Below are 115,343 nucleotides of genomic sequence, written 5' to 3' on the forward strand. Positions count from 1 at the left end.
CAGTTCGCCAAGACGGAGGCCTTCCGGTTCGCTGGCGATGATGACCTCCAGGATCGCCATCACTCGGCTGACCGTTCTGTGTTCGGCCCCGCGGGCCGGAGTGCTGTCCGTGCTGGACATTGCCTCTTCCACCTCTTCGTCGGTTCGTCTGCACATCTTTGCAGGGTTTCGGCGGGCCAACGCACGACACTCACGCAAGGTCGGACCGTCCCGGCAGGGGTGAACCCCGCTCCCAGTGTACGGAATCTCGAATCAGCATACGTTGGTGTGAAGGTTTCGGATACGTCGACGCGGGGGGGAAGCCGGGTCGCACCTCGGCTCCGCCCCCGCCACGCGGCGACAGAATGGTTGCCGCCGTGTGAAACTGCTGGCTTCGTCGCCCCGGGCCGATTCGACCCGGGGCGCGGGACTACTTCACACGGTCTGTCGCGCCGGGGTTGACTCCGAATCGGATCCGTCGTCTCCGCGGTTCTTGATCTCGGTGTAGGCAGCAAGGTCGAGGTGGCGTCCGTCGCGGGTCCGTGTCACCGCGATCGTCGAGACCACCAGGATGGTCAGCGCGAATCCGGCGACGAGTCCGGTGCCACCGAGCGCTCCCAGCCCCGCGGCGACGAACGCCGAGGGCGAGGCGAAGATCAGGTTCGAGATGGAATGCGACAGAGCCGCACCCGAGAAACGCACCTCAGTGGGGAACTGTTCGGCAAACAGGGCCGGCTGTGTACCGGCCATAGCCTGGATGGATGTGAGCACCAACGCCATGCTGGCACCGGTAATGAAGATGTGCTCGGGCCCCGAGAACGGGAAGAACACCGCAATGCCCGTGATGCACCCGAGCATGCCGGCGACCATCACCGGCTTACGCCCGATTCGATCGGAAAGCAAGCCACCACTGAGGCAGCCCACGATCGACACCCCATTGGCGATCATCAGCAGCAGGAAGCCGCTGTCGCGGGACATGCCGGTGTTGTTCGTCAGATGACTGAGCCCGTAGACCGCGACGAGGTAGAAGGACAGTGCGGGACCGCCCCAGACCAGGATGAGCGTGGTGACGGTACGCGGATGCGACCACAGCACGGCCAGTCCCTTGCCGCCTGCGCTGGGCGCCGCAGCCCGGTTCTCCTCCTCGGCGACGAACGCCGGGGTTTCCTCGAGCTTGAGGCGGATGAAGATGGCGACGAACACCATCAGAATGCTCGACAGGAACGGAATCCGCCAACCCCACGACTCGAACTGTTGCGTGGTGAGCGAAGTGCTCAGTGCGGCGAGCGCCAGGTTGGCGAGCACCTGACTGAGGGGCGAGCCGACGGTAATCACCGATCCGAGGAGGCCACGTCGGCTCTGGTCACCATGTTCCATCGTCATCAACTGGTTGCCCACCAGCTCACCACCAAGGGAGACGCCTTGGATGAAGCGCAAGCCAACGAGAATCGCAGCCACACCGATGCCCTGCCCGGACGGCAGTAGTCCGATCGCCACGGACGCGAGTCCCATCATCACGAGCGTGGTCAGCAGCACCGGCTTTCGCCCGAAACGGTCTCCGAAATAGCCGAAGATCAGAGCGCCCAGTGGCCGGGCAGCGAAACCGACACCGAACGTCGCGAACGACGCGAGCACGCTTCCGGTCGGCCCCAGGTCGCTGAAGAAAAGCTGTGGGAAGAGCGTAGCGGAAAGTGCGCCATACAATGCGAAGTCGAAATACTCGAGGGCAGAACCCAGTGCGCCGCTCGTGACGGCGCGTATCTCCATTTTTTTCGAGTACGTACCCGAATTGGGAGGACCAGACGATTCGGAACCGACCGCGTCGTGGGACGTCATAAGAACACTCCATTCGATTTCTGTTGCATGTGATCCGGTTCTTTCACCCGCTGCCCGGTGACTGCGTCTCGTCCAACCGGAGCGTCAAAGCGCGGAACGCCCCCACGGAGTTCCTCTATGCCGAACCTCACACGGAAGACTGCGTGTGTTCGAGATCATGCATGTACATACAGTATTGCGAACGGCAGGAGGTGTCAACGTTCTTCCGAAACTTCCTAGGGGACGCCACAGGCGGTCATGAAAGGGCCCGGTAGTGGCCGTGAAGCTGACCGCTGAAGGATAGTTTCAGCCCACTGATGGACACGGACCTGCCCGCCCTGGCCGGGTCGCGGTCAGGTTCGGTATACCTCGGCCGGTGTCGGTCGTCCCTCGGATTCGACCAGGTGCGCGCCGCTGCGCCGGCGGGGCCGTCGGAGTGACACCCATCGCCGCTTGGATCCGGTTTGTATGGAATTAATCCGGTCGCCGATCCCGAGCGGTGGCTCAGGACCTGGCGTCGAGCTCAAGACTTCGGCGGGCGGTGGTCGCCGGGTCGTCGGATTAGCCGGACCAATCGGACCTTCCCGTTCAGTCATGTCGGTCGGCTTGTATCTCAGATTCATGGCACCCGTCAGCGATATCCTTGAGATCGGGCATCGAGAGTGGATGCAGGGTTGTTTGCGCTGGTCGTGCCGTTGGGTCCAGCACGCGAGACCATGAGCAGGCGGCAGTGAGTAGACCAACGTGATGGGTGAAGGTGATCCGCGCGACACGCAGCGGTATCCGCCCTCCTCGGCCGCGGAGCTGGCGGGCACCGGCTTCGACGCTGCCGAGGAGATCGGCCGCGGCGGTTACGGCGTGGTCTACCGGTGCACCCAGGCGGACCTGGATCGCACGGTGGCGGTGAAGGTCCTCACCGTCAATCTCGACGAGGAGAACCGGGCCCGGTTCTTCCGGGAGCAGCGGGCGATGGGCCGGCTGACCGGGCACCCGAACATCGTCAATATTCTGCAGGTCGGTGCCACCGACAGCGGCCGTCCGTTCATCGTGATGCCGTATCACCCGCAGGATTCCCTGGATGCCCGGATCCGCCGCGACGGTCCGTTGCCGTTGGATCAGGCACTACGGCTCGGGGTGAAGATGGCGGGTGCGGTGGAGTCGGCGCACCGGCTCGGGATCCTGCACCGGGACGTCAAACCGGCGAACATTCTGCTCACCGATTACGGCGAGCCGGAGTTGGCCGATTTCGGGATCGCGCACATCGCCGGCGGCTTCGAGACCGCCACCGGTGCCGTCACCGGGTCGCCGGCCTTCACGGCGCCGGAGGTGCTCGCGGGTGATTCACCGAGCCCGGCGGCCGATGTCTACGGGCTCGGCGCCACCCTGTTCAGTGCCCTCACCGGTCATGCCGCGTTCGAACGCCGCAGCGGTGAGCAGGTAGTCGCGCAGTTCCTGCGGATCACCACGCAACCGGTCCCCGACCTGACCGAGCAGGGGATCCCCGACGATGTGTCCGCGGTGATCGCACGGGCGATGTCCCGGACACCGGGTCAGCGCCCGGCCACCGCTGCCGACTTCGGAGACGAACTGCGCAGCCTGCAACGCCACCACGGCTTCCCGGTCGACGAGATGGCCCTGCGCGCCGAACCGGGTGCGCAGGGGAACGACGTTCCACCGACGTCGCACGGCGGACGACGGTCACCGGCGCCCTCGACGCTCGGCACGACGGGCAGTCTCCCTTTGGAGATGACCAGTTTCGTCGGCCGCCGGCACGAGCTCACGGAGGCGAAGAACCTGCTGACCGGCTCCCGGCTCGTGACATTGACGGGGATCGGGGGTGTCGGGAAGACCCGGCTGGCGATGCGGGTCGCGTCGGCTGTGCAGCGCGGGTACGACGACGGTGTGCGGCTCGTCGAGTTGGGTGAACTGCGCGGCGGGTCGTTGCTGGTCGATGCGGTGGCTGCTGCCGTGGGGTTGCGGGATCATTCGGCGAGGCCGCTGCGGGAGGTCCTGATCGAGTTCCTCGCACCGCGGGAACTACTTCTGGTCCTCGACAACTGCGAGCACGTGGTCGACGCGGTCGCCGAACTCGCCGGCCTCCTGCTGCGGGCGTGTCCGCGGGTGCGGATTCTGGCCACCAGCCGTGAACCCCTCGGTATCGGTGGGGAGGCGGTGCTGCGGGTTCCGCCGCTGGCTCTCCCCGATCCCGAGCGGAAGCCGTCGCTGCGAGGGTTGCCCAAATACGATGCGGTGTCGTTGTTCGCCGAACGCGGCGCCGCCGCCGTTCCCGGCTTCGTGCTCACCGAAACCAATGCGGGGACGGTGGCCGGGATCTGCCACCGGCTCGACGGGTTGCCGTTGCCGATCGAATTGGCGGCGGCCCGGTTGCGGGCGATGTCGCCCGAGCAGATCCTGGGGCGGCTGACCGACCGCTACTCCCTGCTGACCCGCGGCGACCGGGGCGCGCCGACGCGGCAACAGACGCTGCGGTTGAGTATCGACTGGAGCTTCGAGTTGTGCACCGCCCGTGAACAGCTGGTGTGGGGTCGGCTGGCGGTGTTCGCGGGGACCTTCGAACTCGATGCGGCGGAGCAGGTCTGCGGGGCCGACCTGGATCCGGACGAGCTGCTCGACACGGTGACATCCTTGGTGGAGAAGTCGATCCTGATCCGAGAGGAGCACGGGTCGGTGGTGCGGTTCCGGATGCTCGAGACCCTCCGCGAATACGGCTACGAGAAACTCGAGCAGACCGGTGAGGGCATCGCATTGCGCCGCCGGCACTTGGACTGGTGCGAAGCGTTGGCGCTGGCCGCGGACGCCGAGTGGATCAGTGCCCGCCAGCTCGACTGGATCGCCCGTCTGAAGCGGGAACAACCGAATCTGCGGGAAGCCCTCGAATTCAGCGTCGACGACGACCCCGCCGCAGGACTACGCACCGCGGCCACACTGTTCCTGTTCTGGGGCTCCCAGGGCCTCTACAACGAGGGGCGGCGTTGGCTCGACCAACTCCTCGCCCACCAGAGCGGCCCGCCCACCCTCGACTGGGTCAAGGCACTCCAACGCGCCGGCATGATGGCCAATGTGCAGGGTGACCGCCTGGCCGGAGCCGCACTCGTCGCGAAGGGGCATGAGCTCACCGCGCAGACCAGCGATCCCATGATCCGCGCCCTCGTCTCGTTTGCCGACGGCATGCTGGCCCTCTACAGCGGTGATCATAAGCACGCGTCCTCTCACCTCGAAACCGCCGTAGCCGAGTTCAGCACCCACGGTGACCGAACGCTCGAAGTGGCCGCCTTGTACCCGTTGGGGTTAGCGTATGGGCTGCGCGGCTCGACTGACCAGGCTGTCGAATGCCTCGAGCGTGTCCTCGCGATCACGAAAAAGTATGGCGAGAAGATGTACCAATCGCTCTCGCTGTGGGCGTTGGGCATTGCAGTGTGGCAGCAGGGTGATACAGATCGTTCGGTGCAATTTCTCGGACAATCACTGGAGCTGATCAGGAAAGTGCACAGCCCGCGCATCGCCACAGCCTGCATCGAGGCGCTGGCCTGGATCAGCTTCGAACAACACGACGCACTCCGGGCAGCAGTTCTGCTGGGGACCGCTGAAGGGCTGGCGCGGTCGGTGGGAAGCACCGTGGTTATCTATTCCGATCTGATTGTCTACCACCAGGAATGCGAAGAGAAGTCCCGGCAAAAACTCGGGGACAAAGCATTCGGAGTGGCCCACCGCAGGGGTGAACAGCTCGGTTTCGACGCGGCAATCGCCTACGCCCTCCACGAGGAACCGCCCAGCACCTCCACGCCCGACGTCGACGCGTCACCGCGACTGACGAAGAGGGAACGCCAAGTCGCCGACCTGATCGCTGAGGGCCTGACCAATCAGGCCATCGCGCAGCGCCTCGTGATCTCCCCACGGACAGCACAAGGGCACGTGGAGCACATCCTGGACAAACTGGGTTTCACCTCCCGGACGCAGGTCGCGGCCTGGGTCGTGGAGCGGACGGACGTTGAGGACGGACACACCCGCTCAAATTCAACGCAGTAGTCCGCAACGAGCGCGACCACCCGCCGATCCACCGGCACCCCAGATTCTCGGGGTCGGTGGATCGGCGTAGTCCTCGACGATCGAACTGGTATCCACCTCGGATTGTCCGCGGACCAGCACCCGGGGTGCGACGAACACGCGGAGGGTGCGGCGATCCTCGTCGCGAACCCGTTCCTTCCGCGGACGTAAGTGGTCCGGTCTCCTCCGTTCCGGAACATCCTTGGTATTTACGTTCCCCGTAGGCTCTGCGGCCACTGGGACAGTGGCGATCTCCAAGCGAGGGCAAGAGCAGCGCGCCGATAAACGACGAAGTGATCACACTCCTCACGACACTGACTCCGCAAAAGCGCGCGGCCGCGAGACTGGTCGCGGGGACCTCGGAAGAGACAATGAGTTCGCTGACGAATTGTTCGTGTCCGTGAAGATTGTGCAGTGCCATCTGACCGGCATTCGCTCGCGCAAACGAAGAAGCAGCGACCGGAATCACGTGCATGGCGTTGTAACGCTACAACGCCATGCGCCCGCACCCACTACCACGAACACATCACCGCGACCACCGACGCATCACCCGAGCGCTTGACACTCACGGCCCCTCATATGGTCTGAATGAACGGGCCATCAAAACGCTGACGGGGCTACGCGCCCTGGCCCGCCAGCCCTGCACTCAGGGGGAGAGCCGAACTCGAATGGCCCTCAAGGAGTTTGAGCGCCTTAAAAATCCGGTCATCCTGTCCGCGAGCACCCTGTGCGACGTGCCCTGGCGGGAGGGAAAGATTGTTAACCTCTGATCGGATCCAGTCGCGAATGGCCCAACGCTCCGAGATCGCCCACCGGCCGTCGCGCCGCTCCATGTAGTCGATGTAACGCACGCCAGAGGTGTAGTTGGCCTCATCTTGGGGAGAGTGGCCGACGTGGACGACCATGGCGTAGGTCTCCGAGACGGCACGGTCTCCATCGACCTTCGCAAGGTGGTTGCCGACGAAGTGCATTGTGCTGCGGTACTTGGCCAGCTCAGTCTCCACCCAGACAAGGAACTCGTTGATCTTGCCGGTAAAGGAACTGTGGTGATCGAGAGCATCCGGATGGTAGGCCGAGCGGACTAGGTCGAGGTCGAGGCGATCGACGCCGCGGCAGTACCCGAGAACTACCTCGTGGATGGCTTGCTTGTCATTGGTCACGATGCCTCCTGAGTTGTGGGACCAAGACGATCAGCGATCATCACCGCGCTGATCGTTTCGTAATACAGTATGGGAATTCAGTATGGCGAACAGCCGTTCTGGGTCGTCAAACCATTGAGCCGGCTTCCGGCCGAAACATGCAGAACCAGTGCGCGCTCTCGTTTGTCTTGTTTTCCCAAGCGTTGCGTTTGCTGAATGCACGCCCGCGTCCAATCGTCGAGTGGTCAGCGGTAGAGGTGGGCGTCGGTGGTTGTGTTCCGAACGGCGCCCAGAACGATTGCGATGCCGAGGATCCCACTTCCAGTGAGGATGTAGGCGGGCGCGAGGTTGTTTCCGGTGACGTCGATCAGCCAGGTGGCAACGAACGGACTTAGGCCACCCCCCAGCACCGCACCGACGCTGTGCCCAAAGGCGACACCGGTGTGGCGAACCTGCACCGGAAACATTTCTGGCAACATCGTTAGAGTTCCTGCTGAGCACAGTGCGTAGGGAACCATGCCGATTACGAGACCGATAACTGCGAGTGTCACTGAATGCTGCCCCATGAGCAGGAACGAGGGAATGGTGACGACCGCGTACACGATGTAGGAGATAGTCAGAAGTTTTTTCGCTCCGACGCGACATCCAAGCAGTCCGGCGGCTGGGATGAACATCGCCGCCGCCACGACGGCGAGCAGTACGATGGTCGCGGCCTGCCCTTTGGAGAATCCGAGGATATTGCTGAAATAGACCGCCACGAACACGGTACCGAGGTAGACGCCGGTGTTCTGAACGACGGCGATCACCACAACCTTGGCCAGCGGTGCCCGGTGGTGCGCCAGCAGCAATTTAAAGGGCCGTGTTGTGGTCGTGTTGTCAGCCTTCGATGCGGTGTACTCCGGGCTGTCCTCGATGGACAGCCGCATATATAGGCAGAGAATCCCGAGCGGAACTGCGAGCAGGAAAGGAATCCGCCATCCCCACGCCTCCATCGCCTCTGACGGGAGAAAAGAAGCTGACAACGCAGCTATCCCGGCCGCCGCACCCTTTCCAAGCACACCGAGGCTAGGGACCAACGAGATGTACAAGGGTCGCCGGTGCGGTTCCGCCCATTCGCGGATATAACTGACCGCCCCGCCGATTTCCCCCCCGGAGGAAAAGCCCTGCAGCATGCGGAACACCACGAGCAGGATGGGTGCCGCCACACCTATCTGCGCATACCCGGGAAGCATCCCGGTCAGGGCGGCGGCCACGCTCATCAGACCGATGCTCGCCATCAGGCTCGCGCGGCGACCCACACGATCACCTAACCACCCGAAGCAGAGTGCACCAAGTGGGCGAACAGCAAACGCGGAGCCGAACACCAGCAGTGTGTTCAGCAGTCCGATCATCGGGTCGTCACTGGGGAAGAAGACCACCGCCAGCGTGGCCGCCACGTAGCCGTACACACTGAAGTCGTAATATTCGATGAGCGTTCCGAAAGCCGCTACTGCGGTTGCTCTCTTCGCCTTTCGCTGCTGCTCGCTTGTAGACAACGGTGTGACCGAGTCGGTTGTCGTTGGGGTCACATCTGCTCCTATGTGGAAATCTGCTGTCGTTTGTCTCGGATCGAACTGGTTTCGCTAGGTTGCTGGTCATTACGAGTTCGCGACGAGTTGCCGACTGACGGCGATCGGTTCGTCCGACGAGCGATACACCGTGGGGGCGGGATACGTAAACATCGGTCAGTCTTCCTCCCGACTGGCCCGGCTACCCGGTAGCCCCGCGAGGCGTCCATATACCGTGCGCCGGTCGAGAAAAGTTCACCCAGAAATGCCATGAGGCATACTGCCCGACAATCCCCGCCGTCCCTTCGGATCTGGTCAAAGGATGCCCGCCGTCGCCCTGAACTGGGGAAGATGCAGCACGCTGACGGCTACGAGGCGTAGATAATAGATCGAAGTCGTGCCACTCTACCCGCGAGCCGACGAATGCCGAGATGAGCATGCGACACGCCGCACCTGGTCCCGCTATCACGTGGACCCTCTGGCCGTACACCAAGACTGTCGGGTGCAGTCATACCGACCCCGTTCTTATATTCGTTTGTGCATTCGACATTGCGTACCGTAGTGGTGTGACGGTCGGCACGTCAAGGTTTCGTTTGCGCCCAGGAGTTCGCCTTGTAGAGATGGGTCCATGGTGCGACAAGTGGCCGAGATCGAAGGGTTGAGCGAAAAATTACGGATCGACGCACAACGAGATTCTTTCGGGAGCCCCACCACAGGTGCCAGATTTCTCGTAACCCGCGAGCGCCGACCCCCCGTCGGCGAAACCGAAGAGCGCGTGTCCATTCCCGGAACTCACACAACCGGCGCAGGACCTGCCCAAACTCCTCTTGTTCGAGTATCGAGACTGGTATACGGTATTTCGAATTAGTGAAGTCTTCCTCGGGTCGCATTCAAGCCCAGGCTCTCGTTTTCGATCACTGACTTAAGGAGCATCATGTCCAGCAGCCCCTCACCCGACTTCTCCACTGGCACAGCCTTGGTCATTGGGGGTAGCGGGGGTATCGGCCGAGTGATCTGCCGGCGCCTGGCCGAGGCAGGCAGCGATGTCGTGCTGACCTATCGGCGCAATGAGGCGACGGCCGAAGAGGTCGCAGCGCAGATCCGTTCCCTGAAGCGCCGGACGGCAGTGGAGGCGTTGAACACCGAGGACGAGGCGGAGACGAAGAAGTGTGTAGATCAGGTCGCCAATGAGTTCGGTGGCCTGCACACACTCGTATATGCGTCGGGTCCAGACCTGCCGATGATGCACATCAGCCGGACTCCGCCGCAACAGTTCCGTGACTACCTGTTGCAGGATGCCGCGGGCTTCTTCAATCTAGTCCACGCGGCGATTCCGCATCTGCGTGCTTCGCAAGGTTCGATCGTCGCCCTGCATACGGCAGGGCTCCGGCGGTACCCGGCCAAGGACATCCTCTCGGTCGCGCCGAAGGCGGCCGTCGAGGCCATCATTCGTGGGGTCGCTCGCGAGGAAGGCCGATACGGCGTGCGCGCCAACGGAGTGGGCATCGGCGGCGTCGAGGCCGGGATGCATTGGCGGCTCAGGGAATCCGGACACTACAACGCGGCGGCGCTGGAGATCCTGCAACGCAATCGCGCCCTTCCGTACGCCGGTCGAGCCGAGGACGTCGCTGAGGCGGTCCTGTATCTAGCATCCAGCAGCGCCGCTCGCTACGTCACGGGACAGACGATCAACACCGACGGCGGCTACGCACTCTGATTCACGACCGCAGGTTGCGGGCCAGCCGAGCTCAATCTTGCTGCAACAGTTCGGTGCACTGATCGATCAAGTTCTACTCGAACATCCCTTTGTCGCATGCCGGGGTGATGACACCACCTCGTTCCCACCAGCGTGGGACCCTCGACGGTGTCATCAAGCGCATCGACCTCGCCTTCTGAGGCCTGGGAGGGTGGTTGCCGGCAGGACTGCGATCAGAGCGTCGGCGGTCATCGACAGCCACTAGGACAGTTCTCCGTTCGAGCTGGATCGTCGCATTACGGCGTCACCGACCGGAAGGCGGGCGCAGCAGGCCGCATCCTGGTGCGTGGTGATTCCGCCTACGGCACGCGTTGAACATCCCGCGCTACCTGCGATCGAAGGTCGACTTCGCGGCGGTGATGGCCAAGAACACCGCAGTCCAGCTGAATAACCCCCGACACCACAACATTCGAGGAACCATAGGTATGACTACTGCAGAGCTCACCGACCGCACAGGGGTACCAGCTGACTTCGTCACCGGTCTGGAAGGCGTGGTCGCGTTCACCAGCGACATCGCCGAACCCGACAAGGACGGCGGCGCCCTGCGCTACCGCGGCGTCGACATCGAGGAACTCGTCGAGGGGCACGTCACCTTCGGCAACGTGTGGGCCCTGCTCGTCGACGGCCGCTTCGGCCCCGGACTACCCCCGGCCGAACCGTTCCCCCTGCCCGTGCACACCGGCGACGTCCGCGTCGACGTCCAGGCCGGCCTCGCCATGCTCGCCCCCATCTGGGGATACCAACCCCTCCTCGACATCGACGACGACACCGCCCGCGAACAACTCGCCCGCGCCTCCGTCATGGCCCTGTCCTACGTCGCCCAGTCCGCCCGCGGCATCTACCATCCCGCCATCCCCCAGAAACGCATCGACGAAGCCACAACCGTCACCGAACGGTTCATGGTCCGCTGGAAAGGCGACCCCGACCCCGCCCACGTCGCCGCCATCGACGCCTACTGGGTCTCCGCCGCCGAACACGGCATGAACGCCTCCACCTTCACCGCCCGCGTCATCGCCTCCACCGGCGCCGACGTCGCCGCCTCCCTGTCCGGGGCGATCGGCGCGATGTCCGGCCCCCTGCACGGCGGCGCCCCCGCCCGCGTCCTGCCGATGATCGAGGACACCGAAAAGTCCGGCGACGCCCGCGCCCTGGTCAAGAGCATCCTCGACCGCAAGGAAAAGCTGATGGGCTTCGGGCACCGCGTCTACCGCGCCGAAGACCCCCGCGCCCGGGTGCTCCGCGCCACCGCGAAACGCCTGAACGCCCCCCGCTACGAGGCCGCCGCCGCACTCGAACAGGCCGCCCTCGCCGAACTGCGCGAACGCCGCCCCGACCGGGCCATCGAAACCAACGTCGAATTCTGGGCCGCGGTCATCCTCGACTTCGCCGAGGTCCCCGCGCACATGATGCCCGCGATGTTCACCTGCGGCCGCACCGCCGGCTGGTGCGCCCACATCCTCGAACAAAAACGCCTCGGCAAACTCGTCCGCCCCGCCGCCATCTACACCGGACCCGCACCCCGCACCCCCGAATCCGTCGAGGGCTGGGACCAGATCCCCCACACCAACTGACCATTCGACATCCTCGTCCGAGAATGCATGTGAAGACGTCCGCGATCCGGCCACCTGGACTCCGCGGGTGTCAGCGGCGCAGGCAAGCACGTCCGGCCCTGGCCGCGTACGTGTTGTGCTCATCGACGACGACGCAGGGATCCCACCGCTGACCGACTTCGAATCCTCGCGGGCGCCCGTAGCGGGCATGACCAGGTGAGAGCCATCGGCCCACAGCAGCTGGGTCTACCTGAACTATGACCAAACATGCTGTTGGCCAACCTTTCAAGGTCCACCGGAGATGCGGACCCATATTCCGCGTTCGGCATTCGGAATGCATGTACGTTAAAGTGAACACTTCATTGCGTCAACGGTTACATCGGCGGGTTGACCGTTGCCCCTCCCACTTGTAGGTTGTTCTAGATACCGTACGCATATTCGTAATATGGTACGTCCGTGATGGTGTATCAGCGGATTCGATTGGTGCGCATTCCGTGTCCCAAACGCTACGCCGAGTGCTCAACCACCGGTCGTCGGCTCCTGGTCACCGATCCGCAGAAGAGACGGAAGGGGATCAAATGGCCGACACGGCAGGGCTTATTCGGTTGGGATACATCGGCGGGGACGGCGTTGTCGTCCCCAGCTACGGTGAGTGGATCACCGTAGTGAACCCCGCGACCGGTGAGACCATCGCACAGGTGCACGAAATTTCGGCCCCCGACCTGGACACCGTGATCGAGCAGGCTCATGATGCATTCGTCTCGATCTGGCGCTCGACCTCACCCGACGAGCGGGGCAGGCTGATCGGCCGCTGGGCGGACCGCATCGAGACCCACCGCGACGAATTGGCCGATCTCGAGGTGGCTGATGTCGGACACCTGCGGAGCGAGGTGCTCGGTGACATCGACTCGTCCGTTCGCACGTTGCGTTACTTCGCCGGGATGGCTGACAAGATCGAAGGGACGACCTACGCGCAGGTGCCAGGCCGGCTCGCCTACGGTTTGGACGAACCGTTCGGCGTGGTCGCGGGCATCAGCCCCTACAACGGGAACGCGAACTTTGTCACGATGAAGTCTGCCCCGGCGCTGGTTGCCGGCAACTGTATCGTGCACAAGGCGCCGGAGATCACGCCCTTACTGCCCTACCGGATGGTCGAGTTGGCACTCGAGGCCGGAATCCCGCGGGGTGTCATCAGCATGGTCAGCGGTCGGGGCGCAGTAGTGGGCCCGATGCTCGGCGAGCACCCCGGGATCGGGATGATCGCCTTCACCGGCAGCCCCGGCGCGGGCCGGGCAGTCATCGGTGCCTCGGCCCGCAACATCGTCCCGGTCGTTCTGGAACTGGGCGGCAAGAGCCCGTCGATTCTTCTCCCGGACGCAAACCTCGAGGCGGCGATTCCGTCGGTCCTGCATTCGAACTTCGTCAAGAGTGGCCAGAGCTGTGTTGCAGGATCGCGAATTCTCGTGCACGAGAGCATGTACGATCAGGTCTGCGCCGAGCTCGCGAGCCGAGCGAAGGACATTCGCGTTGGGCTCCCGACGCTTCCGTCGTCCCAGATGGGCACGCTCATCAGCCGGGAACATCGTGCACGGGTCGACAAGCTGGTGCGTGAGGGGGTTGCAGCAGGCGCCACGTGCCTCGCGGGTGGCGCTCCTGCTGACGACGGGGACCTTGCCAGCGGGGCGTTTTATCAGCCGACGGTCCTGGCAGACGTTGCCGATGACAATCCGGTTGCGACGACCGAGGCGTTCGGTCCCGTCGCGAGTGTGCTGGCCTATCGAGATCTCGACGATGCACTTGCGCGGGCGAACAACACCGATTTTGGGCTCAGTGCGCAGATCTGGGGCAACGACGCGGCTGCGATCCAATACCTGGTCGGCAACCTCACTGCTGGGACTGTCTGGATCAACACCTACCGGGCCTTCCATCCGTCCGTGCCCTTCGGAGGAATGAAGCAGAGCGGCATTGGTCTCGAGAACGGGTTCGCCTCGGTCTCTATGTATACGCAACGCAAGTCTGTCGTCTGGAACCTGAGTACGGACCATACGACTCCCTACGACAACTGACTAAAGGAGATTTTCGATGATGAAGGTACAAGCGTCGGTGCTGCTCGAGCAGGAGCGGGATTGGGAGACCGTCACGCTCGAACTGCAACCTCCGCAAGAAATGGAGGTGCTGATCCGGGTCCAGTACGCGGGGTTGTGCCGGTCCGACGAGCATCGGCGCCACGGTGGCGCCGGAGGCGGGGGCGTCTACCCGCTGATCGGTGGCCACGAGGGCTCGGGTGTCGTCGAGGAGGTGGGACCTGGAGTGACCCGACTCAAGCCTGGAGACCAGGTCGTTCTGTCGCCGGTCCCGCAGTGCGGCCTCTGCAAGTACTGCTTGTCCGGCCGCTCGCGGATGTGCGAACTCCAGATGAATGTGGCGACCGGGATGCTGCCGGATGGAACCTACCGCAACTATCTCGACGGTCGTCCCGTCGGTGGCTTCTGCATCCTGGGTACTTTCGCCGACCACATCGTGGTACCCCAAAACTCGTGTATCAAGATCCCCGACTGGTTCCCGCTCCACGCCGCCGCCCTCCTGAGTTGCGGGGTGCCGACCGGGTGGGGTTCCGCCGAGTACGTGGGACAGATCAGCGGGGGTGACACCGTGATGGTGATCGGCGCTGGCGGGATCGGCATCAACGCCGTCCAAGCCGCGGCATTCCTCGGCGCGGGCCAGGTGATCGTGGTGGATCCGGTGCCGTTCAAGCGTGAGTTCTCCATGACAGTGGGAGCCACGCACACTGCGGCGACCATCGAAGAGGGCGCCCAACTGGCTCGAGACCTGTCCCATGGAACGGGCGCCGACGTCACCATTGTGACAGTCGGTGTGATGACGCCGGAGGTGTCGGCCGGTGCGCTCGAGGCAACCGGCAAGGGGGGGCGTCTGGTCCTGACCGCCACCGCAGACGTCGCGTACGACGTCAATGTACAGATCGCCGGCAACCGGCTCAGTCTCTACGACATCTCGCTACTGGGAAACCTGTACGGCAAGTGCCATCCTCATTACGACATCCCGCGCCTGGCACGGCTGTACGACCAAGGGCATCTCAAGCTCGACGAGCTGATCACGCAGCGTTACGGTGTCGATCAAGTGGCGCAGGGCTACGCAGATGTGCTTGACGGCAAGGTCGTTCGCGCAGTATTGGAGCACGCTCACTAGCTTCTTCGACTCGAGGCGACTCCGTGAACAGCTGTCGGCCACTTCGCGCCAGTGAGGACGGGTTGGGGCAGACTCCTCCCATAAGCGCATTCGCGCTGCACGGCGCTGATCTTGATCAGGTGAGCCAGAACCCCGTGGCCGACCCAGATCTTGGCGCCTTCAATGTGTCGATGTGGGTGCGGTCCCAGCCGTATCAGCGTTTGAGGGCGCTGATTCTGTCTTCGACTCCGCTGTGCCACTTAATTGTTCGCCGGAATGCTGGCCGGTGTTCCACGGCTCGCCGGCCAGCTGAGGGTTTGCCCTTGCGAGGGATCACCACGCCCTGCACGCCGGGGTCGCGGAGGGCGTCCTCAACAGCTTTCTCGTCGTACCGCGGTCGGCGGTGACCATGCGGGTGGGCGTCCGGCGCGTGTGCGGACCAGTTCCTCGGGCAGCTCGCCACGCCGATTCTTCTCGAACTGTGCGTCCTCTGCGGTGTCGACACGGTCGGCCTCGGCCAGCGGCGCCGAGACCTCGTCGGCGACAGCCTTCTCCTCCTCCGACATGCGCGCGTAGCCCATCGCCTTGCGTTTGGAGGCGTTCGCACGCACCTTCGTCCCGTCGACGCCACCCGACCCAGCCGGACCAAGCCCCTGACCAGCCCCACGGCCTGGGCGAACAGGTGACCGAGTGCGGACAGGTGCCGTTTGCGGAACGGGGCGATCGTCTGATAGCCGGGGGCCGCCCCCGCGGCGAGCCACCGGAAGGGCATTGACGAGACGGCGGTCTCCGTCAATGGCCCACTGTTACAATATCTTCCGCGCCCACGTGCGGAGGCACTTTGCCCGAACGCACGAGCAAGGCATGCACCCGACATCAGGTCAGATCACCCAATAGCCGCTTGCCGCTGCGAATCTGGTCGAAGCCGCGTTCTGCCCCCTCACGACACTGCGGTTCCGCGAGTCCGGGAAGGTGCGACCGACGATGCCCTGGCCAGATCAAGACGACAGCAACTTCCGGAGGAAGTTGCCTCGTACGTATGCGAGATGTCATTTCGGCGAAGTCCGGGCGGGCGATTTCCTCCGCATCGAGCGAATCGCCGAAGCCGTGGACGTCAGCACGACGCCCGTCCGAGAGGGACTCCTTGCACTCCGGAGCGAAGGCTTTGTGGAGACGGTTTCCCGACGCGGCTTCGTCGTGGCTCCATTCACGAAGCAAGACGTGCGCGACCTCTTCTGGGCTCAGCCGCAATTGGCCGCACGGGCCGCGAAGAACGTCACTCGCCAGCAGATCGTCGAACTCGAGGAAGTCCTTCAACAACACCAGGACACCATCGCTCAGGGCGACACAGAACGTATCGCCTCCCTCGGCCACGCGTTTCACCGCATGATTAACCTGACCGCGGACTCTCCGCGTCTCGCCCGCCTACTGGGCTCCGTCGTCACGACTTCCGAACCGCTTCTACCACCATCGAGGGCCATGTGTCCGCAACACAGGTGGATCATCCCCTCCCGCTCGAGGCTTTGCGCAAGCACGCAGGAAAGAAGGCCAAGAGCCTCATGGAAGCGGACATGATCACCTGATCGAAGAAGCGAGCAACGCGGGCTGTGAGATACCGAGGACGAGACGAACGTGAGCTGATACACGCAGCCGTGCCCGCCCCCAACCCCATGGACCTCTGCCCCATCCGGGCCGAGGTACTTTTTAGTTCGCTGCCCGTTACAACTCATAGCCCCGAGCAGAGCTCGTTGTCGCGAGCCCGGCTCTCGATTCTTTTAATGTGCAGTCGGCCGGGGCACGAGGACCACCCCGTCCTCGTCGCACACAACACGGGCACCCGGAATGAACACGGTGCCCCCGAAAGCGACTGGGACATCGAGCTGATTACCCTTGCCTTCCTTGCCGCTCTTGCGGGGGTTCGTCCCAAGCGCCTTCACTCCGATATTGATCACGGCCAACGCAGCCGCATCGCGGATGGCACCGTTGACGATGAAACCCTCCCAGCCGTTCCGTGCTGCCGTGGCTGCCGCCTTGTCCCCAAGCATGGCGCAGTGGAGCGAGCCGTCCCCATCAATCACGATCACCCGGCCGTGCCCAGGCTCGCTGACCAAAGTTTTCAGTAGCGCGTTGTCTTCGTGCCCCCGAAAGGTAGCGAGAGTGCCTTGGAATCGCGTGCGCGCGCCATATTGACGGAACTGAGTGGTACATATGCTAAGCGATTCGCCGTGCTCGTCATAGAGATCAGCGGTCGTCTCGAACTCAGGCATTCAAGTCTCCATTCGTGTGAACACGCGGAACGATCCGACAGTTGTGCCGGTTGTGCAGATCGGTCGGGGCACGGCGGCCGCGAGCAACTTCGCGCGTTTTCTATCCACAACTCGGATGTGTCCCTTCGGGACACATCCGCGCCAATGATCTTAGATCATCGGTGTGAACCGACTAATGTTGGTGCACTTACACTTTCGTTCCGAACACCCAAGTTCGACGATTCGCATGGTCATCGGCAGCGATTCCCTTTCATCCCACCGTAAGTGATCTCCTGCGGAGGGCTTCCGGGAACGGCAACCCACGCTTGTCTACCGTCTCGACTACAGTGGCGGCCGGCGTCGGCGCCGTGTGTGAAATGGGGTTGCAGTCGAGCTCCTGGACCCGCTGTTCCCGGGGTTCACGGTGGGTTTTCCCGGAGTCATCAGGCGGTTCACGAGGAGGGCGGCGAACACGACTGCGCAACCGAAAGCTCCGAGCGCGAGGGCTAGCTTGATTCCCGCCTCTGTCGGGTGCAGGTCCGGAGCAAGATGCGCGGCGAGAACCGCACCCGAGACCGCACTGCCGAAGGAGCCCCCCACCGTGCGCAGGACCTGGTTGAAACTCACGGCGCTGCCGAGTTCGGTGTCGGCAACACTGCGGGCGATCAGCGCCGGCATCGCCGCGTACGTCATACCCATCCCGATCCCGAACCCGAACATTCCGGCCAGAATCTCCCACAATTCGTTATGGGCCCACCACAGCAGCACACTCGAGGCCGTCACCAGGCCGGCGCCGAAAAGGAGCAACGTTCTCATCCGGACCCACCGGGCGACGACACGCACGAGCCGGTTCGCACCGAAACTACCGATCGACAGGGGAAGCATCACGAACCCTCCCCAAAACAGCGGCAATGCGATGCCGTACCCCGTCGAAGTCGGAGACTGAGCGATGAGGCTACCGATGGACAGTCCCACGTACATGGCAGCGCCAAGCCCGATCGCGGTGCCATTGGCCACGAGCACATCACCGTTGCGCAGGACGCGTAGGTCGATCAGCGCGTGTGGTGTGCGAAGTTCGACGAGGGACCACACGGCGAGAACAACTCCTGCAGTGCCGAAGAACCCGATCGTCCACAGACTGGTCCAACCCCAGCGTGAGCCTTCACTCACGGCGACGAGCAATGCCGTAAGTCCCACACCGATCAAGAGCGCCCCCGGCACGTCGAAGCGTCGGCGCGGTGCCCGCTCGTCCGGGCCCCCGGGAACGACCCGCCAGACCACCAAGGCCGTCGTCGTCAAGAACAAAGCCGCGAACCAGAAGGCGAACCGGAAGCCGAACAGATCGGCGAGGATCCCGGTCAGCGGGTAACCGACGCCGAGTCCCGTCGTCACGGTTACCGACAGACTCGAGATGCCGAACTGAATCTCTTTCTCGGCCAGGTAGCGACGCGCCAGGGCGATGGTCACCGGAACGATCCCGTAGCTCAATCCCTGCAGTGCGCGCCCGATCAGGAACACCGTGAAGTTGGGGGCCGCCGCGGCCACGACCGATCCGAGGAGGATCGTCAGCAGCGAGCAGAGCAGCAACCGCTTCTTGTGAGGACCGTCGCTGAGTCGGCCCATGATCGGCGTTGCGATCGCCCCGACGAGAAGGTTGATGGTGAGCATCCACTGCGCCGCGCTCACGTCCACGTCCAACTCGTCCGAGATGGTCGGCACGAGCAACATGCCCAGCGAACTGACGACCGCGCTCGTCAAAGCCGCATAAATAAGGACGCCAAGTAGATTCGAGCGTGTCGTCGTTTCAGGCAAATCGGTGCCTCTTCCATCAGTTCGTGCAGGACGTGGACGGCGGAGGCCAAGCTTTCCTGTCCTTTGCCCCCGCTCGTCACCGAACTTCGTTGCGGCGATGTGGGCCAGAATTTCGGCGAGCCCTGGCGGTACCGATCGACGGTCAGCGCCCTGAAGTGAAACGTGGTTCGAACCTGAGCAGAAGAACCTCCGGTTGATCGTGGGCCTTCGACAAGCCACACACACCAACCGGAGATCCTGTCCGTTTCAAGCCGGCACCGCGACCCACGTCCTGGCCGAGTACATCGAGGTGCCCTTGCAGCGCCCTGTTCGGCAGTCGACTACTTCCGCAAACCCTCTTCGGTGCGGTCGCCGGCGGTTGAAGACAGACTCAAACCCGATGCCGACTCGTCTCTGGCGAGCTCCTGGTCGTCCGTGTCGTGGAACGAGATCAAGTCGACATCGGACCGGTCGGTGGTCGCAAGAACAGCGCCGATCGAAATAGCGATGATACCCAAAGTCACCCACACCGCACGGGCGAGAAAGTCTTCCACCACCCCGAAGTCGGCGACCTCGACGTAACTTACTTCGTACTCGAAATTCACGGCGAACCCGGGCTGTCAGTCATCACCTATAGCGCCGTCGATAATAGCCCCACTGCGGAAAAGTTCACGCTTCTCGCACGCTGGGCCGCCAGCGAAGAATTCACAACCCAACCCGGTCGCAATCGCGCCATCTGAGATCTGAGTCGAGATCACCTTCGACGTGTTCGCCATGCCTGGCGAACCTCTTTTCCCATCCGTCGAAGTCAAATTCGTCGCGACATCAGTGACACTAAAGGGCTTCTCCCTCGGGAAGTCGATGTCCGGCACCGCGGTTCTCCCAGGTTCGGGTCGGTCTGCGCACTGAGCTCCGCAACCTTCGAAGCTCTCGCCGCTTCTCCCGGGACACGGAAGAAGGTTCATTCCTAGTTCACTGTGGTCCGCTGCCCTTGAGAACGACCTCTCGCGCGATGACTGTGAGCGACCGCGTTGGGTCGGCGACCGTAGCCAACCGCTGGGTCGCCTGCTTCCATGCCTCCGACACGAGCAATTTCTCCGCCGCCATAAGGTCGGCTACCCACACGGTGAGCACCCCGTCGTAGTCAAGCTCGGGTTGTGTGGAGGTCGAAATCGCCACGCCGAGACCCGGCAGTCCCGTACCGCTCGTCCGCAGGGCCTCCGCCATTGCCTGCTCTGACACGTTGTCTGGACGAACGAGGATCCGAACCACCCGGTAGGGTCCCTCGCCCTGTCCTGTCAGCACCTCTCGGGAGCCCCCGAATCGCTGCAGCCCAGTCGAGCCGAAGATCTCACGATTGTCGGCGGAGAGGTGGTCTGGCGGAGGCTGCTTTGCCTCCTGATTCTCGAAGAAGAACTCGCCTAGGCCGTCGAACCCCGTCACAACCTCGGGGAAGCCCGGCAGCCCGTCGTGCAGTACATCGTTCTGGACGTAGCACTGCACCGGCTCGAAGAACTCTGGAGCCGCCGCGGCGATGACGGCGTGCCGGCGCCAACGGTCCACGAACTGCTGGGCGGAGAACGCAGGATTCCGAGCGGCCAGATAGAAATAGTGGTACATACCTTCACCTCATGTGTATATCGGGCTTGCACCCGCGCGAACGACGGTCGATTGAGCTGGGCGCAGTAGACAACGGGACATTGACGGGATTGAACATGGGGCGCGGCGCGAGCTACCCGGAAGTGCCGTGCCGCAAAGTTGATCGGGCGCAACCAAACCCACAGCGAAGCTGATACTTCCGGAGTTACAGCATCGCACGATAGTCACCGGCTAGAAGGTTGACTCCCGTGTCGAGTGAATCACCCATCGCGTCGGGACGATAACCATGGAAGAGGTCGAGAATCCGCCCTATCGGGCCGACCTATTGGCTGCAATATTGGCTCCCACACTCCTACACACTCGCATCTCATGGAGTCTCCGTCAATGTCGAGGGGTGTAAGCGCTGGGCCCCTCGGCGGCCCAGTGCGCAAGCCCGGTCCCGCCGTCAGGCGGGGCGAAACCCTGATTCTCGGACACGGGGACCCGGCCGCGGGCTCTGACGGCGATATGAACCATCCCGGGTCCGATGCACACACTGTTATTTGTGTGCGACCGGTTGATCGGCACGTTGTGCAGCGTAGTACCTGGCCTCGTACTCGGTGGGTGGGATCCGCCCAAGGCGGTGCATCAGCCGGTCGGTGTTGTACCAGTGCACCCACGCCGAGGTGGCCTCCTCGACGTCGCTGACGGTGCGTAGCGGCCCGATGCGGAACGGGGAGTCGTCGGCGATGCACTCGGCCTTGTAGAGCCCGACCGTCGTCTCGGCGAGGGCGTTGTCGAAGGCGTCGGCCACCGACCCGATCGACGGCACCAGTCCCTGCAGGAACAGGGTCTCCCCGAAGCGCAGAGCCGTATATTGGGCGGGCTCAACCGGTCGATGCAACACCTCGATCACGGAGGTGTGCAATGGGATACAGCAACAAGCAGATGTCTCAGGCGCAGGTGGGTGCCAGGCGGCAGTGGGCGGCGGACAGGGCATTGCGACCTCCGATGCGTTCACCGGGCCGGCCGGAGCCCTCTCGTGCGGTGCAGCGGGACTTCTGGCGGCGGATCGCATCGGGAGTGACGACGGTCGAGGCCGCGGAGGCCGTCGGCGTGTCATGGCCGGTCGGGTGCCGTTGGTTCCGTCACGCTGGTGGCATGCCGCCGATCGATCAGCCTGGACGAGCCCACGGGCCGCTACCTGTCGTTCGCCGAGCGTGAGGAGATCGCGCTGTTGCGCGCCCAGGATGTTGGCGTGCGCGAAATCGCCCGCAGGATCGGACGTGACCCGGGAACGATCTCACGCGAACTGCGCCGCAACGCGGCGACCCGGGGCGGCAAGCCGGTCTACCGGGCCCTGGTGGCGCAGTGGAAAGCGCAACAGGCCGCGAAGCGCCCGAAGACGGCGAAGCTCGTGGGCAACGACGGGTTGCGAAAGTACGTGCAGGAGCGGCTCTCCGGCAGCGTCCGCCGACCCGACGGCACGATCGTCCGTGGGCCTGAGACGCCCGCGTGGAAGGGGCTGAACAAGCCGCATCGGCAGGACAGGCCATGGGCGACGGCGTGGAGCCCGGAACAGATCTCGCACCGGCTCAGGATCGACTTCCCTGATGATGAGTCCATGCGCATCAGCCACGAGGTGATCTACCAATCGTTGTTCATCGAGGGCCGTGGCGCGCTCAAACGGGAGTTGGTCGCGTGCCTGCGCACCGGGCGGGCGCTGCGGGTTCCCCGAGCGCGGTCGCAGAACAAGCCGCAAGGGCATGTCACCGAGGACGTCGTGCTCAGCGAACGCCCCGCCGAAGCCGCCGATCGCGCCGTTCCGGGGCATTGGGAGGGGGATCTGATCATCGGGACCGGCCGGTCCGCAATTGGCACGCTCGTCGAGCGCAGCAGCCGATCCACGATCCTCGTGCACCTGCCTCGGCTGGAGGGCTGGGGCGACAAGCCACCCGTGAAGAACGGTCCTTCCCTCGGCGGCTACGGCGCCGTCGCGATGAACGCCGCGCTGACGACATCGATGACCACCCTCCCCGAGCAGCTCCGCAAGACCCTCACCTGGGACCGCGGGAAGGAACTCTCCGGTCATGCCCAGTTCGCTCTCGATACCGGCACGAGAGTGTTCTTCGCCGACCCGCACTCGCCCTGGCAACGACCGACGAACGAGAACACGAACGGCCTGTTGCGCCAGTACTTCCCGAAGGGCACCGATCTGTCCAGGTGGTCCGCCGAGGACCTCGAAGCCGTCGTCCTGGCGATCAATAACCGGCCCCGCAAGATGCACGACTGGCGAACCCCCGCCGAGGTCTTCGCCGACCAGCTACGCTCACTGCAACAGCCAGGTGTTGCGACGACCGATTGAATCCGCCTTGCGACCCCGTGTCGCTGTGGTGAATGGTGTTTCCGCGCAATGGGTTACCTTGCATCGTCCGCAAGGTGCAGGCCTGGTTCACCGCCCGCTGCACGAACGCGGTCTCCTTCGACGTCGACACCTCCCAACCGACGATCGTGCCGGCGAACGCATCGATGACGAACGCCGTGTACGCGAAGCCGGACACCATCCGGACGTACGTGAAGTCCGCGACATAGAGCGCGTCGGGCCGATCGACCCGGAAGTTCCGGTCGACCAGATCCGGCGGCCGCGGCGCCGACGGCTCCGGCACGGTGGTGCGGACCCTCTTCGCCCTGCTGGCACCGCGCCACCCGTTGACGCGCATGAGCCGTTCGACGGTGCAGCGGGCCACCTCGATGCCCTGACGGCGCAGGTGGGCCCACATCTTCAACGAGCCGTACAGCGACTCCGGCCTGCGTCGACCGTGCTCGTCCCGCTCGACGTAGTAGGAGGCCAGCACCGCGGTGATGGTGGCGTCCCACAATGCCCGTTTCGACAACGGCCGGCTGCGCCAGGCGTAGAAGGTTCTCGGGGCGATCGTGCACCCGTGCTCGGTGAGCACCCGGCAGATCGGTACGACCCCGAACTGATCGCGGTGTTCGGCGATGAACCGGCAGATCACTTGCGTGGCGGGTCGCACTCCCGCGCGAAGAAAGACGTTGCAGCCTTCAATATTTCGATGGTCTTCTCCAGCTCGGCGTTCTTCCGCCGCAAAGCCCGCAGTTCGGCCTCAGCCTCCGATGCCGACGCAGCCGGGGTGCCGCCACCCGCCGCCTCGGCCTTGCGGACCCACACCCGCACCGTCTCCGTCTTCAGGGACATCCGCTCGGCGATCGTACGGATCGCCTCGTACTCCGAGGCGTACTCGTCACGGTGTTCGAGGACCAGGCGCACGGCCTTCTCCCGCACCTCGGCTGGATAGACATTCGGCATAAGGATCACCTTCCCAAGAAAGAAGGTGTGCATCAAACTCGGGACGATTCAATATCACCTAAGTGACCAGGAGATACCAGCACCACCATTGGCAGTCCCTACGCATGGGGCCGGGTCGGCCTGCACGAATCGGCGGAAACGAGCCATCTTGCCGTCCGAGCGGTCGATCCCGTGACGGCCTCACGATGAACAATTCGTCGACGTCCTGGCAGGTGATGTTCAGGGCGTGCCGGCCGAGCACGTGTGATTGGCGAGTTCACCGACACTGCCCCAGTCGATCATCCCGGCCGCGTCCGAGAGAGGGGCAGGGTCCGGCCCCCCGACGGTGCAGGTCAAAACTGTCCACCGCAGGCGGAGCACCTCCGGCACGCGCCGTATGCAATCACGCAGCCGACCTGTCCGTGGTGCTCAACGGCTCCGAGATCTACCCCACCCACGCTCGTCCGATAACAGTTCGCTTTGCCGATACACGCAGACTTGAAATCAACCAAGTCGTCGAGCGCCGTCAGCGCAGAATCGGCAGAAGCCGATTCAGAGCGACCTGGCGGTGTGATCCCCAGAGCGCGACTAGACGAGCGCCATCGCCGACACAAAGGGCGTCGATCATCTCGTCATGTTCCTTGGCGACAGCGGCAGCGTCAGGAAGCACACTGAGTGACAACGCGCGATAAGCCACGGACATTCGCCAGATCCGCTGAATCTCGGCTACCACCAACCGCTGAGGGGACAGCTCAAGGATTCCGCCATGGAAGCGGTCGTTATGTCGCATCATCACGTCAACATCGGTACCCGCACCCCGGAGTGCCTCGTTGATTTCCACGAGTCTGTCCAACTCGTCGTCATTCGGCGCGGATAACTCCACGAGCACTGCGGACTCAAGTAGATCACGCACCAGGTACAGCTGGCTCATCTCATCCGCGCTGAACTGAGCCACGAAGTATCCCCGGTTGCGTTCGTACTCGACCACACCATCAACGCCCAGGATCTGCAAGGCCTCACGAATGGGCCCTCGACTAATACCGATCTGCTGAGCAAGGTCCTCCTGGCGCAGTTGCTGGCCCGGGAGTAACTCACGGCGCATAACCAACTCGCGGATGCTGGCTGCCGCGCGTAGCACTGCCCCCTCGCCCGACGCCTGGCGATCCCTCATATAGCCACCTCCGTGGTGTCTAGCAACGAACCCGCGTTGTCAGGGCGCGTACCTGGAGAAGCGCGAGCCCTCCCGACGCACACCGGCTCATTGGCTGCGACTCTGGCGCCCATGCACCCACTGTTACACCCGGAACGCTAACCGTCAAAAATGCCGAGACAACGACAGTGCCACGCGATCGGTGGCATCACGCTCCCCAAATGGCCTGTTCATCTTGCCGCCGCACGAATCATTGCCGATTGCCGGCAATCCGGCTCCGATCCATTGACATACAGGCGCGGCTACCGCTTCAATGAACGCTCACCAGATCGGCTCCAATAATGGAGACGAAGGAGACGCCAATGACGGTACCCACGTCCCAAACCCGGCGACAGCCACGACGAGTTGCAGCAGCGACCTTCGTCGGCACGGCGGTGGAATTTTACGACTTCTACATCTACGGCAACGCCGCTGCGTTGATTTTCGGCAAGGTATTCTTCCCCGACCTCGACACCGCGACCGCCACGATCTTGAGCTTTGCCACCCTGGCAACAGGGTGGATCGGCCGGCCCCTCGGCGGCCTCGTCGCCGGGCATTTCGGCGATCGAGTCGGACGGAAAGGGATGCTCGTTCTGTCCCTGGTGCTGATGGGAATTTCGACAACAGCCGTTGGCTTCTTGCCAACCGCTGCGATGATCGGCGCCGCAGCCCCGATACTGCTCGTGCTGTGTCGCATCCTTCAGGGACTCGCGGCGGGCGCCGAGTACGGCGGTGCAGTGGTGATGGCCCTGGAACACTCCGATCCCAACCACCGCGCCCGCAACGCGAGCATCCCGAACGCCGGCGTCATTTTCGGGTTGGTCCTCGGAACCGCAGTCTTCTACCCGATCACCCTTCTCCCCCAGGACCAGCTGATGACGTGGGGCTGGCGGATCCCATTTCTGATCAGTTTCATCCCCGTACTGATCGGGCTCGCCATCCGGATGCGCGTAACCGAGAGCCCCGAGTACTTGCGTGTCGCCGATGCCGGGAAACCGCAGCGCCCGCCGGTGATCGACGTTCTCCGGTCGCATTGGCGCCAAGTACTCGTCGTGGTCGGCGCGCATATGGCCCCCAACATCTGGGGGTACACGATGACAGTACTGATCCTGTCCTACGCAACGACCTACGCCGGCTACTCACGCAGTGCGCTTCTGCTCGCTGTGACCATCGGCGCTGTGGTCGAAACCTTGACGATCCCGTGGTTCGGGTCTCTCGCGGACCGCTACGGTCAACGCCCCGTTTACATCGCGGGACTGGTGGGGATGGCGGTATGGGCGTTCCCATTCTTCCTGATCGTCCGAGAGGGCTCCGTGCCCCTGCTCATCCTCGGGCTGGTCGTCGCACTGGGCGTGGTGCACGCCAGCGTATATGGAGCCCAAGCGAGCTACTTCGCCGAACTCTTCCCCACCAGTGTCCGTTACACCGGTTTGTCGCTCGGCTACCAGACCGCGGGAGCCCTGTTCGGCGCGACGCTGCCCGCGCTCGGTCTCATCATGATCGCCTGGAACCACGAGCAACCTTGGTACCTCACCCTCTACCTGGTGGTGGCCGCTGCCGTCAGCGCCACAGTCTTAATCCTCGCCCGCACCGTTCGGCGATACTCCGACAGCACCGAGTCGATGTTGAACGAGCGGCAGAGCGACGAACTGCCGATCGCCTCGCAAACGTAGCGCGGTGACGATTACAAGGGGGCTACCCTCGGTAGCCCCCTTGTCCTTCAGCAGCACCGCCCCTCCCGGGGGGGGAAATGGAAGTATGACCGGCCCTTCGTCAACCTGGTCACCGCAATAATGCCCCTTGGTGGCACGCCCACCGACAAATCATTAGCACTCCACCAACGAGAGTGCTAAATTCTCGGTAGTCGATGACGCGGGCCAGCGAGAAACCGCTGGGCCCACACAGTCGCTGGTCCAAGTGCAGCGCAATAGCTGCTGCCCGCGTCGGAGCAGTGATTGGAGGGTGGCCCTCGAACGATTGGCACATCCGATTCCGTGGCACCGACGTCCGGGCAACCCGCCGACGCACTGGAGGAGGAACCTGACCGCCGCTACCCCGCGCCAATCAGGTGTCACTGGCGACGCGAGTTCCGCCGCCCGCGGACGACCGCGATCGCCGCGCGGGGGATCACGGTTGCCCTCAGTGTCATTCGCCCTGGGGGCATTGTCCATCGCGTCGTTCTGGGTGTTCGGACTCGGGTTCGTCCTGGGCGTGAGCGCGGTGGTGTGCGGTGCTCTCGCCACATCTCGGTCGGGCATGGCGGACGATGAGCCAGCCTCGCTGCGGGCGTTGCTCGGAGTCGTCGCCGGAGTCGCGGGGATCACCGTGTCCGCGATCGCTCTCTTTCCCGTGCTCGAGTACCTGTGACGCACCAGCCCATGCACCTCCCGTCCTCGACCTTCGGAAGGATCCGCACCGCCGGTGACCGACCGTCGGTCCGGCGCTGCCGACCACCGTCGTGTGCACCGGGTCAACATTCCTTCGCCCCTCCCTGACCATGGATATTCGAGGACGATCACGTCCTCGGCATCGAGCAAGCCCTGTGTGGCGGCCTGCTCGTAGACGGTGTCGGCGGTGACCAAACCCGGGTCTCACAAACGCATCTCGTAGGGCGGGATGACGCTGTCGAGGTCGAGCAATCCGTGCCGTCCGGACATGATGTTGGTGTTGTCAAGCGTGGTGAGCCGGCGCGCGGCCTCCCCGAGTCCGTGCTTGAGGAAGAGATCACGCAGCTCAGGGCCCAGGTCCGGAAGCTCGAGACCGAGCGGGAGATCCTGCGCAGAGCCGCGAAGTATTTCGCGGGCGTGACGAATTGGTGAGCCGCTTCCAGTTCGTTGACGACCACTGTGACACCGTTCCGGTGAAGTGGCCGTGCCAGCTCCTCGAGGTCTCCCGATTCGGGTTCTACCGGTGGCGGGCCTCCCGCGCCGCACGCGGCCGCGCCGACGAGGAACTGGCCGAGCGGATCCGTGGGATCCATGCCGACTCAGACGGCACCGGGGCGCCGCGCATCGCGGCCGAGAGGGACGCCGGGATCGAACGCATCGACACCGGCACGGCGGGATTGACCGTGCTGCTGGAGGTAATCGCCGAGAGCGGAAGCGTACCCGGCACCCACCCCTATCGCGATCGAAACCGACAAGAATCTGCTCGCCGTGGCCTCACCCATGCGTCGCATTGCCATTGCGGCGCAGGCCACTTCTCGCCCATACGCCTCGTTGACTGACTCGCGATAGGAGGTGGTTCGGCGATCGGCCGCCTCTGAGGGTGTCGGCAACTGCGGACAGCGTGAGCGCGGGGCCGCTGGTCAGGTCGTATCGCAGGTGACTAACCGCTTGCCCGTCTGGTCAGGCCATCGACCACGTCGATAACACATAACAAAAAGGCATGATTTTATGCATTTTTGATGTTGGACCTTCATAGGTCGCAACCCGAATACTTTGTGATTGCCACCACAAGAGTGGCGCTGTTCGCAGGGTGTGCCGGGGAGCCGCCAGCTCGGCATCCTTCACCGATGTATCCGCAGAGAAGGGCTTCATCTTGGCTGCTGTGCTGGGCTTCGCCACTATCTTGGCATTTTTGGGGTTGACGACGTTTACGCGTCGGTTCTCGGTGCCCGTTGCACTCATTCTCATCCCGATTGGGGCGGCCGTTATCGGCGGCTGGACTGGCGATCTCGGCGAGATGATCAGCGAAGGCATGATCAAGGTCGCGCCCGTGGCGATCATGATCGCTTTCGCGATCCTCTATTTCAGTCTCATGGTCGACGTCGGACTCTTCGACCCGGTCATCCGGCGGGTGCTGCGATGGGCAGGAGGAAGTCCCGCCAAGCTCGCAGTCGGGACCGCCCTGATTACACTGCTCGTCGCGTTGGACGGCGACGGGACCTCGACGTTCCTCATAACGGTGACCGCGCTCCTGCCGATCTATCGGCGGATCGGGATGCGACCGGTCGTACTCACCGGGATTGTCGCCCTAGCCGCTGGATTGATGAACATCATCCCGTGGGGCGGACCGACCGCCCGCGCAATGGCAGCGCTGGACATGACCAGCGGGGACATTTTCATCCCGCTGCTGGGACCTATGGCGGTTGGTGCGCTCTGGGTGATCGCGGTGGCGTGGTTCCTGGGACGGCGGGAAGCCCGCCGGATCGGAACCCTCACACTCGACGAACCGACAATCAACGCCAGGCCGGAAGGCCCGGGAGCTATGCGCGCGCCGGAGACCGAAACCATAGCCGGGCCGCGCATTCCCGTCGGTCGCGCTGCACAGGCGTTCAACGTGATTCTGACCCTCGTGCTGGTCGTCATCCTGCTCCTGCAGCTGGTGCCACTCCAGGTTGCCTTCGCGATCGCTTTCGCGCTGGCCCTGATCGTGAACATGCCGTCCTGGTCCGCTCAACAGGACCTGATGAAACGACACGGCGGCAACGTCACGATGGTCGTGCTGATGGTGTTAGCAGCCGGCGTACTGACCGGCATCATGACAGGATCGGGCATGATCGATGCGATTGCCCAGACACTCGTGTCGTGGGTTCCCGACTCCGCAGCGTCGCTGCTGCCAGTCATCACCGCGCTTACGGCAATGCCGCTCACTCTCGTAATGACCCCTGACGCTTACTACTTCGGAGTGGTACCGATTCTAGCGGAGACCACCGCATCCTTCGGCGGCGATCCAGCCGAGATCGGTCGTGCTGCACTACTCGGCATGGGCACGACCGGGTTCCCGATAAGCCCGTTCGCAGCCGCGACGTTCATCCTCCTCGGCCTCAGCGACGTTGAGCTAGGCCGCCACCAGCGATACATCTTCGGTTGGGCCTTCGGCACCACGGTCGTGATGACAATTGCAGCGCTAACGCTAGGCGTGATCACCCTGTGATGGGGCACGGGACGCGAGTGGGCCTCGGGCTGGTCGCGTCAGTGGTCGATTCCGACGAAGGCTGCGCTGTTCCAAGGCCCGCAAGCGTCTAGGTTCGGTGCCGCTGCGCATGCTGTACGAGACGATCGCGGCCCCGCTGGCCGATCCGCAGGTTCCGGGCGGTTTCTACCAGTCGTGGCAACTGATGAGTATCGATGGTTTGACGTTGGATGTGCCGGACGCCGAGGCGAACGTCGAGTATTTCGGCCGGCCGCCGTTCTCGCGCGGCGGCGGCCGGGGTGGGGCGTTTCCTCAGGTACGGGTGCTGGGGTTGGCCGAGTGCGGCTCGCATGCGATCGTCGACGCCGCGTTGGGAACGTACACGCAGGGCAAGCGGACCCTGACCGAATCGATCGTGCGGTCGGGGATGCTGCTGCTTGCCGACCGCGGATTCTTCAGATACCGGCTGTGGCAGATGTGCGCCGACACCGCTGCCGATCTGCTGTGGCGGATGAGGCCGGGCGGTGCTTCCTGTCGAAACGCGCTATCCGGAGGAATCTTTCGCATCCGACGTGTACCCGGGAACGAAGGCGCACCGCAGCCGCACCGACGGCATCGTCGTCCGAGTGATCGAGTACACCCTCGACGTGATGGGGCGAAGACGGCGAGCCCATATCCTCGGGCGAGCCGACGACGTACCGGCTGCTGACCACGATCACCGACCCGGAGGCCGCGCCCGCCGCCGAGTTGGCCGGGCTGTATTCACAGCGGTGGGAGATCGAGACCGCGTTCGACGAACTCAAGACCCCACCAGCGCGGCCGGGGGTGGTTATGCGGTCGAAAACCCCCGACGGAGATCCAGGAGATCTACAGCCACCTCTACGTGCACTACCCCATCGCTCCCTGATGCACTCGGCAGCAACCGATTCCGGACACGATCCCGGCCGGTTGGCGTTCACCCGCACACTCCGGGCCGCTCGCCGCACCACCGCGAGCCACCCGAGCTTTCCCCTCGAACCCAGAATGATGCGAACCGCCGTGTCACCACGGATATCCGCCACGAACGCCTGCCTCCCCGACGTCCCCGCATCAACCCCGTGTGGTCAAACGCAAGATGTCCGTCTTCCACATCAAGCACCCCATCACCGGAACGCACCCCGCATCGGCCGCCGCCCTGTCGCCCTCTCGGGCGACTCCGTGCCCTCTCTATAAGTAAACGGGATTGAGACTAAAGAGGTGTTGGTTGTATCCAACGCCGGTTTTCGGCATCGGTCGATGCGGCCAGCTTGTCGCGGTCTTGTCGCTGGACGACTCTGCTGCACCGTGCGATTCCGATCATTGCAACAGCCCACAGCACGGCCTGTAGTGACCACGCGACGCGGAAAGAATCGAACGAGTAGCCGCCTGCCGCGTTGATAGCGACGCCCATGCCCTGGAGAAGGACCAGCGAGCCGACATACCCACCCAAGTTGGTGATCGCTTGAGCGGTTCCCAAGGTTGCAGGCGGGTTGGAGGTTCGGGCCATGTCCAAGGCGATGACCGCAGCGGGTCCTCCCAATCCGATGACTGCCATCAAGATCACCAGGGCCCACAGCGGCGCTGTGGTCGGTAACGCCAGTACCGTTGCCCATGTTCCGACGAGGAGAGCGATGTAACTGACAGCCATCTGCAGGCGGCGATGGGGATAGCGGCTCGTCGCGATTCCCACGACGGGAGCGGACACCACCATGACCACAACGGAGAGGCTCATCAGTGCGCCGGCCATATGTGGGGAGAGATTTTGGCCGAGGATGAGATAAGGGAGGCCCCACATCAACGAGAACGCGTTCATCGAGAACTGGGTGCCCATGTGGGTGAAGAAGGCGAGGCGGGTGCCAGGCCGACTCCAGACTTCTCTGACGGGTGCAGCCGCCGCCCGCCGGTTGCTGACAGTCGTCCTCGGGGGCTCATTCTCCGGGCCAGGAAGTCTGTCGCGTACGCACAGGACCGTGAGCACCACGGCCAGGGCGCCTACTCCTGCGGCGCTGAGGTAGGCGGTGGTCCAACCCCGAGCTTCGAGGAGCGCCAGGAAGGGTACCGCGGACAGGACCTGCCCGAGTTGACCTCCGATGCCGGTCAGCTGGGTGACGACCGGTACACGGCGGGGCGAGAACCATCGAGGGACCAGCGAGATCACTGCGATGAACGTGAGTGCATCGCCCAGACCCACCAGCACCCGCGCGGTCAGCGCCAGTCCGACCTGGTCGGTGACGGCCAGTAGGGCTTGCCCGCCGGCCATGATCGTGCCGCCGGTGGCGATCATGATTCGAGGTCCGTATCGGTCGAGTAGTACCCCGGCGGGGATCTGGGCGCCCGAGTAGACAACCACCTGGACCACGACGAACGTCGAGAGCACTCCTGCCGTAACGCCGAACCTCTCGGCGGCGTGCACGCCCGATACGCCGAGTGTCGTGCGGTTCAGTACCGCGACGATGTAACCGAACATGCCGATGCCCCACACCAACCAGGCACGTCCAGCGAAGGTCGACCGCATCGCCATGTTCTCCTCGTGTCTGCCGTGTCGATGACCGGTGTCAGTCCTCCTCGGGTCGGCTCAGCGTTGTATGGGGTGATCGGGCTCGACTCCGGCGATGTCGTGGGCAGTTAGTCGTACTGATGTGTAAGACCTGTCCCGATACGCGAGATCGGCCGACAAACCGGGGGCGATTCTTCTGTCACTTCGCACGGTGCGCTGCCGCGGCCTCGACGAACGGGAAGAGCGACTGTGGGTTGCGGAGCGCATCGAGACTGATTGCTGCTTCCGGGTCGGCGCCGTTGAGGATCTTCTTGATTGGAACCTCGATTTTTTTGCCGCTCAGGGTGCGTGGGACTTCGTCGATTTCGATGAAGCGGTCCGGAACATGGCGTGGTGACAGCTGCTTTCGTAGGTTCGCGGCAAGCGACGGTGTGAGGTCGGTGAGTGCGGAGCCGTCGGCAACGACCACGAAGCAGAGCAGTTCGCCGTGTGTTCCGGCCGAGGAGGTGTCGATGACCAGGGAGTCGAGAACTCCCTTGTAACTCTCCACGATCCGATAGAACTCGGAGGTGCCCATGCGGATCCCGCCGCGGTTGAGGGTCGAGTCGCTCCTGCCGGACACGATGAACGTCCCGCGCTCGGTCATCAACGCGGAGTCGCCATGGCGCCAGACTGCTGGATAGGTGTCGAAGTACGATTCCCTGAGTCGGCTTCCGTCGGCGTCGTTCCAGAAGCACACCGGCATTGCGGGCATCGGCTTGGTCACGACGAGCTCACCGACTTCGCCCACGACCGGTCGGCCAGAATCGTCGTAGACAGCCACCGCCGCGCCCAAGGTTGCGCATGGGATCTCGCCCACCCATACGGGGACGTCGGGACTCGCACCGACCAGGGCGGTACACACATCGGTGCCGCCTGAGACGCTGGCGATTTGCACGTTCTCACCGATCGCTGTCGCCAGCCACCTGAATCCCGGTTCGGTCAGCGGTGCGCCCGTTGATCCGACCGTGCGTAGGGCGGACAGGTCGTACTGGTCGCCAGGCGTCAGACCCTCCCGGCTGCAGCTGTCGATGAACAGGGGGGAGGTGCCGAAGTACTTGACTCGGTGTCGCTCGGCCAGGCGCCACAGCACCGTGAAGTCCGGGAAGGTCGGGCTGCCGTCGTAGAGAACGATCGTCGAACCGACCAGCAGACCACTGGCCAAGAAGTTCCACACCATCCAGCCGGTGGTGGTGAACCAGAAGAATCGGTCACGCGGCCCGAGGTCGCAGTGCAGACCTATGGCCTTGAGATGTTCGAGGAGCATCCCGCCGTGTCCGTGCACGATCGCCTTCGGCAGACCGGTCGTTCCCGACGAATACAGAATCCACAGGGGGTGGTCGAAGGCGACCGATTCGAACTGCACCGGCGAGCCGGCGTATCGGTCCAGTACCTCGTTCCAGCTTCGCCAGGGGCGGTTGTGCGCGGACGGGTCGTCGTAACCGAGGTAGTCGACGACGATCGTCGCCCGCAGACTCGGCAGGTCGTTCTGCAACTGGGTGACCGTCGGCCGGATGTCGAACTGTTTGCCGTTGTAGTGGTAGCCGTCGACGGCGATGAGCACAGTCGGTGACACCTGGGAGAACCGGTCGCGGACGGCGCTCATCCCGAAGTCCGGTGAGCAGGACGACCAGATCGCACCTAGGCTGGCGGTCGCCAGGAATGCGATTAGTGTCTGTGGGATGTTGGGTGCGAGCGCGACTACTCGGTCTCCCTTTCCGACGCCCAGTTCCACCAGCGCCGCGCGCACCGCTCCAACCTGTGCGCGCAGCTCGCCGTACGAGATCGCGTCCGAGAGGCCGTCCTCACGCTCGAAGATCACCGCAAGGTCGTCATCGAGTTTGCCTTCCTCGGCCCGCAGGGCGTGCTCGGCGTAGTTGAGGGTGGCGCCGCGGAACCACACCGTTTCGGGCATCTGTTGGTCGACGATCACGTCGCTCGCGTGGGTGTGGAAACGGACCTCGAAGAAGTCGGCTACCGCGGTCCAGAACCCGGCCAGGTCGGTCACCGACCATTGCCACAGTGCCTGGTAGTCGGGCAGGTGCACCTGCCGTTCTGCGGCCAGCCAATCACGGAAGGCCTGCATGTGGTTGGCCTCCGATGCTACGGCGGTGGGGTGCCAGAGCACCTCCGGTACCGTCGCTTCGCTGACATGCTGTTTCATCAATTTCCTTACCGGGACGCTCAATCGGTGGGTGTGGGCGCGAACCGTTGCAGGACCATGCGCGCTGTTTCCGCCATGGCCTCGTCGACCATCTCGCCCTCGAAGGCCACGACCCCACTGCCGGCGGCTTGTGCTTGTTCTACCGTGGTCAGCAGCCTCTGCAGTCGTGCAAGTTCGTCCGTTGTGGGGGAGAAGACTTCGTTGATCACCGGGATGTGTGTCGGGTGAATGGCCACCATGCCCTCGTAGCCGAGAGACCGGTTCTGTTCGGCGAATGCGCGCAGACCGGGCAGGTCGTTGACGCGCGTCCAGAGTCCGGTGATCGGGTTCGGCGACCCGGCTGCTCGGACGTCGAGCAGCACGCGGGCTCGTAGTTCGATGGTCTCGGTGTTCTCCGGACTCCATCGGAAGCCGACCGCCCTGGCCACGTCGCCACCTGCGCCGGTGACGGCTCCGAGGTAGGCCACACGCTGCGACGCCGCTGCGATCGCGTGGGCGTCGCGCAGGCTTTTCGCGGTCTCGAGCACCGGCATCAGAGCGACCGATCCGCTGGGCAGGTGTTGTTCCTGTTCCGACCATCCGATGAGCGCATCAACAACACGCACCTCGTGGTCGGTGTCGACCTTGGGAAGGACGATGCCGGCGAGCCCGGGGCTGACAAGCCTTCGGATCGCGTCGGCACTCGACCAGCAGTCGACCGGATTGATCCGTACGAACAGGCGAGGTTGGTCGGTGTGTGTGCCCGCGTCACGAACGATGTCGGCGACCTGGTTGAGCGCGGTGGCCTTTTCGTTCTCGGGTACTGCGTCTTCGAGGTCGAAGATCACCGCGTCTGCTCCGGCCCGTCGCGCTTTGTCGAGCCAGTCGGGTTTGGTTCCTGGGACGAACAGCATCGACCGGAGCGGCGGACGGACGATCTGGTTAGACAACGCGGTGCCGTTTCAGCTCGGCAATTTCCTGCTCCGACAGACCCAGCCAGTCCTTGTAGACCAGTGAGTTGTCCTCGCCGAGTGCGGGGCCGGTTCGCCACACACCACCCGGCTTCTGGCGAAAGTGCGGGATTGCCGCCTGCATCCGTACCGGTCCGAGCTCGGGGTCGTCGACGGTGATGATGTCTTCGCGTTCGGCGTAGATCGGGTCCGCGACGATGTCTGCGGCGCTGAACACGCGTGAGGCCACGACTTCGGCGGCGGACAATGCTGTGAGGGTGTCGGCCGTCGTTCGGTCGGCAATCCACTCGCGCAGGCCTTTGTCGAGACGCTCCTTGCCGGCCTGCTGTTGGGCGGAAGTTTGGAACTCGGTCTCCTCGAAGCCGAGAAGACGCGCGATGTTGACGACCGAGCGCAAGGTTGCCGAGGTCACGGTGATCCAGTCACCGTCTGCTGACTGGTAGCTGTTGATCACTGCCGCGGGAGCGACAGCCAGTTGGTTGCCTGCGCGCATCGGGTCGATTCCCAGCTGGTCGTGGGTGATGATCTGCCACTCCACGAGGCGATACAGCGGCTCGAACAGCGCCAGGTCGATCCACTCTCCGTCGAAGTGGGGATCGGTGGCGCGGCGGTACGCCGCGGCCATGATCGCGTAGGCACCCATGAGTCCGGTGACTGCGTCGCCGTGGGAGAACCCGGTGTGCACAGGGGGGCCGTCGGGAAATCCGGTGAGATGTACGACGCCACTTCGTGCTTCGCCCATCTTTCCGAAACCTGGCGCGTCGGCGAGGGAGGTGTTCGCTCCGTACCCGGAGATCTGCAGCAGAATCACCCGCGGGTTGATGCGATGTATCGATTCCCAGTCGAGTTGCCATTTACGGAGACGCTCGTTTCGCAGGGTCACGATGACGACGTCGGCCCATTCGACGAGGCGGTGTGCGACGTTTCGGCCGGCTTCGTGATGAAGGTCGAGCGTCACCGAGCGCTTGTTTCGGCCGGCCACTTTAAACCACAGCGGGACCTCGTCACGCTTGGGGCCCATCTGCCGGGCAGCGTCGCCGACGCCCGGTGGCTCGACGTGAACCACGTCTGCACCTTGGTCGGCGAGCAACGAGCCGGCCATCGGGCCCGCCACTACGTGAGCGAACTCGACGACCTTGAGCCCGTGAAGCTGCCCGCGTCCAAAGGTGAGGTCTTCGTTCGCACTCACAACAACTCCCTCGATTTGTTCTGTACTCCCGGCGATTGCCGGCCACCAGCACGGTGTGGTGTCGGTCTCCACTCTCGCGCCTTTATCCAATGCAGGTCCAGCAATACTGGTGCATTAATAAATGCGTTCTAATCATGAATTGAGCCTGTGGTTAATCGGGACTCGCCGAAATCCGTCCACGTGCTCGACCTTCTGCGTCAACGACAGCACACCAGCGATTAATGCTCTGGACGCATCGCGATATGCCGAATCAATGCTGGACAGCACGAGTTGGCTGGCCCAATACTTTGTGGGAGTGATCACATCTGGAGGTTGAGATGGCCGAAAGACACCCGCACGAAGCCGGGATCGACCACCGCCCTGTCATCCCGCGAAACAGAGGCAATGGCTGATCGCTGACACCAGTAGGTAGCGCCTGTCGATGTGATCGCTCCGCGACTGCGGCGGGTTCGATGACCGAGCGCTGGCACCATCGATACCAAGTAACAGGAGGACCCATGTCCGTGCCCATTCCCGTCGGAGGCTCAGAATCACCTCCGGCACGGATGAACAAGATGGAGAAGCGCGCTGCGGTCAGTGGCACCGCGGGGTCCGCGCTGGAGTTCTTCGACTTCGCGATCTACGGGGCACTCGCAGCGTCGCTGTTTCCCGACTTGTTCTTCAGCAATCTCGGAAGCTCCGGCGCGTTGCTCGCGTCCTTCGCGACATTCGGGGTCGGCTTCCTCGCCCGCCCCTTCGGTGCGATCCTCTTCGGTCACCTCGGTGACCGCATCGGCCGGCGCCCGGTGCTGTACATCACCCTGGCGCTGATGGGCACGGCGTCGGCGGTCATCGGGCTGCTTCCCACGCACGGCGGCATCGCGATCGCCACGATCCTCGTCGGCTTGCGCTTCCTCCAGGGCTTCTCACTCGGCGGCGAGTACACCGGAAACCAGTTGATGGCGATGGAACACGCCAACAGAACCCGCCGAGGTCTGTTGGGTGCATTCGTCGGCATCGGGGGCCCGGTCAGTCAGGTCGTGGCCAACCTCACCCTGGTGGTGTTGACCGCTGCGCTCACCGAGCATCAATGGGAATCATGGGGCTGGCGTATCCCGTTCCTGACCAGCATTGGGATCGTCGCGGTCGCCGCCTACATTCGTCTCAAGCTGACCGAGACGCCTGCCTTCGTCGCGCAGCAGCAGCAGCCCACTCAGGTGTCCAGCGGCAACGACGAAACCGGCCGCGGGCTGCGCATTCTCAGGACCCATGGCGGTCTGATCACCAAACTCGCGTTGCTGTGGTGTGGCCCGTCGCTCTGCTACTACCTGGCAGCGGTGTACGGCTTGAGCCTGCTCACCCATCAGGGTGGATTGACCAGCAGAACGACCTTCATCATCTTGCTCGTTGCCAACCTGTTCACCATCCCTGCCTGCCTCGCCGGTGGCTACCTCAGCGACCGCGTCGGCCGCAAGCGCATCATTCTCCTGGGATTCATGGGAGCCGCGATCGGGGTGTCCGCCTTCTTCGCCCTCGCGCTGACACAGGCCGTTGTGGCCATCACCGCTGCGTTGGCCCTGACGATGAGCTCGATCCTGTTCGCGACAGGCGCTCAGCCGGCACTGTTCGCAGAGCAGTTCCCGACGAAGTCGCGGTTCTCCGGATCGGCGCTCGCGTTCACCCTGGCGAACCTGGCGTTCTCGGCGCCGGCCCCGTTGATCGCCACTGCTCTCGCCGACGCAGTCGGCACGCGAGCCGTCCTGTGGTTGGCGCTGGGATCGCTGGTGATCTCGCTGCTGGCCTGGACGACCGTCCGTGACCGGACCGGGATCGATCTGACCACCTTCACCGACGACGATCGCGATCCATCGGCAACTTCCTCACCTGCCGGGGGAAGTGCGGAACCGACTCGGCGCGTCCCGCGATCGATCGGGACGTGACCACAAACGCTGTCGCTCGGACCCAAACGGTGGCCGGGTCCTCCCGTTGTGCTCTCTAGCGGCCCGGCCACCGCCCCTCCATCAAGTTCTCAATCGTTCGAGTCGATCGCCGCCGGGCGGCCGACGTCCGAAGGAGTATGCACATGCACGACAAGAATCTTCGGCAGCAACCTGGTGAAGTGCAGAGACCGCCGGATGATCCGTCGACAACCTTGGGCGCAGCTCTCGACAACGGGTGGAGCAGCATTTCGCGCAACGCCTGGAAGGTGACGCTGCTGTCGCTGGGCGGATGGGCGTTGGTCAGTGTGGACACGGCCTTGTGGGCCGTGAACTACCCGCTGATCGCCGAAGAGTTCGACATCAGCGACAACATGATCGGCGTCATCTACGCCTTCATCTACGCCGCAGGCGCCCTGGCGACATTCGCAGCCGGACCGCTCATGGACCGGATCGGACGGAAGCCGGTCTACCAGCTCTGCCTCTTCGCGGCCATTCTCGGCAGTGTCCTCACCGCCGGGGCTCCCGGCATCATCATCTTGATCATCGCCCGATGCGTCACTCAGGCGGGCGCCCAGGCAGAGTGGATGGCAGGCCAGGTCCTCGTCGCGGAGGAAGCTCCTGCACGTTTCCGCGGCAGACTGATCGGCCTGGCGCAGATCGGGTACCCGTTGGGGTTCTTCTTCGCCGGCCTGCTGTCCTTCGCGATCGTCCCGCTGTTGGGCTGGCGGTGGGTGTTCGCCTGCGGTGTGCTGCCCATCATCATGATGCTGTGGGCCCGCAGAGCGATCAAAGAGAGCGCCCACTTCACCGAGATGACCGCGAAGACCACCAAAGAAGAGCGCGGACGCATCCGCGACCTGTTCGCTCCGGGTCTTCGCCGAACGACCATCCTCATCACCGTGTGGAGCTTGTTCCAGACACTCGCATTCGGTGGACTGGCGAGCTATATGCCGACCATCTTCGAGCGCTTCGGTGTCAGCCTCGACAAGCTCTACCTCGCCAACATCATCGCGACCGGTGTGGCAGGGTTCGGCTATTTCGCCTGCGCGTCGGTCGGAGAGTGGATCGGTCGGCGGGAGGCCGCCGCCATCTGGCTGATCCTCGGAGCTGCCGGCGGGGTCTTCATGGCGACCGAAGGACGCACCTTCGTCACGCTGACCATCGGATACTCGTTGTTCTACTTCTTCGGAGTCGCACACATCTCGGCGGCCATCGGTTTCGTGGCCGAGAGTTTCCCCACTCGCCTCCGAGGGAGCGGCACGAACTTCGCCACCGCCGCTCAGATGATCGGCTTCATGTTCGCCGGCCTGACCGGCCCCATGCTCCTCAACTCCGTCGGGGTGGTCGCCAGCATGTGGATCTGGCTGGTCGTATTCCAGCTCATCGCCGCCTTCGCGCTGTTGGGTATGAAACGGATACGCCCCGGCACGGAACTGGCCGATGTGGAGATGCCGGGATGACCGGTCCGGCTCGACCACCAGCCCCCCGATACTGAAGGCTCGACTCGCAGATGACGCCCTCGACCGAATCGCCACCTTCACCTCATAGCCGTTCGAAGACGCACGGCGCTGGATTGCAGAGGAACCACACGAATGACCGACACCACCCCTAACTCACTTCGCACAGGTCTGCGTACCGAAGTGCGTTTGGTCAGCTACCCGAAAGGGATTCCGGAGCCCAGCGACTTCACCCTCGCCGAGGTGCAGCTGCCGACACTGCGAGAGGGACAGATCCTCGTCCGCAACACCTTCATGTCCGTGGACCCGTCGATGCGAATCCGGATGAACCCCTCCCCCGGCACCAGCTCATACCTGTCGCCGTATCAACTGAATGCACCGCTTGAGGGCTGGGCGGTCGCCGAAGTTCTGGAGTCGCGGCATACCGGCTTCACACCGGGAGACCACATCACGCATTTCAAAGGCTGGCGCGACATCGACGTCCTCGATCCCGGTTCCCGCGGATACCGAGATCCCCTCAAGGTCACCGTGGACAGCACCACGCCCCCGTCGTCCTACCTCAACAGTCTGGGTGTCAGTGGCCTCACGGCATGGGCAGGAATCTGCTGCCTGGCCGAGGTCCGCCGCGGAGACATCGTGTTCGTCTCCGGCGCGGCCGGCTCGGTGGGAAGCCTGGCGGTGCAGATCGCCAAGATACTGGGCGCCACGGTGATCGCCAGTGCCGGCTCCGCCGAGAAGGTCGAGTACTGCAGGACTGCGCTGGGCGCAGATGCAGCATTCTGCTACCGCGACGGCCCTGTCGCCGATCTACTGCACGAGGCGGCCCCCAACGGTGTGGACGTGTACTTCGACAATGTGGGGGGTACACATCTGACCGCCACGCTCGACGAGATGAACGTCGGCGGCCGCATCGTCATGTGCGGCGCAATCTCCGGGTACTCGAGCAGCGACGGTCCACCGCCCGGACCCCACAACCTGTTCAACATCACCGCCAGGTCACTCACCGTGCGCGGGTTCCTTGCTCAGATATTCGCCCATCGCTTCGACGAGTTCCGCACACAGATGATCGAGTGGAGATCCAGGGGACTGATCCTGGAGCGTGAAACCATCGTTCAGGGACTGGAGAACGCGCCCGCCGCCTTCATCGACATGCTCAGTGGCGTCAACACCGGAAAGATGATGGTCGACCTGCGCTGAGTCGCTATCCGCATTTGCAATTCACCTGCCCCGGGGCCCACTCGCCCCGGGGCGGCGTGGTACTCACCCACGGAGGCGGACCATCCCACACAGGTCTGTCCGCATCCCCTCCTGGTGTCGTACGCCATAAATTCGTGCTTTAACTTGATATCCTGAGGCATGCCTCGAACCGGACGCCCGAAGGCTGAGTTGATGTTGACCGATAACGAACGCGAACAACTCGTTCGATGGTCGCGGCGAGCGAAAACCCCACAATCGTTGGCGCTGAGGTCGCGGATCGTGTTGGCCTGCGCGGAGCCGGGGATGACCAACAAGCAAGTCGCGGCAGACCTGGGGATATCCGCCAACACGGTCAACAAATGGCGCGGGCGCTTCGTCGACCGACGCCTCGACGGCTTGGTCGACGAACCTCGACCGGGTCGTCCACCGTCGATCTTGCTGGACCGGGTCGAAGACGTGGTTACCGCGACACTGGAAACCTCCCCGGCCAATGCGACGCACTGGTCGCGTACCTCGATGGCCAAGCGCACCGGCCTGTCACCGTCGACGATCGGCCGGATCTGGCGCAAGTTCGAACTCAAACCGCATCTGACCGATGGTTTCAAGCTTTCCACGGATCCGCAGTTCGTGGACAAGGCCGTCGATGTTGTTGGCCTTTACCATAATCCGCCCGAGCGTGCCGTAGTCCTGTGCGTGGACGAGAAGAGTCAGATGCAGGCATTGAACCGTTCCCAGCCGGTGCTGCCGATGATGCCCGGCATGCCGGAACGGCGCAGTCATGACTACGCCCGCAGCGGCGTCACCAGCCTGTTCGCGGCGTTCAACATCGCCGACGGCACGGTGATCTCCGAGCTTCATCGACGTCACCGGGCCGTGGAGTTCAAGAAGTTCCTCACCGCGATCGACAAGGCCGTCCCCGACGAGTTGGACGTGCATCTCGTCTGCGACAACCTGGCCACCCACAAGACGCCGGCAGTGGGCGACTGGTTGGCCAAGCACCCACGTTTTCACGTCCACTTCACCCCGACCGGGCCCTCGTGGATCAATCAGGTCGTGCGATGGTTCGCATTCCTGACCGATCAGCTGCTCCGCCGTGGTGTACACAAAAGCGTTGCAGCACTGGAGAAAGACGTTCGCAACTGGATCAAGACCTGGAACGACGACCCGAAGCCGTTCGTCTGGCACAAGACCGCCGAGGAGATCCTCGATTCCCTCGCCAAATATATCTCACGAATTTCTGACGCGGGACACTAGAGAGCACCGATCTACGGAAGGCGACCAAGCCCAAGGTGTGGATCGCGCAGCCGCCAGAAATACCCGGAACCCGTCAGACGCCCCAGCCTTTATCGGCTGGGGCGTCTGACGGAAGGGCCCCTGTGAGAACCCCGTCCTTTCTTTGCAGGGTTACAGCGCGGACACGCTTCAGGAGAGCTCAGCGATGCGCTGTCCGATAAAGGCCGTAATGCCCGGGGGTTGAGTCGTCGTGCCTGCATCGACAGGAAGCGAGATGCCGGTGACGTACTTGCCGTCGTCGGAGGCCAAGTACAGGACTGCCTTCGCCACCGCCTCCGGCTCGATCCACGGAACCGGCAGCTGGTGTAGCGCCGTGGCAGGGAACTTGAGGGACTCGACCGTGGGATTCGGCTCGTTGGGAGCGAACCTCGACAGGTTGTATTCGTTGATGAACATGTCGGTGGAGACCGCGGTCGGGCAGACCGCATTGACTCTGATCCAGTACTTCGAAAGATCGGCTGCGAGTGCCTTCACCAACCCGATCACGCCGTGTTTCGACGCGGTGTAGGACGGGTTGTTGTAGTGCGCGACAATCGAGGACGACGAACCGATCACGATGATCGAACCGCCGCGTTCCTTCAAGTGCGGGATGACTACCGATGCTGTCCGATATACCCCGGACAGGTTCGTCGAGATGACGGCATCCCACAGTTCATAGCTGTCGGGGTCGTCCGGCTCATGCGGTATGGCGATGCCATGGTTGATGACCACGGTGTCGAGTTGTCCCAACTCCGCCACGGCCTCATCGATCACCTGTCGCATCCGAGCGCCGTCACGGGCGTCGACGACATAGCCGAGGCACCGCTGTCCGAGCCCACGAACGATCTCAACTGTTTCGTCGAGGTCGGCCTTCGTGCTCATCGGGTACTTCACACCCGGAATCTGCTCACAGATGTCGGTGAGGATGATGTCGGCACCCTCGGCGGCGAGCTCTCGGGCGTGTTCACGCCCCTGGCCACGGGCGCCGCCCGTGATGAGCGCGACCTTGCCTTCCATCCTCTTCATTGGTTCCTCCTCAACATCGTCACGGACGGGGTTGCCGTCCTCGGGAGTCGACGCTCGACCCGCAAGATTGTCAAATTCACTTCGGATTTCGCCCGACGTAGAAGAGATCGTCGTCGGCATCGGTGACCGGCAGTCCGGAGGCCTCTGCACCGCGCCTGAGAATGCCCATCTGCGCGGCGCTGATACGCATGTGCGGTTGACGGATCGGTCCACCGTTGAAGCCCACGAGCCATCCCTGGTACTTCGCGTGCATCCGCGGCACGAGACCGCTCCCCATCGTCAAGTTCGAACAGACTGCGGCGTTCGCCTGCCTGACCGGCGCCAGCTTCCAGTACAGGTCCATACCTTCGTCCCAAGTCGAAGGCTCGGAAAGCAATCCGAGCATGCGTGGAACCTCACCGGCGAACGTCTCGTAATTGGATGTGCCCATGAACCGCATGCCGTAGTTCGCGATCCACGCCGGAGCGTTGAGCTCCTGCGGATCTGACACCACAACACGGTCGCGGAAGGCCTCGAAGACGGCAGCGATTCCTCCAACCCCTGGGGCACCGATCTCGTTCTTGATCGCGCAAACCTGTGGGATCTCCTCAACCATGCGCTCGAGCAGATCGATCGGGAATCCCGAGGGATGCAGACAACCGAACCCGAAAGCGTCCATCCCGAAGATAATCAACCCGAGCTCGCTGGCCGATGCCACTGCTTTCGTGAAATCGAAGACTTCATCGAACGTCGAGGGGCGGAAGTAGAGAGGATAGGACGGCATGACCAGATCGACTCCAACCCGCGCAGCGTCTTCAGCCGAGGCCACCGTTTCGGCGAGGGTTGGTTGCGATGCTTGAAGCACGGTGATCAGGTCATCACCGGCCTCGTCGACCACGATCTCGCAGAACCGCGCCATCTCTTCGAGCGTCGTACCGGCCTCGGAGACAATGAGCACGGCGGACATTCCGTAGCGCTTCTCCATCCGGATGTCGTGACGGATGGCTTCTTCGTTGAGATCGCTCAAGTCCGCGGTGAACGTCGGGGTCACACACCCACAACAGCCGACAAGCGACTCCTTCGCCCACTGTCGGGCTTCACCTCTGCTGTACTTGGCCATGTGTGTTTCCTCTGCGAATCGTAGGGGCGTCGAGTCCGTCGGTATCGGGGACGCAGGTGGTGGCGGATGCAGCGACCCCTAACCAGGAATTGTCTGCTGGCCCGTCCCGCCGCGAGCGTCCCGTACCAGTCGCCCGTCTCGGGCGCGCCTTATCTTGTTGTGTTCGATTGTTCGATACGTGCGCGGCGAGACCCACGAGGTAGCGACTGAGATCCGCCGCTTCCGCACTGGGCCCTACAGAGGGGTCACCTCGCCGCAGGCCGCACCACCCATTCTCGGACCGTAACCTCTGATCGTCTAGCAACAATCACACATTATTCGATGCACAGAGAGCATTAGTTGGATACGCTGGCGTGATGGACGCCAGTCTGCGGCAACTCGCCGCCTATGCCGCCGTCGCCAAGGCCGCCAGCTTCACGGCGGCAGCCGCAGAGCTGCACGTTTCGCAATCGTCCTTGAGTAGGACTGTGGCCGAGCTCGAGCGCTCGTTCGGCGGTCAGCTGCTGGAACGGGATACGCGCAACGTCACTCTGACTCCGGCAGGCGTTGAAGCGTTGCGCATCGCGGAGCAGATCATCAACGCCCACCGAGCAGGGATGCGCGAGCTCCAGCAGTTCATGCTGGGCGGCGCCGGCACCGTCTCGGTGGCAACGATGCCGTCGGTCGCCGCGGTCGTCCTTCCGCAGGTGATCAGCATGTTCAAGCAACGTCGACCGAACGTGTCGGTGCAGATCATGGATGGTCTTGAGCGCTCGGTACTCGACCGTGTCGCTTCTGGTGAAGCAGACTTCGCGATCTGCACCGTCGGATCACCATCTCGTTTGCTGGAACACCGCCCGCTGGTGCGCGATCGCTTCGTCGCCGTTCTGCCGGCGAACCATCCGCTGACCACGCACGACCAGGTGACCTGGCGCGAACTCGCAGAGGAGTCGTTCTTGGCCGTCGGGACGAATTCCAGTGCCCGTCGTCTCGCTGACGCTGCATTCGCGCAGGTGGACGCCTACACCGCGCCCGCTGCAGAGGCCAGCAGCGTCGCTACGGTCGGGGGACTCGTAGCGGCGGGACTGGGGGTGTCGGCAATCCCTGCGCTGGTACTACCTCTCATGGCACCCGGATCGGTGGAGCACAGACCGCTCGTCGATCCCGTGGTCGAACGCCACCTCGACATCGTCCAGCGAAGCAAGCAACGGTTGTCGCTGGTCGCACAGCACTTCCTCGAAGTTCTCGATGAAGCCCGAGATCAAGGCCTACCTCTCAACGAAGGGGCGGCATGGGCCCGATGACGGATGGCCAACCGGCAGGACGTCGACGGGCCTTCTGAGCGGCGCGGACCAACCTACAGCGCCACCTCTTCGGTGAGCACTGGCACAATCAGCGACCTCCGAATATTCATGATTAGAACGCATGAATTTATCGATGTGCGATGCTGGACTTGCAATCATGGTTGACGGCACGATGAGACCACAGATGTGAACTGCGTTACTCGCACTTGGGCGGCGGCGCTCCACATCTCGAACTCTCGCTGCTCGCGTGTCGGTCGTAAACCGCGAAGGAGTTCGATCGGCCGTATCCACAGGATGGTCGACATCAGCGTCTCGCACGAAGGAGCGAATACATGGGAAAGATGGACGGCAAGGTCGCGCTAATCACAGGCGGCGCTCGCGGACAGGGACGTGCACACGCACTCCGACTGGCGCAGGAAGGTGCCGACATCGTCATCACCGACATCTGCAAGCAGATCGAAGGTGTGCACTATCCGCTGGCCGATGAGTCCGATCTGGCTGAGACCGAGAAGCTCGTGCGCGAACTGGGTGTGCGGTGTCTGAGCTTTGTCGCCGACGCCCGAGACGCTGCTCGCATGAAGGAAGTCGCTGATCGAACTGCCGACGAGTTCGGCCGGCTCGACACGGTCGTCATCAACCATGGAATCGGCCTACCGCACGGAATCGACGAAGAGTCACTCGAAATCTGGGACACGGTCATCGAGACCAACTTAAGCGCGGTCTGGCGCACCGTCGTCGCGACCCTCCCACTTCTCAAGGCCACAGGCGAGGGCGGTTCCATCATCGTCACAGGGTCGGCTGCGTCACTGGTCGCGATTTTCAACAACGCCGCCTACACGGTGGCGAAGCACGGCCTGATCGGACTGGTCAAGTGCCTGGCCGCCGATCTGGCGCAGGACTGGATCAGGGTCAACGCAGTACTGCCCACCAACGTCAACACAACGTTGTTCATCAACGAGTACAACAAGTCTCGATTCTGTCCCGACAAAGAAGATCCGACCATCGACGACATGAAGACCCCCGCCGAGTCGCTCAATCTTCTTCCCGTTCCTTGGATGGAGCCCGAGTACGTGTCCCATGCCGTGTTGTACCTAGCCTCTGAAGAAGCCAAGTACGTCACGGGAATCGCGCTGCCCGTCGATGCCGGGATGACCATCCAGCCGCCCGGCATCACCCCCTTCGTCGGCAGGATGATGGCCGAACTCAAGCAGGGCCTGGACTGACCTTTCACCACCGGGGCGAGGAGAAATCATGACCGACGACTGGCGCCAGGTCGCCGATCGGGTCCGCAACTGGGGACGCTGGGGAGCAGACGATCAACTCGGGACGCTGAACTACATAACCCAGGACAAGATCTCATCCGCCGCGCGTCTGGCGCGTCGCGGAGTGCGTTTCAACCTTTCGATACCTGTGGATGCGTACGGGCCCCAGAGCGCCCACGGCTTTCGGCGTAATCCCGTCCACATGATGACCCTCGACGGCGGCGACGCCGACATGTCGCGCGCACTCGAAACGCAGAAGACGGGGGGCGGTGCCCAGGAGGCCGAAATCATTGAGCTCTGGAAGGGCCCGATGCGGTACACCGACGACTTCATCGTCATGCCGCTGCAATCCGGCACGCAGTGGGACGGCCTCGCGCACGTCTACTACGACGATCGGCTCTATAACGACCATCCGGCAGCTTCGGTGACCAGTGCCGGTGCGATGCGAAACGGCATCGAGCACCTCGGCGCCAGCGGGGGAGTAATGGGACGCGGTGTACTCCTCGATGTCGCCAGGCACTGCGGGGTGCGGCGACTCGACCCCGACGTCGCGATTGAGCCGAATCTTCTTGACGAGGTCGCGGACAGCCAGGGTGTCGCCATCGAGGAAGGTGACATCCTGTTGATCCGCACAGGCTGGTGGACACATTTCCTGGACCACCGCGACGGTGCCACATGGCAGAAGGCGGCCCCCGGGGTCAGCTGGAAAGTAGCGGAGTGGCTTCATGAGCGCCGTGTCGCTGCAATCGCGGCGGACAACATCGCGGTCGAACGCAGAACCCCGGAAATCGACAACCACGTACTGCTATTCCACATGCTCACCATCAGAGACATGGGTATGACGCTCGGCGAGATCTGGGATCTGGAAGCACTTGCACAGGACTGCGCCGACGACGGCGTGTACGAGTTCTTCCTGTCTGCCACTCCCCTGCTCGTCACCGGAGCAGTCGGATCGCCCGTGACCCCTGTTGCAATCAAGTAGATCGCGGTGGAGAGCGCCCGGGCCGCCAGTTGTGCGGAAGAACACTCCCGGCAGGCTCGGCTTTTTGTTGTCCGTGCAAACCACCCCGGCGTTCATAGCGAAAAAGTTGGGCGCCCGGATATGGCGGTGCCCCGACCGAACCGGCGCACCCACTGGGGGTGGCAACTGCAGGCCGAATGCCGAGACGTTGATCCGGGCCTGTTCTTCCCGCGAGACGATGAGGGCCGTGGAGACCGCATTCGGCGAGAACGTCAAGCAAAGAGTCTGTGTCTCCACTGCCCAGTGTGTCTCCAATGTCGTCAGCATGCGCTGACCGCACGAGAACCCTATGGGATCTGGGGAGGAACCACCGAGTCCGAGCGGCGGACACAAAGCAGGACTACAGCGTTGGAGCCCTGATCAGCGCAAGTAATCGGTGTCAAACCTTCGCCGAAGGGGACTCGTGGTACGCAAGTAGTGAAGGCTGGTGCAGGGGTGGCGGGTCGTAATGGGATCCGCAGAAAGTGTGTTCTGCCACCGCCGCCTGACCTTTCAGGGGCTGTCAAGACGTGCTGGCGAGCGCGGCGCGACCTTGAGATGGAGGCGTGCGTTTCGTTCTGAACAAAGCTGTGTGTGCCGAGCATCCACGCCATCGACAACCCGACCGCCGTTTGGACCAGTTTGTGACCCTGGACCACGCCCCGCCCGGTCGCGCGCTATCAGCCTCGCGACCGAGGCCATCGACCAATCCCCCCTGGAAGGAAACCTCATGACACGAGAAGCCGTCGTCGTCTCCACGGCACGAACCCCGATCGGCAAGGCCTACCGCGGCGCCTTCAACAACACCCAGCCGCAGCACCTCGCCGCCCACGCGATCACCGCCGCGGTCGAGCGGGCCTCGATCGACCCCGGCGAGATCGACGACGTCGTCCTCGGCTGCGCCATGCAGGAAGGCGCCTCCGGACTCAACATCGCCCGCCAGGCGTCGCTGCGCGCCTCGCTGCCGGTCACCGTGCCGGGTATGACCATCGACCGCCAGTGCGCATCCGGGCTGATGGCCATCGCCACCGCCGCGAAACAGATCATTGCCGACGGCATGACCGTCACGGTCGGCGGCGGCGTCGAATCGATTTCGCTGGTGCAGAATGATCACGCGAACCGCTACCGGGCCCGCGATCCGTGGTTGGTGGAGAACCTGCCGCAGACGTACATGCCGATGCTCGAGACGGCCGAGATCGTCGCCGAACGCTACGGCGTCTCCCGCGATCGCCAGGACGCCTTCGCACTTCTGTCCCAGCACCGCACCGCCGCCGCTCAGCAGGCGGGGCTGTTCGATGCCGAGATCGTTCCCCTCACCACCACCAAAGCGGTCACCGACCGCTCCACCGGGGAGGCCGGCGTCGAGACGGTCACCGTGACCCAGGACGAAGGCAACCGCCCACGGACCGATCTCGCCGGACTCGCCGGGCTGCGCACCGTCCTCGAGGACGGGCAGGTCACCGAGAAGGCCACCGTCACCGCAGGCAACGCCTCCCAGCTCTCCGACGGCGCCTCGGCCGCCGTGCTAATGGAGGGCCGGGAGGCGGCCCGCCGCGGCCTCGATGTCCTCGGCACCTACCGAGGGATGGCCGTCGCGGGCAGTCACCCGGACGAGATGGGCATCGGCCCGGTCCACGCCATCCCGAAACTGCTCCGCCAACACGACCTGAAGATCGACGACATCGACCTGTGGGAACTCAACGAGGCCTTCGCCTCCCAGGCGGTGTACTGCCGCGACGACCTCGGCATCGACCCCGATCGTTTCAACGTCAACGGCGGCGCCATCTCCGTCGGCCACCCCTACGGGATGAGCGGCGCCCGCCTCGTCGGACACGCACTACTCGAAGGGCGTCGCCGCGGGGCCCGATACGTCGTGGTTACCATGTGCATCGGCGGCGGCATGGGCGCTGCCGGACTGTTCGAGATCTGCGGGTCTTGAACATAATTGGGGTGTCAGCGGCGCAGTCCCGCGACGGCGTGGCTCGAGCACATCAACGCGCAGGACCGTGCAGCGATTCAATCGCACGCCTCGGTATCACGACTCGGTCCGGGACTCTCCATACACCACACCAAGTTGCTCATGACAACTTCGTGATGGTCGGGGACACTACGTTGAGAGTGCCGCGTACAGGAGCATGCAGACGCCGCCAAAACACCGACCGTGATTAAGATTCCCACCAGGTTGTCGAGAGCCAAGGAGGCGAAAGGGGTTGAGCGCCGTTCTGCGGTCACCGGCGTCCTTTTGACCCCGGTCAATCGGACTCCACGAGTAGCCGTTCACGGTCGCGAAGAAGTCACGGTCACTGCGCACGCGGACATCGGCGCGGGGGTCGATCGCCGACGCGTAACGCATGAACGGCACGCGAGCGTGCGTGTTGACCGTCTTCTTGCTCATGCCAATAAGCTTCGCCACTTCCGATTGGGACAGTCCCCGGAGAAGTGCGTCCTTGACGAGCGCCTGGTCGACGTAGTTCTCGGCCAGAAACTGCAGGTGTTTGACGAGTCGCGGAAGCCGACAGGTACGCGACTGTGATATGGCACACCGGGAGGCGTGCCGGATATGCTCGTCGGTGGCATCGCGGAGGAGTTCGAAAGTCGGTACGCGGAGCGGATCCGCCGCCGCCGAATCCGGGTTCGCCTCTGGCCCAGTGGTAGCGCGGAGTCATGCGCCCGGGTGCCGCGTCGCTTGTGCTGTTGGTGAGCACTCGTAGGCGACGGCGCCCTGCGCATCAGGCGGTGTCGAAGCATTCGGCGTCGACATCCGTGGTTCCGGCGACGGATTGACCGCGCAGACCGCAACGTCCCGCGGTCACCCAATGACCGCTCGCGGCTGCGGATCCGGTCGGGCCGCGCACAGTCCTATCGACACTGCGGTTGACCGCGGCCATAGAATGGTACATTATGTCTAGTCTCTGAATCCGGAAGGTACGACCGGCGATGCCCCTGAATGACAGATCAAGACGACAGCAACTTCCAGACGAAGTTGCCTCGTACGTACGCGAGATGATCATTTCCGGCGAGGTGCGCGCGGGCGAATTTCTCCGCATCGAGCGGATCGCCGAAGCCGTGGGAGTCAGCACTACACCCGTGCGCGAGGGACTCCTTGCGCTCCGGAGCGAAGGCTTCGTCGAGATGGTTCCCCGACGCGGCTTCGTCGTGGCCCAGTTCACGAAGCAAGACGTACGTGACCTCTTCTGGGCTCAGGCGCAACTGGCCGGTGAACTGGCCGCCCGCGCCGCGAAGAACATCACCCCCCAGCAGATCACCGAGCTCGAGGGAACCCTTCAACAGCACCAGGACGCCATCGCCCAGGGCGACACAGAACGTATCGCCTCCCTCGGCCACGCGTTCCACCGCAAGATCAACCTGACCGCGGACTCTCCGCGCCTCGCCCGCATCCTGGGCTCCGTCGTCACGAACCTTCCGAACCGCTTCTACGCCACCATCGAGGGCCACCTCACCACCACACAGGACGCTCACCCTCTTCTGCTTGAGGCGCTGCGGAAGCACGCCGGAAAGAAGGCCAAGGCTCTCATGGAGTCGCACATCCTGGACGGTGCGGATAACCTGATCGAAGAACTCGAGCAGCGCGGGCTGTGGGATACCGACGACGAGGCGAACGTGAGCTGATACACGCAGCCGCGCCCGCCTCTTACCGCCTGGATCTCGGCGCGCGTCCTGCGGGCCGCGGCACTTCCTTGAGTTCGCAGCCCGTTACAACTCATCCTTCGTCCCCGAGCAGAGCTCGTAGTCGCGAGTCCAGCTCCCGATTCCCTCAACGTGCGGTCGGCCGGGGCAGGAGGACCACTCCGTCCTCGTCGCACACAACACGGGCACCCGGAATGAACACGGTGCCCCCGAAAGCGACTGGGACATCGAGCTGATTACCCTTGCCTTCCTTGCCGCTCTTGCGGGGGTTCGTCCCAAGCGCCTTCACTCCGATATTGATCACGGCCAACGCAGCCGCATCGCGGATGGCACCGTTGACGATGAAACCCTCCCAGCCGTTCCGTGCTGCCGTGGCTGCCGCCTTGTCCCCAAGCATGGCGCAGTGGAGCGAGCCGTCCCCATCAATCACGATCACCCGGCCGTGCCCAGGCTCGCTGACCAAAGTTTTCAGTAGCGCGTTGTCTTCGTGCCCCCGAAAGGTAGCGAGAGTGCCTTGGAATCGCGTGCGCCCGCCGTATTGGCGGAACTGAGTGGTACATATGCTAAGCGATTCGCCGTGCTCGTCATAGAGATCAGCGGTCGTCTCGAACTCAGGCATTCAAGTCTCCATTCGTGTGAACACGCGGAACGATCCGACAGTTGTGCCGGTTGTGCAGATCGGTCGGGGCACGACGGCCGCGAGCAACTTCGCGCGTTTTCTATCCACAACTCGGATGTGTCCCTTCGGGACACATCCGCGCCAATGATCTTAGATCATCGGTGTGAACCGACTAATGTTGGTGCACTTACACTTTCGTTCCGAACACCCAAGTTCGACGATTCGCATGGTCATCGGCAGCGATTCCCTTTCATCCCACCGTAAGTGATCTCCTGCGGAGGGCTTCCGGGAACGGCAACCCACGCTTGTCTACCGTCTCGACTACAGTGGCGGCCGGCGTCGGCGGCGTGTGTGAAATTGGGTTGCAGTCGAGCTTCTGGACTCGCTGTTCCCGGGGTTCACGGTGGGTTTTCCCGGAGTCATCAGGCGGTTCACGATGAGGGCGGCGAACACAACTGCGCAACCGAGCGCTCCGAGCGCGAGGGCTAGCTTGATTCCCGCCTCTGTGGGGTGCAGGTCCGGAGCAAGATGCGCGGCGAGAACCGCACCCGAGACGGCGCTGCCGAAGGAGCCTCCCACCGTGCGCAGGACCTGGTTGAAACTCACAGCGCTGCCGAGTTCGGTGTCGGCAACACTGCGGGCGATCAGCGCCGGCATCGCCGCATAGGTCATACCCATCCCGATCCCGAACCCGAACATTCCGACCAGAATTTCCCACAATTCGTTATGGGCCCACCACAGCAGCGCACTCGAGGCGGTCACCAGGCCAGCGCCGAGGAGGAGCAGCGTTCTCATGCGAACCCACCGGGCGACGACACGCACGAGCCGGTTCGCACCGAAACTACCGATTGACAAGGGAAGCATCACGAATCCCGCCCAGAACAGCGGCAATGCGATGCCGTATCCCGTCGAAGTCGGGGACTGGGCGATGAGGCTACCGATGGACAGTCCCACGTACATGGCAGCGCCGAGTCCGATCGCGGTGCCGTTGGCCACGAGCACATCACCGTTGCGCAGGACGCGTAGGTCGATCAGCGCGTGTGGTGTGCGAAGTTCGACGAGGGACCACGCGGCGAGAATAGTTCCCGCGGTGACGAAGTACCCGATCGTCCACAGACTGGTCCAACCCCAGCGTGAGCCTTCACTCACGGCGACGAGCAATGCCGTAAGTCCCATACCGATCAAGAGCGCCCCCGGCACGTCGAAGCGTCGGCGCGGTGCCCGCTCGTCCGGGCCCGCGGGAACGACCCGCCAGACCACCAGGACCGTCGTCGTCAGGAACAATGCCGCGAACCAGAAGGCGAACCGGAAGCCGAACAGATCGGCGAGGATTCCGGTCAGCGGGTAACCGACGCCGAGTCCCGTCGTGACGGTTACCGACAGACTCGAGATGCCGAACTGAATCTTGCTGTCGGTCAGGTAGCGGCGAGCCAGGGCGATGGTCACCGGAACGATCCCGTAGCTCAGTCCCTGCAGTGTGCGCCCGATCAGGAACACAGTGAAGTTGGGGGCCGCCGCGGCCACGACCGATCCGAGGAGGATCGTCAGCAGCGAGCAGAGCAGCAGCCGCTTCTTGTGAGGACCGTCGCTGAGTCGGCCCATGATCGGCGTTGCGATCGCCCCGACGAGAAGGTTGATGGTGAGCATCCACTGCGCCGCGCTTACGTCCACGTGTAACTCGTCCGAGATGGTCGGCACGAGCAACATGCCCAGTGAACTGACGACGGCGCTCGTCAAAGCCGCATAAATAAGGGCGCCAAGTAGGTTCGAGCGTGTCGTCGTTTCAGGCAAATCGGTGCCTCTTCCATCAGTTTGTGCAGGACGTGGACGGCGGAGGCCAAGCTTTCCTGTCCTTTGCCCCCGCTCGTCACCGAACTTGGGTCTGCGGTGTGCGCCAGCCTTTGGCCACCCCTGGCGATACCGATCGACGGTCAGCGCCCTGCCCGTAAAAGGTGGTTCGAGCCGGAGCAGAAGAACCTCCGGTTGATCGTGGGCCTTCGACAAGCCACACACACCAACCGGAGGTTCTGTTCGTTTCAAGCCGGCACCGCGACCCACGTCCTGGCCGAGTACATCGAGGTGCCCTTGCGGGCCCTGTTCGGCAGTCGACTACTTCCGCAGACCCTCTTCGGTGCGGTCGCCGGCGGTTGAAGAAAGACTCAAGTCCGATGCAGACTCGGCTCTGGCGAGCTCCTGATCGTCCGTGTCGTGGAACGATATCAAGTCGACACCGGACCGGTCGGTGGTCGCAAGGACAGCGCAGATCGAGATGGCGATGATACCCAAAGTCACCCACAGCACGGCCATATTTCCAACGGCAGTGCTTAATGCGGCGGCAACAATCGGTGCGGGTGCAGAGAACAACACATTTGAAAATGTAATTGAAAGAGCCGACCCTGAAAAGCGCTGCTCGGTTGGAAACTGCTCGGCAAAAAGAGCTGGCTGGGCCCCAGTCGCGAACTCCTTCCAGCACAACGCAAAGACCGCGGAAAACCCGATGAAGAGAACCGAACCGCTGGGCATGGAGAGGAAGAACAACGTCATACCGACGGCACATCCGGCGAGCGCGATCAACACCGTTTTCTTACGGCCGATGCGGTCGCTCACCCATCCACCAGCGAGGCAGCAGGCCATTCCGCAAGTGCTGGCTATAGCCAAGATCACAAAGGTAGTGCTGTTGGAGAGGTTTCCTTGGCTCTTCATCAAGCTGAGGCCATAGACGCTGACCAAGTAGACGGTGACAAGGACTCCACCCCACGAGAGGGTGAGCTTGGCGATTGTCCCTGGATGTGTGCGTACAACACGAAGACCGGCGCCCTCGTTGCTTGTCCCCTTGACTTCACCTACCGGCGTGTTCTGCGCGACCTTGAACGCAGGCGTTTCCGTCAGCTTGAGCCGCATAAATACTGCGACCGCGACCAATGCGATGCTGGCGAGGAATGGGATTCGCCAACCCCATGAGAGCCATTGTTCCTCGCTGAGTACGGAGGTGAGCACCACCAGAGAGACGCTCGCCAACAGCTGACTGGCCGGGACGCCGACACTCACGATCGCGCCCATGAGGCCACGGCGATCCTGGGAGGAGTGCTCCATGACCATCAACTGATTTCCGGTCGACTCGCCCCCAAGCGAGAGTCCCTGTATGAACCTCAAACCCACAAGGATCGCGGCCACAGCGAAGCCCTTACCCGTCGGCAGCAGTCCAATTGAAATGGATGCAATCGACATGATCAGGAGAGTGATGAACAGTACCGGTCGGCGTCCGATTCGATCTCCAAGATAGCCGAATAGGACGGCGCCGATCGGCCGCGCGACGAAGCCGACGCCGAACGTTGCAAACGATGCCAGGAGTGCGCCCGACTCACCCAAATCGCTAAAGAAGAGTTGCGGAAAGATCGTAGCCGAGAGCGCGCCGTAGATGGTGAAGTCGAAATACTCAAGAGCTTGACCAATTGTTCCGCTTACGGTCGCCCTCTTTTGCATATTCGGCGCTTTGGTATCTTTTCGCGGACTTCCTGGGGGCAAGTCGTCCGATCCATTGTTCAAGCGGGCGGTATCCACCGTACTTGCTCCTTTGCAGTGCCTACGTAGATGCATGGTTTGGGTGTTATTCTCGACAAACGTCTAACTAAGACGCGCTCGGTTCGAGGAGATTTGTCGCCGAAGTCGACTTCGGCTCACCAATTTCTCAACTATCCGCTTGTGTCACATCAGTTGAATCGGCACGCGCACCCAAGATCATCTGCGGGGCCGCACAACATATGGCGAGCGTGAAACCCTCCGCTACATATGTCACTTTCACCTCCGCGCGCTAGCCGATCTCGCGGCCTGGTGCTCCCGAGGCTTCGAGACCTGGTGAGCGCTAGCCGAGTCTTAACGATAATATATGAACCCTGTGCGGTCAACATCACAGTCCCTACAATTTGCGCTTTGCATCCCAGGTTGTAACTGAGTCGCCGAAGTTACTCAGTCCCTCTTTGAAGAGGGCGTCCTCGGCAGATCTGCACGATCACCGAGCGGTTTGCTTCCGTCCCACTTCTGTTGTCAGTAAGAAGCATTGGGAGGCATGGGGTAGCGAGGCAATCTCGGCGATGGCCACACCGAGGGCCCTCGCTCCCTGCGGCGATCAAGGAGCCGAACTACCCAGGCAGGGACGACAGTTTGAATGGTCGAGTGGGCGTTCCCTCAGGATGCCGGTAGGTTCAGTCAGCGCGCGCCTTCTGGGTGGCGGCGTGGTCACTCGCTGGCTCCGGTGCAGCTACAGATACTTGCGCAGAGCGAGGAGGAACTCGTCATCGGTGTATTCGATACGCCATTCTTTCTCGCGCACAATAGTCCGACTGGAGGGCACACCGGCGACGCGACAGACCTGCGAGTCCAGTGGTCTTTCACTGGGTTCGAGCAATGCTTCACCGGTTTCCCGCGGTTCAGCGGATGAACTCGTCCCAGCCGGTGACGGATTCGGGGGTGCGGGGAGCGGGTCCGGTGTAGATGGCGGCGGGGCGCACCAGCTTGCCGAGACGTTTCTGTTCCAGGATGTGCGCACACCAGCCGGCGGTACGTCCGCAGGTGAACATCGCCGGCATCATCGCGGCCGGAACCTCGGCGAAGTCGAGGATGACCGCGGCCCAGAATTCGACGTTGGTTTCGATGGCCCGGTCGGGGCGGCGTTCACGCAGTTCGGCGAGGGCGGCCTGCTCGAGTGCGGCGGCCGCCTCGTAGCGGGGGGCGTTCAGGCGGTTCGCGGTGGCGCGGAGCACCCGGGCGCGGGGGTCTTCGGCGCGGTAGACGCGGTGCCCGAAGCCCATCAGCTTTTCCTTGCGGTCGAGGATGCCCTTGACCAGGGCGCGGGCATCGCCGGTGCGCTCGGTGTCCTCGACCATTGGTAACACCCTGGCCGGGGCGCCGCCGTGCAGCGGGCCGGACATCGCGCCGACCGCGCCCGACAGGCAGGCGGCGACGTCGGCGCCGGTGGAGGCGATGACGCGGGCGGTGAAGGTGGAGGCGTTCATGCCGTGTTCGGCGGCCGAGACCCAGTAGGCGTCGATAGCGGCGACGTGGGCCGGGTCGGGGTCGCCTTTCCAGCGGACCATGAACCGTTCGGTGTTGGTCTTGGCCTCGTCGATGCGTTTCGTGGGCACGGCGGGCTGGTAGATGCCTCGTGCGGACTGGGCGACGTAGGACAGGGCCATCCCGGCGGCGCGGGCGAGGTGTTCGCGGGCGGTGTCGTCGTCGATGTCCAGCAGCGGCGTGAACCCCCAGATCGGGGCCAGCATGGCGAGGCCGGCCTGGACGTCGACGCGGACGTCGCCGGTGTGCACGGGCAGCGGGAACGGCTCGGCCGGCGGCAGGCCCTGGCCGAAGCGGCCGTCGACGAGCAGCGCCCACACGTCGCCGAACGTCACTCCCCTGTTGACGAGTTCTTCGATGTCGACGCCGCGGTAGCGCAGGGCGCCGCCGTCCTTGTCGGGTTCGGCGATGTCACTGGTGAAGGCGACAACACCCTCGAGTCCACTGGTGAATCCCTCGAGCTTCTCGTTGCTTGTGGTCATCTCTATCGCGACCATCGATTACCTACCTCCGAAGTTGTGCGCCTGAAACTCATGACTATTCCGCACCGTCCATCTACCGAAACTCAGTCGGTGTTACGTGTATCGAAGTCGTCCCGTCCAACTCTGTACTTCCATCCCGACCGCGTCGGACCGCGCGGATGCCGCACGTTTCGGTGCTGGCGCGACAGAGATCGTCACCACTTCGCGCAACGGTCACAACTTTGGAGATGTCGTCAGTCGTCGCTGGGCCATGAAACCGGGACCAACCCCTCGAGCTCGCGGTACGCGTTGACGGTTCGCCACAAGCCTTGCTCCATGGAGTATTTCGGCTTCACGCCGATCGTGTCCGCTACGACGCTGGCGTCGTATTCGAGGGACCAGTTGGTCTGGGCGCCAGCCTTGAGTCCTGCTGCCTGTGCGCCGTCTACGAGCTCCATCTGCGCGTCAGGCAAGAGTCGGTGAACGAATGTGAATGCATCGCGAATAGGACGGTAGTCACCCGTCGTGACGAAGCTGCGCCCCCCACCAGCGCGAGTCTCGACCGCGGTCACGAAGGCACGTGCGACGTCCTCGATGTAGTGGAAGCCCAGACTTCGGTCTCCGAAGGGGACGCGGTTCGGGCCGATTCCTCGTGCCGGGTTTTCGACCAAGTTCTTGAACCAGGTGTTGCCACCGCCGCGTCCCGCCTTGACATGCTCGCCGAACCCGTACACCTTGCCGAGCCTCAACCCGACCACGTTCAGGTTCCGGTTTTCGTGGTAGCGCTTGGCGATGTTTTCGACGAACGCCTTGGTGCTTCCGTATGCGGATCCGGGGTCGAGCGGGCTCGAATCGTCGATGACGCCGTTCCGAGTGAGGGACCGAGGGCCGAAGACGTTGATCGAGCTGGCCCACACCACACGCTCGACGTTCTGGGCCAACGCTGCTTCGAACACGTTGACACTGCCGCCGATGTTCACATCGATCGCTCGGGGAATGTTGCTCTCTGACGACGCTGCGACGATCGACGCCAAATGGACGATGCCTGTGACGTTGTGGTCCGCGATGGTCTGCTCGAGCAGCACTCGATCACATATGTCGCCGTGGGCGACGATGACGTCCTTCCAGCGCTCCTCACCGAGGATGTGGCGCGCGTTGTCGAGGTCGGGATGGCTGTCGCCGCCCGGCACTCCGCCGAAGTATCCGTAGAGGACAACACCGTGGCCGGCGTCGACAAGATCGCGTACGACGTAACCGCCGACGAACCCGATTCCGGTAACCATTATGGACATTGGACTTCTCCTGGTTGATGGCAATTGCACGCGATGGACCTAGACGTGGCTCTCGATCGGCACGATCTCGAAGTCGTCGAGGTCGGCTTCGCGTGTGAGCTTCCAGAAGTCGACCGACCGCCACGGACTGTTCGTCACGACCCGTCCGCGGTCGTTGCGGAAGTAGGTCGACATCCCGGGATGGCTCCAGATCATGCGCGAATGCATGTTCTGAATCTGCTCGTTGTACTCGTCGTAGACCTCCTGGCGGCACTCGACCTCGGCGAGCGACTTCTCGGTCATCTGACGCAGAACACTGAGCACGTAGTCGATCTGGCACTCCACGGTGAAGATGAAGCTGCCGCCATGACCAAGCGCGGTGTTAGGTCCGTAGAGCATGAAGAAGTTCGGGAACTCGGGCACGACTGTTCCGAGATAGGCGCGTGAGTCATCACCGTCCCACGCATCGCGCACGTCCAACCCGCCACGACCGATGACCTTGACCGGAGACAGGAAGTGGGTCACGTCGTACCCAGTGGCGACGATCAAGACGTCAGCTTCCACCGCTTCTCCATGCGCGCCGTACACTGTTCTGCCTTCGACACGCGCGGCACCACCGTCGACGAGCGTTACGTGCGGTTTGGCGATCGACCTATACCAACCGTTGTCGAGGAGCATGCGCTTCCCGAACGGCGGGAACTGTGGCGTGACCTTCTCGATCAACTCGGGGTGATCTGCAAGCTGCTCCTCGATGTACTTGGTGAATACTTCGCGGTGGCCGTCATTGATGGCGTTGATCGACCTGTCGGGGTCCTCCCACTCCGGGTCGATCTGCAGTGCCTCATGAACCTGACTGTCGAAGATCCAGCTCAGACGCAGGCGATACAGCCACAAGTAGTGCGGCACTTCCCGCACTAGGAAGCGAATTGCGTCGGGTACCGGGACGCGGAACTTCGGGAATGGCGCTGCCCAGTGCTTGGACCGCTGGAAGATGGTGAGTTCGGCAACGCGGTCGACGATCGCTGGGACAAGCTGCATCGCACTGGCACCGTTGCCGATAACGATCACGCGCTTCCCGTCGAGCTCGATGGACGGGTCCCACGCCGAGGTGTGGACCATTGGGCCATCAAAGTCGTGCAGCCCCTGGACCTGGGGGAACTTGGGTGTGGTGAAGCAACCGACTGCGGAAACCACCACGTCGCTGACGAACACCTCTTCCGTGCCATCGGGAAGGCGGAGCCGAGAGCGCCACTGGTGCGATTCTTCGTCGTAAACGGATTCGAGGCATTCGGTGCCGTAGCGCACTTGCTCCTGGACGCCGGAATCCTTGGCGACGCCACGAAAGTAGCCTTCGACCTCGTCCTGCAATGGATAGTAGTGGGTCCAGTCGCCACCGGCGAACGTGTAGGAGTAGAGATGGCCGGGGGTGTCGACTCCACATCCGGGATAGTGGTGTGAGTGCCAGACGCCACCCGCGTCGTCCTGCTTCTCGATGATCGTGTAATCCACACCGGCCTGACCGAGACGGATGGCCGCTGCCACACCTGACATACCGGCTCCGATGATCAGCACCCGGAAACCGCCGCAGTTCTCGATCGGCTCCGGCGTGGCACCCGAGTACTGCTCGAGCTTGTGCGTCATCAGCGCCGCGTACTCCGCCGGGATCGGCTCGGCCTCTGAGAAGCTCATCATTGAGATGATGTCGTCCGACGTCAGACGGGGCTTTGCGATGGGAGTGCCGTTCTTCCAGGCGATGATCGCCTCCAGTGCGGCGGCCCGGACCTCCGCTTGCAGATCCGGAGCGAGTCCGCCTGCGTCGTTGTCGTCCCAGCGGCTCTTGCTCAGCGTGTAGGGCGCCGAAATCCACCGTGAGTCACCGGTGAACTGGTACAGCAGCAATAGCAATGTGGGGATGTTGGCAGACGGAAGCGCCTCGCTCAGCTGCCGCCGAAAAGGGGGTTCAAGATTCGCGGTCTCCGCCATGTCAGATCTCCTAAACACTGAAAGATTATCGGTTGATATATAAAGTACGATGCATCTGTGCGATTGCTTTTAGGGTGGGCCTGTCGGTGATGCGCCCACCCCAGTCGCGGGGAGCGAAAATCGCCGTTTCCGTCTGTTCGTGCACGTCTTGGCAGGCGGGTTCGACTCAGCCGGGTATTGGAAATCGCGGAAGCAAGACGGCCTCGTGGGTCACGTGAAACGGGTAGTCACGGCTAAAGAGAGACAGACGAGCCCGGCACGGTTGCGCCTTCTGCAGACGAGAGTCTCGGTTCGAGCGAATTTGCATGCGGAGAGCCCTACCCGCTCTACCCAGCGTGGACGGGCGCGAGCCCTTGGCGGGTCGCTTGGATTAGTGCGATGGAGTGGTGGCAGCCCATCGTTGGTCGTAGGCGAAGCGACATCCAACTCCAACGATAATCGCCTCGATCATATCGATGCCACCGGCTGAGCCATCGGCATGCGGTGAGCCTCGCAACATATTGGGCCGCTTCAATTCACGACCAGGTCGGGCTTCTTCGGGACGGGCCCATCCCGATGCGAAAGCTCTAGGAGCGTCGTTCCTAGCAGTCTGTGGTGCGCCCCGGCAGTAGACATTTTTCATCTCCTTGATCAGCACTACGTAGAGCCGTGTGCTTCCCTGTGGGTTCAGAGCGGCGACGACCTCATTGTCGGCCGCTGGCGATGGATCAATCGAGGGTTGCCGCGGTCTCCGCGGGGATGCCGATCGACTTGAATTCGATGAACGGGTCGATGCCCTCCTTGCCGAACTCTCGTCCGAGTCCGCTGTACTTCACACCGCCCATCGGAGACAAGAAGCCCGCTGGATTGCCGTTCACTTCAACTGCGCCGGTCTCCAACTGTCGCGCGACGCGAACGCCTCGCAGGGGATCGCCGCTGAAGACGGCACCGCTGAGGCCGTAAGTGGTGCTGTTCGCGATCGCCACCGCTTCCTCCTCGGACTCGTACGACATCACTGCCACGACGGGACCGAAGATCTCGCGCTGCGCGATCGTGGCATCTGGATCGACGTCGGCGAAGATGGTGGGCTCGACAAACCAACCGTGGTCGATGTCCGGCCGGCCACCTCCACGCACGATCTTTCCTCCCTCGGCCCGTCCGGACTCGATGAAGCCTTCGACGACGGAACGCTGGCGCGCACTGACCAGCGGACCGACCTGGGTCGCGTCGGCACTGGGATCGCCGATAGGCATGGTGTCGAGCATGGCGTTGAGGTGATCGATGAGGTCGTCTCGGCGCTTGGACGGCACCAAAATTCTGGTCTTCAACGTGCAGATCTGTCCGTTGTTTCGGAACGATCCCATCCGGAGCGCCTCCGCGACAATGCCGAGGTCGGCATCGTCGAGGACTACCGCTGCGGACTTCCCGCCGAGTTCCAGCGTCACTCGGCGAAGATCCTTGCCGCAGATCTCTGCAATTCGCCGACCCGCCACGCTCGAACCGGTGAAGGTCACCTTGTTCACGCCCGGGTGCGAGATGAGGTACTCACTGACGTCTCGGTCAGCCGGCACGATACTGACGACGCCGGGTGGACACCCGGCCTCTTGCAACAGGCGTGCGACGACGTAGGAGTCGAGAGGAGTCTCCGGCGACGGCTTGAGCACGATGGTGCACCCCGTCAGCAGTGCCGGTATCAGCTTCTGCATCGTGAGCGACAGCGGCACATTCCAGGGGACCACCCCCGCCACGACGCCGACGGGCTCTCGGACGACCAGCGCCTGGCCGTTGGCCGACCGCCGCACCTCCTCGAACGGGTAGGTCTTGATCGTGTCGACGTAGGCCTGAAGGATCCCAACGGGGTTCGGCACCTGAATGGCGCGCGATTGACTGATCGGACAACCCATCTCGGCTGTCGTGATTTGCGCCAGCTCCTCGGCGTTCTCGAGCATCAGATCCCGAAGACGCTCGACGATGCTGATTCGCTCACCGAGCGTCATCGTCGACCAAGGGCCGGACTTCAAGGCCCCGCGGGCTGCAGCTACGGCCCGATCCACGTCTTCCGGCGTGCCCGCCGGCACCGAGGCGATGACCTCTTCAGTCCACGGCGAGATCACCTCGATCGTCTCTTTGCCCGACGGTGCAACCCACTCGCCCCCAATGAAAAGCTGGGAGTGATCAGTCATCACATTCAAGTGGTTGGTCACCACGTTCATCCGCTTCCTCCATAACCTTTGCGCTCACGTACGAACAGCCAATTCCGGTGCTCGTCTGCGATTTCACGCACCGCTGTGGCGTTACCCGGATTGATTATCGATAATATCGTATCGCTAGTGACCTGGCCCACGCAACCGTCGATCCGCGATTCACGCAACCCACCACCGCTTGACCCGGGACTGTTATCGATAATATTGTATCGTTAGTGTTGTGACCCACGCAACGATGCGCGGGTAGTTCCACCAAACCGGAGGTGTCCCGATGAAGGGTGTTGTGTTCTACGGCGAGCGTCGATTGGAGCTCGAAGATTTCCCCGATCCGACGCCCGGAAACAAGGAGGTGATCGTCGAGGTCAAAGCCTCTGGGATCTGTGGATCCGACCTGCACACCTTCCGTGGCCCCCGTCTCGGTCAACCGGTCATCGCCGGCCATGAGCCAGCTGGCGACATCGTGGCAGTAGGTGCAGACGTCTCGCCGGAGCTGATGGGTCGATCGGTGATGGTGCACCACTACTTCGGGTGCGAGCATTGCGATCAGTGCAGATCCGGATGGACCCAGATGTGCCGCAATGGCGCCACTGCCATGGGAGCAACAGCGCCCGGTGCCCACGCGAACTACATCAAGGTTCCAGTCAGCACCGTCATTCCTGCGCCGGAAGGGCTGAGCTACCTCGCTGCGGCGGCCATCAGCTGTGGAACAGGAACCGCCTGGGGTGCGTTGAAGCGACTCCAGCTGCAGGGTGCCGACACCATCGCCATCTTCGGTCAGGGGCCCGTCGGTCTCGCTGCCACTCAGCTCGCCTCGGCAATGGGTGCACGTGTGATCGCACTCGACATCTCCGCAAAGCGACTCGAGCGCTCCCGAGATTTCGGTGCCTCGGAGGTGATCAACCCAGCCGAGGTCGACTCGGTGTCCGATGCGGTGCGCGATCTCACCGGCGGTCGTGGAGTGCCGAAGAGCCTGGAGACCTCGGGCGCGTCGTCGGCGGCAGCCGACGCGCTGCACGTGCTCGACCTATGGGGAACAGCTAGCTGGGTGGGAGTCGGCTCCACGATCAACTTCGACCTCACCGAACACCTCTACAAACAGATCACGTGCGTTCCGTCGTGGACACTTTCAGTCCCGGCAGTGGAGCACTGCGCGCGGTTCGTGCTGGACCGCGGAATCGATGTCGACGCCCTGTTCACGGACACCTGGAAGCTGACGGAGGCATCGGAGGCATACGCGCTGGCGGAGCAACAAACCGCCGGCAAGGGCGTTTTCGTTCCCTGAGTGGCGTTTTCGTTCCCTGAGTTGAGCACTCACATTATCTATAACCCAGACCTCCGCGCGGCAGTATATGACGGCCGGCGGTTTCGTTGACGAGAGGTAGGAACATGACGGCGACGAGCGAAAAGCTCGCACAGTTCGTCGAGCAAGCGAGCTTCGACGACCTGCCGGACGACGTGGTTCACGAGTCCAAGCGAATCCTGCTCGACTCCATCGGGTGCGCCATCGCGGCCGGTGACGATCTCAAGGGCCGCATCGGGATCCAGTATGCGCAGGTTCTCGGCGGCGAAGACCGCACCGCGACAATTTTGGGCTCGACGATTCGTTCGTCCGTGTTTGGTGCTGCGTTCGCCAACGGCGAGCTCATCAACGCCCTGGACTTCGACGCGGTGCTCCCGCCGGGGCACGTGTCGCCGTACGTGCTCCCGGGAGCCGTCGCCATTGCCGAGTCCGCGAACGCGCATGGAACCGATCTGATCCTCGCTACCGCCCTCGCGCACGAGATCTCGAACCGGTTCGGCAAGGCGATGGACTACATCCGAGACGTCGATGGTGAGACGGTCACGATGCCGGCAGTCCTCGGCTATACCTCGACCATCTTCGGTGCCACCGCCGCCATCACCAAGCTGCGCAGCGCAACCGCCGAAGTCACGGCCCACGCGTTGGGCATCGCCGCGGGAATTACGCCCGCAAACTCCCATCGCTCGTGGATCGAGCACATCCCGATCTCGACGATCAAGTACACGATGGCGGGGCCCGTAGTCCAGTCTGCCCTGACTGCCGCTCACATGGCACTGCTGGGACATACAGGTGACGTGCAGACGTTCGACGACGACGAATTCGGCTATCCGCGCTTCATTGGTACAAAGCGATGGGTACCGGAGAACATCACCCACGAAATCGGTTCCACCTGGCACTTTCCCGCCGAGAACTCGTTCAAGCACTACCCTCACTGCCGTGCTCTGCATGGCTTGCTCGACCTCGTGAACGACACATTGCGCGACAACAACATTCGCCCGACCGAGATCGATGCGATCCGCGCTTGGGGCGAGGGGCATGTCGAGCGCGCCTCCTGGCTTACCACTGACATCAACCGTGCGGTCGACGGGCAGTTCAGCATTGCGCACGGACTTGCAGTCGGCGTCCAACAACTCCCGCCCAGCAAGCGCTGGCAGTCTCCTGAGATCGTGTTCGACGACCAGGTCCTCGATCTCATGACCCGCATCAGCTATGAACGGCACCCAGAGTGGATCCCGTCCATGATTTCAGATCCGGCTGCCCGTCCATCGCGGCTGGAGATCGATGCCCATGGCCAGACTTATGTCTCCGAGCTTCGTTACCCCAAGGGCACCCCGCAGGCCAGCGGAGGAGTGGGGACCACTGACGATCAGCTGGTCGCGAAGTTCCTTCTCAACGCTGAGGGTGTGCTCTCACCGGAAGCAGCGGAGGCGGCCGTGGACTCGATCATGAATCTCGAGAGGGTGTCCGGCGTGGCCTCCGTCATTAGAGGCCTCGGCGCGCAGGAGTGCGTGGCGCCGCTCGAATATCACACTTCTTCTTCGAGCTGAGCCGAATCTGCCCACAGTCCTCGCTCCGCAAGGATCTCGACCAAGCGATGGCCCTGCCCGAGGATGTGGTCGAACATCAGCTGTCTGGCTGTTTCGGCGTCCCGATTGCGCAATGCCTTGAGTAGAGCGGGGTGCTCCGTGCCGGTGTGCTTCGGGTTGCCGGCGGAGTAGTAGCGGTTGGGCAGGTTGGACGTGATGTGGTCGAAAAGCATTACCAGCTTGTGTGCCTGCGCGGCGCGGTGGAGCTCGTTGTGAAACTCGAGACCGATCTCCGGGATCGCTTCCCAATCGCCGGACTTGACGGCTTGTGCGTACTGCTTCACGTTCGCCGCAAGGACATCGAGTTGCTCGTCTGTGATCTTTGCGGCCGCGCGTGCAGCGAGTTCGCCTGCCACCTGCGCCTGCGCCCAGTACAGATCATTGATGTCCTCTGCGGTGATCGGTGCAACTACGAATCCACGGCGCGGCAGAAAATTCAACAGTCCCTCGTTCGCCAGAGACAGCAATCCTTCGCGGACCGGTGACTGGCTGGTCCCGAGCGCCTCGGCAATCCGCTCGATCCGCAAGAACTCCCCCGGACGGACCTGCCCCGAGGTGATCAGCTCCCGAACATAGGCCTTCACTTGATCCGGAAGCTGAGTCCGCTTTCCGGACCGACGCCGCGGCTCACGCTGATCGACTGGTGCGACGTCCACGCGAAATCCTCCATCGTCCTCGCCCTGCCCTACAGTTCGGCCGAGCCGCCTTTGTTTCCATTCTAAGCTATAACCCTGCTTACCGATAATGTAGAATATTCTCTTCGTTGTTGGCTGTTTCAGCTTCCAACCTATGGCTCCTGGCCAGATAGCGCGTGGCTAATGCCGTCAGCGCTATTCGGGCGACCGCTAGGCGGTTGTCACCACTCCACCAAGCACCTTCGAGAAAGCAGATTGACATGCGCTTGACCAACCTGGCACCGGACCAGTTGACGGCGGCACAGGAGGACCTCTACCGCATGATCGCCGGCGGACGGCGAGCAACCGGACCTCAGCATTTTCAATTGACCGACGAGCGTGGTTGTCTGGTCGGACCATTCGGTGTCATGCTCCACGAGCCGGCCGTCGGTCGGCGACTCCAGGAGTTGGGGTCGGCTCTGCGCTTCGAGGTGGAGATAAGCGAACGGCTGCGAGAGATTGCGATTCTCGCCGTGGCTAGCGTCACGGCGTGCGAGTTCGAGCGGTACGCCCACGAACGGATTGGGCTTGCGGCAGGCCTATCCCCGGTCGAGCTCGAGCAACTCGCGGCAGGGACGTTCGAAGGCGCTGACGCACAAGAAGCAGCAGTCCACCGATTCTGTCGCAGCCTTGCTGAGAAAGTGCCCTCGCTGGACGAGTCTGCGTACCAAGAATTGCGGGACGTTCTCGGTGAAGCTCTCATAGTTGATCTCGTGGTCCTCGCCGGGTACTACGTGACGCTGGCCCACCTGCTCGCCGTCTTCGATGTGCCGACCCCGAGTCACTGAGGACAACCAATAATTCGATAGCTCGGTACCCCGGCCGGCGTTGCTCAACCCAAGCCTTCCCTGCGCTACCAGTTCGCCACCGGTACGTGAGGGACAACTCCCGAGGTTAAGGAGCCAGCGATATCCTTGAACTGGCCTTCAAGGGAGCAGAGTTATATCCGCGTTGGTCGTGCTGTCGGGACCAGCGCACGGAAACCACTAGCCGACGGAGTAAGTAGACCGTCCGATGGGTGAAGGTGATCCGCTCGACACTCAGCGGTACCCGCCGCCCCCGGCCGCCGAACTCGGTGGAGCTGGTTTCGGCGACGTCCAGGAGATCGGACGCGGCGGGTTCGGCGTGGTCTACCGCTGCACCCAGGCGGAACTGGATCGCACGGTCGCCGTGAAAGTGCTCACCGTCGAACTCGACGACGAGAACCGGGCCCGCTTCTTCCGGGAACAGCGGGCGATGGGCCAGCTGACCGGGCACCCGAACATCGTCAACATCCTGCAGGTCGGCGCCACCGACAGCGGCTTTCCCTACATCGTGATGCCGTATCACCCGCAGGATTCACTGGAGGCCCGGGTCCGGCGGGGCGGCCCGCTGCCGTCGGATCAGGTGCTTCGGGTGGGGGTGAAGATGGCCGGTGCGGTGGAGACGGCGCACCGGCTCGGCATCCTGCATCGCGACGTCAAACCCGGGAACATCCTGCTCACCGAGTACGGCGAGCCGGAGTTGGCGGATTTCGGTATCGCGCACATCTCCGGTGGTTTCGAGACGGCCACCGGTGCAGTGACCGGGTCGCCGGCGTATACCGCACCGGAGGTGCTCGGCGGTGACCCGCCGAGCCCGGCGGCCGACGTCTACGGGCTCGGCGCCACCCTGTTCAGTGCCCTGACCGGACATGCCGCATTCGAACGTCGCTGCGGCGAACAGGTCGTCGCCCAGTTCCTGCGGATCACCACGCAGGAGGTGCCCGACCTGCGCGAGCACGGGATCCCGGAGGATGTGTCCGCGGTGATCGCCCGCGCGATGTCCCGCGAGCCCGGTCAGCGCCCGGCCACCGCCGCCGCCTTCGGGGAACAGCTGCGTACCCTGCAACGCGCCCACGGACTCCCCGTCGACGAGATGGCCCTCCGCGCCGAATCGGGCACGCAGGGGAACGACCTGCCGCCGACGTTGCGCGGCCGACGAGGCTCGCCGGCGCCCTCCACGCTGGGTACGACGGGCGGTCTTCCCCTGGAGCTGACCAGTTTCGTCGGCCGCCGGCACGAGCTCACCGAGGCGAAGAACCTGCTGGGCGGGTCCCGGTTGGTGACGTTGACCGGGATCGGGGGTGTGGGCAAGACCCGGCTGGCCTTGCGAGTCGCGTCGGCTGTGCGGCGCGAGTATGCCGACGGTGTGCGGCTGGCCGAGTTGGGTGAGTTGCGGAAGGAGTCGCTGGTCGACGCGGTGGCTGCCGCGGTGGGGGTGCGGGACCAGTCGGCGAGGCCGGTGCATGAGGTGCTGGTCGAGTTCCTCGTGCCGCGGGAAGTGCTAGTGGTTCTCGACAATTGCGAGCACATGGTGGACGCGGTCGCCGAACTCGTGGGTCCCCTGCTGCGGGTGTGTCCGCGGTTGCGGATTCTGGCGACCAGCCGTGAACCGCTCGGTATCGGTGGGGAGGCGGTGCTGCGGGTTCCGTCGCTGGGTGTCCCGGATCCGGAGCGGACACCGTCGTTGCGGGGGTTGCCCACATACGATGCGGTGACGCTGTTCGCCGAACGCGCCGCTGCCGCGGTCCCGGGTTTCGCGCTCACCGACGAGAACGCGGCGACCGTGGCGGGGATCTGCCATCGTCTCGACGGATTGCCGCTGCCGATCGAACTGGCGGCGGCGCGGTTGCGGGCGATGTCGCCGGAGCAGATCCTGGGGCGCCTGACCGACCGCTATACCCTGCTGACCCGCGGCAGCCGGGGTGCGCCGACGCGGCAACAGACCCTGCGGTTGTGCATCGACTGGAGTTTCGAGTTGTGCACCGCCGGTGAACAACTGGTGTGGGGACAGGTGGCGGTGTTCGCGGGAAGCTTCGAACTCGATGCCGCGGAGCAGGTGTGCGGCGAGGGCCTCGACCCGGACGAACTGTTGGACACGCTGACGTCGTTGGTGGAGAAGTCGATCCTGATCCGCGAAGAGCAGGGGTCGGTCGTGCGGTTCCGGATGCTCGAGACCCTCCGCGAGTACGGGTACGAGAAACTCGAGCAGACCGGTATGGCTGTGGCGTTGCGTCGACGGCACCGGGACTGGTACGAGGCGTTGGCGCTGAACGCGGAGGCCGACTGGATCAGTGCCCGCCAACTCGACTGGATCGCCCGCCTGAAACGGGAACAACCGAACCTCCGGGAAGCTCTCGAGTTCTGCATTACCGACGATCTACCCAATGGCATTCGTATTGCCACCGCGCTCTATTGGGTCTGGGGCTCCCAGGGCCTCTACAACGAGTCAAAGCGCTGGCTCAATAACCTACTTGCCCGCCATAGCGGTCCACCTACCGTCGAGTGGGTCAAAGCGCTCTACTGCGCCAGCGTGATGGCAAGCATGCAGGGCGACTTCCAGGCCGGCGCAGCTCTCGTGGAGAAGGGGCGCGTAGCGACAAAGCAAACAGACGACCCAATGATGCGCGCCCTCGTCGACGGTGCTGACGGCATGCTGGCCCTCTACAACGGTGATCCCGCCCGCTCCTACCCGCGCCTCGAAAGCGCCCAGGCGGAATTCCGCAAACAAGGCAAGCGCGCACACGAAATCAGCGTCCGTTATGGGCTGGGCTTGGCATATGGACTATGCGGCTTGGTGCAGCAGTCCGTCGAGTGCTACGAGCATGTTCTCGCAATTACCGAAAAGCACGGCGAGAGAATGTATCGGTCGTACTCGCTGTGGGCCCTAGCCATCGTTCTGTGGCGACAGGGTGACACCGACCGTGCAATGCGACTGCTTGAACAATCTCTGGTGCTGACTCGGCAAGTTCACAGCCCGCGCGTCGCCTCCTCATGTCTCGAAGCGCTGGCCTGGATTGCCTGCGAACGACGCGACGAGTCGCGAGCTGCGGTTCTGCTGGGGGCAGCAGAAGAGCTGGCGCGATCAATGGGAGCCCCTACCGTAGTTCATTCCAATTTGCTTATTCATCAACAGGAGTACGAACTTAAGATACGGCAGAAACTCGGCGAGAGTGCCTTCACGACGGCCCACCGCAGGGGCCGAAGTCTTAGTTTCGATGCGGCGATCGCCTACGCCCTCCATGAGCAGCCGTCGAGCGCATCTACACCTGTCGACGACACCTCGCCACGCCTGACCAAGAGGGAACGTCAAGTTGCCGAATTGATCGCTGAAGGGCTGACCAACCCGGCTATCGCCAACCGCCTGGTGATCTCCCCGCGGACAGCGCAAGGACATGTCGAGCACATTCTGGCAAAACTCGGATTCACTTCCCGGACACAGGTCGCAGCCTGGGTCGTGGAACAAGCACGCGATTAGAAGCCGCACGCTCCCTGACTCGTCCACCTCGTCCGTAGTCAGACGGCCAGATATTTCTCCAGTAGCCGCCCCACCGTTCATGGCGAGCTGCCCCGACACAGTCCGCCGTTCACTCAGCGGAGTAAACCTGGCATTTGCATCGCCGAGACCCGTGCCGGATTCCCTCGTCAGGCACTTTGTTCGTTACACCCCCGGACCGGACTAGCAGCAACAATGTAGAACCTACAGCCAGCCCCAGGGAACGAATTGCAACTTGAGCGCGTCACTCATGGTTTGTGCGCACTGGGCGACGATATTTTCAGTTATCGCAGCTATCCAACCAAAACCCGACGTCAGCACAGTTTTGCTCCGCAGAATGTCGGGGCACCCGGATATCCTGCGCCGGTGACGATTCGAACCGGCGGACGAGGCCCTGCGCGGCCCGGCAACAGCATCCGCGGGCGAATTGATGACCGGTACACGTGGCAGCGCGGACCGCCGGCGCAATGCAGCCGTTCGCGCTCGTGGCGGTCGCTCATGTCGTCGACCGCCCGAGCCGACGCTCTGGGTCGACCGGCATCGTGTGCGAAATCATCGCGTGCAACCTCGAGCGGGTTGGCTGAAACCATCGAAGTCCGATAACTTCCGCCCGGTAACGACGTAAGCCGCGTGCCTCGTCATCCCGCGGGTAGTCCCCTGGCTCACTTCCGATCCCACCGCGATGGGCTGACGACACGGCGCAGCGAGACCGGCCACAGTCTGCCCGTTCGCCAGGCGGACTGGGCTGTCCGCCCGGACTACTGCGGCGGGATGCGCCGCGGCCGGTGCGCAGCAAAGACCGCCACTGTCCCGACGACGGTGACATCGACCGTCTCGAATGCCGCCGACAGTGCGGTGCGCAGGCCATCCAGGTCGTCGGCCCGGTTGTCGAATGCTTTGATTGGCCCATTGTAGAGGGCGTTGAGGGTGCGGCCGACGAGGTTGCGCTGCACTCCGGTTCCGAGGATGGTGGATCCGAAGAACACACCGTCGTCGGCGACGACCCGGGCGATGTGCCCGAACGCTTGCCCCTTCTGCGCCCAGGTTCCGGGTACGCAGTGGAACACGAAGTTCGCTGCCACCGAATCGAATACACCCACACTCGGGTCGATGGGGGCGAGGATGCTTCCGGTGTGCACGACGGGGGTGATATTCCGGTCGGCGAGGCGGCTGGTGGTCATCGCCATGGTGTTGGTGTTGAGGTCCATCAGGGTGATCTCGGGCGCCGCGGTCGGGTAGGTGGTCTGGTGGAGGTACCAGCCGGTGCCGGGGCCGATGTCGAGGTGCCGTGCGCCCAGGTGGGTGTTGTAGTGGGTGAGGAGCCGTTTGCGGGGGCAGCGCCAGGCGTAGGTGTTGCTCCACTTCAGGACGAAGGTGTCGTACGCCGCCAGGACGGCCCTGCTGTACTTCTCGGCTCCATCCTTCTCCGCCTGTGTGACCTCACCAGCTGTCATGTGTGTGCGTTCCCCCTGTGTCGTTGCGCTGTCGTTGATGTGCGAAGCCGACCCCCGCAAGCCGCGGACGATCGTAGCGGTCCTGGCGTCCCCGGTCGAAGTGCACCACAGCCCCGCACGGGCTCCCTTACCCGGAAAACCGCAAGCCTTCACCGGGATCCGACTGTTGGACAGCCGGTTTCGTCGGTTCGCGGCAGCCTGCGTGTCGTGGGGATGAAGTGTGATCAGTCGGCGCGGCGGCGGCGCCGTTTGGGGATGTCGGTGCGCGCGCCCTGGCCGGGTCTGTTGTTCGCCCACTCGATGATCTCCGAGCGCTTCCACAGCGGAGTGCGACCGATCTTCTCCACCGGCGCCGGTGCCTGCCCCCGGGTGACGTACCCGCGGAACGTCGAGGCGGACAGCTCGGTGCCGGTTTCCTCCTTGATCAACTCCAGGACCTGATCGGTGGTCAGTCGATGTGGGTTGGCCATCTTCGCACGAGTCCTTCCTGTTCATTGCCTTCTCGGCGATTGCAGGTGTTCGTTCGGTTGCAATCCGCGTCGGTAACACTACAGCGATAGCTTGCAAGGTACGGGCCCGATGATGATGGCCTCCGGAGGAACTTGTACGCGTGGCCACCGTGCGCGGAGACTCGCAGGAGCCAGCTCGGCAAAGTACGGCTTCCACCTGGGAAGATGACATGTCCCCGACAGCCTGCACTTATCCCCCGACGGCCCGGGAAGCGACCTCGCGCGTGCACCAGCACCGCACCGGGACCTGATCGCCGCGGCGATCGGGTCGCCTCGATCTCGGCAACCACACGCAGCCACGACAGCCGACCGCCGGTGTTCTCGCGTCGGGCCTGTAACCCTCGACGCAACAGGAGGATCACCCCAACCGGGTCGGCGCCCGCCCACCTGGCGCCCCTACCGGGCCGGCCGAGGAGTACGTGGACAGCTCCGAGGTGCCGCGCCGCAGGGCAGGAGCCTTCCTGCATGTGTCCGCACGGCCCAACGCCTTCCACGCGGAGTGCACCTCAGAGTTTGCGCACGGAGATCTCCACGCCGGCGCTGCGCAGTCGTTCGACGAGGACGTCGCCGAGCGCGGTGGCCGGGGTGAGGACACCGGCCTCGTCGGGGAGGCGGTCGCGGTCCAGGACGAGGCTCAGTGCCGACTCCCCCAGTAGGACCGCGGTGGCCCGGTATCCGGGATCGCCCTGCGCCTTCACCCGTGCCGCGTAGCGGGCGCCGGTCGTGGTGGTGGTGTAGATGTCCATCGCGAAATAGCCCGTGCGCTGGGTCTTCTCGCTGGGACCCTCGCCGGGTGAGGGGAGGATGCGGTCGAGGAGAAACCGGGTGGGCGGAACGCTGAGTCCCAGCACGAGCCCGCCGAGGATTGCCGCGACACCGGCCGCGTAGACGCGGGACAGGCGCGAGTCGCCGACGCTCATCACCTCCCGGTATCTGAAGGTGCGCCCGTACGCCCACCCCTGGAGCGCGTTGCTGCGCCGGACGATGCGGGTGTTGTACGAGCCCATGACGAACGGGGCCTTCCACCCGCGTACCTGCGGGTCGATGTCGGCGCCGTCGACCACGGCGACGTCGGACTGTCGGCCGAGGTCGGGTTCCTTCGTTCGATCGGGGCTCAGCGCGTACGGGGAGCCGGCGAGCCGACGCAACGCCGCATCCTTGCGAGAGACGTCGATCTGGGTGCGCAGCGAGTCGATCGTCCCACCGGAGACGCCGCCGCTCAGCGACGCGACCAGGGTGGTGTCGGCCAGTTCCCCCGCATCGTCGGCCTGGACTCTCTGGTGCAGCACGTGCACGCCCAGGTCGGAGGGAATGGAGTCGTAGCCGCAGGAGTGCACGATCCTCACACCGTTGGCGCGGGCCTTGTCGTGGTGGGCGTCGATACTCTCGCGAACGAACAACACCTCTCCGGTCAGATCCACATAGTCGGTGCCGGCGGCAACACAGGCGGCCACGAGTTCGGTGCCGTACTTCGCATACGGGCCCACCGTGGTCGCGACAACCCTTGTACGGGACGCGAGCTCGGCGAGCGCGACGGCGTCACTGGATTCGGCGATGACGATCGGCCATTCGGCGGCGCGGGCCCCGAGCGCGGACCGCGTTGCCCCGAGTTTCGCCTGGGACCGTCCGGCGAGAGCGATCCGCACACCGTCCGGGGCGGTGCGTGCGAGATAGCCGGCGAGCAACCTCCCGACGAACCCGGTGGCACCGTAGATGACGAGATCGAGTTCACGTCCGCTGTCAGTCATGCGCGGAAGCCTACAACCGCAGCCGATCATGCAGAAGAGGTAGCTGTAACCCGGAGTAACCACATACCAGCGGCGGGGGCTCAACACCCTCGGACCGAAGCGACGGGGAAGTGTCATAACCCCCGTTCAAGACCCGTTTCAAGGCCTTTGTCTGCAGATGACAACGCGCACTCGATGAGTCGTCCGGTTCCGACATGGGTGTGGCCCGACATCGGGGGGTGATGCCGGGCCACTGGGGGTGTTCCGCGAGCAAAATCTGGGGGGATGCTCGACAGAACAACCCCGAGTTTACCGAGCGTCACCGACAGACGAGTGCGCGGACGCGACACCCGCTCAGCAGACGGGCTTGCGCACCGAAGCAGGGCGGGATCGCACTGCCAGACCCGAGACTGGTGGTAGGGCGGCGCCCAGAGTTCTCGGTCGCCGCTGCTGGGCACCCGCAGCCCTCCCACCCCACCAAGCACTGACCTGGCCCCAACGGGTTGCCGTTGGGACCAAATGGCGCCGATTGACGCAATTCAATCGCACACCTGTTCGATCGAGTGGTAGCCTCGCCACTGCCCCGCTCGGAGGGTTCGGGTGCGTCTGCCCAGCAGGTTCCCCATTCGAACATCGGGGGCACAGAGCGTGGTGCGGGTCGGTGGGGCTTTATGCCCGGGAAGCATCGGCCCGCACCTCGTCCGGCCGCCGCGCAGCGATCGCGGGTGAACGCCCGGCGAGAAGTGCGGTCAACTCTTCGGCGTAGGCGACCTGTTTCCGCAGTGTGCGGCAGCTTCCCTCGGCGCGGGCTTGGCATTCGGACAGAAGTGCGTGCTGCCGCCTTGTCCTCGACAGGCTGGTCCGAGGCCAGCATCTGCAGGGAGTCGAGGAGCTGGCGTATCTCGTCGAGGGCGAACTCCCTCCGAGGCTAAATGTCAGAGGGACGACCTACTGTGACGATCGCGACGAGCAACAGGTCGCCACTCACTGCCCAGACCGGTGACCCGTTCCCGGTCCTGATCTGCGGGGTTCCGCAGATCGGTGTGTGGCGGCCTGTGGCTCTTGCATGAAGGGGCGGAGCCGACGATCGACCTGCTGTCACCGGCACCTACGCGGTGCGCGCCCCGGACCTGATGGGTACGGCCGGGCCCGTCGGACACTTCCGAGGCCGCACCGCTACGGACGGGTTTATCCCAGCCGTTGCTGGTCCCGTTCCCCGATCATCTGGTCAGCCAGCCGGTACACCGCCACCTCGTCGGGGATACCGACGTTGATGGCGGCCTCGCGGGCCGCGAGGAACGCCCGAACCTCCTCGTCCCCGGTTGCGCGGTCTCGGTACAGGAACGCCTGGCGTGCGGCGGCGAGATCCTCGAGCACCCACCACTGAAAGCGGTCGAGACCGGCGGCGATCTCGGCGATACGCGCCCGCTCCGACCGGCGGGTGCGCCACCGGTCCGCCAGGTCCGATCCCCCGAGCAGGACACCGAAGGCCACGGCGCAGACCGCGGTGATCACCGCGCGCCCGGTCGCGCGGCGGCATTGGCGTTTGTCGGCTCACGGGTGACCGTGATCAGGGCGCAGGTGGCCGCGATCGCGCCCACGAGGATCAGCACCAACGGCAGTGAGAACTCGGCAGCGGTCACCGCCCCGACGGTCGTGGTCATGAAGGCGAGCACGGCGAGCACCCAGAGTGCGCGGGCCGCTCCGGTGTGATGTGTGAGCTGGGCGGCCGAGCCGCCGACGACCAACAGGGCGCCGATCCAGAGGGTCCAGGTGGTCATGGGTGGTGCGGGGTCCTTCCGGCGTTCGGCGGGCGTGACGTGTCGACTGACAGGGTGTCATGCCACCGGCGGTCGAGCAGTCCGGGCGGTCCCGGATGGGGCCGGGATCGCGCCGCACCCTCGGCGCCGTGACCCGGAAAAGGTCGCCGGAGCTGGGCAGATGGGCGCACAATCGGCTCATGCGGCTGATCGCGCCGATGCTGGCCTCCCCTGGTGACCCACCGGAGAACACCGGCGACTGGGCGGCGGAAATGAAGTACGACGGCTTCCGCCTATTAGCTGCGGTCGGCGGGGGGGAGCGGCCGGTGTTGTGGACCCGCAATCTCAACGTCGTCACCTCCTCGTACCCGGAGGTGGCCGCGGCGCTGTCCGAGAAGTTCGACCGGGGTGGCCGCATCGTCTTCGACGGTGAGATCGTGGCCCTTACCCAGGGGCGGCCGTCGTTCGCCCGCCTGCAGAAGCGCGCGAACACTCTGCGCCCGACCACGGCCCTGCGCCGGCAGGTGCCGGTCACGTACCTGCCGTTCGACGTTCTCGCTGCCGACGGCGGTGATCTGACGGCGGCCCCGTATCTGGAGCGCCGTGCCACCCTGAGCGACCTCGGCCACGAGCTGCACGGGCCCGGCCTGCCCGTCCAGTTCTTGCCGCACTGGGTATCCGTGGACGGCGCGGTCATTCTGGAGGCGGCCCGCACTTCCCTGATGGAAGGCGCGATTTTCAAAAAAGTGTCCTCGCCCTATCTGCCCGGTCAGCGCTCCCGGTCGTGGCGGAAAGTGTTGTTACGCACCAGAAGTTCTGCCCTTGTGGTCGGCTGGGTCCCGGGTGGCGGTGTTCAGCGCCACCTGGTCGGCGCCCTCGTTCTCGGCGCATACGACGACGACGCGGTTCTCCGCTATGTGGGTGCGGTGGGGACCGGATTCACCATGGCGGTGCGTCGCCAGTTGAAGGAGAAGCTGGCCCTCCTCGAACGCCGTACCAGCCCGCTCGGAGCAGAGTCCGAGGTCGCGGCCGCGGCCGAGCACGGGATGGTGCGCTGGGTCGATCCGGTGGTCGTGGTGGACGTCGCGTATCGCGAATATCTGCCGGGCGGGCTTCGGCATCCCAGTTTCAAAGGGCAGCGCGGAGATCTGGATCCGGGGTCGATCACCCGGGATGCCCTGTGACAAAGCTTATCCGATAAATGGGGAAGCCGCTGTCGCCTTCCCCGGTGACAGCGGCTCCTCATCCCCTCTTCACCCGGGAACGCTACGCACTGTAGGTCTTACCCGGTCGGGGGACGGTGATGCCATATCGCCTCTCGGCAAGTGGTCGCTCGCAGCGACTCTTCTGGTGTGGTACCCGGGGTATGCGCGCCACCGTCAGCCTTTTCAACAGCGGACGAGTTGGTGGTATTCCGACTGGCCCCGGCGCTCACAGTGGCGATCGGAAACGTGCGTCAATGGGCGTCGCGGAACCACTGCTCGATCTCTGCGGGGATACGACCGCGGGAGGAGAGCGCGTAGCCCTGCTCGATCGCCCACGCTCGGATCTTCTGGGTCTTACCCGACGACCGCGTCGCGGTAGCGGGGTTGACCTGCCGGTCCGTCCGGTGTTTGCGGCCGCCGACCCTGGTGGAGTGGGCGATGTAGTACTCGAAGGTCTCCCGGAGTTCCTTCGCGTGCTCGTCCTTCAGGTCGATCACGTACTCGACACCGTCGACGGCATAGTGGATGCTCTCACCGTCGTCGCCGAAGACGGTGCCGTCGATGTCGTCGGCCAGCTCTACTACGACCTTGCGTGCCACAGATCCACCCCTCGAGTTCTTCGGTACGGACCAGACGACCCTACTGGCAGTACCGGAGGAAAAGAGTGTTCTGCCGCCGGTGGGCTCTCGGTCGACCTACCGTGAAGTCGCACGGGGTCCGCGACACTCGTGGACTCATCGGAGGAGGAGCGATGACTGCGAAGTTCGAGCTGTTCAAGGACACCGCCGGACAGTTTCGCCTTTCACCTGAAGGCTGCGAACGGCGAAATCATCGCGGCCAGTCAGGGTTACACCTCGAAGGCGGCGGCCCAGACCGGGATCGAGTCGATCAAGTCCAATGCGGCAACCGCCCCGACCGACGACCTGATGCGATGAAAGGGGCGGGGCGATACGTCGCGAGAACAAGACGCGGCAGGAGTGTCAGTCGGCCGGGGCACCGACGGGGAGCTGGCTGGCCGCGGCCAAGATTTCGTCGGCGTAGCGGGGCTCGAAGGTGGGTGTCAGGCCCGCTGCGGCCCAGTAGTCCTTCTCGGGGTGGGCGGAGCCGATGAGGCCGCCGGCGATGCAGGCGATGGAGTCGGAGTCGCCGTTGCTCGTTGATGCCCAGGCGAGCGCTTCGGGCCCGGTCAGGGCTGCGGCCGCGGGATCATTGTCGGAGGTGGTGGCGAGGTCGGCGACCAGCAGGGCCAGGGCGACCGCGCTGGCCGACTCCCACCCTTCACCGATCCCGGCACAGGGGTCCCCGAATTCGGCCGGCGGCAGGTGGCGGAGCTGTTCGAGGCGGCCCGCGGCGGCGGTGAGGATGTCCGCGGTCCCGTCGTTAAGCCCTTCTACCAGGTAGGACGACACGTCCCCGGTGATCGGGGCGAGGACATCCCGCAGGTAGGGATCCGTGGTCCAGGTGCTGGTGCCGTTGTAGATCTGCGCGGCAGTCGTGAGGGCGTGCGCGAGGAACCGGCCGCGGTACTCGGGGGCGTGGCGGGTGGCGTCGGCAAGCAGTAACGCCGGGACGACGGCCCGGGGGTGCTTGTGGGTGATCACGGCCTGCAGGGCGGTCAGACCCAACCAATACGGGTCGGGGGTGAAGGCGGTGGGGACCAGGCGCATCACGGCCCCGCAGCCGGCGGATTCGACGGCGCCGTCGGTGTCGTACCAGCGGGCACCGGCGCGGAGGTTGTGTAGCGAGGTCATGCAGGTGCGGCCCGGGGCGCGGGTGTTGTCGGGGTCGACCTGCCACAGCAGGAACTGCCGGGTGATGGCGGCGGTGACCGTTTCGATGTCGTCGAAGTCGTGGACCTCGGCCAGAGCCCGATGAAGGGCAATGGTCATCTGGGTGTCGTCGGAGATAACCCACCGGCCCGCCGGTGGGGCAACCGGGTAGGCCGGCATCCGTGTGTAGCTGGTGAATTCGACCTGATAGCCCCAGGCGTCGCCGGCGGCCAGGCCGGTCAGGGCGTTTCCGTAGCGGGCGAGCAGTGCGGTGTCGCTGCCCGCGGTGGGTGCGGTCATGGGGTCTCCCCACGGGAGAGGGCGACGGCCGCGGAGCGGATGGTGACGATGTCCATCAGGTCGAGGTCGGCGACGCGGCCGAGGTAGTCGGCGATGGCGTCGGGGGTCATGCCTTCGTCGAGGTGCCGGCGGATCTCGTCGAGTTGCTCGTCGTTGAGTGCGGCCATGGTGGTGGTCCTTCCGTCGTCGCCCCTCTCGGGAGGGGACGTGTCATTTTACCTGGTGGAGAATGGGTTACGCAGCCTTGGTCGCGCTGCCGCCGGTGCCGTCGTCGGCTTCGGCGACGAGGTCTTCGGCGACCATGTACACGGTCGGCCGGCCGCTGATGCCGTGGTGGTCGACCTTCACGCAGCGCAGGTGGGTGCCCATCGGGAGGACGACCTCGTCTTCGGAGGAGTAGCTCGAGATCGATTTGACCGGAAGCCCGTCCCGGGTGCGGACGACCATCATGTACGGCGGGTGGCCGGCGAAGTTGTGTGCCGTGCCGTGGTTGGTGGAGAAGCTGGTGACCTTGCCGATCTCCATCCGCGATCCGACGGTGAATGCCGAGTCGATGTACTCCTCGGTGCTGCCCTTCCACCCGCTCGGGATCTGGGTGCCGCGGACCAGTGTCATCGGTTGTGTGTTCGGGTTGTGGCCGCGGAACTTGTCGAATGCCGAGTCCAGCTGGGACACCACGGTCTTGATGTGTCCGGACGGGTTCGGGTCGCGGCCGGTGATGGCGGCGTTGATCGAGCGGTAGCTGCCGCCGGTGTAGGTGGTCAGTGCGCTGCGCTCCTGGTAGCTGAGCACCTTCTGCACGAATTCCGCGTTCGAGGTGGTCAGCGCGCCGATGTTCGAGGTTTGCACGTGCCCGCCGGGTCCGGTCGTAAATCCCCATGCCTTCAGGTCCCCGGCCCGCTGGGCGATCACCGGGTAGTCGTCGGCGGTTTCCTTGCCGTAGGCGCGTATTCCGCTGCGCCACAAGCTGGCGTGGTTGTCGGCGCCGAGGCTCTGCGGTGGGATGTCGTGGTCGAAGTGCGGGATGGTGCCTCCGCCGACCGTCTGGGTTCCCAAGGTGCGCCGGTGTGCCTTGGCATAGGCGGCGTCGGCCTCGGCCGTGGTGGCGCCGACAGCGAGTGCTGTCGCGCGGGCCTGCTCGCCGGCCTCGACCGCGGCCTTCTCCCGCAGTACCCGCCGGTGCCGTTTGCCGCCGTCGTGGATGTCCGCGCGGACGGGGCCGCCGCCGACCGAATCGGTCAGCTTGTCCCGGGCCTCGGCCATCTCCTCGTCGATCGTCGCCTGCTGCGCCGCCGGCGTTACGGCGTAGCCGTCGACTGCTCGGCGAGCCACGACGAGGGCGACGTCCCCCTTCAGTGCGTGGGCTTGCCTCTGCATCTCGGTGGCGTGCGCGGGCAACGGATCGGGCCCGGTCATGACGGGGATGCGGTTGGCCTTGGCCAGAGCATCGTTCTTGCCGTGCGCCTGGGCAACCGGATGGTAGGCGTCGCCGCTGCGCTGCAAGATGACGAAGTCCGAGGCGGCGCGCCGGTAGATGGCCGTGCCGCCGTCGAGGATGCGTCCCTCGACGTCGGTGACACCGGAGCCGGTTTCCATCACGATGGTCCCCGCGATGTAGACGGTGGCGTCCCGGGGAGCCGACGCCAGCGCGGGCCGGCCACCCTCGGAGAGCGCCTGCGCCGCTGCAGCTGCGGAGCGGCGGTTCAACGCTCGGGTGATCGTGTCGACCTCGTCATCGGACAGGGATGCGTAGTAGGCGTCGCGTTCGGCGTCGGTGGCCATGTCGTCGCGCATCCCGAACTTGGCGGCGGCCAGATCTTCCCGGGCCTCGACCTGCCTGCTTTTGGCGTCGAGATGCGCCTGCTTGGCGTCGTCGAGGTCCTTCTGCTTCGCGGCGACCTCGGACTCTGCTCCGGTCCCTTCCGCGGCGGCCTTCTTCGCCTTCCGCAGCCGGGCGCGAAGCCGATTGACGGCCTTCCGCGCGTCCTCGGCCTCCGCATCAGCTGCAGTAACGCGCTGTTCAGCTTTCTCCACCGCGGCCTGCGCCGGGGTGATCTGCGGTGCGGTGAGTGTCGCGCGTTCGGCTTCGGCGTGCGCGATCAGCAGTTTCGCCGACGGCGGGTTGGCGTGGACGCTCGGCATCGGGGTGTCCCCCAGCACCGAGGAATCGATTCCCAACGCCGACATCAGCTCCGGTAGGACACTCGGGGGTGCCGCCTGCACCGCCGCCGCGGTCAGGGCCATCCCCTGCTCTTTCAGGTGGTCGACCACCTTTTTCCGAGCTTCACGGCCCAGTCGTCTGTTCGCGTTGGCTTTTGCAGCGGCCTTGTAGCTTCCGCAACCGGGGCAACGGCGACCACTTCCGTGGGCTTTCGAGCGGCACATGGGGGCATCCTTCTGGGCGGACGGCACGTCCCCACGCCCGAGCCGGTCTCGGGCAGTGGAGCGGGCGAGTCGATGACAACGAAACACTGCTGGGTTGTCGGGGGCACTGCTGCGCGCGTCGACGTGGGTCATGTCGTTCATGGCAGTTCACCCCCTGCCTGTTTCATGGCTGGCCCTGCCCGGGCGTGAGATATCGAAGGATCCCTCACCGATTGCAACCTACCTTACAATGTCACATGCTTATGTATCGAGTGCCGGAGGGTTGCGGGCAGTTCTTACACCTAGGTGGATTGCCTTCGAATCTGCTGTCGGAGTGAAGTTCCCGCGCCGAGAACGGGGGCGACCACTTGGGAGGCTGCGCGTCCGAGCGGACGTGGGATTCCCCTGATGTGATGCTGGTGCAGGTCATTGTCGCTGACTTCGTGCTGTTCGGACTGCTTGGTTTCGCAGTCGGTGCCGATCGATCTGACCGCTGGTCAACGCTTCTGGGCGGTGCCCGATGTGGAACAGTCCGGTGGTGTGCGGGCAGACGAACACGGCGAGTCCCTTCTCGCCGGGGTGTCTCTTGCGGACGGCTTTGGCGTCGGCGCGGCTGTGATAGCCGCGGTGATGACACAGAGTGCAGAAGGTCCAGCGGGCGGCGGGGTTGTTGTAGGTTCTCCGAGCCGGTGGCATGTCTCGGCCGTACTGACCAGGTGCGATCGATTTCTGTCTCACGACGTGACCACTTCGCGTGTCTCCGATCTGCGACACTTCTTACAGCGGCGCGAGTATGGGTACTTCAAGGTCTCGGGCTACGGCGAGTACTTCCGCTCCCAGTGGGGTGAGGCTCATCGGGTGGTGTCCATGAGCACGAACCAGGAGCTCGCCACCGAGTTCTCGTTCGAGCCTTATTATCTGGATTGTCAACGTGGACGGTGTGATTCCGATGGTGCGCGCTGCGGCATCGATAGTCCGGTGTTCGGTTGCCGTGATGAAGCGTTGAAGTCGTTGACGGCCGTATGGGCGGACCAGTGTCGGCCGGAGCAGGGTAGGAGTCGGCACTACTCCGGCGGCGGAACGGCCGCCGCGGTGGGTGGTAGTTCGGCAGGGGAGGTTGTGGACGGTGAGCCAGCGTTTGATGGTGCCGCGGTTGACACCGGTCTCGTGGGCGATTTGGGTGAGCGTGTGCCCGCGGGTGACGTATTGGTCGTGGAGCCAGTCTCTGTCGATGACGATGCATGGTCGTGGTTGTGGTCGCCGTAGTTCGATTCTGTAGTCGCGGGCCAGGGCCGCAATGGTCGCTTTGCTGACGTCGAGGCTGCGTGCGATCTCGCGCAGGCTGCGGTTCTGGCGGTGATAGAGCTCGATGAATGTGTTTTCGGGAAGTGCGGCGCGTACTCGCGCGAACGCGTGGCCCCGGATGCGGAGCTGGGCCGCCGATTCTGGGGCGGGGTGGGTTTCGAGGAGGTGGCGAACGGTGTCGATACTTGTGCCGAGTCGGTCGGCGGCCGCGGAGTAGGAACGTCGCTCGTATCGGATCAGTCGGTGCAGGGTGGTGATGTCGATGGCTTCCGGATTGGTTGCGGGCAAGTCTAATCCAGCAATCAGGTCGAGGGGTGGGTGCCAGGTGATCGGTTCCTCCCCGAGGCCGTGGTGGGTGAGGAATTGCCGGGCCGTGTGATCGAGGTGTGCGGCGAGGTCGGGCGTCAGGTGGCGCGGCAGCGCGGCGAGCTTCGTGTGGAATGCGTAGTTACTGTTGGCACTGGGTGCGCGGTGGGCGGGCAGGCCGCTGAGGCGTTGGAACAGCCAGCGTCGGATGACATCGGTCTTGGTCGCGTCCCCGGGCGGGGTCAGGGTGCGCCGGCAGATGTCGGTCCACTGCTCGTCGGGGAGTAGGTCCTCGTAGTTCAGGGCGCGTCGGCGGGCGTAATCGATCGGCACCTCGGTGATGTCGAGGTAGTCGGCGAGGCGGAGGAGAGCGGCACTGGCGTCGGGCCAGTGCTGGTGCGCGGCAAGCTGACTGAGGATCCGTGAGATCGAGTGCGGTGTTGCCGCCGCGCCGAGCATGTCGGCGGCGGTGGTTCGGCTGAGTCGGGATCCGACGAGCAGGGTCGCGACGGCGAGTGCCGCGCTGGTCTCGGTGTGACCGCACCCGGGCAGCGCGAATCGAAGGGACCATTGTGGCCAGAGCAGGGTGGGTAGGCGGCGAAGGATGCGGTCGACGCGACGCTCGTCCGATTCGGGGTGGCCTGGGTAGTCGGCGGTGGTGCGGTACCGCAGTTGGTGGACCGGTTGCAGCAGCGGGGTCAGCGCGCTCAGCTGCACCGCCTCTAGTGTTGCGCTGGTGTCGCGGCCCCACGAGCGGACGGTCTTGGGAGTGATGACCAGGCCGCTGTGGTGGCCGCCGCGCATCAGCCACCGCAGCCGATCACCGGCGGAGGCGATGTCGGGTGCATCGAGCACCTGCAGAGCGACGGTGACGCCGGCCGCGGCCAGCGCAGCGTGTGTCGGCGCCCAGGATCCGGGTTTGTCCGGCGGGTTGGGCCAGTCGCGGGATCCGTTGGTCGCCTTCGCTTGTCGGTAGGCCGTGGCGAGTTCGGGGGGTAATCGGGCGGCGAGGTCCTCATGGCGTGCGTGCCACAGCGCACGTGCGGCGAGGGTGCGCACGTCGGCGAGGGTCTCTCGCGTCGACAGCGGCCGTTCGGCGTACACGCCGAACGATCCGGTGCCCGCGGCGATGGTGTCGCACACGATCTGCTGGGCGACCAGGACCGGGTGGCCGGCCGGGAAGCGGGCTACGTCGGTGCGGGTGAGATCGGCGCCGCAGCGCGGAGGCGCCGAGGCGCCGCCGTGCCGACGGGCCGGGCGCCCGCAGCGCCCGGGATCCGGGATTGTGTCGCCGGGGGTCGGCTGCCCGCGCTGGCGCCGGAAGCAGCGGGGACAGCTATCGGCGAGCAGGCATCGGTGAATGGTGCAGGCGAACGCCCAACCCAGCCGCCACTGCAGCTGCCATCGCCCGCCGGTCTCGGCGAGGCAGTCGGGACAGTACCGCGCTCCGTGCGGCCGACTCCAGGGGAACGTGCAGACCACGCGGCGCCGGGCGCGGTCGATGTCCACCGCGGTTCCGTCGAAGCGGGCCAAGGTCATCGCCTCGACCGTCGTGGGAGCGGCGCCGGTGGCGGCCGCGATCCCCGCCGCTTCGCCGCCGCTCAAGAACACGGCCCAATCGCTGTGCCGAAATCCCCCGGGCGTCGGCGGGGTGAGTACGACCGCGGCGGTCAGGTCCGCCCACGCGGTGCGGGTGCGGTGCGCGATCGCCTCGAGCCACGAGTCGAGCGCCTCGCCCGGCAGCGGCGGGACCCGGATGGGCAGTGTGCGGTTCGCGTTCACACCGCTTCCCGCATCGGGATTGTGGTGATGCGCCGGGCCGCGACGGCCGCCTGCAGTTCCTGGCGCGCTTTCTCGGCGGCCGCGTCGCCCCGGACCCGATTGAGCAGCTCAGTGTCGAGCCGCTCCGCGCCGGTGCGGACAGCGCGTTGGCAGCCACGGTTGATCAGTGTCATCAGCGAACCGATGTGCCCGGTCGATCGGGCAAACAGATAGTCCGACAGGTGGTCCGCGAGCATGCCGGGGTGTTTGTCGGCTAGCACGAGACGCTGTTCGAGGGCCAGCAGGATCTGTCGCCATTCGCGGCGCCCGACCTCGGTGTCCACGACGAACGGACGCATGCCCAGCGGGGTCGTCCGACGCCCGCTCTGCCCGAGCACCGCCTCGGCGTAGGAGGAGCCTTCGGAGAACAGGCCACGCGCGGCAAGACCCACGCCGATGAAGATCAAGGTGACCGGGAATTCGTTGGCGATGTACTTGAAGTGGTTGCTGATCTCGACCCCACTCTGGGCTCGCATCCGCAGGAAATGCAGGTCATCTACCACCAATAGCGTTGTTTCACAGGACAGTACACAGTCAAGTGCGCGGTCGGCGAGTTGGGCGGCGGTGCCGCGCTCGGTGCCCGGGTGGGCGTAGAACTTCAGCATCGCTCGGTTGAATTCCTTCATCCCGGTGTTCCCGGTCAGCCCCACCCGGCACACTGGCCAGCGCTCGTGACCGGCTGCGGTCCGGGTACCGAAGTCGCCGATCTCGCGGCAATGGAACTCCCTCGCGAACGCCAACACAGAGGTGGTCTTGCCCAGCCCCGGAAGCGCATCGATCCCGACCGCCCCCTTGGCCTTGTCCCCATCCTGGCAGTTGCTGTCGACGATGTCCCACAGGTCCTCATGCAACTCGGCCAGCTGCGGCGTCTTGAGCGGGCCGAGGTTGGCGTGCCAGATCCGCCGTGCCCGGTCGTACTCCGCCCGCGCGGCCACACCCAACGCTGTGATCTGCTGTCGGGTCATCACCTCCGGCTGAGTCCGCGTCGGAGCGGTGGCGAACCGCTGCCATCCCTCCTTGCGGGCAAGGGTGAGATTGTCCAACCGCCGTTCGGCGTCGGTGATTTCGTCGGCATCGCCGCTCACACGTCCTCCAGCGCCTCGGCGTAGAAGTCGTCCTCATCGATCGGGCCGGCACCGGGATCGCCACCGGGCAGGTCCAGCTCGTCGTCGCTGTCGTCGTCGCCCACCTCTGCGGAAGGCGCCGCGGCCGTCACCTCCAGGTCTGCGGGCTCGCGGGAGAGCCGCAACGCCACCCGCCTCTCCTGCATGCTCGACCCGAGCCCGAGGCTCCAGCGCTCGAGCAGGTCGGCGACCGCGATCCGATCGTCGGGATAGGTGTACTTCTCCTTCGCCAACCGGCGCGCAAACACCAATGCATCCTCGCTGAACGGCATCTGCAGTGACGGAGCGTGTTCCCATTCCAGGGTGTGCCACCGCCGCGAGTCGGGATCGCGGAAGTAGACGCGGGTGATGTCGTCGGAGTCGACCTGAATCGGCCACCGCCCGTGGGCCGCCCCGCCGTAACCGCTCGTGACGTTCCGGTACGGGTCGAGTCCGGGGCCGTTGTAGCGGCGCCCCGCGATCTCGACACCGTAGTGCTGGATGGTGCGCCAGTGCGTCCGAAGGAACTCGTACGCCAGATCCGGATCGCGCGGCACCTCGATGTACCCGGCGCGGGCCATGCCGTGCTCGAACATCATCGCCGGCGACAACTCCAAGGTCGGCAAATGCGGATCCAGCAGACCCTCATGCGGGCGATGGTGATAGACCACCGCCACCCATTCCCGGATTATGTCCTCCAGCTCGTCGAGGTAGAAGAAGGCCTCCGACTCGGGCGCCAGACCCCGCGAATGCACATCCGGACCCTTGTACCCGGGCAGCGCCTGCAGCAGGTCCTCCCGGATAGTGCGGAAGAACCGCTCCACCGGCCCCTTATCGCGACCGGTCCGCAGCCGCGCCGGTTGAATCGAGATGCCCATCCGCTGACACACGCTGGTCAAATGCTCCGACACGTAGATCTTGCCGTGATCGATCACGACCGTCTCGGGCACGATCGCCGGAGACGCCGCCCCGGCCATCGGCCCGTCGATCGCCTCGACATCGACCAGAAGCGACCGCGGAATGCCGTGCTCGGGCCAGACCGCATGCGCGGGCCAGTCCTTGCCCGCAGGTCGCGGCCGGAAGGCCTGATACAACGTCGCGGCCGCATCCACCGCCTTCGTCGACACCGGCGTGACCCGGATCCCGACGACACAGCGTGTGTACCAATCCATCCCAACCGTAAGTTCGGCCTGCACCCACCGCAATGTCACCGGATCGACCGCGAACACATCGAGCCGGGTCGTGTCCATCAGCAGGTACTCCCCCGGTCGGGTCGGCCGCAGCTTCCCATACACCCCCGCCGGTCGAGCGGCGATATCACGGTTCCGTTTCGTACTCAGCCGGAACGTCGGATGCCTCCGCTCCAGTTGCTCGAGCACCCGAAACGCCGTCGCCCGCGACGGCACCCGCACCACACCCTCACCGAACCGCGCCGCGACCCGCGCATTGGTCCGCTCGATCACCATCGTCCGCGACGGACGCGACTGGTCCACATGCTCGACCATCACCTCCAGGGCGGTTTCAACCCACCGCTCGTCCGAGTTACCCACCACGCCCCTGCGCATCGACGGCTTGGGCGCGAGCCCAGCCTCGCCGTCTGCCCGGAACAGCGAAACCCACTGCTTGATGGTGCGGACTCCAACACCGAGTTCGGCGGCCTTGGCCTCATACCGTCTGGTCAACGGCAGGCAAGGATCGAATCCGGTCCGGGGTTCACCGGCCGCGGCCAATCCGACACTCCCGGCGCGGTATCCGGTCAACACCTCCCTGATATGCCCCGCACGCTCCAGCACCCTCGCCCGCTGAACTGCCGACAACTCGGCAAGGATGATGCTCGCGGGTTCTCCGCGCTCATCCGCCGAGGTATCACCACAGTCTGCGATGGGCCGGGCCCGGCGGGAGTCCAGCAGCTCACGCAAACCGAGTATCACCATTCGCCGGCCCGCACCGATCCGGAGACCAACACTGACGCCATGGTCGTTCGCGGCGACTTCGACAACCTCGGCAGCCTCACCGTCGAGTACGAACCGGGTGCCCACACCCACCCGAACGCCAGCCCGCTGCATCACCCCTCCCTTCTCGTCAGGATCTGCGACGGGCGCAGCGGACGAGTCATGTCGACCAACAACTGACGCCTCCACAGAAGATGGAAGATGGCCGAACGAACCAGCGGTGCAGGGTGATCGGGCAATACTCGACATGCATCCGCGATCGTTCGGCCGTGTAGATCGTGTGCCTGAAGCTCACCGATCAGGGTTGGATCGAATAACCAGTCTCGTCGGAAGCCGGACAGAAATCGCACGTTATCGAGCTGTACGGTGGGTGGCTCGCTGCCGACGTCAAACCGCCATCCCCGCCCTTCGACCAACGCGCGGGTCCATCCAAAAGTGAATCGAACCTTGGGTTTGGACAGCCGATCTCGTGGCTTGACATCCAAAATTTTTAGGCCCGTATCGGTGATCAGCAGGTAGTCCGGAACATGCTTGCGCACTCGACCATCCACCGTCATCGTCATCAGGAACGGCTGCGCAACAATATGATTGACCTCATCATCGAAATCCGCGAAAAGAAGATGCGCGAGCTCGAGCCGCGACTCGTAGATGACGTGGCCGCGCTCGGTTGCTGACCAATAGGCGCCCGAATAATGCTGCTGGTTGTCATGCCATCGGAAGGTTCTCCACGGCGCTGCCGACGACAATCGATCCCCAGTGACATCGTCCCATGCCATCTCCTCGACCTGGCCGTCAAGCGCTCGACGAAACTTCACCACCGCGGACCCGGCCACCGTTGCACCAGCCATGGGCTGCCCTTCGCCGACTACCAACCCTTCGACATGCACGCTGCCACCGTCCCAACCATCTCCGTTGGAACCGAGTCGGCGTGTCTCACTCGAACTGCACAAGTGCATCAGAAGTGCGGTCCGTTTCGAGAATGGGCGGTCGAACCTGAGACCCTACAGTTGTGGGCGCGGGAGGTCATACGGACCGTCCGATCTGCAGATTCAGCCAGTCGGACAGCCAGGTGATCGCGTTGCGGCCGGCGTTGTCGACGACCAGAGTGTTGTAGTTGGTGTGGGCGCCGGAGGTGAAGAAACTCGCGGCCTTCAGGCCTTCGCCGACCAGGGCGGTCAGGTCCTCGGCCCCCTGGGACTGGGCCATGGTCGTCAGTGAGCCGGTCAGCGCCGGCAGGTCGACGTTCTCCGTTTGGGTACTGATGCCGGTGGCCGCGTTTGACTGCTTGCCGAGTAGTTCCGGTGGGGTTTTGGTGGCTTTGCCGGAGAGCATGTTCACCGCCACCGAGGCCAGGTCGAGGCCGACGGGCAGCAGGCCGGCCATCGCGGCACCGGCTCCGAGGGGGTCGGGTGCCTGCCCGGGGGGCGGCAGCAGTTTCTCCACCGCGGTCCAGGCGATTTCCTGGATCTGGCCGATGAGGGTGGCCAGCCGGATGACGTCGACGCCGCCCAGGATGGACGCGACGAGTGCGGCGATCTGGGTGTACCCGGTGGGGTCCGGGATGACCGACAGTATCTGCGACACCCAGCGAAGATCCACGGCCGCGGCCATCTTCACCAACGGCGCGAACTGGTTGTTCAGCTCCCCCGCCACCTGGTGCGCGCCGTGGGCGTCGAGCGCGGCGACCTTCTGCGGCAACGCCGTGAGGTTGTGCAGGATGCCGGGGACGTCGAGCGCGGTCACCCCGGTGGCGACGCCCAGCACCTGATCCACCACCGTGGCCGGCTTGAGCACCGACAGCACAGTCGAGGCCGATGCGAGCGCATCGGCGGGAACCGAGGTCAGCGGGGCGACCTGGCCACCGAGGGTGGTGGCCGCGGCCGACAGCTGCGCCGCGTCCCCGGATGCCCCGGCCACGGTCGACGAGCCCGACTCGGCCAGCTTCCCCGCGGTGTCGGCGATCGTCGTCACCGTGGTCAGCGCGGTGGACAGATCAGATGCCCCGGCCTTCGACAATACCTGGGAGGCACTATGTTCGGGGCTACCCACCGGGGCGGCGGCAAGCTGCCCGGAGGCAGCACGTGCGGCCCCGGAGTCGATCAAATCCACGATCGGGGCGAGCGTGCCGGCGATGGACGATGCCGTCGCGGCCACCGCGCCGACATCTACGTTCGGCTGCGAAAGCTGCTGGGAGAGTGCGGTAACACCCTCGCCCAGTGCGGGCAGGTCTGCACCGGAGAAATCCGAGGTCAGCGCGGTAGCCAACTGAGCATTTCCGTCGACTTTGCTGGTGTCGCCGGTGTTGCCGGTGTCACCGTCCGTGCTGGGGGTCTTGGACAGAATCGATCCGAGTGAGCCGAGGAGAGGGTTGTCGCCCTTGCGGATCGAGCAGTACAGGTCGCCGGGATCGCAGATGGAGGCCACCCGGCCGGAGAGCGTGCCCATTCCTTGGGGGCGTGGGTCGGCGATGCCGTGACCGGAGGTTCGAGGGCCCACAATCGCCGACCCTTTGGTGCCGGCGCCGGGGTCGGCGAGCAGGCCCACGGCCAGCACCCGGTCGGCGTCCACCGGCCCGTGGTCGTTGCCGATCCCAGAGGCAAGATCGCCGGCGGCGTCGGCGCCCTGGGAGTAGCCGGTGATCGTGAACCTCGTGTTCTTACACGTGTTCGAGACGTCGGTGAGTACCGCCTCGGCCTTGGTGAGGGCGTCGATTTTGCTGTCGGCGTAGGTGTGTCCGTTGTCGAACGCGCGGGCCATGTACGGGAGGGTGTAGACCTGCGCCCGGTCACCGTGGGCGGCGGTGATGGCGTCGGCGACCGGTGCGAGGATCCCCACCGGTTGGTGGGGGTCGGCGTTCTCTGTTGTCTCCCAGGTCCCGGGGATGAGCAGATTGAACGTCGCCACACAACCGGTGGGGTCGGCGTGCGCGATCGCCGGGGCGGTCACCGCGACACCGCCTCCGGCGACGGTCGCGCACACAACGAGAGCAAACACGCTGCGGGCTCTCGAACGTCTTGCGGGCATGGGCACCTCATCTGTCGCCGGCGAGCTATGAAGCTCACCCCTCGATGCGGCCCCGGGATGCCACACGCAGCCTCCGAAGAACACACCACGATGAGGTGAGGTGCATACGGTGACCGAATCCGGCGGCGGAATTCAACGGGGTATGTGGATAACTTCTTCTGCCTGGCCGTCCTTCGCGCGTCGCCTACCACCTGGCCACCGCCGCGTAACCCCGTAGTGTTGCGAGGACCGCTAGCTGCAATAGCAGTGCTGCCGCGATAGCAACGCTTCCCGCGATTTGAGCTGCGGGAACGACACGTCCCCCCGGGATTTCCTCGGCCGGTGATGCCTGCGATCAGATCCAGTCGATGTGGACGGAGTCGATGTGGTCGAAATGGAATCCGAACTGGTCGCTGTACTTGTCGAAACCCTTGTTCTCCGGGTAGTCGAGGGTGGCGTGCCGCTCCAGCAAGGCCACGACCCGGGCGTGATCGTCATTCGCCAACGCGGCGGCCAGCTCACGGGACTCCTCACTGGTGAACGGGGTGTCCGAGTTCGCGAAATCCAGGGTGCGGACCCGGTAGTCGTAGCCCTCGTCGGCGCCGTTACGGACCATGACACCGCCCTTGACGCGGATGACCGCTTTCTTCGGGGTTCCGTCCGGGCGCAACACCCCGGCGCGTTTCATGATGTCCTCGGCCTTGACGTTGCGGAGTTTCTTGCTGGCGTCGGCACGCAGCTCGTTCGTTTCACCGGATCGGTATCGGGAGACGGCGGAGCGGGACCGGCCGATCTTGGCGGCCACGGCGTCGACGCCGCCGAGACGTTCGATCGCGGCACGGCGTTGGGCTCGCTCGAGGACATCCGGGTGGGGGATGCGGCCTTGTTGCGCCCAGCGGCGCAGCGTGCGAGCCGACGGGGGTGTGCGGCCGGCATCGATCGCGGCCTGCCGCAGGCCCTCGTTGCCGAGTTCCTTACGCAGTTGCTTGACGGAGACCTTGCTGGTCAGCCCTGCCAGGCCGCCGCTTTTGACCTGCTTGGATTTTTCGACACCGCTGGTCGCGGCGTTGGCGACGGAGACCTTGAGGCCGTCGAGACCGACCGCCTCCTGCGCCGGCTTCTTGGTGCGCGGCTTCGGGAGATGCAGGGCCATCAGAGCACCTCCTCCCCTTCGTCGTCGGTGTCCTCGTTGTCGGCGAAGGCCGCCTTGATCGCCAGATTCACCTCGTGCACGTCCTGGGCCGATGTGAAGGCGGACACGAGTGTGTCGGTGAGGACTGTGTCCTTCTCCACCGACATCTTCCCCAACGCCTCGCTTTCGTCGGCGATGTCCTCACCGCCTGAGAGGAGGTACACCCAGGAGTCGGTGACGGTGCGGACCGGCCAACGATTGTGTTCGCGGGCGATCCGCATCGCGACGCGGCGGCCGCGCCACCGGCAGTGCGCGATGATCGCCGCCCGCCAGAGCGGTTGGTGGTGATGTTGCATCTGCTTGGCAGTCCACATGTCCGGGTTGACCATCCGCCCGATGTAGCCCTTGTAGCAGGTGCCGAGGAACCGTTTCGTCGCGTCGTCGTCGGTGTCCACCGCGGCCTTGCGGGCCTCGCGCAGGATTTTGGCCCACTTGTCCAGGGCCCGGCCCTGTTGTGGGTAGACCCAGGCCTCGGTGATGTCGAGGTCGTCGAGGTCCGCGCCGATTCCTCCGTCTGCCACTGGTGAGCACAGACCGTCGAGGCTGACCGTGGTCACCCAGGTCTGCACCGGTTGGTCCGCGAGCATATGCGGGTGCGGCAACGGGAGTTTTTCGGGCAGTGACAGTGTCTGCGCGGGCGGCAGGGTGATCCGCCATAAGCCGAACGGGGCTCCCTTGTCCCTCACCGCTGCAGCGGCTGCCACCCCTCCGGTCAGGTGCTGGGGTTGCCCGTAGCCGAATTCGAGCATCCCGGCCGAGGCCAGGTAGGCCGCGCGTTGGTCGATCGAGACCAACCGGCTCGTCCCGTCCACATCCTGCGCGTCGGGGACGCGGGTCCAGCCGACAGCAGGTTCGAGATCTCCCCGCGGCGGGCCGTCCAGCGGTGGGACCGAGCCGGGTGTGGTGACGACGATGCCTTTGCCGCTGCGGGTGCGTTCACGCTTGATCTTGTCGACGAGGGCGGCGCCGGTGCGCGCCGGCGTTGGCCCCGGGAGCACCCCGAGGTGCTTGGCGCACCAGGCCAACCGGCGACCGAGCTCCCGTGCCGCGGGAAGGTCCTCGTCCGGGAGATACGTTCCGGCCGTCGGTGAGCCGAGGATGCCCATGTCGCCGACGCGGTTGTGCCAACCGAAGTCCTTGTTCCAGTACGTCCACACGTATGGTTCGATCACCACATCGACCATCGAGGTGAAGTTCCCGATCGAGCGGGACAGGTGCACCACGTGCCCGGGATCGCCGCGCAACTCCCAGCCTGCATTCAGCATCGGTGTCAGGGTGGCGTGCAGGACGGCGGTCAGTTCCTGGGCGGCGCGGTTGCGGAGGGCCTCCATGTCGTCGACGTCGTCTTCGCTGCCTGGGTCGATGATCCACCCGAGCAACTCGCACGCGCCCTGTCCGACGATCCAGATCTGTGCGGGGGCTCCCAACGGTGTCAGCGAGGCCCAGCGGATCAGTTTGTCCAGCTTCTCGACCGAATCGACGGGACCGGTCAGTTCCCGACCGGAGGGTGTGTAGGTCCCGGCGGCGGTCACGATCAACGCATGGCCATCGGCGTCTTCTCCGGCGGGCAGCGCCTCCCACACCGGCGGATCCGCCGCGTCGTTGCCAGCCTCTTCGTTGTCAGCCTCTTCGCTGCCAGCCGTGTCGCTTTCAGCCGCGTCGTCGTGCACTTCGTCGCCGTCCACCGCAGCGTTGTCCACTTCTTCGCTGTCCGTCTCGGGTGTCGGCGGGGTCGGGGCGTCGTCGGCGTCGGCTTCGGCGACATCCGACCGCTCGGGCGATGCAGGGTGGGCGGCAGCGGCGGGCTCAGAGTCAGCCTGATCGGCTTCGACGAAGACAGCAGCATCGACGGAGACAGCGTCATCGACGGGGAGAACGTCGCCGTCGGGAAGAACGTCGCCGTCGGGAAGAACGTCATCGTCGGGAAGAACGTCGCCGTCGGGAAGAACGTCATCGTCAGGGATAACGTCATCGTCAGGGATAACGTCATCGGTGGAAGAGGGAGATGTCGTCAGGGTTGTCTCGGGCAGTGCGAACAGGGGTATCTGTTCCCACGGACCGCTCATGACTCCTGCTCGGTGATCCGGCCGTCATGATCTGCCGGCGGGACGCTGTAGCGGTCGAAGAATTCCTGCAGGGCCACGTCCACGACGTTGGTCACCGTGGATTGGCGATCGTTCACCAGCCAGTTCAACCGGGCCTCCGTCGAGGCCAGGACCCGGGTATTGAGCGGAACCTTCGCCGGGCCCTTCCTCGGTTCCAGCTTCGCCGTCAATTCCGGACTCGGCGTTCCCGCACCACCGAACTCTCCCGCACCGGAAGCACGTTTCGCCGCCCCTACGGCGGCTCGTCCGGCCCCGGTCGGGCGGCGGCGGGCGCCGCCCTCGGAAGTTCCTACCTTCGCCATCCCCACCCACTCGTGTTCGGTGTGCCACCCGTATACGTGCGCGGACATCACCCTACCCACTACGTACCTTGTTGCCGGTATTTTCGCTGGCATGTTTGCGCGCAGATTCGCGCCCAAGATCTGACCGGGGTGCTACCTCCCGCCTGAGGATTGACGCCGCTGGCGGCCACCACACTGCCCGGGCCGTCAGCGCAGGAAACCGTTATGACTCGACAACCGCGGAGTCGTCATTCCACCAGCGTGATCGGCACCCCGGGGGTGATGAACAGGTGGTGCCGGGCGCCGTCATGGGTGAGGAACATTGCCACGCCCAGGGTGTGTCCCTCGGCGAACCGTGCGAGCAGCTCCCGGGTGGCCTCGAATCGGGTCTGGCTGATGCCGTAGGTGACACCACCCAAAGGTGAGGCTGGGCACCGTACCCTCCTTCTACTTGGCGGTGGATCGTTGCCGGAAGTCTCGCGGACACCGACGCCTCCGCGAGGACGGATACACCGTCGCGGCCCGATGGAGGTATCTGCTGCGGGTGGGGTTACCAGCGGTGGACGACGGTCGGGTTCGGCTCGTCGCTGCCCCGAATCGCGATCGGAGTCGCCGGCGTGATCAGCAGGCGAACCGTCGTGTTCTGGCTGACGAACCCGACGAATCCACCATTGCCGTTGTCTGCGAAGAGGCCCCGGATGTCGACCTCGAGGCCGTGGGCGGCGGCCGCATCGGCGAGCGGGTAACGGACCCCGTCGTAGATCGCTTCGTAACTCATGATCCTTCTCCCGTTGGTCTCGTGGTGCCCACAGCGTACGAGCGCCGGGCCGCCGGTCGTGGCCCGACGCCGGGGCCGACGCGTTGTCCGCAACCGAGATTCGACCGGATCGCTGCACCCCAGGCGACCGCGGTCAACCCGCCCCCGCGCCACCGTCGACCTCGCCGGGGCGCACCGAACCGGCGGCGCACCCGTTTAGCTTCTTTTAGCGTTGCCCGGGACCGGCACCACACGCAACGCGGGCCGGTTACCGTCTGTCGGTATGGGGACCACCTTCCACGGGCCAAGTCCATGGCCGCACATCACCCGCGCCATCCGCACCCGCGGCGCCCGGTACGCCGCGATCGGCTACCTCGGACAGGACGCACCCGACCTGCTCCCGCTGCGCGCCGGGGACCTGTTGGTCGTCAACGCCTCCAAGGCCGCTATCCGGGCGCACGCCACCTCCCCCGCCGCCCTCGCCCACTACCTGAACAAGGGAGTACGGGTGCTGTCGTCGCCGACCCTGCACGCCAAGGTGATCGCGACCAACACCCGGGCGGTGATCGGGTCGGCGAACGCATCCGAAAACTCCACCCTCGCCGACGACGCCGTGGTCATCACCGACGACCCCGAGATCATCGCCTCCGTCCGGAAGTTCATCGACAGCCTCGACGAGATCACCGAGGTCGATCAGGTGTTCCTGGACGACGCGATCCGGGAGTGGGAGATCGGCCGCGCGGTCCCCCTGCCCGGGGTCACCGGCCGGGTTCGCATCGAGACAGATTTCCTGCCGACGCCGGTGACCCGGATGTTCGTCAAACACGCCGTCGACTACGAACCCACCCGCACCGAACAACAGGTCCTCGACGAGCAGCGGGGCCGGCACCACAGCCGCGGCGGCCCGGCGGCGAAGTATCAGCTCGAATCGCTTCGCCTCGACAGGCCCAGCGGTGTGAAGCGGGGCGACGGCTGGCGGAGCGTAGGTATTCAATTCGTGCGCTATTCCGGGACAAAGGCGATATCTCCGCTTCAAATGAGGGGGCTGCCGCATCCTTCGGGGTCGCCTGCTCAGTTTTCAGTCGCGGGGTGGTGGAGTCACAAATTCGCGGGCACGACCAGACCGAGCGATCACAAAGGCTGCGTGTCGGCGGATCGAGCCGCGAGGTAGGTGGCCCAGCTAGTTTGAGCGTATTGGGCCCATCTGTGCGCAGTCTGCGGAGCGATGCCGAAAAGATCGCTGACCACGACCGGTTCCAGGTCGACGATGTTGGCGATCATCGCCGAGTTGCGGGCAGCCAACGTCGGCAGGCCGTACTTCTTCAGGTCTCTGTGCAGGGCATTCGTGTTTCGGGGCCGACTCGGCGGCATGCCGGGAAACATCAAGGCCGGCACCCCCGGACCCGAGTACGCCCGCCCGCCGGATCGCCTCACCCTGATCAGTTCCTCGATCAGGGTAGCCAGCGAGGGGGGAAGGATGACTCGATCACCAGATAGGCGTGGGTGTCGTCGCGGTGGAATCGGTCATAGGTCAGCTCGACGATGCGGGCCACCGGTATGGCGTAGAGCCGGACCAGCGCGCCGACGATGCGAAACTCGAGCGGAAGTTCGTCGTCGGTCAGGCACCGTCGTAGTTGCTCGGCATGCTCATCGTGGTCCTGGAACCGCTGTGGGAGTCCGCCCTTCGTGCGAGGAACTTCGATTCCCGTGATCAGGCGCCGTGCCTGCATCCACGCCAGGAAGGTGCCCAACGCTCTGGCCTTGGAGGGGCGAGTGTCGAAGTAGGTATCGACATGGTGCTGGCCCAGGGTGCCGATTGAGGCCCCCTCATCGGCGAGCCAGCTCAAGAAGTTGATGGCGCACCGGATCCGCTGCCGGTTCGAGGCATCCGCGCCAGGGCGGAAGGGCCGGCGGGCCGCCCGGAGTCGGGCCCGGCGCACGAGGTGCCATTCGGCGTAAGCGCGAATAACGGGCTGATGCTGGGCCGGGAGCGTGGGGACGATGCGATCAACCCAGAGTTGGAGCTGAGCCAACGCCTCGTTGCGCTGCGGCACAACTCCCGCGGCGACGAATGCCGCGCGGATGTGACGGGTTCGACGGTTTTGCGGGAGTTTGTCGATCTCCTCGTGGGTGATACCGCGGCCCGCTCGGACGAGCGCGGCCAGCACGGCCAGCGAGCTGTCATTGACCACCCAGGTATGGACGCTGCCCGGGCTTACCGCGGCGAGCGCATCGAACATCGGCTTCATGCGGGCATCACCTGCCGATCCCTCGTCGCCGAGGAGCGTGGCGATCTTCGCAAGCACCAGGCACCGATCGCATCGGCCGTCACGGAACCCCGGCCCCTCCTCGCCGCAGCTTCTGCAGGCAAAGTTCAGATCGACACCACCGCACCGGGTGCACACCGCATCGCCGGAGTCATTGACGCAAACCAGGATCCGGTCCTTCTCGCACTCCGCGCAGGTGTCGGGGTGCTCCAATCGGGTTCGGTAGCACCGCTGACAGACCGAGCCCACCGGCCATACCGCCGCCACTGCTTTCATCTCATCGCAGATCGCACACGATCGCTTCGATCTCGGGTAGCAGGTGCTGCAGTAGAACGGGCCGCCGCGGAAGCGCACCCCGAAACGGTGCCGACCACACCCCGCGCATTCGCCGACCTCGCGACAACACCGCTGGCACATATCAGGACGGCCCTTGCCGTCACCTCGACGCTGGATCGTGCGTACTTGCCCGCAGATTCCGCACAGCCGAGGCCGAGCGCTGGCGTGGCAGCTCTTGCACGCGGGCCCTTTGTCCGTGTTGGCGCCGACGATCCGCACTCGACCGCAATGCGCACACGGTTTCTTCGGACGCGAGGCGCAGCGGTTGCACAGCGGTGAGCCGTCCTCGCCGCGGCTGATGATCTCGGCCAACTTGCCGCACCGTGCACACTCGCTCCGCCGAGCAGGGTCCAGGCTGTAACACGCGCGGCAGATCCGACCCTCTTGGCGGCGGGCGACGATCCTGCCGATCTGGCCGCACCGCGCGCACGCTCGCCGCTCGACCCGCTCCATGCACCGCACACAACACCGGCCGTCGGGTGTTCGGCGTCTGAGGAACTGGTCGGTGCGGCCACAGCGGACACACCCAAGCAGGACCACCTTGTCGCCGAACCCGTTGTCGGTCAGCAGCGTCAACAACCTCAGCACCGTCATCGGACAATGTGGCGACGGTGCGATGAACGCATCGCGGTGTTCGCTCAGGTACACGTCCAGCTCGCGGGCATTCCGACCTTCCCATGCATGAGCCTGCTGCAGCAGACGTTGCGCGGTCTCGGCGGACATACCCGGACCGGCGACCTCCCGTAGCACCCCGATCAAGCGCTCTTGAGCCGCGAACAAGAGTTCGCCGCTCCGAGCAGACCGAGGCGTCATTTTCGACCTGGCCTTCGAATCACGCTTCGACGTGGTTCGATGCTGACCGAATCAGATTCAGCACCAACCGTTTTACGGACTTGCTGGTTGACGACCTCCGGTTCGATCAGGTCGTTCGGCGAGCAGCCGAGGATGTCGCAGAGCGCGACCAGCACATCCATGCTCAGCCGTTGCGGCGGCTGGGTCACCAAACGATAGACCTGTTCTCGAGACAACGTGATGCCACGCTCGGCGAGCAGCGGCACCAGATTCGAGGTCTGAAACATCTGCTGATCGGCCATCAAATCCCGCAGCCGCCAGCGGTAACCCATCTTCTTGTTCATCACGTCACATCCCAGTCGGTGCCGAGCCGGCCCTTCAGTGAAGCCACCAGCATCTGATTTCGGAATTCGTTGGACACCCCGGTGTAGATCGCGGTCGTCGCTGCATGCGAGTGCCCGACCTGCTCCTGGGAAAACTTTGCGGGATAGCCGAATTCGGTCCAGTGTGTCACCGCCGAATGCCGCAGGCAATGGACGTCGAGATGCTCGTCCAAGCCCGCGTCCCGCTTCGCCGCAACGAACGCGTCGTTGATCGAGCGAGGCTGCAACCGCCCCACCCGTTCGGTGACCCATAATGCCGGATGTGCACCCGGCGAAAACCGCGGCCGCAGCTCGGTCAGCCACTGCTCGAGCACCTCAATGATCCAGTCCATCTCCGGAACCAGCAGCACCGATCGCCGCTTGGGCGCAGATCCCTTCGACGACTTGCCGAAGCGCACCATCACACTGCCGAACCGACCGAACTGCGCCATCCTCGGATTGCGGCGCAGATCGACCAGGTCGAGCTTCGAGGCCTCGGTACGCCGCAGGCCGAAGGCATAGACCAACTTCAGCACCGCCGCGTCCCGAGCAGCGCCCAGTCCACCCTTCACGCCCCGGCCAACGATCTTGCCCGGCCGAGCGTCGGCGGCGTCGAACAATGCCTGGATCTCATCGTAGGTGAGCGGGCGCCGACGGGGATCGCCTTCGTACTCACTTCGGTGGGCGATCGAGTTGCCGTCGTGGAAAATCTGTTGCGGCACTTCACCGAATCGTTCCTCACATACACTGGCCCACCCGTAACGCGGATCGAGCAGAAACTCCAGAAACAGGTTGATCGCGATCTCGTAGCCCCGCGCGGTCGACAGCGCACGCGGCGGATCCAAATTCCGCAGATGGTCGATGAACGCCTCACCCTCGGCCGGCGTCCACTGCCAGGGGTACAAGCCGGTGAACTCGACCAGTCGACTGATCAACCGCAGCCGTCTCACCATGGTGGTTTCTCGCAGAAACCGCGCGGATTGGTGCCGCCGCCAACCCTCCAACATCGCCGCGACGAGCGCCGGCTCAGGGTCGAAATGGACAACGTTATCCGCCAGGACAAGACGCGCAGAACCCGGAAGTGGCACGTTCACCAGTCTGTTGTATCAGATGCATCAATGATGCGTACGTGAATTCGCGCTGCTCAACGCTCAGACCCTCTTCGTCCCGAACTGCGCTACGCTCCCCTTGAGCAGCGCAGATATCCGGACCCGATTAGCGCGCAATGTTGCATCCGATGCAATTCCACCGGTTTGTCCCGGTCTTCGTCACCGCCGACAACGAATGGATCCACCCACCGGCCGTGGTGGATTCCGAGGCGATCGCGATCCCCCACGCCCACGGCGCCATCGGTCATCTCCTGCGCAGCCGCACCGACCTCTCCCCATCCCGGTGCCGGAAGCCGAACAAACCCTCGCCGACCTCCGACACCCCAACCCCGCCTACGAGCCGACCACCGGATCGCCTCCCCCAGCCTGCGGACCGCTCTGCTCCAGCTCTGGAACCTCTGACATATTGCCAATACTGGCTTTTACCAGCGGGAACGACATGTCCCCACATGATCAGCGCACCAACATCGCCGCGGATTTACTCCGGTGTGCATCGCCTGTCCAGCCTGGTGGCCCACGCAATCCCGTCCCCGCGCCGTCACAACCCGACATGGGCTGCGCCGGTATCTTCTCGTCATATCTGAATCAGGATGGAAGCGGACTTCGTTCAGATGCCCGAATCACTCACCCGCCCGTGAAATCACCCCCAGCACCGGACTGGAGGCCGAATTGACTCATTAACCTGGGGAGATGACATGTCCCCATTGCGGCAGGGGCTGAGAAGAATTCAACGTGCAGGCTGGCACAGGCCTCAGGGTCGCGGTGCACGCCGTACGCCGCAGCGGTGTCAGTGCGCGTCTTGGAACGCCTGCTCGATGTCGGCCGGAATGCGCCCGCGTGAGGAGATTTCGTACCCCTGCTCGGTCGCCCAGGCACGGATCTCCTTGACGTTCCCGCGCCGCCGCACCGGGGCATCCTGGGCCACGGGACGATCCGAGCGTCGTTTGCGGTCACCGATCCGGGTGGCGTGCTCGACGAAGAATCCGATCTGCTTGTGAAACTTGCTGGCGTGCTTGTCTTTCAGATCAATTTCGTGGTACACCCCGTGGACGGAAAAGGTGATGTTCTCCCCGTCCTCCCGAATACGGTTCCGTCGATGTCGTCGACCAGTTCGACAACTACCTTGCACGCCACAGTTCCCCGATCTCTCACGTCTCGATACAGCAGGCAGAACCCTACTGGCGGCGGCCGATCGGGGGGACCGACCCAGGGGACGTGCCATTCCGCAGTTCAAGGGGTGCACCGGCGCTATCGGGTATGCAAGTTAGCGGTGAACCCGTAGCTCAGAGGCGGGCAGAGCGCGATCGAGGGCAGGAAGGTGGGCACCTCCGGTCCCCAGGCGTAGTGCACGTTCGCGGGGAATCCGAAGATCCAGCACACCATCTCCACTTGGTGGGTGTTCGCCGAACCCGGGGCACACGTCGACATCGCACCGAGGATGAACCGTTGCACGGTGCACCTCGGCGGGTCCGGCGATGGTGCCGCGTGTGCGGGTGCCACGGTCAGGGACAGGGCGGCGGCCACCGTGGACGCGACGAGGGCGAGGCGCAGATACCGTGACATGGGGTCCTCCGGTGGTGCGAGCCCGACCCCCGCCCATTCTCGCAGGTCAGGTGTCGCTGCCGCGGCCTGTCCGACGAATCTTCTCGCGGCGGGCATGCTTGGCCAGCAGGTGCTTCCGGTTGTTCTGGGCGCGGAACATCTCGTCGAGCATCCGGTTTTCGATGTTGTGATGGAAGCGGAGGATGCGTTTGGCCGCCAGATACACCAATTCCTGACGGTCCGAGCCGAGCCGTTCGGCGAGGGCGTCGAGGTGCACGAGGAGTTCGTCGTCGAGGGCGACGTCGACCCGGACGGTGGGCGGTGGCGGTCGCAGGTCGTGCACCGGCGCAACGGTCTCCAGGTCGCCCGTGAGGTCGCCAGGGTTGTCCAGGAGCTGGCGCACCGCAACCCGCACCAACGCCGAGCTCAACCGGGTGCCGTGCCGGTCCGCGAGCCGCTCGATGTCGCGGCGTGCGGATGGGCGGATCGACACCTTGAACTTCTCGTCGAGCCCAACGGCGCCGGCCTCGCTGATCAGCGCCGACCGGTAGTTGCCAGGGGCGGCGAGGAAGCGGTGCACCGCGACCACGACCAGGTCCCGCGGCGACGCCTCGTAGCGGGCGGCCAGGGCGCGGAAGCGGGCCGCCGTCGGCGAGTCCAGTTTCAGGGTGACCGGGTCGTGCGGCAGCGACCGTGCCTGGGCGGCCACCCGGCGGGCCTGCGCGAGGTCGACATCGGCGTGCGGGGATCCGATCAGTCTGCGGATCCCGACGCGGAGCAGTGCGGCGAGCCGGCGGGGACCGTACTCGTCCGCTAGCTCCTCGAGGCGGCGTTTGGTGTCCTCGTCGAACCGGAAGACGTGCCGGCGCCCGAATGGGTTGCCTTGCGGGCTCGGCGCCTTGCGGACGGCGGGCGCGGCGGTGGCCTGGTCAGCGGCCTGCTGGCGGCGGATGTTTCGGGCGAGGAGTTTGGCCCGGTTGGCGTCGCCGCGGTAGATCTCCTCGGTCACCGCCTTCTCGAGGTCGTGCGGGTTCGCCAGAAGCTGGCGGGCGGCCAGGCGCATGAGTTCGGCGCGGTCGGAGTCGAGCCGACCGGCAAGGGCGTCGAGTTGGTCGCGTAGGTGGTCGTCGAAGTGCACGTTCGTGCGCGGGCCCAGGGTTTCCGGGGTCAGGTCGCGGGCGGCGCCGATCGTGGCTAGGTCGGCGGTGAGGTCTCCCGGGTCGTCGAGGAGTCGGCGTACCGCGACCCGGATCGCTGCGGCGGTGAGGGCGTCGCCGTTGCGGGCGGTGAGCTTCTCGAGGCGGACCAGCGTGGAGCGGTTGAGGTACACGCGGGTGCGGCAGGTCAGATCGGTGCGGGTGTCTTCGCGGAGCACCGGGTGGCGGAATCGGCCCGCCGCGGCGAGGAAGCGGTGCAGTGCGACGCGGACGATCGCGCTGCGGTCGGTGTGGAACTCGTGGGCGAGTTGATTGAGGCGAGTGTTGGTGGCGGGGTCGAGGTCGAGGGGTCTTTCCGCCCACGTGATGCGGCGGGCGTCGGCGGAGGCCCGGCGGGCCTGGTTCAGGGCTTCGGGCACACGGTCGGGGTCGGCGAGAAGCCGTCCTGCGGCCACCCGCACCAGCGCCCCGAATCGGCGCGGGCCGATGCCGGCGGCCAGCTCCTCGAGGCGTTGTTTGGTGGTCGGATCGAACCGGAGCGGGATCGGATCCCCCACCGGTACGCGGCCCATGTTTGTCTCGCTCATCACCGGCCATTGTTCCGGTACGTCCGGGGGCCTTGATTCGCACCCCACGGCGCCACCCGCCGCCACAATCGGTCACTGCGCCCTAGCGAGCCGGTTGCTGCGAAATGCGTTGCGCCCCAGCATCCGGGGGCTGGGGGGTCGCGGGAGTGTGCGACTTAGGAGAGGTTGAGCGGTGTGTACGGGGCCGGAGGCGGCGGGGTGTACTGGCTGACCGGGACGCCGCCGATGGTGCCGAACTGGTCGAGGTCCATGCGGAACACGATTCCGTGCTCGGGGTCCCATTCGTAGGTGCCGAAGCCGTTCTCGGTGTGCTGCGGCCGCACGGTGTCTGTGCGCTCGGCCTGGTTGTTGGCGCTGCTCGGCGCAGGTTCCGTCATGCCACGACTTTACAAGAGCGGGTTCACTGCTCGGTGTCGGCACGTGGTGAGGGGGTCTCCGCCAGGTGGGTGAGGGTCTCCCCCACTGCGGAGGCGAGTTCGTCATCGGTGGGGACGAGTTCCCTAACCGGTGCGGGCAGGGTGTCGTAGGTGTAGTCGGCGACCGCCAACGGTGCGGTTGTTCCAGCCAGGGAGTAGCGGACGACGTTGTCATTTCGTCCGGCGCACAGCAGAATCCCTATGGTCGGCGCGTGCTGGTTGTGGTCGCGCAAGTTGTCGTCGATCCAGGACACGTAGAAGCCGAGCTTGCCGACGTACTCGGGTTCGAACCGGCCGACCTTGAGCTCGACGACGACGAAGCGGGCCTGGATCCAGTTGAAGAACAGCAGGTCGATGTAGAAGTCGTCGCCGTCGACGTCGAAGTGGTACTGCCGGCCGACGAACGCGAAGCCGTGCCCGAGCTCGAGCAGGAACCGTTCCAACCGTGCCATCAGCGCGGCCTCGAGTTCGCGCTCCGCGACCCGGTCGGTCAGGTCCAGGAAGTCGAAGACGTACGGGTCGCGGACCAGTTGCTGCGCCAGGTCGGAGTCACCGGTGGGCAGGTGGTCGGTGAAATTTGATGGTGCTGCCCCGATGCGCTGGTCGAGTCGGTTGCGGATTTGATGGGATAGGACATTGCGGGACCAGCCCCGCTCGAACGCCGCGGCCGCGTACCAGTCGCGAGCGGCCTGGTCGTCGAGGCGGTCGACGAGCACGGTCACGTGTCCCCACGGGATTTGTCCAACAGCTTGTTGGACGAATGCGCTCCGGGGCCATGCCGAGGCGATCTTCCGCATGTAGTGCAGATTGCTTCGTGAGAATCCGCGCATCTCGGGGAACTCGGACCGCAGGTCGACGGCAAGTCTGTCGATGACCTTGCTCCCCCACCCTCGGCTGCCTGGCGGTCCAGGATCGCGCGGCCGATGTCCCAGTACAGCAGGAGCAACTCGGTGTTGACCACGCGTGTGGCCCGGACCCGGGCCTGCCGGACCTGTGTCTTGAGGTGATTGAGGAAGTCGCGGTAGTCGTCGGGCAGCAGTGGAGAATCACTCACCCGCCCATCCTCCCGTACGACCGGAAGCACGAAGGTTGGGCACCGTCGATACGTACCGTCGGACGAATCACGTGTGGTCGACTCACGGGTCGATTGCGGGTGCGAGGAGTGTGGCCAGTTGTTTGCGGGCGCGGTGGATTCGGGTTTTCACGGTCGCGACGGTGACGCCTTGGTGTTCGGCGATGTCGGCGTAGGGCAGGGAGGCGAATTCGGCGAGCACGATGGCGACGCGGAAGTCTTCGGGGAGTTGGGCGAGGGCGCGGCGGACCGCGTCGATGGTGGTGATTTGTTCGTCGAATCGGGGTGCGGGGTCTTCGAGCAGGATGCCGTATTCGCCGTCGGTGTCGTCGAGGCTGTCGGTGTTCTTGCGGCGTCGGACGACGGCGAGGGCGGCGTTGGCGGCGATGCGGTGCAGCCAGGTGTTGAAGCGGGCGTCGCCGCGGAATTTCGGCAGGTTTTGCCAGGCGGCGGTGAGCGTGTCTTGCAGGGCGTCTTCGGCGTCGTGGGTGTTGCCGGTGATCTGCAGGCACACGTGCCAGGCGTTGGTGCGGTAGCGGCCGGCGAGTTCGGCGAAGGCGTGGTGATCGCCGGCTCGGCACGCCGCGATCAGGTCCGCGTCGTCCATGTCCTTGTCCCCCCGTGCCGTGATCACTGTCGTTGCCGCCCCCGGGCGCCGAGGGAATCGTACCCGCCGTCACATACAGCCGCCCGAGCCAGGAATCTGGTGTCCGACCGCGCCCGGGGTGGTGGGGACGTGCTGGTGGTTAGAGCGGGTCGATGTCGTGGTGCCCGCCGAGGTCGATGCCGAGGTCGGTGGGGTCGTCGGCGCCGAGGGTGGAGGGGTCGGCGCTGTCGTCGCCGAGATCGAAGTCCTGTCCGGCGGGTAGGTCGAGATCCGTGTCGGCGTCGGCGTCGGTATCGAGTTCCGGGCCTGGGACGTTGCCGTCGTCACCATCGGTGTCGAGGTCGGTGTCGTCGAGCAGGATGATGTCGTCGTCCTCGGGTACGACCGGTACGTCGTCCATGTCAGGGACGAGGTCGGTGTCGACGGGTGCGGTGGTGGGGTCGAGGGCGACCTCGAGGGCGCGCGCCCACACCTCGTCGGGCACGGGCGGCAGCGCGCCCGATACCCCCAGTGCTGCAAGGACGGAGTCGTCGTCCACTGCTGCTCTCACCTCGTTTCCCTCAGTATGTCGGCGCCGACACGGACGCCCACACTTGTTGGATGCCTCGGACCGGCGAAAGGTTCCCGCCGAGCCGCCCGCATCTTTCGGAGCACCGCCACCAATGTCGGTGATGGCCTCTCCAGTGTGCACGCCCAACCTGTTGTCGGTGGGTAGCGACAACCGCTACAGGTCGATCATCGCCCACCGGCGATCGGGTGCGGTCACCGACATTGCCACCGGGTCCGGGTGGTCGGCCAGGTCGGGATCGGGGGTGTCGGCGACCAGCATTTTGCGGCCCGAGTCCGCCCATGCGTCCTCGAACTGGTCGATGGGCACCTCGAGCTGGTTGCCGTTCGGGGCGCCGGGGTCGGAGAGGATCACCACCCCGCGGGTTTCGTCGATGCCGGCGACGACGAGGAAGTGGTCGGCCGTCTCGTCTTCCCCGGCTTCTTGGTCGGGGTTCCAGATCTCCCCCGAGTCGACCATCGCGATCACCCCGTAGCCGTCCTCGAGCTTGGTTTTCAGGTCGTCGATCGAACTGTCCTGCACGGTGCAGGGCACCCCTTGGTCCTCGAGGAGGATCTCGAGGTTCGGCAAGGTCATGCCCTGCGCGGGGTCGCCGTCCTGCATGAGTCCGAGTTCGAGGGCCCGGTCGACGAGTTGTTCGGGGTCGTCGATGACGACGCCGGTGTACTGGGCGATCATTTGGGCGGCGCTCGATGGCCCGCAGTAGCCGTCGACCTGTTGGAAGAACCAGTTCACCGACCATTCCACCGGGTCCCCGTACACCCCGTCCCCGCCACCGTCGACCGCGGACTCCCGTGCGGTGTCCAGGTCGGCGCTCGGCGCCGGGTCGGCAGCCTCCGGTTCGACCTCGCCCCGTGGCGGCGGGAGTGTTGGGGACTCGTCGAGCTCCGGGTCGAGTGCGCTCAGGTCGATGACGGACAGGTCCACCGTTCCCGTCCCGTCGACGATCATCGCGAACGGGTCGTCGTCGACCGGTGCGGGGATCGCGTCGAGGCTCTCGTCGACGGGGACCGGTTCGCCGAGGTAGGTGTCGTCGTCGAGTGGGGTGGCGGACCAGGCTGCTGCGTCCAGATCCGCGGCGATGTCATCCATTCGGTGCTCTCCCGGTGTGAGGTTCGGCCGCAACATAAGTCGGGGGGTGCGGGGTGCACTCCCCCACCGGCCGTTCGAGGCTGGCGGGCGCCGCCCGGCGCGGCGCCCAGGGGTGGGGGTCAGGCCAGGTCGGTGACCGTCTGGTCGGCCGGCGTCTCGGCCGGGTACGTTCCGGCCTGCTCGTGGTAGTGGTCCTCGGCGGGGATGAGGGCTTCGAACTGCTCGATCGACCCGAGGTGCCCGTCGGTGGCGGTGTCGAACGACTCCTGGGTGCCGTCGTTGTCGGTGTCGGCGGTGCGCAGGTCGAAGGTGCCGTCCCCGTTGGTGTCGACCAGGGTGTCGTTGGTGATGCCGTCGAGGTCGGTATCGAGGAGGGCGGTGTCGAAGCGGCCGTCGCCGTTGCTGTCGATCAGGTGCACGTCCGGGTTGCCGTCGGCGGTGGTGTCGAGCCGGGTGTCGGTGATCCGCCCGTCCTCGATGACGTCCTGGCGGATCGGTGCGCCGGTGGCGGGGTCGAGGTGGGTCGCGAGATCGACGGTTCCGTCGTCGTCGAGGTCCTCGGCGAGGCGGATCCCGGTGGCGGTGGGGGCGATACCGGTTTCGTAGGTGCCGTTGCCGTCGGTGTCCTGCTCGACGAGGGTGATGGAGCCGTCCTCGTCGATGTGGGTGATGGTTTCGACGCCCTCGATGCGGGTGTGGATCAGGTCGACGTTTCCGTCGCCGTCGACGTCTCGCGGCGAGTAGTACTCTCCGCCGGCGCCGGCGCCCAGATCGGTCTCGCCGGCGGCGCCGGCTCCCAGGTCGGTGTCGTCGGCGATGGGGCCCGGAGCGGTACCGGCTCCGACTGGATCGACTGCGACCGGCGACTGCTCGCCCACGGCGGGGGCGGAGGTGTAGGTGGCATCGCGCGGGTCCCCGGTCAGGTTGGGGCTGGGCGAGGTGGTGCCGGTGGTGGTCTGGTTGTCCTGTGCGCCGCGGGGGTTGCTCATCTCGAATCCTTGTCCGTCGAAGGTATTGGCCGGGAAGCCGGAGTTTCCCTGTGCTGTCGAGAGTTGGATGCGGTGAGTGCCCCGAAAGGTTCCCGGCTTGCCGAAAACTTTGCGGCTGGCCGTGACCGGGGACGAAAGGCCTGCACAGACAGCTGCGCCCGCCCCGAAAGAAGGGCGGGCGCAGGGAGTCTCTGCAGTATTCGTGGGAGTTAGTTGATCAGGCCGGCGCGGGAGAGGAACGTCTTCGCCCCGTCGAGGCCCTGGGCGTCGCTGAAGCTGGCCATCACCCCGGTCGAGCTGTTGGCGTACCAGATCGAGTAGGTGTTCGCGTAGCCCGGACCGTCGATGTGTGCGGCCGCGGTCCGCGGGATGTTCTCCACGATCTCGTTGTCGGTCGAGGTGGTGTCGTTCTGGAAGCCCTGCCGGATGCCGAGGACCCGCTTTTTTGCCTCGGCGGCGTCGACGCTGACGACTATCGACTGGTAGTCCTGGTCGGAGATCCCGGCGGTCAACGCGGTGCCCTCTTTCAGGGTGCATTGCATCTGCAGGCCACCGTTCTCGGTTTCCCCGTTTGTTTTGCAGTTCTCCAGATCTGTCCGCAAGGCTGCCGGAAGGGCGCCCAGTACAGCATCTTTCGTGGTCGGGACCTGAGTGTTCCCGGTCCCGGAGGCGCCGGCCTGCTCTGCGTTCGCGGTGTCACCGGCTGCGGCTGCGGTGTCGGCGGGCGGCACCTGATCAGTTGCACCCTTGTCTCCGGTGAGGGCAATCGCTCCGATGACCCCGGCGGCGATCACCACGGCGGCGGCCGCGGCGCCGATCACCGTCCACTTCCTCTTACCCGTACCTGTGCCTGTTCCTGCCGGCGCCGGAGCTGGCGTGGGGGCGGGTTGCCATGCCACCGTCGTTCGGTCCGGACCGAACGACGGGATGGGTGCCGTTCCAGCCGGCCCGCCCGGGCCGTCTGGCGGCGACGGCGGCGTGGGATGGGTGTACCGCGACCCGACTCCGCCTACGGCGGCGGTGTTGCCGAGGCCGCGGACGATCGGGGCGGCGGCCGCGATCGCCCCCTGCGCGACGACGGTCTTCGGGTCGTCGAGAGTGGCGATCGGCCCGAGTGCCTTGAGGTGTTCCTGCACGATCGGAATTCGGGAGGACCCTCCGGTCAGATACAGCGCGTGCAGCCCGCTGGGGTCGGTGACGTGGGCGTCGGCGAGGGTCGCCCGGGTGAGGGTGACCGCCTTCTCCAATGCCGGGGTGATGAGCTCCTCGAACTCCTCCCGGGTGATCTGGAACTTCTCGGTGTGCCCGCCGCCGGCGACGGTGATGGTCGCCGAAGGCGCTTCCGAGAGCAGTTCCTTGGCGCGGCGGATCGAATCGTCGAGGGCGTGCCGGATGTCGATCGGTGCCGATCGCAGATAGTCACCCAGTTCGGGGTTGCGGGCGTCGAGTTGCTCGTCGACCCACCGGCGGATGTAGGCGTCGAAGTTCTTGCCGCCGAGGCCGTTGTCGCCGCGCGCGGCGACCACGTCGAATGTGCCGTGGTCGTTGGCGGCCAACACGGCGATGTCGAGGGTGCCGCCGCCGAAGTCGAATACCGCGATCTTCGCACCGGGGGGCAGGGTGTTCGACCGCGAATAGTAGTGCGCCGCCGCCCGCGGTTCGGACACCGTGGTCACCTGTGAGGGGTCCAGCCCGAGTTGGGCGGCGGCGTCCAGGAGTACCTGGATCTCGCGTGGGGACCAGGCCTCCGGGTGGGTGAGCACTAGCTGGGCGGGTGCCTGCCCGGCGTGGGCGGCCCGGGCCCGGGCCATGACCGAATCGAGTACCGCGGCGACCGGCACCGACGATGCGATCGCGTAGCCGTTGACGTTGACCACGCCCTGCCCGATCACTCGCTTCGGTGAGGGCATGTAGGCGGCGGGGTTGGTTTCGGCGCGGTTGGTGGCCACGTCTCCGACCGCGATCTGGTGTGGGGATTCGACGAACACCGCGGAGGACATGGTGGTGCGGTTGTGGCTGAGTTGCAGTGCTTCCACCGCGCCGCTGACCGCGCCGGTGTGTGCGGCGGCGGTGTTGGATGTGCCGAAGTCGATCCCCAGCAGCCAGTCCGGCCTAGACATTGATACCCCTCGACGTCGAACCCCACGGAATGCACCCGGCGGCCTGTGCAGCGCGGCCGCGCCCGGGCATCATGTCACGGCGGCGCGGGGGCGGTGGCTGCGGCGTTCGGTAGAACATCACGGGTCGGTCCTTCCACAGGGGGTTTGTGTCGGCGGGTGATAGTTCGATGCGCGTCGCGGGCGAAAGGTTCCCGCCCCGGGGTGCCCCGATCGCACGGGGCTGCCGTCATGGGGGGTGCCGTCATGGGGGTGCGGGTCAGGTGGCGGCGAGGGTGCTGTAGGTGTGCTGCAGCACGATCAGGGCGGCGTCCTCGGCCGCGGTCATCGTCGACAGCGCCTGAGTGTGTGCCCAGCTCAATTTCTGCTGCGCCGTTGCCCGCACCTGGTCCGGGCCCGCGCTGTCGGGGAGCCCGAGCTGCCCGGCCGGGGTGTGATGTTCGAGGAGCCTTCGCAGTTCGGTGGTGACCGGGGAGCGGGGATCGGCCTCGAGCATGGACTTGAGGTGTTCGAACAGCACCACGGTGTGCAGGGCGGGGTCGCGGCGCAGGTGGTCCACGACGCCGCGAATCTGGTCTCGGGCGGGGTGGGTGAACGCGAGTTGGTCGAGTTCGCGGATGATCCGGCTGGCCCGGTGCACGGCGGCGAACCGGCTCAGGTGCTGCGAGAGCACTCCCCGCAGCTGTGGGATCCCCGAGTGCGCGGTCAACCACTCGTTCAGGGCGGCGGCCCCGCGGGCGGCGACGTCGCGGCCATGGATGATTCCGTACTCGCCGACCAGATCGAGGAGCCGATCGCGCACCGCCGCGGGCACCACGGTAGGGATATCGGTGTCGAGGAGCTCGAGCACCTCGAGCGGCCCGTACCCGGTCAGCGACGCCAGCGCGCGGGCGTCGGACTCGGTGAGCGCCCCGGTGTGGGAGGTTTCGGCGAGCAGCCCGGCGATCGGCATCACCGTCATGACGGTGTCGGCGAGCCGGTCCGCCAGGACCCGTGCGTGGGCGATCGCGTGCTCGAGCGGATTGCGCTGCCCCAGTGCGCCTTCCCCGAACCCGTCGGCTCGGGAGAGGACTCCGAGGGTGTTCAGCGGGGTGAATCCGAGTTGTTTGAGGAAGGAGATCTCGTCGGCGCGGGGAGCGGAGTCGAACAGGAACACCGCGGCGTCGGCGTCGACGGAGGCGGTGCGGGTCTGCTCGAACCCGTCGATGAGCACCCGGCGGGTGCGGGCCTCGTTCTCGGCGGTCAGCGTGGCCAGACCGGGGGTGTCGACCAGGGTGAAATCGCGGATCGCCACCGAGGGCAGCCACCGGTGCAAGTAGGCAACCTGTTCCGGGTCGACCCCCAGGTCGGCGGTGTGGCCGCGGGACAGGTGCAGCGGGCGGCGGGAGCCGTCCAGTAAGACCACCTCTGCGCGGGAGGGGGCGCCGTCCTGATAGACGGCGACGATGCTGGTGGCCTCGAGGGCGGCGGTTTCGGCGACCGGCGCCCCGATCAGGGCGTTGACCAGCGTCGACTTGCCAGCCTTGAGTCGGCCGACGATCACGATCCGCGGCGGGGACCAAAGGATCTGACCGATCCGGTTGGCGTGCGCGGCCAGATCGGGGCCCAGCGCGGCGAGCGCGTGCAACGCCCGATCCAGGCCGGCGCGCACCGGATCCCAGGCCGGTGCAGTCGGGGTGGCCGTCACCGGAGATCACCGCCCGCGTCGGCCGAGGGTGTGGTGTGCGTGGACAGTTCGGCGATCAGGGATTCGGCGCGGGTGATGTTGTTCTCGACCACCCGCAGGTTGTTCTGCAGGCGGGTCAGCTTCTTCTCCCGGGTGGCCTTGTCGGCCCGGGCGGTGTCCTCGGCATCTTTGATCTGCCCCTGCAGGGTTGCGATCGAGGCCTTCACGTGTTCGCGGTAGCGGATCACGATTTCCGGGCGAGCAAGCGCCAGGGTGGATTCGAGCATCCGCGCGGTGGTGGTCTTCGTGGTCGCGATCGTCTCCCGCAACCAGCCCAGCAGGTTGGTCTTCCCTGCCCGCATCGCCTTGAAACCGAGATTGAACCCCACCCAGGCGACGCCGACGACCGCCCCGACCCCCATCATCGCCGAGACCCCGATCAGACCGCCGAGCATCGACGAGCCCATCACCCCCATGGTGATCATCGACGGATCGAGGAGCCCCTGCCGTTTGCCGGCGACCTGGTGGGTTTCGAGGGTGCGGTTCGACAACGTCGCGAGGACCTGCTCGGAAATTTCGTGCCAGATGACCTCCGAGGCAAACCGCGGTTGCACGATCTGGGTGTAGAGCTGCTCGAGGAACAGGTTGACCGACCCCGCCATCGCCGCCTGGAAATCGCGCTCCATCTCCGCGGTGAAATGTTGCGGGTTCCGACGCAGCACCGCCATCCCGTTCTTGTTGATCCGGGTGGTCCACTTCTGCCGGATATCGTCGAGGCGGCGGTCGAGGTCGTCGGTGGCGTGCTGGCGGATCAACGTCAGGTCCCGTTGCAGGTACTGCTCCCACTGCGTCGAGTGATCTTTGAGGCCCTGCAACTCGGCCAGCTGTGCGGTCAGATCCGGGATGACCTCGCCGCTGCGGGTGATCGCCGCGATTTGGGTGCGCATGTCCGTCGCCAACGTACGCAACCCCTCGACCGCGGTCCGCAGCCCGGTGATCGCCGGAAGGTGTTCGGCAATGGCGAGTTTCGAGTCGATCAGGTTGCGCAGCTCGACGATCCCGGACCGTGCCTCGGCATGGTCGCGCTGCGGGCCGGGTGCCATCTCCGCGGCGATCACCGCACGCAGACTCGACACCCCGACCACCGGAATCTGCCGGCCCAGGTGCCGCGTTAGGAGTTCGCGGTCTTCGTCGACGATCGGACGCCAGCGGCGGATGTTCTTGTCGGTCTTGGTGACCACCACGATCAGTGATTCCACCGCGGACCCGGTCTTGTCGATGAACGCCATCTCCGGAGCCGTCAGCGGGGTGGTGGCATCGCACACGATCACCAACACGCATGCCTGCGACGCGGACGCTTCCGCCAGGACCGCGTAGGACGGGTCCAGTCCGCCCACCCCGGGGGTGTCGATCACGGTGACGTCACCGAGTCGGCTGCCGGCCACCGGGACGATCGCCCGGGTGGGCAACTCCTCGACTCGATTGTCGGTGACATGGGTGCCCTCGCACGAGACCCAGTCCGCCAACTCGGCGTGCGGGATTTGCTCGGTTCGGTCCGGGAACAGGATCTGCGCCGTCCCGCCGGGTTGCTCGACGGTGGCCTCACCGAAGCTGATCGTCGTCGATGTCGTCACGTCCACGCCTACTGGGGAGGCGCCGCGCCAGCCGACCAGCGCATTGACCAAGGAGCTCTTTCCCCGCTTGACCTCGCCGACCACGACCACCGAGCGGGTCTGTTCCATGCTTTGGGCGCGCTGTTCGGCGAGGTCGCTGATTGCGTCGTACCCGAACGGGCGCAGGATCTTGTCGGTGATCGACGAGAGCAGCACCTCGGCGCGCTCCCGCGGCGGCGCTTCGGCGGCTGGGGAGGCAACGGTGGCCGGTTGCCCGGCTTGGGCTGCGGATTCCACGCCCTCTCCCCTTCCCGTCGTCGATCTGTGTGCGCCCGGGTGTGGGCGCCGTCGAACCCTAGCGTGACCGGGCCTGGGCCTGCATCGCCAACCGGCCACCTCCCCCCACGGCGGGTGGGTGTGACGGAGGCCACCAGAAAGGTGTGGGAACCTTCCAGGCGGTCGCGGCCTCCAACTACCAAGACCACACGCTCCCGCCCGGCGACGCCGACACTCGCGGGGTGAGACAGGGAAGGGATCAACAAGACTATGAGGACAACCACGTGGATGCCGGCGGCAGTGCTCGCCACTGCAGTGCTGTTGGCCGGCTGCACCAGCACCGACACCACCGCCGAACCCACCGGTAAATCCGGCGGAGACCAAACTGCGACCG

The 115,343-nt window shown here is 64.8% G+C and carries 84 protein-coding genes, 10 pseudogenes and 1 other annotated feature (2 of these 95 running past the window's edge); of the genes and pseudogenes, 33 read left to right on the plus strand and 61 right to left on the minus strand.

The window, feature by feature from the left end; translation table 11 throughout:
• On the minus strand, positions 1-120 hold the 5' end (the start) of the coding sequence (locus tag JWS14_RS44175) for an IclR family transcriptional regulator (RefSeq protein WP_206016609.1). Its footprint begins 636 nt before the window's first position; 120 of the gene's 756 nt are visible here — the first part of the coding sequence; its start codon is at positions 118-120; its stop codon lies beyond the left edge, outside the window.
• A 294-nt stretch (positions 121-414) separates the two neighbouring features.
• On the minus strand, positions 415-1,746 hold the full coding sequence (locus JWS14_RS44180) for an MFS transporter (RefSeq protein WP_206016610.1): 1,332 nt from the start codon (positions 1,744-1,746) through the stop codon (positions 415-417).
• A 795-nt stretch (positions 1,747-2,541) separates the two neighbouring features.
• Between JWS14_RS44180 and JWS14_RS44185 the strand changes: the two genes are divergently transcribed.
• Positions 2,542-5,841, plus strand: coding sequence for a protein kinase domain-containing protein (locus JWS14_RS44185; RefSeq protein WP_206016611.1), 3,300 nt, complete (start codon positions 2,542-2,544; stop codon positions 5,839-5,841).
• Positions 5,842-6,476: 635 nt separating this feature from the next.
• Here the strand turns inward: JWS14_RS44185 and JWS14_RS44190 are convergent.
• Positions 6,477-7,019: a nuclear transport factor 2 family protein gene (locus tag JWS14_RS44190; RefSeq protein WP_241031794.1), complete on the minus strand. Its 543-nt coding sequence runs from the start codon at positions 7,017-7,019 to the stop codon at positions 6,477-6,479.
• Positions 7,020-7,243: 224 nt separating this feature from the next.
• Entirely contained in the window at positions 7,244-8,566 is a 1,323-nt protein-coding gene (locus JWS14_RS44195) for an MFS transporter (RefSeq protein ID WP_206016612.1), read from the minus strand.
• A gap of 913 nt (positions 8,567-9,479) precedes the next feature.
• Between JWS14_RS44195 and JWS14_RS44200 the strand changes: the two genes are divergently transcribed.
• The 4 genes from JWS14_RS44200 (at position 9,480) to JWS14_RS44215 (ending at position 15,058) form a co-directional block, all read left to right on the plus strand.
• The gene (locus JWS14_RS44200; RefSeq protein ID WP_206016613.1) at positions 9,480-10,262 is read left to right on the plus strand and encodes an SDR family NAD(P)-dependent oxidoreductase; all 783 of its coding nucleotides are present in this window, start codon (positions 9,480-9,482) and stop codon (positions 10,260-10,262) included.
• Positions 10,263-10,726: 464 nt separating this feature from the next.
• Positions 10,727-11,872, plus strand: coding sequence for a citrate synthase 2 (locus tag JWS14_RS44205; RefSeq protein WP_206016614.1), 1,146 nt, complete (start codon positions 10,727-10,729; stop codon positions 11,870-11,872).
• Between the two features lie 557 nt (positions 11,873-12,429).
• Entirely contained in the window at positions 12,430-13,917 is a 1,488-nt protein-coding gene (locus JWS14_RS44210; protein WP_206016615.1) for an aldehyde dehydrogenase family protein, read from the plus strand.
• A gap of 16 nt (positions 13,918-13,933) precedes the next feature.
• Positions 13,934-15,058, plus strand: coding sequence for an alcohol dehydrogenase catalytic domain-containing protein (locus tag JWS14_RS44215; RefSeq protein WP_241031795.1), 1,125 nt, complete (start codon positions 13,934-13,936; stop codon positions 15,056-15,058).
• A 98-nt stretch (positions 15,059-15,156) separates the two neighbouring features.
• Here JWS14_RS44215 and JWS14_RS44220 read toward each other — a convergent pair.
• A pseudogene (locus JWS14_RS44220) lies at positions 15,157-15,480 on the minus strand (transposase); the annotation flags it as partial.
• A gap of 541 nt (positions 15,481-16,021) precedes the next feature.
• On the opposite strand from JWS14_RS44220, the pseudogene JWS14_RS44225 reads away from it, so the two are divergent.
• Positions 16,022-16,432, plus strand: a pseudogene (locus JWS14_RS44225) (GntR family transcriptional regulator); the annotation flags it as partial.
• 380 nt (positions 16,433-16,812) lie between these two features.
• On the opposite strand, the gene rraA (JWS14_RS44230) reads toward JWS14_RS44225, so the two are convergent.
• Entirely contained in the window at positions 16,813-17,304 is a 492-nt protein-coding gene (rraA, locus tag JWS14_RS44230) for a ribonuclease E activity regulator RraA (RefSeq protein WP_206016616.1), read from the minus strand.
• A 321-nt stretch (positions 17,305-17,625) separates the two neighbouring features.
• The gene (locus JWS14_RS44235) at positions 17,626-19,095 is read right to left on the minus strand and encodes an MFS transporter (RefSeq protein WP_206016617.1); all 1,470 of its coding nucleotides are present in this window, start codon (positions 19,093-19,095) and stop codon (positions 17,626-17,628) included.
• Positions 19,096-19,514: 419 nt separating this feature from the next.
• Between JWS14_RS44235 and JWS14_RS44240 the strand changes: the two genes are divergently transcribed.
• Complete coding sequence (locus tag JWS14_RS44240) at positions 19,515-19,814, plus strand: MmyB family transcriptional regulator (protein ID WP_241031796.1); 300 nt, start codon at positions 19,515-19,517, stop codon at positions 19,812-19,814.
• Here the strand turns inward: JWS14_RS44240 and JWS14_RS44245 are convergent.
• The 3 genes and pseudogenes from JWS14_RS44245 to JWS14_RS44255 all read right to left on the minus strand — a co-directional run.
• A complete protein-coding gene (locus JWS14_RS44245) occupies positions 19,695-19,946 on the minus strand; it encodes a hypothetical protein (protein ID WP_206016618.1) in 252 nt (83 codons plus the stop codon). The two genes, JWS14_RS44240 and JWS14_RS44245, sit on opposite strands and share 120 nt — an antisense overlap.
• Positions 19,947-20,046: 100 nt before the next feature.
• Positions 20,047-20,694 carry an EthD domain-containing protein gene (locus JWS14_RS44250; RefSeq protein ID WP_206016619.1) on the minus strand — a complete coding sequence of 216 codons (648 nt, stop codon included), beginning with the start codon at positions 20,692-20,694 and terminating at the stop codon, positions 20,047-20,049.
• 517 nt (positions 20,695-21,211) lie between these two features.
• A pseudogene (locus JWS14_RS44255) lies at positions 21,212-21,535 on the minus strand (integrase core domain-containing protein); the annotation flags it as partial.
• Positions 21,536-21,600: 65 nt separating this feature from the next.
• Between JWS14_RS44255 and JWS14_RS44260 the strand changes: the two are divergent.
• A pseudogene (locus tag JWS14_RS44260) lies at positions 21,601-23,017 on the plus strand (IS30 family transposase).
• Here the strand turns inward: JWS14_RS44260 and JWS14_RS44265 are convergent.
• Both JWS14_RS44265 and JWS14_RS44275 read right to left on the minus strand, forming a co-directional pair.
• Positions 22,914-23,980, minus strand: a pseudogene (locus JWS14_RS44265) (IS3 family transposase). The pseudogenes JWS14_RS44260 and JWS14_RS44265 overlap by 104 nt on opposite strands.
• Positions 23,577-23,708 (minus strand) — a sequence feature (AL1L pseudoknot). It overlaps the preceding pseudogene by 132 nt.
• A 505-nt stretch (positions 23,981-24,485) precedes the next feature.
• The gene (locus tag JWS14_RS44275) at positions 24,486-25,130 is read right to left on the minus strand and encodes a GntR family transcriptional regulator (RefSeq protein WP_105416557.1); all 645 of its coding nucleotides are present in this window, start codon (positions 25,128-25,130) and stop codon (positions 24,486-24,488) included.
• Between the two features lie 341 nt (positions 25,131-25,471).
• Between JWS14_RS44275 and JWS14_RS44280 the strand changes: the two genes are divergently transcribed.
• From JWS14_RS44280 to JWS14_RS52025, 6 genes and pseudogenes are all read left to right on the plus strand, one after another.
• Entirely contained in the window at positions 25,472-26,821 is a 1,350-nt protein-coding gene (locus JWS14_RS44280) for an MFS transporter (protein ID WP_206016622.1), read from the plus strand.
• Between the two features lie 469 nt (positions 26,822-27,290).
• A complete protein-coding gene (locus tag JWS14_RS44285) occupies positions 27,291-27,515 on the plus strand; it encodes a hypothetical protein (protein ID WP_206016623.1) in 225 nt (74 codons plus the stop codon).
• Between the two features lie 335 nt (positions 27,516-27,850).
• Positions 27,851-28,188, plus strand: a pseudogene (locus JWS14_RS44290) (IS3-like element ISRhosp5 family transposase); the annotation flags it as partial.
• 500 nt (positions 28,189-28,688) lie between these two features.
• The gene (locus JWS14_RS44295; RefSeq protein ID WP_206016624.1) at positions 28,689-30,026 is read left to right on the plus strand and encodes a CitMHS family transporter; all 1,338 of its coding nucleotides are present in this window, start codon (positions 28,689-28,691) and stop codon (positions 30,024-30,026) included.
• Between the two features lie 109 nt (positions 30,027-30,135).
• Positions 30,136-30,714, plus strand: coding sequence for a hypothetical protein (locus JWS14_RS44300; protein WP_206016625.1), 579 nt, complete (start codon positions 30,136-30,138; stop codon positions 30,712-30,714).
• 38 nt (positions 30,715-30,752) lie between these two features.
• A complete protein-coding gene (locus JWS14_RS52025) occupies positions 30,753-31,217 on the plus strand; it encodes a hypothetical protein (RefSeq protein WP_420855167.1) in 465 nt (154 codons plus the stop codon).
• A 16-nt stretch (positions 31,218-31,233) separates the two neighbouring features.
• Here the strand turns inward: JWS14_RS52025 and JWS14_RS44310 are convergent, their stop codons facing one another.
• From JWS14_RS44310 to JWS14_RS44325, 4 genes are all read right to left on the minus strand, one after another.
• Positions 31,234-32,538 (minus strand): MFS transporter, encoded by a 1,305-nt coding sequence (locus tag JWS14_RS44310; RefSeq protein WP_206016626.1) that lies wholly within the window; start codon positions 32,536-32,538, stop codon positions 31,234-31,236.
• Between the two features lie 181 nt (positions 32,539-32,719).
• Positions 32,720-34,723, minus strand: a complete 2,004-nt coding sequence (locus JWS14_RS44315; RefSeq protein WP_206016627.1) for an acetoacetate--CoA ligase — start codon at positions 34,721-34,723, stop codon at positions 32,720-32,722.
• Positions 34,724-34,743: 20 nt separating this feature from the next.
• Positions 34,744-35,616, minus strand: coding sequence for an HpcH/HpaI aldolase/citrate lyase family protein (locus JWS14_RS44320; protein ID WP_206016628.1), 873 nt, complete (start codon positions 35,614-35,616; stop codon positions 34,744-34,746).
• Positions 35,617-35,644: 28 nt separating this feature from the next.
• Positions 35,645-36,862 (minus strand): CaiB/BaiF CoA transferase family protein, encoded by a 1,218-nt coding sequence (locus tag JWS14_RS44325; protein WP_206016629.1) that lies wholly within the window; start codon positions 36,860-36,862, stop codon positions 35,645-35,647.
• Positions 36,863-37,359: 497 nt separating this feature from the next.
• Between JWS14_RS44325 and JWS14_RS44330 the strand changes: the two genes are divergently transcribed.
• From JWS14_RS44330 to JWS14_RS44345, 4 genes are all read left to right on the plus strand, one after another.
• Positions 37,360-38,781, plus strand: coding sequence for an MFS transporter (locus tag JWS14_RS44330; protein WP_206016630.1), 1,422 nt, complete (start codon positions 37,360-37,362; stop codon positions 38,779-38,781).
• Between the two features lie 143 nt (positions 38,782-38,924).
• Positions 38,925-40,241 (plus strand): MFS transporter, encoded by a 1,317-nt coding sequence (locus tag JWS14_RS44335; RefSeq protein ID WP_206016631.1) that lies wholly within the window; start codon positions 38,925-38,927, stop codon positions 40,239-40,241.
• A gap of 132 nt (positions 40,242-40,373) precedes the next feature.
• Positions 40,374-41,435 (plus strand): NADP-dependent oxidoreductase, encoded by a 1,062-nt coding sequence (locus JWS14_RS44340; RefSeq protein ID WP_206016632.1) that lies wholly within the window; start codon positions 40,374-40,376, stop codon positions 41,433-41,435.
• Between the two features lie 159 nt (positions 41,436-41,594).
• Entirely contained in the window at positions 41,595-42,689 is a 1,095-nt protein-coding gene (locus JWS14_RS44345) for an IS630 family transposase (protein WP_206016633.1), read from the plus strand.
• A 168-nt stretch (positions 42,690-42,857) separates the two neighbouring features.
• Here JWS14_RS44345 and JWS14_RS44350 read toward each other — a convergent pair whose 3' ends face one another.
• Positions 42,858-43,733, minus strand: coding sequence for a mycofactocin-coupled SDR family oxidoreductase (locus JWS14_RS44350; RefSeq protein WP_206016634.1), 876 nt, complete (start codon positions 43,731-43,733; stop codon positions 42,858-42,860).
• Between the two features lie 76 nt (positions 43,734-43,809).
• Positions 43,810-44,832: a dihydrodipicolinate synthase family protein gene (locus tag JWS14_RS44355; protein ID WP_206016635.1), complete on the minus strand. Its 1,023-nt coding sequence runs from the start codon at positions 44,830-44,832 to the stop codon at positions 43,810-43,812.
• Positions 44,833-45,188: 356 nt separating this feature from the next.
• Between JWS14_RS44355 and JWS14_RS44360 the strand changes: the two genes are divergently transcribed.
• The 5 genes from JWS14_RS44360 to JWS14_RS44380 all read left to right on the plus strand — a co-directional run bounded on the left by JWS14_RS44360 (position 45,189) and on the right by JWS14_RS44380 (position 50,316).
• On the plus strand, positions 45,189-46,115 hold the full coding sequence (locus tag JWS14_RS44360; RefSeq protein WP_206016636.1) for a LysR family transcriptional regulator: 927 nt from the start codon (positions 45,189-45,191) through the stop codon (positions 46,113-46,115).
• A 332-nt stretch (positions 46,116-46,447) separates the two neighbouring features.
• Positions 46,448-47,338, plus strand: coding sequence for a mycofactocin-coupled SDR family oxidoreductase (locus JWS14_RS44365; protein ID WP_206016637.1), 891 nt, complete (start codon positions 46,448-46,450; stop codon positions 47,336-47,338).
• 28 nt (positions 47,339-47,366) lie between these two features.
• Positions 47,367-48,359 carry a cyclase family protein gene (locus JWS14_RS44370; protein WP_206016638.1) on the plus strand — a complete coding sequence of 331 codons (993 nt, stop codon included), beginning with the start codon at positions 47,367-47,369 and terminating at the stop codon, positions 48,357-48,359.
• A 120-nt stretch (positions 48,360-48,479) separates the two neighbouring features.
• Positions 48,480-48,758, plus strand: a complete 279-nt coding sequence (locus JWS14_RS44375; RefSeq protein WP_206016959.1) for a WhiB family transcriptional regulator — start codon at positions 48,480-48,482, stop codon at positions 48,756-48,758.
• A 349-nt stretch (positions 48,759-49,107) separates the two neighbouring features.
• Positions 49,108-50,316, plus strand: a complete 1,209-nt coding sequence (locus JWS14_RS44380) for an acetyl-CoA C-acyltransferase (RefSeq protein WP_206016639.1) — start codon at positions 49,108-49,110, stop codon at positions 50,314-50,316.
• A gap of 168 nt (positions 50,317-50,484) precedes the next feature.
• Here the strand turns inward: JWS14_RS44380 and JWS14_RS50780 are convergent, their stop codons facing one another.
• Positions 50,485-50,772 carry a hypothetical protein gene (locus tag JWS14_RS50780; RefSeq protein ID WP_241031797.1) on the minus strand — a complete coding sequence of 96 codons (288 nt, stop codon included), beginning with the start codon at positions 50,770-50,772 and terminating at the stop codon, positions 50,485-50,487.
• Positions 50,773-51,314: 542 nt separating this feature from the next.
• On the opposite strand from JWS14_RS50780, the gene JWS14_RS44390 reads away from it, so the two are divergent.
• Complete coding sequence (locus tag JWS14_RS44390; RefSeq protein ID WP_206016640.1) at positions 51,315-52,007, plus strand: GntR family transcriptional regulator; 693 nt, start codon at positions 51,315-51,317, stop codon at positions 52,005-52,007.
• Positions 52,008-52,152: 145 nt separating this feature from the next.
• Here the strand turns inward: JWS14_RS44390 and rraA (JWS14_RS44395) are convergent, their stop codons facing one another.
• The 7 genes from rraA (JWS14_RS44395) to JWS14_RS44425 all read right to left on the minus strand — a co-directional run bounded on the left by rraA (JWS14_RS44395) (position 52,153) and on the right by JWS14_RS44425 (position 63,591).
• The gene (gene rraA, locus JWS14_RS44395; RefSeq protein ID WP_206016641.1) at positions 52,153-52,644 is read right to left on the minus strand and encodes a ribonuclease E activity regulator RraA; all 492 of its coding nucleotides are present in this window, start codon (positions 52,642-52,644) and stop codon (positions 52,153-52,155) included.
• A gap of 321 nt (positions 52,645-52,965) precedes the next feature.
• Entirely contained in the window at positions 52,966-54,435 is a 1,470-nt protein-coding gene (locus JWS14_RS44400) for an MFS transporter (RefSeq protein WP_206016642.1), read from the minus strand.
• 318 nt (positions 54,436-54,753) lie between these two features.
• Positions 54,754-56,205, minus strand: a complete 1,452-nt coding sequence (locus JWS14_RS44405) for an MFS transporter (RefSeq protein ID WP_206016643.1) — start codon at positions 56,203-56,205, stop codon at positions 54,754-54,756.
• 866 nt (positions 56,206-57,071) lie between these two features.
• On the minus strand, positions 57,072-58,196 hold the full coding sequence (locus JWS14_RS44410) for a citrate synthase 2 (RefSeq protein WP_206016644.1): 1,125 nt from the start codon (positions 58,194-58,196) through the stop codon (positions 57,072-57,074).
• 233 nt (positions 58,197-58,429) lie between these two features.
• Complete coding sequence (locus JWS14_RS44415; RefSeq protein WP_206016645.1) at positions 58,430-59,467, minus strand: NAD-dependent epimerase/dehydratase family protein; 1,038 nt, start codon at positions 59,465-59,467, stop codon at positions 58,430-58,432.
• A 39-nt stretch (positions 59,468-59,506) separates the two neighbouring features.
• Positions 59,507-61,429 carry a flavin-containing monooxygenase gene (locus JWS14_RS44420; RefSeq protein ID WP_206016646.1) on the minus strand — a complete coding sequence of 641 codons (1,923 nt, stop codon included), beginning with the start codon at positions 61,427-61,429 and terminating at the stop codon, positions 59,507-59,509.
• 707 nt (positions 61,430-62,136) lie between these two features.
• Positions 62,137-63,591 (minus strand): aldehyde dehydrogenase, encoded by a 1,455-nt coding sequence (locus JWS14_RS44425; protein WP_206016647.1) that lies wholly within the window; start codon positions 63,589-63,591, stop codon positions 62,137-62,139.
• Positions 63,592-63,883: 292 nt separating this feature from the next.
• On the opposite strand from JWS14_RS44425, the gene JWS14_RS44430 reads away from it, so the two are divergent.
• Together JWS14_RS44430 and JWS14_RS44435 are read left to right on the plus strand one after the other, a co-directional pair.
• On the plus strand, positions 63,884-64,894 hold the full coding sequence (locus JWS14_RS44430) for a zinc-binding dehydrogenase (protein WP_206016648.1): 1,011 nt from the start codon (positions 63,884-63,886) through the stop codon (positions 64,892-64,894).
• A 104-nt stretch (positions 64,895-64,998) separates the two neighbouring features.
• Positions 64,999-66,459, plus strand: a complete 1,461-nt coding sequence (locus JWS14_RS44435) for an MmgE/PrpD family protein (protein ID WP_206016649.1) — start codon at positions 64,999-65,001, stop codon at positions 66,457-66,459.
• Here JWS14_RS44435 and JWS14_RS44440 read toward each other — a convergent pair.
• The gene (locus JWS14_RS44440; protein WP_206016650.1) at positions 66,438-67,154 is read right to left on the minus strand and encodes a GntR family transcriptional regulator; all 717 of its coding nucleotides are present in this window, start codon (positions 67,152-67,154) and stop codon (positions 66,438-66,440) included. The genes JWS14_RS44435 and JWS14_RS44440 overlap by 22 nt on opposite strands.
• Positions 67,155-67,498: 344 nt before the next feature.
• Here JWS14_RS44440 and JWS14_RS44445 point away from each other — a divergent pair, with 344 nt between their 5' ends.
• Entirely contained in the window at positions 67,499-67,960 is a 462-nt protein-coding gene (locus JWS14_RS44445; protein ID WP_206016651.1) for a carboxymuconolactone decarboxylase family protein, read from the plus strand.
• Between the two features lie 226 nt (positions 67,961-68,186).
• A complete protein-coding gene (locus JWS14_RS44450) occupies positions 68,187-71,450 on the plus strand; it encodes a protein kinase domain-containing protein (protein WP_206016652.1) in 3,264 nt (1,087 codons plus the stop codon).
• 776 nt (positions 71,451-72,226) lie between these two features.
• Here JWS14_RS44450 and JWS14_RS44455 read toward each other — a convergent pair.
• From JWS14_RS44455 to JWS14_RS44475, 5 genes are all read right to left on the minus strand, one after another.
• On the minus strand, positions 72,227-72,922 hold the full coding sequence (locus JWS14_RS44455; protein WP_206016653.1) for a class I SAM-dependent methyltransferase: 696 nt from the start codon (positions 72,920-72,922) through the stop codon (positions 72,227-72,229).
• 224 nt (positions 72,923-73,146) lie between these two features.
• Entirely contained in the window at positions 73,147-73,392 is a 246-nt protein-coding gene (locus JWS14_RS44460) for a helix-turn-helix transcriptional regulator (RefSeq protein WP_206016654.1), read from the minus strand.
• A 545-nt stretch (positions 73,393-73,937) separates the two neighbouring features.
• Entirely contained in the window at positions 73,938-75,179 is a 1,242-nt protein-coding gene (locus JWS14_RS44465) for a saccharopine dehydrogenase family protein (protein ID WP_206016655.1), read from the minus strand.
• Between the two features lie 1,167 nt (positions 75,180-76,346).
• Positions 76,347-76,673, minus strand: a complete 327-nt coding sequence (locus JWS14_RS44470; RefSeq protein WP_206016656.1) for a hypothetical protein — start codon at positions 76,671-76,673, stop codon at positions 76,347-76,349.
• Positions 76,670-76,939, minus strand: a complete 270-nt coding sequence (locus JWS14_RS44475; RefSeq protein WP_206016657.1) for a hypothetical protein — start codon at positions 76,937-76,939, stop codon at positions 76,670-76,672. Before JWS14_RS44475 ends, JWS14_RS44470 begins: the two co-directional genes overlap by 4 nt.
• 179 nt (positions 76,940-77,118) lie before the next feature.
• Here JWS14_RS44475 and JWS14_RS44480 point away from each other — a divergent pair, with 179 nt between their 5' ends.
• Positions 77,119-78,102, plus strand: coding sequence for an ATP-dependent DNA ligase (locus tag JWS14_RS44480; RefSeq protein WP_206016960.1), 984 nt, complete (start codon positions 77,119-77,121; stop codon positions 78,100-78,102).
• Between the two features lie 272 nt (positions 78,103-78,374).
• Here the strand turns inward: JWS14_RS44480 and JWS14_RS44485 are convergent, their stop codons facing one another.
• Entirely contained in the window at positions 78,375-78,722 is a 348-nt protein-coding gene (locus JWS14_RS44485; RefSeq protein ID WP_206016658.1) for a histone-like nucleoid-structuring protein Lsr2, read from the minus strand.
• Positions 78,723-78,874: 152 nt separating this feature from the next.
• On the opposite strand from JWS14_RS44485, the pseudogene JWS14_RS44490 reads away from it, so the two are divergent.
• Positions 78,875-79,058 (plus strand): annotated as a pseudogene (locus JWS14_RS44490) (YegP family protein).
• Between the two features lie 45 nt (positions 79,059-79,103).
• Here JWS14_RS44490 and JWS14_RS44495 read toward each other — a convergent pair.
• From JWS14_RS44495 to JWS14_RS44555, 13 genes are all read right to left on the minus strand, one after another.
• Positions 79,104-80,192, minus strand: a complete 1,089-nt coding sequence (locus JWS14_RS44495) for an ADP-ribosylglycohydrolase family protein (RefSeq protein ID WP_206016659.1) — start codon at positions 80,190-80,192, stop codon at positions 79,104-79,106.
• Positions 80,189-80,359, minus strand: a complete 171-nt coding sequence (locus JWS14_RS44500) for a helix-turn-helix domain-containing protein (protein ID WP_005574598.1) — start codon at positions 80,357-80,359, stop codon at positions 80,189-80,191. The genes JWS14_RS44495 and JWS14_RS44500 overlap by 4 nt, the downstream gene beginning before the upstream one ends.
• 67 nt (positions 80,360-80,426) lie before the next feature.
• Positions 80,427-82,436 (minus strand): ADP-ribosyltransferase, encoded by a 2,010-nt coding sequence (locus tag JWS14_RS44505; protein WP_206016660.1) that lies wholly within the window; start codon positions 82,434-82,436, stop codon positions 80,427-80,429.
• A gap of 897 nt (positions 82,437-83,333) precedes the next feature.
• Positions 83,334-85,949, minus strand: a complete 2,616-nt coding sequence (locus JWS14_RS44510; protein ID WP_206016661.1) for a TniQ family protein — start codon at positions 85,947-85,949, stop codon at positions 83,334-83,336.
• Positions 85,946-87,073, minus strand: a complete 1,128-nt coding sequence (locus JWS14_RS44515; RefSeq protein ID WP_206016662.1) for an AAA family ATPase — start codon at positions 87,071-87,073, stop codon at positions 85,946-85,948. Before JWS14_RS44515 ends, JWS14_RS44510 begins: the two co-directional genes overlap by 4 nt.
• Positions 87,070-89,157, minus strand: coding sequence for a helix-turn-helix domain-containing protein (locus tag JWS14_RS44520; protein WP_206016663.1), 2,088 nt, complete (start codon positions 89,155-89,157; stop codon positions 87,070-87,072). The genes JWS14_RS44515 and JWS14_RS44520 overlap by 4 nt, the downstream gene beginning before the upstream one ends.
• Positions 89,157-89,930 (minus strand): TnsA-like heteromeric transposase endonuclease subunit, encoded by a 774-nt coding sequence (locus tag JWS14_RS44525; RefSeq protein ID WP_241031798.1) that lies wholly within the window; start codon positions 89,928-89,930, stop codon positions 89,157-89,159. Before JWS14_RS44525 ends, JWS14_RS44520 begins: the two co-directional genes overlap by 1 nt.
• A gap of 136 nt (positions 89,931-90,066) precedes the next feature.
• A complete protein-coding gene (locus JWS14_RS44530) occupies positions 90,067-92,067 on the minus strand; it encodes a cutinase family protein (RefSeq protein WP_206016665.1) in 2,001 nt (666 codons plus the stop codon).
• Positions 92,068-92,401: 334 nt separating this feature from the next.
• Complete coding sequence (locus JWS14_RS44535; protein ID WP_206016666.1) at positions 92,402-93,199, minus strand: hypothetical protein; 798 nt, start codon at positions 93,197-93,199, stop codon at positions 92,402-92,404.
• On the minus strand, positions 93,199-95,304 hold the full coding sequence (locus tag JWS14_RS44540) for a hypothetical protein (RefSeq protein WP_206016667.1): 2,106 nt from the start codon (positions 95,302-95,304) through the stop codon (positions 93,199-93,201). Before JWS14_RS44540 ends, JWS14_RS44535 begins: the two co-directional genes overlap by 1 nt.
• The gene (locus tag JWS14_RS44545) at positions 95,301-95,693 is read right to left on the minus strand and encodes a hypothetical protein (RefSeq protein WP_206016668.1); all 393 of its coding nucleotides are present in this window, start codon (positions 95,691-95,693) and stop codon (positions 95,301-95,303) included. The genes JWS14_RS44540 and JWS14_RS44545 overlap by 4 nt, the downstream gene beginning before the upstream one ends.
• 179 nt (positions 95,694-95,872) lie before the next feature.
• Entirely contained in the window at positions 95,873-96,043 is a 171-nt protein-coding gene (locus tag JWS14_RS44550; protein WP_206016669.1) for a hypothetical protein, read from the minus strand.
• Between the two features lie 131 nt (positions 96,044-96,174).
• On the minus strand, positions 96,175-96,402 hold the full coding sequence (locus tag JWS14_RS44555) for a hypothetical protein (protein WP_206016670.1): 228 nt from the start codon (positions 96,400-96,402) through the stop codon (positions 96,175-96,177).
• 262 nt (positions 96,403-96,664) lie between these two features.
• Here JWS14_RS44555 and JWS14_RS44560 point away from each other — a divergent pair, with 262 nt between their 5' ends.
• Complete coding sequence (locus JWS14_RS44560; RefSeq protein ID WP_241031799.1) at positions 96,665-97,552, plus strand: phospholipase D family protein; 888 nt, start codon at positions 96,665-96,667, stop codon at positions 97,550-97,552.
• 280 nt (positions 97,553-97,832) lie between these two features.
• Here JWS14_RS44560 and JWS14_RS44565 read toward each other — a convergent pair whose 3' ends face one another.
• The 3 genes from JWS14_RS44565 to JWS14_RS44575 all read right to left on the minus strand — a co-directional run bounded on the left by JWS14_RS44565 (position 97,833) and on the right by JWS14_RS44575 (position 101,145).
• Positions 97,833-99,707: an XRE family transcriptional regulator gene (locus JWS14_RS44565; RefSeq protein ID WP_206016671.1), complete on the minus strand. Its 1,875-nt coding sequence runs from the start codon at positions 99,705-99,707 to the stop codon at positions 97,833-97,835.
• Positions 99,708-99,793: 86 nt separating this feature from the next.
• A complete protein-coding gene (locus JWS14_RS44570) occupies positions 99,794-100,120 on the minus strand; it encodes a helix-turn-helix domain-containing protein (RefSeq protein ID WP_206016961.1) in 327 nt (108 codons plus the stop codon).
• Positions 100,120-101,145, minus strand: a complete 1,026-nt coding sequence (locus JWS14_RS44575; RefSeq protein ID WP_206016962.1) for a tyrosine-type recombinase/integrase — start codon at positions 101,143-101,145, stop codon at positions 100,120-100,122. Before JWS14_RS44575 ends, JWS14_RS44570 begins: the two co-directional genes overlap by 1 nt.
• Before the next feature lie 248 nt (positions 101,146-101,393).
• On the opposite strand from JWS14_RS44575, the pseudogene JWS14_RS50785 reads away from it, so the two are divergent.
• Positions 101,394-101,649: pseudogene (locus tag JWS14_RS50785) on the plus strand (phosphatidylserine/phosphatidylglycerophosphate/cardiolipin synthase family protein); the annotation flags it as partial.
• Positions 101,650-102,034: 385 nt separating this feature from the next.
• Here the strand turns inward: JWS14_RS50785 and JWS14_RS44580 are convergent.
• The 12 genes and pseudogenes from JWS14_RS44580 to JWS14_RS44635 all read right to left on the minus strand — a co-directional run bounded on the left by JWS14_RS44580 (position 102,035) and on the right by JWS14_RS44635 (position 114,970).
• Positions 102,035-102,381 (minus strand): annotated as a pseudogene (locus JWS14_RS44580) (histone-like nucleoid-structuring protein Lsr2).
• A gap of 114 nt (positions 102,382-102,495) precedes the next feature.
• Positions 102,496-102,810 (minus strand): hypothetical protein, encoded by a 315-nt coding sequence (locus tag JWS14_RS44585; RefSeq protein WP_061043488.1) that lies wholly within the window; start codon positions 102,808-102,810, stop codon positions 102,496-102,498.
• 46 nt (positions 102,811-102,856) lie between these two features.
• Positions 102,857-104,533, minus strand: coding sequence for a ribbon-helix-helix domain-containing protein (locus JWS14_RS44590; RefSeq protein ID WP_206016672.1), 1,677 nt, complete (start codon positions 104,531-104,533; stop codon positions 102,857-102,859).
• A gap of 155 nt (positions 104,534-104,688) precedes the next feature.
• The gene (locus JWS14_RS44595) at positions 104,689-104,910 is read right to left on the minus strand and encodes a hypothetical protein (protein ID WP_061043490.1); all 222 of its coding nucleotides are present in this window, start codon (positions 104,908-104,910) and stop codon (positions 104,689-104,691) included.
• 23 nt (positions 104,911-104,933) lie between these two features.
• Positions 104,934-106,003: pseudogene (locus JWS14_RS44600) on the minus strand (PDDEXK nuclease domain-containing protein).
• A gap of 82 nt (positions 106,004-106,085) precedes the next feature.
• Positions 106,086-106,628 carry an RNA polymerase sigma factor gene (locus JWS14_RS44605; protein WP_061042398.1) on the minus strand — a complete coding sequence of 181 codons (543 nt, stop codon included), beginning with the start codon at positions 106,626-106,628 and terminating at the stop codon, positions 106,086-106,088.
• Between the two features lie 139 nt (positions 106,629-106,767).
• On the minus strand, positions 106,768-107,178 hold the full coding sequence (locus JWS14_RS44610) for a hypothetical protein (protein WP_241031800.1): 411 nt from the start codon (positions 107,176-107,178) through the stop codon (positions 106,768-106,770).
• Positions 107,179-107,352: 174 nt separating this feature from the next.
• Positions 107,353-108,288 carry a C39 family peptidase gene (locus tag JWS14_RS44615; protein WP_206016673.1) on the minus strand — a complete coding sequence of 312 codons (936 nt, stop codon included), beginning with the start codon at positions 108,286-108,288 and terminating at the stop codon, positions 107,353-107,355.
• 119 nt (positions 108,289-108,407) lie between these two features.
• Positions 108,408-109,277 carry a hypothetical protein gene (locus tag JWS14_RS44620; RefSeq protein ID WP_206016674.1) on the minus strand — a complete coding sequence of 290 codons (870 nt, stop codon included), beginning with the start codon at positions 109,275-109,277 and terminating at the stop codon, positions 108,408-108,410.
• A 209-nt stretch (positions 109,278-109,486) separates the two neighbouring features.
• Positions 109,487-111,397 carry an Hsp70 family protein gene (locus JWS14_RS44625; RefSeq protein ID WP_206016675.1) on the minus strand — a complete coding sequence of 637 codons (1,911 nt, stop codon included), beginning with the start codon at positions 111,395-111,397 and terminating at the stop codon, positions 109,487-109,489.
• Between the two features lie 256 nt (positions 111,398-111,653).
• Positions 111,654-113,081, minus strand: a complete 1,428-nt coding sequence (locus JWS14_RS44630) for a GTPase (protein ID WP_206016676.1) — start codon at positions 113,079-113,081, stop codon at positions 111,654-111,656.
• Entirely contained in the window at positions 113,078-114,970 is a 1,893-nt protein-coding gene (locus JWS14_RS44635) for a dynamin family protein (RefSeq protein ID WP_206016677.1), read from the minus strand. The genes JWS14_RS44630 and JWS14_RS44635 overlap by 4 nt, the downstream gene beginning before the upstream one ends.
• A gap of 249 nt (positions 114,971-115,219) precedes the next feature.
• Between JWS14_RS44635 and JWS14_RS44640 the strand changes: the two genes are divergently transcribed.
• Positions 115,220-115,343: the 5' end (the start) of a DUF7373 family lipoprotein gene (locus JWS14_RS44640; RefSeq protein ID WP_241031801.1), read on the plus strand. Its footprint extends 1,145 nt past the window's final position; the window shows 124 of its 1,269 coding nt (coding positions 1-124); the start codon lies at positions 115,220-115,222; its stop codon lies beyond the right edge, outside the window.

This window comes from Rhodococcus koreensis (assembly GCF_017068375.1).
Taxonomy (GTDB): Bacteria; Actinomycetota; Actinomycetes; order Mycobacteriales; family Mycobacteriaceae; genus Rhodococcus_F; species Rhodococcus_F koreensis.

Bases quoted from the DNA above. Each gene is read 5' to 3' on its own strand.
- JWS14_RS44180 (WP_206016610.1), bottom strand. From the start codon at position 1,746: ATGGAGATACGCGCCGTCACGAGCGGCGCACTGGGTTCTGCCCTCGAG.
- JWS14_RS44185 (WP_206016611.1), top strand. From the start codon at position 2,542: ATGGGTGAAGGTGATCCGCGCGACACGCAGCGGTATCCGCCCTCCTCG.
- JWS14_RS44200 (WP_206016613.1), top strand. From the start codon at position 9,480: ATGTCCAGCAGCCCCTCACCCGACTTCTCCACTGGCACAGCCTTGGTC.
- JWS14_RS44205 (WP_206016614.1), top strand. From the start codon at position 10,727: ATGACTACTGCAGAGCTCACCGACCGCACAGGGGTACCAGCTGACTTC.
- JWS14_RS44210 (WP_206016615.1), top strand. From the start codon at position 12,430: ATGGCCGACACGGCAGGGCTTATTCGGTTGGGATACATCGGCGGGGAC.
- JWS14_RS44215 (WP_241031795.1), top strand. From the start codon at position 13,934: ATGATGAAGGTACAAGCGTCGGTGCTGCTCGAGCAGGAGCGGGATTGG.
- rraA (WP_206016616.1), bottom strand. From the start codon at position 17,304: ATGCCTGAGTTCGAGACGACCGCTGATCTCTATGACGAGCACGGCGAA.
- JWS14_RS44250 (WP_206016619.1), bottom strand. From the start codon at position 20,694: ATGTACCACTATTTCTATCTGGCCGCTCGGAATCCTGCGTTCTCCGCC.
- JWS14_RS44275 (WP_105416557.1), bottom strand. From the start codon at position 25,130: ATGAGGGATCGCCAGGCGTCGGGCGAGGGGGCAGTGCTACGCGCGGCA.
- JWS14_RS44280 (WP_206016622.1), top strand. From the start codon at position 25,472: ATGACGGTACCCACGTCCCAAACCCGGCGACAGCCACGACGAGTTGCA.
- JWS14_RS44300 (WP_206016625.1), top strand. From the start codon at position 30,136: ATGCTGTACGAGACGATCGCGGCCCCGCTGGCCGATCCGCAGGTTCCG.
- JWS14_RS44310 (WP_206016626.1), bottom strand. From the start codon at position 32,538: ATGCGGTCGACCTTCGCTGGACGTGCCTGGTTGGTGTGGGGCATCGGC.
- JWS14_RS44315 (WP_206016627.1), bottom strand. From the start codon at position 34,723: ATGAAACAGCATGTCAGCGAAGCGACGGTACCGGAGGTGCTCTGGCAC.
- JWS14_RS44320 (WP_206016628.1), bottom strand. From the start codon at position 35,616: ATGCTGTTCGTCCCAGGAACCAAACCCGACTGGCTCGACAAAGCGCGA.
- JWS14_RS44330 (WP_206016630.1), top strand. From the start codon at position 37,360: ATGTCCGTGCCCATTCCCGTCGGAGGCTCAGAATCACCTCCGGCACGG.
- JWS14_RS44335 (WP_206016631.1), top strand. From the start codon at position 38,925: ATGCACGACAAGAATCTTCGGCAGCAACCTGGTGAAGTGCAGAGACCG.
- JWS14_RS44340 (WP_206016632.1), top strand. From the start codon at position 40,374: ATGACCGACACCACCCCTAACTCACTTCGCACAGGTCTGCGTACCGAA.
- JWS14_RS44345 (WP_206016633.1), top strand. From the start codon at position 41,595: ATGCCTCGAACCGGACGCCCGAAGGCTGAGTTGATGTTGACCGATAAC.
- JWS14_RS44350 (WP_206016634.1), bottom strand. From the start codon at position 43,733: ATGAAGAGGATGGAAGGCAAGGTCGCGCTCATCACGGGCGGCGCCCGT.
- JWS14_RS44355 (WP_206016635.1), bottom strand. From the start codon at position 44,832: ATGGCCAAGTACAGCAGAGGTGAAGCCCGACAGTGGGCGAAGGAGTCG.
- JWS14_RS44360 (WP_206016636.1), top strand. From the start codon at position 45,189: ATGGACGCCAGTCTGCGGCAACTCGCCGCCTATGCCGCCGTCGCCAAG.
- JWS14_RS44365 (WP_206016637.1), top strand. From the start codon at position 46,448: ATGGGAAAGATGGACGGCAAGGTCGCGCTAATCACAGGCGGCGCTCGC.
- JWS14_RS44370 (WP_206016638.1), top strand. From the start codon at position 47,367: ATGACCGACGACTGGCGCCAGGTCGCCGATCGGGTCCGCAACTGGGGA.
- JWS14_RS44375 (WP_206016959.1), top strand. From the start codon at position 48,480: ATGGCGGTGCCCCGACCGAACCGGCGCACCCACTGGGGGTGGCAACTG.
- JWS14_RS44380 (WP_206016639.1), top strand. From the start codon at position 49,108: ATGACACGAGAAGCCGTCGTCGTCTCCACGGCACGAACCCCGATCGGC.
- JWS14_RS50780 (WP_241031797.1), bottom strand. From the start codon at position 50,772: ATGAGCAAGAAGACGGTCAACACGCACGCTCGCGTGCCGTTCATGCGT.
- JWS14_RS44390 (WP_206016640.1), top strand. From the start codon at position 51,315: ATGCCCCTGAATGACAGATCAAGACGACAGCAACTTCCAGACGAAGTT.
- rraA (WP_206016641.1), bottom strand. From the start codon at position 52,644: ATGCCTGAGTTCGAGACGACCGCTGATCTCTATGACGAGCACGGCGAA.
- JWS14_RS44410 (WP_206016644.1), bottom strand. From the start codon at position 58,196: ATGACCACAAGCAACGAGAAGCTCGAGGGATTCACCAGTGGACTCGAG.
- JWS14_RS44415 (WP_206016645.1), bottom strand. From the start codon at position 59,467: ATGTCCATAATGGTTACCGGAATCGGGTTCGTCGGCGGTTACGTCGTA.
- JWS14_RS44420 (WP_206016646.1), bottom strand. From the start codon at position 61,429: ATGGCGGAGACCGCGAATCTTGAACCCCCTTTTCGGCGGCAGCTGAGC.
- JWS14_RS44425 (WP_206016647.1), bottom strand. From the start codon at position 63,591: ATGACTGATCACTCCCAGCTTTTCATTGGGGGCGAGTGGGTTGCACCG.
- JWS14_RS44430 (WP_206016648.1), top strand. From the start codon at position 63,884: ATGAAGGGTGTTGTGTTCTACGGCGAGCGTCGATTGGAGCTCGAAGAT.
- JWS14_RS44435 (WP_206016649.1), top strand. From the start codon at position 64,999: ATGACGGCGACGAGCGAAAAGCTCGCACAGTTCGTCGAGCAAGCGAGC.
- JWS14_RS44450 (WP_206016652.1), top strand. From the start codon at position 68,187: ATGGGTGAAGGTGATCCGCTCGACACTCAGCGGTACCCGCCGCCCCCG.
- JWS14_RS44455 (WP_206016653.1), bottom strand. From the start codon at position 72,922: ATGACAGCTGGTGAGGTCACACAGGCGGAGAAGGATGGAGCCGAGAAG.
- JWS14_RS44460 (WP_206016654.1), bottom strand. From the start codon at position 73,392: ATGGCCAACCCACATCGACTGACCACCGATCAGGTCCTGGAGTTGATC.
- JWS14_RS44465 (WP_206016655.1), bottom strand. From the start codon at position 75,179: ATGACTGACAGCGGACGTGAACTCGATCTCGTCATCTACGGTGCCACC.
- JWS14_RS44475 (WP_206016657.1), bottom strand. From the start codon at position 76,939: ATGACCACCTGGACCCTCTGGATCGGCGCCCTGTTGGTCGTCGGCGGC.
- JWS14_RS44480 (WP_206016960.1), top strand. From the start codon at position 77,119: ATGCGGCTGATCGCGCCGATGCTGGCCTCCCCTGGTGACCCACCGGAG.
- JWS14_RS44495 (WP_206016659.1), bottom strand. From the start codon at position 80,192: ATGACCGCACCCACCGCGGGCAGCGACACCGCACTGCTCGCCCGCTAC.
- JWS14_RS44500 (WP_005574598.1), bottom strand. From the start codon at position 80,359: ATGGCCGCACTCAACGACGAGCAACTCGACGAGATCCGCCGGCACCTC.
- JWS14_RS44505 (WP_206016660.1), bottom strand. From the start codon at position 82,436: ATGGCCCTGACCGCGGCGGCGGTGCAGGCGGCACCCCCGAGTGTCCTA.
- JWS14_RS44520 (WP_206016663.1), bottom strand. From the start codon at position 89,157: ATGCAGCGGGCTGGCGTTCGGGTGGGTGTGGGCACCCGGTTCGTACTC.
- JWS14_RS44530 (WP_206016665.1), bottom strand. From the start codon at position 92,067: ATGCCCGCAAGACGTTCGAGAGCCCGCAGCGTGTTTGCTCTCGTTGTG.
- JWS14_RS44535 (WP_206016666.1), bottom strand. From the start codon at position 93,199: ATGGCCCTGCATCTCCCGAAGCCGCGCACCAAGAAGCCGGCGCAGGAG.
- JWS14_RS44540 (WP_206016667.1), bottom strand. From the start codon at position 95,304: ATGAGCGGTCCGTGGGAACAGATACCCCTGTTCGCACTGCCCGAGACA.
- JWS14_RS44545 (WP_206016668.1), bottom strand. From the start codon at position 95,693: ATGTCCGCGCACGTATACGGGTGGCACACCGAACACGAGTGGGTGGGG.
- JWS14_RS44555 (WP_206016670.1), bottom strand. From the start codon at position 96,402: ATGAGTTACGAAGCGATCTACGACGGGGTCCGTTACCCGCTCGCCGAT.
- JWS14_RS44560 (WP_241031799.1), top strand. From the start codon at position 96,665: ATGGGGACCACCTTCCACGGGCCAAGTCCATGGCCGCACATCACCCGC.
- JWS14_RS44565 (WP_206016671.1), bottom strand. From the start codon at position 99,707: ATGTCCGCCGAGACCGCGCAACGTCTGCTGCAGCAGGCTCATGCATGG.
- JWS14_RS44570 (WP_206016961.1), bottom strand. From the start codon at position 100,120: ATGAACAAGAAGATGGGTTACCGCTGGCGGCTGCGGGATTTGATGGCC.
- JWS14_RS44575 (WP_206016962.1), bottom strand. From the start codon at position 101,145: ATGTTGGAGGGTTGGCGGCGGCACCAATCCGCGCGGTTTCTGCGAGAA.
- JWS14_RS44585 (WP_061043488.1), bottom strand. From the start codon at position 102,810: ATGTCACGGTATCTGCGCCTCGCCCTCGTCGCGTCCACGGTGGCCGCC.
- JWS14_RS44590 (WP_206016672.1), bottom strand. From the start codon at position 104,533: ATGAGCGAGACAAACATGGGCCGCGTACCGGTGGGGGATCCGATCCCG.
- JWS14_RS44595 (WP_061043490.1), bottom strand. From the start codon at position 104,910: ATGACGGAACCTGCGCCGAGCAGCGCCAACAACCAGGCCGAGCGCACA.
- JWS14_RS44605 (WP_061042398.1), bottom strand. From the start codon at position 106,628: ATGGACGACGCGGACCTGATCGCGGCGTGCCGAGCCGGCGATCACCAC.
- JWS14_RS44615 (WP_206016673.1), bottom strand. From the start codon at position 108,288: ATGGATGACATCGCCGCGGATCTGGACGCAGCAGCCTGGTCCGCCACC.
- JWS14_RS44620 (WP_206016674.1), bottom strand. From the start codon at position 109,277: ATGAGCAACCCCCGCGGCGCACAGGACAACCAGACCACCACCGGCACC.
- JWS14_RS44625 (WP_206016675.1), bottom strand. From the start codon at position 111,397: ATGTCTAGGCCGGACTGGCTGCTGGGGATCGACTTCGGCACATCCAAC.